We start from the raw sequence: 114,216 nt of genomic DNA, 5'->3' as shown, positions 1-114,216 counted from the left end.
ACCCAACCGGACAGCGGGACAACCCAGCCGGACAGCGGGACAACCCAGCCGGACAGCGGGACGACCCAACCGGACAGCGGGACAACCCAACCGGACAGCGGGACAACCCAACCGGACAGCGGGACAACCACAGGGATGGTCTTCGATGATTTCGTTCTGGATATTGCCTCGCTGATCGGCAACGACGAAATCCAGCTGAAAGGGGATGCGACCGTCGCGAATACTGGATCCGGACCGGTGATACAATTTGACGGCAAGGACGATTACGTAAACATCGGTCGCCTTGAGGAGTTCGAATCTTCGGACCAGATCGCCTTTACGGTCGAGTTTACCCGGGACGAAGCAGACGGCAGCGGGCAGCGTCTTGTCTGGAACCACACGAAATTTGGCCTGTCTGTCGTCGGCGACGGGTTGGTTGTGAATGTCGCCAACAATGATGCCAAGTTCCACAAGGGGTTCAAGGCATATGATATCGGCCTGAACGACACCGAAACGCATACGATCACCGTTCTGGTTGACCAGAATGCGGACCGGCTGCAGGTGATCGTTGATGATCAGGTTGTCATCGACGAAAGCGGGGTGGATTTCGACTTCACCGGTGGCGGCCAATGGGGTTGGTCGCTGGGCTCTCCGTGGGGCCGCGATGTGGATGGCGAGATCAGCGCCTTTGCGATCGACGATGATGTTCAGTTTGTCGATACAACGGTTCTGGACGACACCATGATCGCCTGACGCCAGTGTGTGCAACAACAGGCAAAACGGAAGAAACCGGGACGGGGCGCAAGAAATTGCGCCCCGTCTTTGGTTTCCGCATCTGGCCTTTTGTGGGTTCTTTGCACATAACGCTATGTAAGTTCTGTTTCGTGTTTATGGTTTCGATTTATGATTTTGTCTGACCGGTATCGATTTATTTTCGTCCATGTCCCCAAATGCGCGGGAACATCCGTGCGAAGCGCCGTTTTACCCTTTCATGATGCCGACAGCCGGTTCCTCAAAACCGTAGAGCATCATCCGAAACTGGGTGAGATTGACTTTCGGCATTTGCCGCTGTCATTGCTGCGCGAACTGGACCCCGAAGCGTTCGGAAAGCTTGAAAGCTATGAAAGCTACGCGCTTTTGCGTGACCCGTTTCAAAGATTCCGGTCTGCCATGGCGCAACGAGCCAAGATGTATCTGGGCAAGGAGTTCGCGCAGCTAGATGACAGCGATATCCGTGACGAGATCGGCAAGGTGATCACCTATCTTCAATCCGATCCTGCGGTGATCGCACCGGATTATATCCATTTCGCCCGGCAATCCGGGTTTGTCCAAGTCGACGGAAAACGCATGGTCCGTAACCTATACCCCGTCGAACGGATGGATTGTTTCGTTTCTGACCTAGCCCGCCATATCGGTGCCGATGCGCTGGAAATCGGTCATGCCAACCAGACCACGGTGTTCCGCTATCAGGGCCTGAGCCGTGTCATGTATGCAGGAAGCGCTGTTGCCAGGCGGGTTTTGCCCGGTCCGATACATGAAAAGCTGCGTGTTTCGGCTCGGAAATTATTAATGAAACCAAGCGGTTCTTCCGAGCCTTCTGTGTTTGACCGGCCCGAAATCCGGGGATTTGTGCAAGATTATTATGCCGCGGATATTGATTTGCACCAGAAAGCGCTTGAGGATGTTGTCGTATAATCACACCCCTTTCAGGTCCGCGTGCGGTTGGGCAAAAACCGTTAAAATCATGGTATTCATCAAAAGTGATTTTTTTTCTATGACCTGTATTCAGGATAACAGTCAGACAGGACATGGATCTGCTAACATATGCGCAAAGTGGTGGTGAACTTCATTGGTGGCATCGACTGGTACAAGACGGGATTTGCAGGCGACGGGTGACAGCACCGGGCGCACATCCCGGCCGTTTGTCATACCTTTGCTGTTCATCGGCTTTACGCTGCCACTTTATTTTGAACTCGCGGGTCTGCAACTCAGCGGGTATCGCATTGTTCTGCTGGTTTTCTTTTTCCCGGCCCTGATCCGCTGGCTGGACGGCTCGGGCGGGTATTACGCGCCTGATTTCCTTGTCCTGGGCTATGCGCTGTGGGGGGCGCTGGCGATCTTTTACCACCATGCCCTGTGGAGGTGGGAATATATCGGCATCTCGTTCATCGAGACGACCGGCCCGTATTTCATCGCCCGCTGGATGATACGGGATGAACACGCCTTTCGGGTTTTCGTGCGCTGGATCTTTATCGCGGTGCTGCTGATGCTGCCGTTCAGTGTCTATCAGTTCATTGCGGACAGGTCCCTGATCCTCGAGATTTTCGGGAAGATCGGCAACGTTTACAACGTCGTGCAGGAAGAGCCGCGCCTGGGCTTTTACAGGGCGCAAGGGTCGATGCCGCACCCGATCCTGTACGGTGTCTTCTGCAGCGTTGCCTTTTCGCTGGTCTGGTATGTTCTGGGATATGGCAAAGGGTTCACCTTCAAAATGTCCCGGGCCGGCAACGTCGTGCTTGCCACATTTGTATCCCTGTCGTCGGGGGCCTGGCTGTCGATCGTGGTGCAAATAGCCTTGATGGGCTGGAAGACCGTGTTCTCTTTCCTCCAGAGAAAGTGGAACCTGCTGCTTTATATGTTTGCAGGGATATATTTGTTCCTCGAGATTTTCGCCAACCGGCCTCCGGCCCAGATTTTCGCAGCCTATCTGACGCTCAAGAAATCGACGGCGATGAACCGGATTTTCATTTTCACCTATTCCTCGGACGACATCCTGAACAGTCCGATATTTGGGATCGGATTCAACGAATGGTCGCGCCCGCGCTGGATTGTTGGAAGCGTCGATAATTTCTGGCTGGTTGTCGCTTTGCGCTACGGGTTACCGTCGCTGATTTTCATCGTCGCGGCCATCGTGATGACTTTCGTGATTTTGGGGCGCGCCAAGCTGTCCAGCAAATTGGAAAACTACCGGTTGGGGTATCTCTTCGCCCTGGCCGGGTTCTGTGTTTCAGCCATCACAGTGCATGTCTGGGACGCTACATTGTGCCTTTTGATGTTCCTGCTTGGTGCGGGGATCTGGATGGTCGATGCCAAAGAGGAAAGCGATCAGCCGCAGGTCGAGGCGAACCAGCGCCGCACGCGGCGGATACGCTATACGCGGTTCGGGCCCGAGGGAACATAAGCGGCCAAAAGGGGGCGGCGCGTTTTGTGATAAGTGTATAAGGAAGTCGACAGGTGTCAGTTCAGCAAAGCAAGATTACGACAGATGCCGGGATTGGCCGCAAGCCGAAGCGGTCGGAACTGCAGAAAAAGCTGACTCAGGTCCCCATCACGTTTCGCAAGAATTACGGGCTTTTGAAGAACCCTGAATTTTGGCAAATCCTTCCGCTCTTAATCGCCAGCCGGATGCGGGCGCGGGCCTCTGAGGAAGACCAACCCAAAATATTTGTCGGCACGCATCACAAGGCCATGACCACCTATTTCAAGGCCGTGCTCAAGCTTCTGGCCTTTGGGCTGAATGCCCGGTTCGAGGATATCTCAAAAGAGGCCCCGCAACCGAAGACCCGGGTTTTCCTGTCGACGCACAGCCGGACGCCCTGGTCTGAAATCGGGCGCTACCGGGGGATACATATCATGCGGGATCCGCGCGATATGATCGTATCCTCCTATCATTACCACCTGTGGACGAATGAGCTTTGGGCTCATGTCCCGGACGAAAACGGGCGGACTTATCAGGAAAAGCTTCAGGCGGTGGACAAGACCGAAGGTCTGTTCATGACAATCCGCCATTTCATCTTTTTCAGCCGCGAAACGCTTGAGAACTGGGATCTGGATGACCCGGATATTCTTGAGGTCCCGTATGATGCGCTCATGGGTGATCAGCGTGATGAACTCTATTCCGAGATGTTCACTTTCTTGGGGTTGACCGGACAGGAGCATGAGCTGGGCGTCCGCCTGATGCGCCTGTTCGAGGCTGGCAAGCGCAGCAAAGTCTCGGCCACGAAAACCAACGAACGCGCGCATATCCGCAGCGGCCGCAGCGGGCAGTGGAAAGACGAGCTGGAGCCCGAGCATCTGGCCTATATCGAACAGGAACTGGGGCATGTTCTGGATAAATTCGGATATGCCCGGTCCTCGGCCACAGGATCGAAGGACGCTGTCTGAAAGCCTTAGCGCAGCGGCAGAAGCTGTTTTCGGATCATGCCGACCGCGCGGCGTATGCGGCGGGTCACAGGCATTTGCCCCATAAGTATTGCGTCAATCTCAGCCGGTGTCATATCCCCGCGCAGGGATGTGCGTGGGCGCAGAAAGGCGGTGTCGTTCATAGACCCTGTATCGCTGGAAAACGCGGTTTTATAGCCCGTGCGGCGCAGGGCGCGCAGGACGCGGGCGTTGTACCGGCCGAACGGTATTCCGGCCTCGGTCACAGGGGTGCCGCACAACTCCTGCAGCACATCGCGGGATTGAGTCAGTTCCTGTTCAAGCGCTTCGGTACTAAGCGTGCTCCAGGCGACATGGGCGATCCCGTGGCTGCCAATGCCCATTCCGGCGGCCAGCAGCGCCTTGACGTGGTCGCGGGCCAGAGAGCCGGTTTCGTCCAACCGCCCGGTCAGCACAAAGAACGTCGCGGTCAGCCCGCGCCGGGTCAGGGCGGGCAGGGCGATTTCGTAATCCGACAAGTTGCCGTCATCGAAGGTCAGAACAAAGGCCTTCGGATTGGGGCTTGCCGCCACCCGGTCCAGAACGTCTGTAAACTGAGCCTCAGACAGCCAATACGGCGCTTCGCCGTTTTCAAGGTCACGGGCCGGAGCGTCAATTCCGTGGAAGTTCAATCCGATCAGGCGGGCCATATCAGGACCTCAGCCTTTTGTGCAGGGTTTCGGCCAGGTCGATCAGACCCGCCCCAAGCCCGTTTGGCCGGGCTTCATAAGGCCCCGCCGCCGTGATGTCCGCGCCGCCCGTGCGCAGTTTGAAACGGGTGACACTTGGGTTTGCCTCGGCATCGATCCCGCCCAGATCGAAACATTTCACTCCCCGTTCGCGGCAATACAGCATGGACTGCCACATCAGGTAGTGCCCGGCATTGAGCTTCCGCCCGGCCTCGGACGTGGCGCCGAACAGATAGGTGGCGTTCGGGCCGGACACTCCGATCGTCATCGCGCCGATATCTTCGCCATCCTTGCGGGCAATCAGAACGTCATGGTCGAAATCCGGCCCCGACAGCGCATAATAGAATTCCGGCGGTATATCGGGCTGAAACCCCTTGGCCTCCCGCACCTGTTCATAAAGGTGGCTGAAACAGCCTGACAGGTCCCGGATTGGCCCGGTTTCAAGCTCCAGCCCCGCCTTCAGCGCATTGCGCAACGGGTTGCGCCATTTGCCGTACAGGGCGCGCATCAGATTGTCATCTTCCTGATCCGGGTCGATCAGCACGGTGCGATAGGGTGCGGCCCGTTCGGTCGGTGTGAAGCCTGCGCGCGCAATCGCATCCTTTGGCGGGGAGGCATGAACCGGAAAGCGTAGGCGCAGGATATGCCCTGCGGAATGCACATGGTCGCGCAGCACCGACAAAATTGAATAAAGGGTGTCGGGGCCGGGTTCGGGTAAATCGTTGGGAACGGCCAGCGGCCCTGCGGCGATCCACGCAATGCCCCGGTTCAGAACCGGAATCTTTTTGATCCGCAGGCAGGCCGCGGCAACAGGCGTTTCCTGTGCATCATACAGAGCGACAAATTCCGTGGTTGCGCCGATCCGTGTGGCTGCCGCGCGCGCGTAGGTCAGGCTCTGTTCATAGGTCAGGTCCCGGAACCGCGCGCTGAGCGCGGGCCATTCCTGTTCGGACAGAACTTTTACGGACAGCTGTTCAGTGATCATGCCGGGGTCATATCCGTGTTCTGATCCAGGCGGACCATAAAGGTTTGTACCCCAGCGGGATCACCGATCGCAGGCGCGGGGCGATGCGACCGAACCAGAGCCTGTAATAGGCCAGATGCAGAAAACGCGCCCAGCCGAGGCTGATTTTGATCAGGAAAGACGACCACGCCGACTGCCGCGAGACGATCAGACGGTGGGTGGCCACCGATTCACCGCCATAGATCAGCTTATAGCCATATGCGCCAATCCCGGCCTCGATCCGGGTTACGCCCGCGCTGATCAGTTGCTCGATCATCTGGATCAGGCCGATCTTGCCCAGGCTCAGGCGTTCCAGTTCCGGGTCGGTCGATCTGGCGGGCAGCCGCCAGTGGCAGACCTGCCCCGAGACCAGGCAAAACTGGGTGGCAAGGGGCCCATCCCGACCGTGCTGTTCGACAAACCAGGTTTCATGGCTTTGCAATGTTGCATCTGCCAGATCGCTGTAGAACGCTGCGCTGCCGGGCCAGTCCACGAAATGACCGCCCTTTCTGATCTCTTGCCATTGCCGGTTGTGAAAGCCGACAAAATCCCGGAACTGATCACTGCCGGGATGGGTCAGCGCCGTGGTCAGCTCGTGATCTTTCTGCAGATGTTTCAGATCCCGCCGATACTGGCTGCGCCGCTTCTTGGACAGGTTTGCAAGATAGCCGTCAAACGTGTCGGGCAGTTCGAAAACGGTATGTGTGCCAGAGGGTGCAGCGGACAGGGTCAGGGCCGGGGTGCTGTTGTTCTGGGTCACGACATCCCGGATAGCGGCGAGTATGCCGCCACGCTCGGATGCCGGGCTGAAGCTGACCAGATGGGCGCGGCCCTCATCAAGCAGGCCGGTGAGGGATTCTGCCAGGCTCTGCGCCAGCACGTGGTCTTCGGCCGCCAGCCGGAAAAGCACTGTATTGGGGTCTGTTGCGGCCAGTTTGGCGATGCGTATTCTGACCGGCCCTGCCCAGACCGAATGGATCATGAAGGGTAGCAGGGCGACCAGCTGACCCTGCGCATCGTGCACCACAAGGGTTCTGAGCGTCCTGCCGCGCCCGAAATGGACCCACCAGGTCAGGACCCAGACCGGTGTGGCATAGATATCCGCTCCTGTCCGCTGGGCCAAGGTGGCCCATTCTGCGGCGATGTCCTCAAGGGGTTCTGCCCCATTGACCCATTGAAACATCATCTGGGTGCCCGTGTCCTTCACTCTGCCGGCTCCTGCCGGGTCAGGTGATACCGCAGCGAGGCCCGCGCCAGACGCCGTCTTGCGGCGGCCTCGTCCCGCTGGTTCGCGGCCGACATGACGAAGCGCAATATGGAAGAGCCGACAAAGATCATCCGGCCCAGAAGTGCGCCGCTCAGGCCATAATGCTTGCGCAGGTAGATCATCTTGCTTTTCTGCATCTGAACGAACATACGCGACCGGATCTGAACGGTGCTTTTGCCACCGCCGTCCAAATGCATGATCTGCGCTTCGGGGGCAAAGACGCAACGCCAGCCTGCATCGCGAATGCGGCGGCACCAATCGGCCTCTTCCGAGTAGACAAAGAACGCCTCGTCCAGAAGGCCGACAGCCTCAAAGACACGGCGGGGCACCAGCATGAACATGCCAGAAACCACATCGACCTCACGCTCGGACCGCCGGTTCCAGTCGCCATACTCGGCATGGCCGAAGAACCGGTTATGCGGTGACAGGCGGCGCAACCCAAATTCGCTCAGCGCCAGATTGCCCGGGCCGGGATCGGCAAAGCAGGTGCGTTGGATCGTGTCCTCATCTTCCAGAACCTGACATCCGACACAGCCTACGTCAGGGTGCTGCGCCAGCCAGTCCAGCATGGTGTCGATGGCGCCGTTCAGGATGATCGTATCGGGGTTGAGCAGCAGCAGGTTGTTGCCGCGCGCGATCTCCAGCCCCTGATTGTTCGCGGCGGCAAACCCCCGGTTCGCGTCATTGGCAATCAGCAGGACATCAGGAAACTCATCGCGGACAAGGTCGGCCGATCCGTCGCTTGACGCGTTATCGACAACGATGACCTCATGCGGCTGCTGCGTTTCACGCGCGATCGAGATCAGGCAGTCCCGAAGGATGTCCCGGGTGTTCCAGTTTACGATTACGATGGAAACAGCGCATTCGACATGTGTGCTGTGCGACGATAAAATCATGAAACCCTGTTCTCTTTAACCGCATACATTTTCAAATTGTTTAGCCATTGTTCGAATCTATGAATACACTGAACTCGGTCAAACGATGACTGTTGTTAAAAAGTAGCTGTGAAATTCAAAGTAAATATATCAGCGTATTGAGGTATTAGTTTGGCAGTGCAGCAATTTGCAGGGCAAGACAGCGTTAAAATTGAATGCACTGAGGCCCTGAGCGCAGAGCAACGTGCTGAGTGGGTGGCGTTCCTGAATGCGGCCAAACGCCAGCACCCCCGGCAATCGCCATTGTTTGCAAATTCGGAACAAAAACTGGGAAACAAGGTGATTTATGCCTTGGCGCGTCGTGGTGAGGCGCTTGCAGGTGTCGCCCTGCTTTCACTTGAACCGCACCCGTTCTTGCCCTGCGCCTGGTCCCGTGCCTTTTGCCTGAGCGGCCCGGTTTGCGACAATGCCACAGACATGGAACGCTTTCTAAAGGCCCTGTGCCAACAGCCCGAGCTTGCCCGGGTCGGCAGTCTGAATGTCACGCCGTTCTGGACCGGGGAAGATGCCGAAACGCTTGATGCGATTCTTGCGCGTGCAGGATGGCGCATCGCCGAAGAAGAACAGTTTCGCCAAACCGGATGGGTCGACATAACCGGAACGCCGGACGAGATTATGAAGGCGTTTTCCAAAAGCGCGCGGCGCGAGGTCCGGCGCGCCGAGCGGCAGGGCGTTTCGTTCAGCGCTGCACGCACAGCCGATGAATTCCGCATCTTCATAGAAAGCATGAATCGGTTGCGGCACCAGCGGGGGCTGCAGGAACTGGATGTGCCCGCCTACGAGGCGACGTTCGAGGATGTGCTGTTACCGGGCGATCTGGGCACCGTGCTTCTGGCCTGGCAGCAAGAGGTCTTTCTGGCGGGGCTTTTGGTGTATCGCAGCAAGGATGTCGTGCACGGGCGGCATTTCACCACCGAACCGGACCATCTGCGCGCAGCGGGCAACCTGCGGATCGCGCCCGCCTTGTGGCTTGAGACGATGGTCTGGGCCAGGCAAAAGGGCTGCATTATTCTGGACGTCGAAGGGTATCGGACGCCGGTTCCGGGCGAAAAGAAATTCAACATCAACAAGTACAAATCGGAATTCAATCCGCAGGTGGTCCAGCGCATTTCCGCGCGGGAAAAGATTGTGAACAGGCATGTCTATCTGACAGGGAATGCGCGCAGTCTGATCCGGGGGCAGCTGAAAAAGGTCAAGCGGGCCGTCACGGGGTGACCCCGCACGAATGGTTGGTGACACAAAACATGAAGCTGGCAAAAAAAGGCAAGACACAGCTGATCCTGGGAGCCGCGCAGCGCGGACCGGCGGCTTTGGTCCGGCAGGTCTGGCTGGCCCTGATGGACAGTTTTGTCCGCAAGCGGCATCTGGTTTTCCGGCTGGACGCGGGCAGCCGGAAAGGCGACCCCAAGGCCGGGCAGGTCCGGGAAATCCTGTCGCCGGACGATTTCCCTCAAGACGCGTTGGCCTTGCTGAATGATCCCGAGGCCGCGCATGACTGGGGGGCAATGGGCTGGCTCAAGGCCGGATGGCGGCTTTGGGTGCTGGAAAAAGACGGTCACCTTCAGGCGTTGGCCTGGGTCCGGGATGCCGCCCATAGCCGCGATTTTTTTGTGCCCCTGAATGAGCATGAGGAGCTGTTCTGGCACATCTACGTCCTGCCGCAGTACCGGGGCCGGAATTTGCAGGGCCAGCTTTGGAACGCGATCGTCGCCGACAGGGTGGCCGATGGGGTCCAGGGGTTTTTCACCAATTGCCGGGATTACAATGTGCCCTCCAAGCTCAATATTCAAAAAGTGGGGTTTGTGCCCGTTGGACATTGCGATGAAAGCCGCCTGACACGCCGTCGCGTTTGGCGAAGCTACTAAGGGGCAGGGGGTGAGATGACCACCGACACAGGGAAGAAAGCGCTTTATTGCGGTGATCCGCCAATGCGGCTGGCCAACCTGTTCCGCCGCGATTCCGCAGGCGGATATGCGGCCCTGTTTCAGGACCGTTCGGTTTTCTGGAGCTTCAATACCCGTGTCGCAATCCGGGCGGCCTGCGATCTTCTTGACCTGCAGCCCGGGGACGAGGTTCTGGCCCCAGCCTACAATTGCGGATCGGAGGTTGACCCGCTGATCGACGCCGGTCTTTCGGTCCGGCAGTATCCGGTTGCCGAAGATTTGCTCGCCGATCCGGACCGGATCCAACCTCTGATCACAAGGCGGACGCGGGCCATCTACGTGACGCATTTCTTTGGGGTGATCCAACCCGCCCTGGCAGAGTTGCGCGCATTGTGTGACCGGCACGGTTTGCGCCTGATCGAGGATTGCGCGCTGAGCTTGCTGAGCGGCACCACTCCTGCGGAAGGCCACACCGGTGATGTTTCGGTATTCTGTTTTTACAAATTCCTCCCCGTTCTGGGGGGCGGGGCGCTTGTGATCAACGCTTCGGACCTGACCGCCGGAAATCCGTTTTCGCGGCCAGCGCCGCATAAAAGGGTGGCAAAGACGCTGGCCCGCACCGGTTTGGTCAATGTGCTGGGTCCGCAGCGCATCAGAGGGTTGAAGCAGGCCTTGCGCGGATCGGATCAGGCGGAACCACAGGCTGGTCCTGTCGACGGGCAGCTCGAAGATATCCCGTGGCATTACTATTTCGACCCGGCCCTGCGGAATGCGCGCATGAGCTTCTTTGCGTCACGTCCGCTGCAGGCCTTTTCCGTGTCTCAGGCCATTGCGATCAGGCGGTCGAACTGGGAACGCTATCGGGACTTGTTGGAGGGCATGCCGGGTATACGGATGCTTGTTCCCGAACTTGCGCCCTCGACCTGTCCGCTCAATATGCCGATCATGGTGGACGGCCGGGACCGGATTGTGCAGCGGTTACAGGACCGCGGGATCGGGGCAACGCCCTGGTGGGCAGGGTTCAACCGCAATCTGGACTGGACAGGTCAGGAACAGGCGATGGCGATCAAGGACCGCACTTTGACATTGCCGTTGCACCAATATCTGTCAGCCGCGCATGTCGATCACATCGTATCCGAGCTGAAAGACGCGCTGTCGGCCTGAGCCTGCTGGACGGACCCTCAATGCGCCGCGACGAATCTGGACCTGATCTTGGCCACCAGTTCCAAAACCAGGCTTTCGACACCCTTGGGCTTTCCGGCCAGTTGCCACAGCAGCAGGTGCGTGCCGATATAGGCGAACACCCCGACCAGAACCTTGACCGCAAACCGGAAGCGCAGCAGTGGCAGGTCATCCGCCGTTTCATACGCCCAGCCCACCGCGTCGCCGCTGCCATAGGCGCTGCTGACGAACAGCACAGCCGCGATCATGGCCAGGGTGGATGCAAAAGACCGCCAGGCGACGGTGAGTGGCCCAAAGAAGGTGCGGGTTCCAAACCGTTTCGCGATCATCAGCGTCGTAAAGATCGTAACCAGACTGGCCGCCCCCGCTGCCAGCAGCGCGCCGGTAAAGCCGAACTGAACGCCTTCGCGCATCAGCAGGCAGACAAACACCAGAAGAAACGTGTTCCGGATGAACAGGATCTTGGTCGATCCTTCTATGTAAGAGGCCGACCGGACGTTTTCCTGCAGCGTTTCAAGCGCCTTGAGCGGTGCCAGAATCCAGATCACCTGTGCCACGCCCAGCCATTGCCAGCCGATCACCACGACGACGATGTGATTGGCGACCAGCGCCATCCCAAGCGAAATCGGCAGCACGATTGCCAGTAGCAGCTCGTTGAGCCGGTTGAACGCCTCATCCTGCCGGTCGGTATTGCGGGAAATGTCTGCCAGACCGGGGTAAAGCACGCGCTGCAGGGGGGCAAACAGCTGCGTTGTGACAAGCGTGCTTAGCCTGTTGCCCAGCCGGAAAATACCGGCATCGGCCAGCCCCAGGGTCGCGCCGATGATGAGCTGTGGCATGTTGTTCGAAAAGAACAACGAAACCTGAGCACCCGTGGTCCAGACCGAAAAGGACAAACAGTCGCGCCAGCGGGCCAGAGACAGCCGCACGGTCATGGGGGCCATGCTGAATGTCAGGATACTGCGGGTCACAAGTGCACAGAAGCTGGCGACAATGATGGCCCAGAAATCACCCCACAGCCAGGCCAGGCTGATGGCGATGATCGAATACACGATCCGGCTTATAGTTTCTTCTCCGGCCGCGAAACTGAAGCGCAGCTTGCGTTCGAACAGGACAAAGCGCGAGCTTTTCAGGGCGATGATCAGGGACAGGACACACAGCACCGGGGCAAGCTGGATCAGTTCGGGTATGTCCAGAAGGGTAAGCAGAGGCTGGGTCGCGTAGAAAAACAGCGCCCCGGCAAGACCGAGGATCACCTGAAAGGTGAACACTGTGCTCAGGTGTTCCTGGGTGACGTCGTCAAGCCGTATGAGAACGACGGCGATCTGCCGCTGCATCATCTCAAGAAAGGCCGTTGCAACCAGGAAATAGGCGGCGATGCCGAAATCTTTGGGCGTCAGCAGCCGGGCGGTTACGATCAGGGTGAGCAGCCCCAGCACTTGCCGAAACAGGCTGGAGGCAAACAATGTGGTTGCACCCACCGCAAGAGTGGACGTGCGGGAAGATGTGCTTTTAGCTGGAGCAGGATCGGACGGCTGCTTCACGTTCTTAACTTTCCAAACTCATAACAAACGACGCATTGCTGCGTTAGTGTTTCCAAACCGGCGACCCTTTGGGATGCCCCGAGACGCGCAGGATCGCGATTCTGGTATTCTGACCGGACGACTGATAGGTGCCCACATAGTGCTGTTTTGTATGTGCCTCGCAACGATTTTGTTTCATGTATCAGAGGATACTCGTATCTCGTACCAGTAGATTGAATTCTGCTTCAAAGTGTACTCTCAATTGGTGTCATGAATTGGACAGCAAATATAGAAAGAAACCAAGCGTGACGGTTTGCATGTCTTTGGGTGCTGAGTTTTAGAGCGGTATTACAGTATGAAAATTGCGATTTTTGGTTTGGGGTATGTGGGCTTTACGGCGGCGTGCTGTCTGACCCGTGAAGGGCATGAGGTGGTTGGTGTCGATGTGAACGCCGACAAGGTGTCCGAAATCAATGCGGGGCAGCCCCCGATCAAGGAACCCCAGGTGGCTGAGTTGCTGACCGAAGCGTTGGCCAGGAACCTGATCCACGCCACGGTTGAAATTCCGGACTTGTTCGATGTCGATCTAGCCATTGTCTGCGTCGGCACGCCCAGTTCCACTGATGGTTCACACAACATGAATTTCGTGGCCGAGGTGACGCGCCAGATCGCCAAGGCCGTCTCACCCGACCGGGCGCGGCCGCTGACTGTGGCCTATCGGTCGACCTTCCGGCCCGGCACGGTGCGGCAACTGATCGAGCCGATCTTCCAAAGCTATCTGGGCGACCATACGGCGCAGGCGATTGAGATCGTCTATAACCCTGAATTTCTGCGCGAGGCCTCGGCGGTGGAGGATTTCTTCAACCCGCCCAAGATCGTTGTGGGCACCGCCGATGGCAACCGATCCGCAGTGATGGATGAGATGCATGAAGGGCTGGATGCGCCGGTCTTCTACACCGCCTTTGAAGAGGCCGAGATCACCAAATTCGTCGACAACACCTGGCACGCGACCAAGGTGGCCTTCGCCAATGAGATTGGCCGCATCTGCCACAGCATGGGTGTATCAGCGAAAACCATGCACGAGATTTTCGTCTCGGACACCAAGCTGAACATCTCATCCTATTACACGCGTCCGGGCGGTGCGTTCGGGGGGTCCTGCCTGCCCAAGGATGTGCGTGCGTTGCAGCATATTGCTGGTGAGGTGGGCGCACATACCCATCTGATCGACAGCCTGTTGCAGACCAATCAGGCGCACAAAACCTATCAGGCGCAGGACATCATGGCGCGGCTGCCAGAAGGAGGCCGTGTGTTGATGGCCGGGCTGGCTTTCAAGGCCGGAACCGACGATCTGCGTGAAAGCCCCAATGTCGATATTGCCCGGCGTCTGCTACAGGCGGGGTATCAGCTGTTGGTCTATGATCCGGCCATTAAACCGGCCGATCTGCGTGGCCAGAACCTGGGTTATACTTTTACCCACCTGCCAACAGTGGGCAGCCTGTTGGTGGATCGTGCCACCGCCGAGGCCGGACCATGGGATCTGGTGATCGGTTCAAACCGGATCATCAATGATTTGGACCTTGGCGATGCAGAGGTGGTGAGAACCTATGAATATGACTAGCCCCGTATCCGCCATTCAGCCGGTCTCGTTTGACGAGCTGCGCCAGAGCCAGCCCCTGAAAGGGCTGAAGGTTCTGATCGTGGTCGAGAATCTGCCCGTGCCCTTCGACCGCCGCGTCTGGATGGAGGCGCGCACGCTGGCTGCCGCAGGCGCGCTGGTCTCGGTCATCTGTCCCACCGGCAAAGGCTATGAGGAACGCGTGTGGGAAGACGAGGGGATCAAGGTCTATCGTCATCCATTGCCGTTGGATGCCAGCGGCGCGCTGGGGTATCTGCTGGAATATGGCGCGGCGCTGTTCTGGGAAAGTTGGCTGGCGCTGAAGATCAAGTTCACCCGCGGATTTCATGTCATCCATGGCTGCAACCCGCCCGATCTGATCTTTCTGGTGGCGCTGCCGTTCAAACTTTTTGGCGTGCGTTATCTGTTCGATCACCACGACATCAACCCCGAGCTTTACGAGGCGAAATTCAATAAGCGTGGTTTCTTCTGGAAGCTGATGAAGACGTTTGAGCGGCTGACCTTCGCTTCGGCCCGAGTGTCGATTGCCACCAATGAAAGCTATCGCAAGATCGCCATGGAACGCGGCGGCATGGCGCCTGAGGATGTGTTTATCGTCCGCTCGGGCCCCGATCTGAGCCGCCTGCAGCATCTGCCGCCGAACCCGGATTGGCGCAATGGGCGGAAACATATGGTGGGCTATGTCGGCGTGATGGGCGATCAGGAAGGGATCGACCTGCTGCTGGAATCCGTGGCGCATCTGGTGCAGGGGCAGGGCCGTGATGACATCCAGTTTTGTCTTGTGGGTGGTGGTCCCAGCCTGGACAAGCTGCGGGAACAGTCCGCCGATATGGGTCTGTCAGATTATGTCACCTTTACCGGGCGTGCCCCGGATCACGATCTGTTCGAGATCCTGTCGACCGCGGATGTCTGCGTAAACCCGGACCGGGTGAACGAGATGAATGACAAATCGACCATGAACAAGATCCTCGAATATATGGCATTTGAAAAACCCATCGTTCAGTTCGATGTGACCGAAGGCCGGTTCTCGGCACAGGAGGCCTCGCTTTATGCAAAGGCCAACGATCCGGTGGATATGGCGGACAAGATCACCGAACTGCTGGCGGATGAGGAACGCCGCGCTGTCATGGGCCGTTATGGGCGTGCCCGGGTCGAGGCTGAAATGGCCTGGCCGCATCAGGTGCCTGCACTGATTGCGGCTTATAAGCGGATCTGGAAAGGGTAGGGCCCGCCTATTTGGCGACTTGCTTGGTCTTGATGCGCCCCGGCACTTTGATCCGGTGCCGCAGTTTCATGGCCGGGGCTTCAACCAGATGCCAGGACAGAACGGCGCAGATCAGGGTGAAGGGCATCGCGATGGCCATGTTTATGGCAGGGGTCGTGACCCCCGATTGCGCCACAAGCTGCTGGATGGGAAAGGCGTAAATGTAAACGCCATAGGAATAGTCGCCCAGCCGGTTGTAGCGCAGCAGCAGCGGTACTTTGGCGTATCCGGCAAAGAACACCGCATAAGACAGGCTGACAGCAAACACGGGCATGAACAGCGGTGTGAACCAGGCGACGACGGTCACGGCTGTCACCGCGGCAAGCACGCCCCAAGACAGAGGGATTTTGTCGCGCCAGATGTAAAACACCATTCCGGTGAGGAATGTCAGCCCAAGCTCCGCAAGTTGATCGATGCGCGGGTTAAGCTGCAAAGCCATCGTTGCGGCATAGATGCACAGGAACAGCAGCGTTATTCCGGCAAAGGCCTTTCGGTTTCTAAGCAGGCCAAGAAGGCCGCAAATAAAGACACCAATATAACAGGTGACTTCATAGGACAACGACCAGAGCGAGCCGTTGATCCCGGCCCCGCCGGGGTTGGATTCGAACACGCCGGGCAGGTCGTATTTCAGATCGAACAACAGCATGTTGCGCGCGAAATACTCGCCGGTCGCGGCCCAGAACACAGACGGATCAGCATCGGTCACCACAAAACCGGCCACCAGGATGGTCACGACAAGCACTGTGGCAAGGGCGGGAAACAGCCGTAAGACCCGGGCGGTCAGGAACGAAACCACGGATGATTGCCGATCAAAGCTGCGCGTGATGAAGAATCCTGAAATGGCGAAGAAAATCCATACGCAGACCGTTCCCAGTGTCAGGCCGTGCAGCAGGTTTTCGAGGGGCTGGGGGGCCTTTCCGCCCCAACTGATGGGATAAGCGTGCGACACCAGAACACCGCTGGCCGCAAGAATGCGGATCAGGTTGAAATTGTTATCGCGACCGTCCGCGCGGTCCGCGATGAACCTGGCGGTCCCTGTGGGTGATATGCTCGCAGCGCTTGCTTTCATCTATGGGTCTCTGGGTCAATCATATCCTGAAGGCGGGGCTATGGGGATGTTGCGCGTTGATACAGCGTCCACGGCTCGGCTGCGGCCAGTATCCTGAAACCATCAACCTGTTGCCGGAAGGAATCCACCGCACAGACCACGACAGTTTCCGCCTTTGCCTGTGACAGGACAGCCAGCGCCGAGGGCACCGTGTATTCCGTATCCCCGCTGATCTGCCGGGTTGCCGTCTGGATATCGTTCAGTGGCCCGACCAGCCGAATGGGCTGCTGTGTGGGATTGGCGAATGTCGGCACAGCGGTCCCGTTGAACACCATGAGAAACGACAAGGGGATACAGCTGGGCCTGAACATCTGCGGGTTTCTGGTGTCCTCCAGATAGGCCCCCGCACCCAGGCTGAGCGTGTCGTGCGTGTTGAGCGCGTCGAGGAAGGCCGCGTAGTTCCTACCATCCTGATACCACCCGGTGGTCAGCACCAGATTTCGAACCAGCAACAGCCCGGCAAGCGTTGCGATCGCTGCCTGCCGATACGATAGTTTTGCATCCGGATTCAGAGACAGGCTGGCCGCCAGAAGCGTCAGCAGCAGAAGCGGGGTCCGCTCGCTGAGATGTCCGACCCCAAACAGGTTGGGCGGTATGATCACAACCAGCACGGCGCAAAGCGTAACGGCAAGCTTCATGCGTTTGTCGATGTGCCAGACACCGGCCAGCAGGCCGCAGATTAGCGCGCCCCACAAAATAACGCCGAACCCATAGTCGAACGAGCGCCAGGTTGAATCCGCTACCCGCAGAAAGCCGTCGATGCGCAGGAAAACCTCGGTACTCAGCCGGTCCCACAGGGTTCCTTTTTCCGCATGCGCCAGCAGGTTTGAAACCGGTGAGGCTGCGCCGCCACCCGCGGTTTTCGTCTGCAGGAACAGCAGAACCGGGGCGACGGCAATCAAAGCCAGTCTGCCGGCCCGTCGTGCAAGGGCGGCAAACCCCGAATGCCCGGCCCGAAGCGCAAGCGACAGCTCGACCATGCCCAGGATCAGACCCCAAAGCGCAAATGCAAAGCCGTGGATGAAAAACAGCAAAAGACCCAGAACAGCCGTCACCAGCAACTGGCGCGCCGGATGGTTCTGCGTCGCAATCCAGTATCCGGTCGCTGCTAAAAGAACGCCTAGGCCCAGCAGAAAGTTCGAAAACCCCCAGATCAGGATGTGATTATAGGCCACCAACCCGGCCAGCAGCACGTTCAGCGTCGTGATCCGGCCATGCAGGACATACGATAGGTACAGAACACCGGCAAAGGGCGCCGCGATGATAAGCCCGGCAATCAGCTTGGCCCCAAGCAGCGGATGCAGCACCTTCATGATGCTCACCCCCACAATATCGAGGCCGAGATTGGGCAGCAGTTGCCAGGCGGATTCGTAGTACTGTTGCAGCGCATTCGAATCCGGCAGGTTTGCCAGAACATAGTAGCGCGCAATATGGGCGTAGAAATCGGTCAGAGGCAGGACGGGTGTCACGACCAACGGAACAAGACTGACGCATATGGTCAGTATCAGCACCATGCGCTGGCCGTCACTTCGGATCGACGTATTCATCTCTGCCGTACACTCATACTTTTCATATACTCAATAATCAGAACGTTTTGTCGGCGAATAATCAGAACCACCTCACCATACAGTTATTAGGCTCGGAAGTGGTTTGAAATTTTAGATACACCTGTCATGCGGCAAAGGTTTGGCAGCCGTGTAAATTGATCGTGTTCTGGAAATATCTCCTTCACATGCGCCGTGCTGAATAGGGGAAAGAAATGGGTTGGTCACTCATATCTGGAATGGCTGTCATTGCGGGACAAAGCGGGGCAGCGGCCTCAGGCTGGGTTCCATGAAACGCTGCAGCCTGGCATCCGCGTCAGCCTCGGTTTCGCCGGGCAGGATGGGGGTCACGAAGCGGATCAATGCGCCATCGGTCCGGCCCATGGTGAACCCGTCCTGAATGACGCTTATCTTGGCGCGGAAATCGTTGACCATGCGTTTGCCGCGCTGTTCGAACCAGTAATAGACAAGCTGCTTTGACAGCTCTTTCTGGATCACCGCGCGATTCACGGTAAAGGTGCCATAGGAGGTATTGCCGGGATTGATTTCATAGGGTTCCAGACTGAAGATTTCCCAGCCGCCGACCGGCAGACAGACCTCGGGCGAATGGATGCCATCGCCATCGGTTTGCTTGTTGTAGAAGGCCACGAACATGTTCACGAAATCACCGGACCCGGTGTCGATATAGGTGGCATTGAGATAGTCGTCCGCGCCCAGGGTCTGTTCGACCTTGGGATCAAGGCTGGTGGTCGACCCGGACCAGTCACCAAGCTGGCGGGGATACAGGACAAATGGATCGCGTTCGATGGGCTGCACGTCCGCGTCGGGCCGCAGGGTCCAGGCGGTTGATACCGCAAGGGTCAGCAGCGCCGCCAGCGCCAGCGCGACCGAGGCGCGAATGCTGAAAATACGCAGCGCGATAGCCCCCAGCCCGTCGGTATCCAGATCGATTGTCTCGGCAAAGGGTTTTGGATCGGGGGCAAGGCGCTGCAGCCCGATCGCCATGAAAAACAGAATGGCCACGCAGAGCAGGAAGATGATCCAGCCTTCGAAGAAATGCATGAACCCTTCGGCCTGTTCGATGCCGTGATGGTTGACCAGAACGCCGATCACGCCGATGCGGACCGAATTCATGAGAACGGTCAGCGGAGCGGCCGAGATCAGCAGCACAGCCTTGTGCCAGACCGGGCCGCGATAGAGCAGGGCGAACAGGTACGAAAAGCTGAGGATCGGGAACAAGTAGCGCAGTCCGGAACAGGCCTCGGCCACCTGCAGCTTATAGACCCCCAGATCGATGACATTGCCTTCGATAAAAACCGAGACACCGGCCAGCTGTACGAACCAGACCCCGAGTTCGGACGACACCCATTGCAGAAAGATCGTCAGCTTCCAATAGACGAACTGCGGCAAGGGCAACATGAAGACCAGATGGATCACGGGTAGTTGGTGGTACTTGCCACGCTGCCAGCCGAACACGATCAGCATGACGCCGCCCGTCCAGATGATCATCGCATAGGTGACGATATCCGGAATGCGCGCCAGATTGCCGAGAATGGCAATGGCCAGGGCCACGACAATGATCGCGATGCCCGGCCAGCGGTCATAAACGGCTGGAGTGGCGGGCGGGTAATTGCGCAGCTCGCGCAGGAACAGATACAGCGAGATGATGGGGATCAGCGGTCCGTGGCTGTATTCAGGGGTGCTCCACGCCGCGCCCAGCGAGACAATCCCGATCCAGAAAACGGGGACCGATCCGACCAGCAGCAGGACAAACCAGAACAGTCCGGCGGCGTTGATGGCCGGCAGGGACATTCGGGCCGCCTCAATCACCTTGTTACGGCTGTCTTTCGATTCGAAATGCTGCATCGCTTTTCATCATGCACAATCGGATGTGATCTGGAATTCCGGTGGTTCGGGGTCGCGGGCTTTTGATCCTGCGTGGAAACAATCATCTTATTTGGGTGGGTTTGTTCGAAATTACAGACTGCTGTGAAAACCGGTCAGGGTTTTAGGATGAACCGCCGCCCAAGGGTTAAAAAGACCGAGCTTGAACTTGCGGTAAAGCCGTTCTGGTCATCCCTTTCGTATTGATATCCGACGTTCACCGCCCAGTCCCGTGTGATCGCGCGCGTGTAAGACGCGTTGAATGTGCCGCGTTGGCGTGGGTTCGACGGACCGGATCCTTCGGTTTCCTGGTCGATGAAATCAAGGCTGAAGGACAGACCGGACACTGAGTTGATGGAATAATCATATGTCAGGAAGGCCAGTGTCTGGCGGGTTTCCAGACTGTCGGTGCTGGTGCCGACCCGGCGCTGGATCGTCGCCCCGATCCGGGAACTGGGCAGCCGGTACGAATAGTCGATCTGACCGATCGGGGTGATCTCATCAAACGGTCCTCGGGTGAACCCGACATTGAAACCCAATGATCCATTGGCCCGCCGATAGCTGCGTCCGGCGGTGGCATTAAGTCTGGAGCCGTTCACCCCAAAAATCTGGTCAATCTGCACATCGGCATTGCCGTCGGCCAGCGTCTTGTTCCAGGCAAAATTCCAGACGAAGTCTTCAGTGACATTATTCGTATTGGTGGCGCGTTCCGTGTCATCAACCTGGGTGTATCCGGCATTGGCGGTGACCGTGGTTATGGCAGAGATATTATAGGTCCCGCCCGCTGTGACGGTCGTTGTCTGCCGGTCGGTTTGCACGCTGTCATCCGCCGTAAAATCTTCGTAACTGACCCTCAGATTTCCCTGCAGAACTGGTGAAAACCTGAACAGCGTGGTTGCGGTGTAGATGTCTGAACTGTTCTCGAACAGATTTGGATCGATTGTATTGCTATAGCGGCGTTCGCGGTGGCTGTAGTTGAACTGGAACCCCAGAGGGGCGTTCAGGCCCACGGCCCAGTCCAGATTTGCGCGGGTGTTGACCTGATCTCCGACGGTGCCGATCACGTCGGCAGAGTCGATGATCCCGTCGAAATTGGTGTCTGTCAGCGATCGGTTGAAGGCCAGATCCTGTTCGGTATAGTCCAATATCAGACCAAGCTGGCTGTTCGACCGGGTGCGCTGATATGCCAGCTGCGCGGATGGATCTGAAAACGACGATTCCGTCCCGATGATCGGCTCGTTGGCGATCCGGTACAAACCCGACAGATCAAGGGCCAGAGTGGAATCCGAGGCTTGCCTGAGGACGCTCAGGGCAAGCGTGTTTTCCCACCATGTTGTCGACCCGAGCGAAGGGTCGGTCAGCCTGAGGTTGTTGTCATGCCGGAGCGATGTCAGATAATCCAGCGTGACGCTCAAACCCGATCCCGTGCCGGTCGCCAGACCGGTTGTGGGCAGACCAACCTGCCGGGCCGGGTTCTGCTGGGCCCGTTGCGTGATCAACTGCTGGCTGGGCGTCTGCTGGACAACCGTTGACGGCACGGTTGTCTGTTGCAGGGTCGTTTGCGCCGAAGCTGTTGGCTGTGCCGTCGCCTGCTGTACGGGGGCCTGCGGTATCTGGGTCTGTTGCCCGATTGCCGGTGTCAGCGAAACTGCAAAAACCACCCCGCCCCCCAGTGCGGTGGATAGCCTGTTCCTGGATTTCCCCACCTGTAAGCCCCTATTCGAACAAGCGGCGTGCTGGCACGACAACAACGTCTCCGGGTCTAAGTACTGTATTTCCCTGAATACCCCCGCCCGAGCCATTGTAATTGTAGGTATATCTGTTCATCACGCCTGTTTTAGTGTCAGCCCGGCGCAATTCTATGCGCTTGCGAGCCGCGAAATTGGTCAGGCCACCGGCCTGCGCCAAAACCTGAAGAATGGTCGTTCCCTCGGTCGCCAGATGCTTTCCGGGTACGTTGACCTCGCCCATTATGAAAACCTCGATCGTCGGCCCAGTCGGGGCCAGCCCGCCCAGCAACGGCGGCGGCGCAAGAGATGCGACCGAGATGAATACGGTCGGCGGTGTATTGAAATTTCTGGACAGTGCCGAAGAGAGGGATGAGCTTAGCCCGTTGGTGGACTGACCGGCGGCCCGCAATGAGCCGACCAGAGGAAAATTGATAGAGCCATCGGGCAGAACCAGAATGGTCCGGTTGAGGGTAGGATCTTCCAGAACCTCGACCTGAAGTGCATCGCCCGGCTGGATTTGATATGAGCCTTGCGCCCATGATCCCGTTGCCACGACAATGGCAATGACAAGAGTGATCAATGATCCGATAACTGTACGCATATTCAAATCTTTCACTTTTTCTCTTCGTTTATGCCCGTACGCAACTTTCTAGACAATCCAAAGGATGTTTGAAGCGGGCAAGATGCGGCAGAAATACAGCGCTCTTTTTATTGCCCGGCGACGTTTGCCGCGCTCAATTGTTCGATTTCCTCCTCAAGTGTCGGGGAAATATCCAGCGCAACCCCGGTCTTTTGGGCAGCCTGAAAGGCGCGCATGGCTTCGTCTGTCCGATCAACCGCGGCATAGGCTTTGCCCAGATGATAAAGAACCAAGGGCTGATCTGGGAAGGCTCTGGCCGCAGGTTCGAGGTAAATCAGCGCCTCTTCATAGCGGCCCAGCCGATAGGCGACCCAGCCATAGGTGTCCTGATAGGCGGGTATTCTTGTGCCGCGCAGTCGCCGCGCCAGATGCTGCGCCTGCTCCAAGCTTTCATCATCGCTGCGGTGGGTTGTCAGAAGGCTTGCCAGATTGTTGGCCACAACCAGAGACCGGTTGCTGAGCGGGTACAGCGTTTCATAGACTGCAATCGCCTGATCCAGTTCTCCGGCGCGTTCGTGTTCTGCCGCCTGCAGCATCAGAAGTTCCGGGTTCTCGGGCAGGGCGGCCAGTGCCTCATCCAGCAAGGCGCGGGCCTGCTGGGGCTGTTCGCGCTGAATTTGCAGCGAAAACAGAGAGGTCCAGGCGCGGGCCGCATTCGGGTGATCCTTAAGGATGGCGCGGTAGAGCTGTTCGGCATCGTCAAACTTTCCCTCACCGGTCAGAACGCGGGCTTTCACAAACCGCAGGATCAGCGAGCCCGGGTCTTCTGCAAGCAACTCATCAAGGCGTTCGGTAGCACCGGCCACGTCGCCCTGTGCCAGCATCAGCCGGATGAGGGCAATATCGGCGGACAGCCCGAATTCAGGGTCATTTGCCAGTTCCTGCAGAAAGGCTTCCAGTTCATCCTTGCGTTCCTGGGTCGCCAGCATCTGCGCTTTGATCTCGTTTGATCGCCGCAATGCATCGGGATCGTCCAGAGCGCGGACAGTGTTCAGCACCACCTCGAGCCGTTCCCAGTTCTGCAGGTTCAGATACACGGTGCCGAGTGCCAGCAACAAATCCGGGTTCTCAGGATTTTGCTGCAGGGCGTCGATCAGAATACGTTCGGCGATTTCCAGATCGCCTCCTGAAACCAGGTGCTGGGCATAGTTCAGCGTCTCTTCCGGTGCGTTCTGGGACACCTCTGTCGCAAGCGCCAGCATTTCACCCATCAGTTCCCGGTCGCCGTTGCGCTCATGCGCGCGGGCCATCAGGGTCATCAGCTGCGAATCCCGAGGGGTCTGGTGCAGCGCTTCGCGCAACAGCACGATCGCATCGCCGGTTTGTTCTTCCTCGATCAGCCAGGCGGCCTTCAGTTTTACCGCTTCGGTCTGTGTTGGGTCTTCGGTCAGAACCTTTTCGATCACAGCTCGCCCCTCGTCGGACTCGCCGACAATCAGCAGCATCCGGGCGAGTTCCACTTCGCTGTCGCGGGTCTGTGTGGTGCGTTCGGCACCTTCAAGCAATTCCCGCATCTCGCCAAGCGCGGTTTGCGTGTCACCAAGCTGGAACTTCAGCGCCGCCCGCATGGTCTTGAAGCGCGGTGCATTGGTCCCCCCGGTCGCAATGATGTCATCCAGTTCGGCAATTGCCGCGTCAGAGCCACGGTGCTCTGTCAGAAACGCGATGAGCCTTTGTATCGAAAACGGATCCTGTGCCTGTGGGTCTGCCTGATCGCGCAAAACACCTTCGGCGGCTTCCAGATTGTTCTGGTTGACATAATGCTCGAACAGCATCTGCTGCACGCTGGTATCTTCGGGGAAGATCTGCAGCATCTGCATCAGCTGCTTTTCGATCTCTTCGGGTTTTTGCAACTCCTGCAAGGCACGCAGCCGAATGGCATATAAATTGCTCTGCTCCGGGGCAAAGCCAAGGGCCCTATCGGTTTGCTCTAACACAGCCGCCCAATCCTGGGTCCGGACCAGATCGTCGATGACAATCTGACGCGCAGTCATCAGATCGGGGCGGTCATTCAGGATTTCATGGGCCGTGTCGATGGTGCGGGCTGCTGCGGCATCGTTGTTGGCCTTGACCGCATCGGTATAGGCCAGCGTGTTGTTGAGCGATTTGATTTCGATGTCATCGGGGGCAAGGTCCTTTGCCGCCCCGGCATAGCGGCGCAGGTCTTCCCAGTTCCCTATACCCAGGGCCATTTCCGCCAAAGCGCGATGGCCTTCAAGGTTGTCCGGATATTGCTCGACCAGCAGCAGATATTGCCGGTATGCGGCTGAGATATTGCCGCGGTCGCGTTCGAGCCGGGCAAAGGTCAGGCGCGCCTCTTTGTGCTGGCCGTTCAGCTTGAAGACATTCCTGAATTCGACCAGCGCGCGTTCGACATCGCCGTTTTCCAAATGGGTCAGACCGGCCTGGAAATGCGCTTCTGCCCGCTCCTCGGCTGAATCGCAGGCACTGAGAACCAAAGACAAGGCGAAAAAGACAATCGCCAGACGATTGCTGGCCACAAGGGATATTCTTCTTATGATGGACATGCTCATTACCCGGCGCCGAAGGAAAGGTGGTTGGCCTGGATTACACCCGGCAGCGGGTCAGGCCGTCAACAGCCGGTGCCGCGCAGCACAACGGAAACCGTCCGCATCAGGATGGAAATATCCGAGGTGAAAGACATGTTCTTCCAGTATTCGGTATCGTGATGCGCACGCTCGGCGAACGAGGAATTGTTCCGCTTTGAAACCTGCCATGCCCCGGTAATGCCGGGAAGCATCGAATAGTAGGTTGTGCTGGGATAGATGCTTTGCTGGTTCACCATCATCGGCCGGGGGCCGATCGTGGACATGTCACCCACAAGCACGTTCCAGAATTGCGGCAGTTCATCCATCGAGGACTTCCGCAGGAACGAGCCGAACTTGATAATGCGCGGGTCATTGCGCAGCTTCTGATTCCGATCCCATTCCGCGCGTGCTTCGGGATTGGCTGCCAGATGGTCCTTCAGCACCGTCTCGGCGTCATGCACCATGGTACGTAGTTTCAGCAGCTTGAACACCTGACCGTTCTTGCCGACCCGTTCCTGCCGATAAAACGGCGTAACGCCTTGGAAGGCCAGAAATACAGCAAGAGCCAGAACCACCGGCGCGACAAACGGCGCCGCAAATAACACGAATGCAACGTCAAAGATGCGCTTCCCTGTGCTTCTATAAAACCCCGAAGACTGTGCCGGGGCCCGCATAACAGAGATGTTAGGGTAGCCCGCGCCAGCGTTGGCCACCTCTTTCGAATGACTTGTCACTATTTAAACCCCCAACACACAACTCATACCCGAGAACCACTTACAAAACTTAGGAACTTACTACGCTCAACCTCAAACTTACTTATATAAGAAAAGTATTATATTTTTATGTCTGATTAAGTTCTGCCTCTGCTTACATCACAGGCAGACCTCCTTTGCCAAGTGTTAACAAATTCCTGCCCGCTTGCAAAACATTAATCATAAAAGGGGTTGTCCCAAGTGCGTGACAAACCAGACCTGCAGAAGGCTGCCTCCGCAAAATTTTTAGACCAATCGGGGAGTGTATGCAGGATATTTGTTCGAAAAAGCGGATAATAGGCAAGGTTTGGCGGCTTTGGTTCCAATTTCGGAAATCAGATGTATTTCTGGCAGGCGGCGTCTTCAGAGACTCGGTGCCGCTCATTTAGGCGGCCTGTGTAAAGACATTGGGAAACAATGATTTGGATTTTACCGGATTGAAAGGGGCAAAGCGTCAATTTGGAAGCTGTGAATTTTAGTAATGCTCACTATCTTGATTTTATGGCAGAGTAGTCACCAAGTGTTTTTTAGTTCATGTGATAATCTGCATTGTATAAGGGTTTACTGGTGGTTCAGGGTACGATTTCAGATGATTTCAGGGGGGCCAGGATCAGGTTTGACAATGCGGAAGGCAACCGTGGTGCTATGGCGTCCAGTGACGGGTTTTATCTAGAATTCTTCGGGCTTGACCGGCGGCCCTTCACACTGCTTCCGGATCCCGGGTTCATGTATTGGTCGCCGCTTCACAAGCGTGGCTATTCGGTCCTGCAATTCGGGGTCATGAGTTGCGCACCGATTACCGTGCTGACGGGTGAGATCGGCGCGGGAAAAACGACGCTGGTTCAGCATCTTCTGAGCGAAATGGAGCAATCCATCACCGTTGGGCTGATCTCAAACGCTCAAGGCGGGCGGGGAGAGCTGTTGCAATGGGTGTTGCACGCCCTGGGTTTACCGATCGAGAAAGATGCAACCTATGTGCAGCTGTTTCGGGCGCTGCAGGATTTTCTGGTCTCGGAATATGCCGCAGGGCGCCGGGTGGTTCTGATCTTTGACGAGGCGCAGAACCTGACCGTCGAAGGTCTGGAAGAAATACGTATGCTGACCAACATCAACGCAAACACGGATGAGCTGATCCAGCTTGTTCTGGTGGGACAGCCCGAGTTGCGCGATATGGTTCTGGACCCTAAAATGCGGCAACTGACGCAAAGGGTGGCGGCAAGTTTTCATCTGGAACGGATGGATGAGGCCTCGGTCAAAGCCTATATCAGGCACAGGATGAAGACCGCTGGTGGCTCGGGAGAGGAATTCACCGAAGACGCCTGCAAGCTGATTTTTCAGCAGACCCGTGGTGTTCCGCGTCTGGTGAACCAGTTTTGTGATTTCGCCTTACTCTATGCCTGGACAAGTGAAGCGGACAAGGTGAATGAAGGCGTCGTCAATCAGGTGGTCGAGGATGGTGTGTTCTTTGGCGGCAACTCTCTTGAGAAGGAGCTGACGGTCTGAGATGGGTCCGGTTCGTTACTATTTTTCCATTTTTCTAAGGCGGCTTCCGTATTTCCTTGTTGTGGCGCTGGTTGTTTCGGTGACGTCCGTCATCGTCGCGATGACCTTGCCGCCGACCTATGTGTCGCAGATGCGGCTGATCGTTGAGTCGCCTCAGATTCCGGGCAACCTTGCGGCCAGTACCGTCAATACCTCGGCCGGCGAACAGTTGCAGATCGTTGAACAGCGTCTGCTTACACGGCCGGTCCTTCTGGATATCGCCCGCCAGATTTCCGTATTGCCCGACCAGAGCGAGGCAACCCCGGATCAAATTGTTGACGCGATGCGGTCGAGCACCCGAATCCGCATCAACTCGGGCCTGAACCAGGCCAGCCTGATGAGTATTTCTTTTGAGGCCCGGTCCGGTCAGATTGCCGCCGGGGTGCTCAATGAATACCTGACGGAAATCCAGAAGCTCGACGTGTCTTACCGCAAAGGGCGCGCGTCAGACACGCTGAGCTTTTTCCAGCAGGAAGTTGAGCGCCTTGGCAACGAGTTGGATAAACGCAGCGCCCGTATTCTGGAATTCGAGAGAGAGAACTCCAGCGCCCTGCCAAGCAGCCTGCAGTTCCGGCTGGCGCAGCAAGGGGCGTTGCAGACCAACCTCGAACAAACGGATCAGCAGATTTTCTCAAAAAAAAGCGAGCGAGAAAAACTTCTGGAGATTTACGGTTCGACCGGACAGATCGTTGGCATAACGCAGCAAAACAAAACACCCTCGCAGTTGCAGCTGGAGCAGTTGAGGAACGAGCTTGACTCGAAGCGCGCGATTTATTCGGAAGCCAATCCACAGATACGGCTTCTGCGGGCCAGAATTGCCAAGCTGGAAGAGACGGTGGCTGCCGAGCAGGCGGCCAGTGCTGTGCCGACTAACCCTCAGACGGGCAATTCGACGCTGGATCTGCAACTGGCCCAGCTGGATTCCCAAATTTCGGCGCTTGAGGACCAGAGGGTTTCGATTGCGGATCGCCTTGCCAAGCTGACGCTGACGATCGACCAGACCCCGGCCAACGCGATCACGTTGGCGGAACTGCAGCGGGATCATGACAACATCCAGGCCCAGTACAACAGTGCTGTCGACCGTTTGGCCGCAGCATCGACTGGTGAGCGGATCGAAGTGACCTCGCAGGGTCAGCGCATTTCGGTGATCGAATATCCCGTGGCACCAAGTTCGCCGACAAAACCCAATCGCATGTTCATTGCCGCAGGGGGCATTGCCTTTGGGATCTTGCTGGGCGCGGCTTTAGTTCTGTTGTTGGAGCTTCTGAACCGCTCCGTGCGCCGGCCCGAAGACCTGATTAACAAGCTTGATGTATGGCCGATCGCAACCATTCCCTATGCGCCCTCTCGTGGCGAGATGATCCGGCGCCGGGTCGCCTGGATAATGGTTGTCATGGCTATTCTGATCGGTGTTCCCGCTGCGGTCTGGGCCGTGCACACCTATTATTTGCCGCTGGATCTGATTGCTGAAAAAGTGATCAACAAGTTGGAGGTTTTTTAGTGATTTTCGCTCCTACAGGATTGGATAGGGTGTAATGGACCGTCTTCAGGAGGCAATTCGCAAGGCCCGCGATGAGCGTGCAAGCCGCCAGACAGAGCCGCCCGAGCTGCCCAAGGCGCAGCAGCAGCCTGTTCCATCGGAAAGCCAGGGTGGGGTCTGGGATGCTCTGCCCGAGTTGCAGATTGACCAACATCTGATTACACGCAATCGCCTGATTGCCTATCACGGAGGAGCTGAAGCCGCGCCTTATGACATGTTGCGGACAAAGATGCTGCAGCAGATTCAGTCCAACGGCTGGCGACGTGTGGCCCTGACTTCCCCCTACAGCGGGTGTGGCAAAAGTACAGCAGCCGCCAATCTGGCCTTTAGTCTGGGACGGCAGGAGGACCTGCGTACGGTCGTCATTGATTTTGACATGCGGCGTATGGGGTTGGCCGAGATCCTGCGACAGGCGGGTGACCATAGTATGGCCGATGTTATTCACGGAGACATCTCGTTCCATCAGCATGCGCTGCGCCATGGCCAGAATGTCATCTTCGGGCTGAATTACTCCTCGACACGCAATCCGGCCGAGGTTTTGCAAAGCCGGGCAATGATCGAAACGCTGGAACGGATCGAAGAAGAGTACCAGCCGGATATCATGCTGTTCGATACCCCGCCGCTGATGGCAAGCGACGACAGCCACGGGTTTCTCAAGAACGTTGACTGCGCCCTGCTGTTGGGTGCGGCCGAGGAAACCAGCATCGATCATATCGATGTGGCCGAACAGCAGTTGGCGGAGCTGACAAAGGTCATGGGCATCGTGCTGACCAAATGCCGCTATATCAGCGAGGCTTTCGGTTATGAGTACGGCTCTTACTGATCCGGGTCCGGCAGATGCGGTCATAATTCCCCATTACAACGATCTTCCCAGGCTCGAGCGCTGCCTGCGGGCGCTGATGGAAAATGACATCGCCAACACTGAAATCGTGGTGGTGGACAATGCCTCACCGGTTTCGCTGGACGGGATAAGCCAGGCTTTCCCGGAGGTGCGGTTCATAACCGAAACCCAGAAGGGCGCAGCGCATGCCCGCAACAGGGGCGTGGCTGAAACCACGGCGCAGCGGTTGTTTTTCATCGATGCCGATTGCGTGCCCGCGTTTGACTGGCTGACGGTTGGCCGCGGGATTGCAGATCGGGCCGATCTGATCGGGGGGCGGGTCGATGTCTTTGACGAAACCCCACCGCCACGCAGCGGTGCCGAGGCGTTTGAGGCGGTTTTTGCCTTCAACTTCCGCCGATATATCGAGGTTCAGGGATTTTCCGGCGCGGGCAATCTGCTGACCCGGCGCGATGTGTTCGACGCGATTGGCGGGTTTATCAACGGTGTCTCGGAAGATCGGGAATGGACCATGCGGGCGGTGTCGCGCGGGTATACTCTGATCTATGAAGACCGGTTCAGGGTCAGCCATCCGTCCCGGCAGGACTGGCCCGCGCTCAAGACCAAATGGCGGCGGACAACGCAGGAAGCCTATCAGTTGAACGGCGGTGGATTGGCCGCACGCCTGCGATGGGCGCTGCGCGGTTTGGCTATGCCCGCCAGTGCGGTGGTGCATACCCCCAAAGTTCTGACAAGCCGTAAACTGGCGTCACCGGGCGAGACCCTGAAGGCCGTTGTGACGCTGATCCGGTTGAGATGCACGCGCATGATTTGGATGCTGCGGCAGGCGACCGGTGGCAAAATCTGATCCAGACATGAAAAAGGGCCGTGTCCCGGCCCTTTTAACATAACATCTGTTATGGGTGATTCCCTTATGCCATCATTTTGCGGCGGCGCATCAGGCCCAGCCCGCCAAGCGCAGTCAGCAGCAGTACACCGCCAGCAGGCAGCGGAACCGCAGCCACATCAAAGTCGAAGCCGATCGTTCCGCCATTTGTCGGAGTGGCCGAAGACGCCCATGAGAACACCAGGGTCTGGTTCAGGCTGGTGCTTGCGCTGCTGAAGATCGTATTGAGCGTCGTCTGGAAGCCGTTGCCCAGGATCGTGGCCGTGGCAAATGGCACACCGCCGGGGTTGGCGGTATCGACCCAGCTCATGGTCAGGCCGGTGAACAGGCCAAACACATTGATCGTAACCGACGCGTTCGCCTTCCCGCCCAGCGGATCAACGGGCGAAAAGAAATCCACCGAGTAAGAACCGGGGCCACCCGGGCTTGTTGCGGTCCCGATAAACAGGTTGTCGGATGTAATGTCGTAAGGACCTGCACCAGTTGTCACCGTTGTTACGGCGCTTGCAGTCCCGGTCATCAACACGGCGGCTGCCAAAGCGAACGCCATCGTCTTTAAGGATTTAAGCATCAATTCCACCCTCGTAACTCATTAATTTGGTGCACCGCAAAAAGTTCAGCCCTCGACGGCACCCGTTAAGACTTACTTAACAACTACATATTTTCTCACTTGGATGCGAGCGTTTTTATCAAAAATATGGTTTTTTTGTGTTTGCTTAGATGGCTTTAGGGTCCCAATAACCGATTGAGGCGGGCACTGTTTCCCTATGGTGAACGATCTTCCGCTATATGCACTTGGCCCGCCAGCCGATTCCCGCAGCAATCGAATGCACTCATGCCTGCAAATCCCGGCACTGGCCCTGCCCGCCCTCTTTCAGAGAATCCAGCGGGTTCAACGCAGCGTCTTTTGACGGGTTCGGAACAATATCGGCGCGATTCCCGGATTGTTGCACTCCCCGTCAGCGGCGGGTTCCGAGGGCTGCATCCGGCGGGAAAAAATCATGAAATCCGCAACGCTTTCATATTTATCCTTCGTCACCCCAAAAACTTCGTGTAGCGTCGGACAAGATGTACATACTGAGTACAGGCACTCAATTTTGCAGCCGAATTCTGTATTTTATTCGTTTGTAGTGTCTGGCCGTTTTTAAAACCGATGCGCGCTGATGCCGGTCGGGACTTAACTGCAGAGAACGCTGATGAACGCGTCTGATTTTGACCACAACGACATGCATCCCGATGACGGGCGCGTGGTATCCAATTTCATCGTGCAGGCCCTGAACGGTGAGCCGACCACCATTTACGGCGATGGCAGCCAGGCCCGGTCTTTCTGTTTCGTGTCCGATCTGATCGGCGAGCTGATCAAGCTGATGGAATCCCCCGAGGACGTCACCGGGCCGATCAATCTGGGCAATCCGGTCGAGATGAGCATTCGCAAACTGGCCGAAACCGTGATCCGCCTGACCGGGTCGAAATCCGAACTGGAGATGCGCCCGCTGCCTCAGGACGACCCGATCCAGCGCCAGCCGGATATCACCCGCGCCCGGGAACAACTGGACTGGGCACCACAGGTGGCGCTGGAAGATGGGCTGAAAGCCACCATTACTTATTTTCAGCGCATAGCTGTGGCAGCGGAGAACGCTGTAGAACGGATATGAACGTATCTGTTCCCTCTGATAAATCATCTTGGAGGGTTGGGGCATTTTTGCTGCTTGCCTTGGCCGTGCTTGCCTGTTTGTCAGCGCTGCTGATCAATGGCGGTCCTCTCTATTATTATGACACCGGCAGCTATATCCGGCAGGGCAACGTGGCGCTGAACAGTTTGCTACCGATGGTGAACGAAGGCGGCGGCGCGGCGGGCGGGATACGCGCGGATCAGGACAGTACAGCAACCGGTTCCCGGTCGCTGATCTACGGTCTGGTCATGGCCCTGTTCTTTCGCGCCAACGCCCTGACGGCCATTCCGTTCTTTCATCTGGCGGGGGTTTTGCTGGCAGTATGGCTGTTGGTACGGGCGGCCAGCCGGTCGCTGGACGGAGGCCAGAACACAACCCTGATGATCACGGTTCCGTTGCTGGCCGCCGCTATCACCTCATTGCCTTTTTACATCGCCTATATGATGCCCGACATCTTCGCGCCCATTCTGCTGATCGTCATCGCGGCGCTGACAGCGTTCGGCCGCACAATGCGGGTTTGGGAACTGCTGCTGATGTCGGGCCTGGCTGTGTTTTCCGTCGTTTCGCACCCGTCGCATCTGGCCATCGCCGGTCTTATGGTGCCGTTTGTCATTCTGGCCGCGCTGACTGTCAAAGGCCCGGGGCGCTGGCGGGCCGTGACGCTGGTTGTGATGGTTCTTGCGCTTGCCGTCGCCGAACGCAAAGCCTTTCAGATCACCGTGGAAACCAGAACGGATAAAGAGGTCGTCTATACCCCTCATATCACCGCGCGGCTGATCGTCGACGGGCCGGGCATGGACTATCTGAACGAGGTTTGTCCGGATGAAAACATCCCGACCTGCGCCCTGCACGAAGCGCTTTCGTGGTCCGATGACCCCTACCGGCTGACAGCCTCGCATATCATTTTCGAACGCTCCCCCCGGCTTGGGTCATTCCGGCTCATGTCAGCGGAAGATCAGAAAAATGTGGCACTTTCCCAGCGCGAATTCGCCAAGTCGGTGTTTCTTTCGCGCCCCGTCGCCACGTCTCTGGCACTGGTCGAGAACGGCTATCGCCAAATCCTGCGCGACAGCGTCAGGATGACAATCCCGACCGAGCGGGCACTGGACAATGCCCGCCATCTTGCCCGGCTGGAAGATTCTCAGGTGAATATGATTCAGGGCGGCCTGTTGTCGAAGGATCGCGGGTGGATTGCGGCGGCCGATATTCTGCACGGCACCCTCTATGCTGCATCCTTTGCAGTCATTGTGGTTCTGTTGCTGATACCGCGCAGCGTGCCACGGGACATCAAGCTGTTTGCCCTGTTCATCCTGATCGGAATTGCAGTCAACGCGCTGGTTTGCGGTGGCGTGTCGCAGCCGGCGGACCGCTATGGCGCGCGCGTGATGTGGTTATTGCCGTTTACCGCAGTCTTTCTTCTTGTCGTAAGGGTGCAGGCCGCCAAAAAGGATTTGTGATGTCGGATCAGTCTCTGTCCATAAGTGTCGTCATGCCCGCGTACAAGGCCGAGCATCTGTTGCCGCGCGTCCTGACGCCCCTGATTGAAATGCTGAACGCCGGTCAGGTGCAGCAGGTGCTGGTTGTGGATGATCAATCCCCCGACGGCACCGCCGCGCTTGCGCGTGAAATGGGGGCGACGGTTCTGACAACGCCGGTCAATGGCGGACCCGGCGCGGCGCGCAATCTGGCCGCGGAACACGCCACGGGCGACATCCTGTGGTTCGTCGATTCCGACGTCATCGCCTGGCCTGACGGGCCGGAGCATATCTGCCGGGCCATGTCCGGGGATAATGTCGGGGCGGTGTTCGGTTCTTACGATGACGCGCCGGACGGGCAGTCGTGGTTTTCACGCTACAAGAACCTTCTGCACCGCTATCACCACCAACGCGCACGGCGCGAGGCGCGGACCTTCTGGGCCGGGTGCGGTGCCATCCGGCGCGATGTGTTCCTTGAGGTCGGCGGCTTCGATGTGAAGACCTATGAGGTGCCTTCGATCGAAGATATCGAGCTGGGCTATCGGATCGCCAATGCCGGATACCGCATCCTTGTGGAACCGCTGTTGCAGGGCAAACACCTGAAAGTCTGGACCATACGCAACAGCCTGAGCACCGACATCTATTGCCGCGCCCTGCCCTGGGCCCGGCTGATGATTTCGCGCGAAGGGCTGACGGATGATCTGAACACCTCGATGGCCGAACGGGCGCGGGCGGCAATTGCGGGCTTGTTGCTGCTGTCGATACTGGCCCTGCCGGTCTGGCCGGGGGTCTGGCCCCTACCCCTGCTGCTGCTGGCGGCGGCTCTGGTCGCCAATTTCGATCTGGTGCGCACGATGGCGGGGCATGGCGGGCCGTGGTTTGCGTTCAAATGCCTGCTATATCATCAGGTCTACTACGTCTATTCGGCCACCATCTATGTCTGGTGCCTGTTCGAATATCACGTGTTAGGGCAGAAGCAGAAACTCCATGTCACCCGGAACTGAAGCCACGGATCATGCGGCACGGATGCCGGATTTCCTGATCCTGGGGGCCGCACGGGCCGGGACGACGGCGCTCTATAGTTATCTGCGGCAAAACCCGAGCATCTTCATGCCCACGGCGAAAGAGCCGAATTTCTTCGCTTTTGAAGGGGAGCCGCTGAATTTCGCGGGCCCGGGCGCGGATTACGTCAACAACTCGGTCACGCAGATCGAAGATTATCACGCCCTGTTTGCCGATGCCCCGCCGGGCGCAATCTGTGGCGAGGCGTCCCCGCTTTATCTCTACGCCCCCAAAGCGCCAGAGCGCATTTATCGCCGCATCCCGCAGGTGCGCATGGTGGTTATCCTGCGCAATCCGATTGATCAGGCCCTGTCCCATTACCTCTATGCGGTGAAACAGCGGATCGAGCCGCTGGAGGATTTTTCCGCAGCGCTGGATGCCGAAGACGAGCGCCTTGCCGCAGGCTGGCAGCCCCTGTTCGGATATTCCCGCTTTCCGCTTTATGCGCAGCAATTGTCGCGTTATTTCAACCTGTTCGACCGCAGCCAGTTCCTGATCCGCACCTATGAAGACTTTCAGAACGACCCGGAAGATGTCCTGGACAGCATCACCGCATTCATCGGGGCCGATACCGGTTTCCGGCCTGATCTGTCGTCACGGGTCAATGCAGGCGGTGTGCCGCGCAGCCGTCTGTTTCAGGACTTTCTGATGAAACCCAACCCGATCACCGGCATGATCGCCCGCGTCATGTCGCAGGAGTTGCGCTGGAAAATCCGGGACCGGCTGTCGCAGTTCAACCTCAAACGCGGGGTCGAGATGCCGGACCGTGCCCGCGCGATCCTGCGCGAAAGGCTGCTGCCTGAAATCGAGGATCTGGAACACCTGCTGGACCACGATCTGAGTAGCTGGCGGGTCTGATCGCGCCCATGGCAACAATTTCCCGAAAACCCACAGAATGTGCATGCAGCACTCAATGCGGTGCATTTCTGCCTCGGCGCAGCCGACAATACTTTGATTTTGAGCCGCATGCTTTAGGATAGGCCTTGTGTTTTTAGGCCCGTTACACGGTTGATCGTAATTTACGCCGGACAGGGGCGGTTTAATGGTGACGGTTTTTCATGGACAAAATTGACAGAGCAACAGCCTCGCCCGGAATGACCCCGGACAGCACACCGCGACGCCTGTTCATGAGCCCCGTTCTGGCACGGCGCGTCACCCTTTGTCTTTCGCTGCTCATGTGCGCCATGGCGCTGGCCTATCTGCTGCTGAAGATCACGCAACTGTCCGCCCTGCCCGCAGGGTATGATTTCCGGTTCATCTGGGTGGCCGGTGATATGTGGCATGCAGGCATAAACCCCTATGGGCCAACCTATCTGGCGCATGGGGAAGCCAATATTGATGTCGGGCATATCCCGTTTCTGTGGCCCTATCCGCCGACATGGTGGGTGTTTGCCACACCCCTGGGTGCACTGGACCTGAACACGGCAAATGTCGTCTGGAATATCTTTGGCCTTGGCATTGTCATCGCCATGTGCGGCTTGTTGACCAGCGCCTTCACAACCGCCTTTCCCGAGCGCAGCCAGATGCTTGCCGAGTTCACGGGGGGGCAGATCTATGTCCCTCTCTTCAGCGTGCTGTTCTTTCTTCTGGCCATCCTCGAAGCAACGGCGATCCTGTTTTCTGTCGGCCAGACAACGCTGATCGCAGGGCTTGGCATTACCCTGATGCTCTGGGGTCGCGTCAGCGGGCGCTTCTTCTTCGATGCCCTGGGGCTGACGCTGGTCTTGCTGAAACCGCAGATCGGTGCGCCCTTTGTGGTGTTGTACCTGTTGTTCGATGCGCAGTCCCGGAAAGTGGTTCTGATGGCCATTCTTCTTTCGGTTCTTCTGACGCTGCCGTCGCTTTTCACCGCCCCCAGCACCATTCTGGATTTCTTCCGCAATCTGGCCGCCTATGACGGATTTACAATCGCCAACCTGCCGCAATCCATGACGGGCCTGCGGCTGATCATATGGGAGTTTACGGGCCTTGACATCGGCAGCTCTGCAGCGACGGTCATCACGCTCGTGATCATTCTGGCGCTGTGCTACGGCCCCACCCGGCTGACACGGGCCAGCGACGCCGACGAACATAGCTGGCAGGTTTTCGGGTTGGCGAGCGCTGCCATCGTCGCGCTGGCCCCGCTGCATATTTATGACTTTGTGCTGCTGGCCGCCCCGCTTGCATTGCTGTTCAGGGGGCGGATCGTCAGCACCCTGTTTGCCGGGCTTGGTGCCTTGCTGATCTGGCGGTCAGAGAACCTTGTCGATGTCTGGGCCTTCCATGTGGAGGGGGTCGAAATCTTTCCAAGCTCGCGTCTGGCAACCATCGGTGCGCTGCTGTTTCTGGTGGCGGTCATTGACACAGTTCTGCGCCTGAACAGCCAAAACGCCAGCGCATCAAACCAGCCTTCCCGCGCATGACCGTCTTCATGAACTCATCACCCGCACCGTCACGACGGTTGAGGTTTGTGCTTGCCGCTTTTGCCGGGTTGGCTGCGGTGCTGATCTTCGCCGGTTCTGCGCAGGGTGCCCTGTCCGGTGTTCGCGATCTGGCGCATTGGTGGGTGCTAATGGTGGCGCTGTCGCTGGCCATCTTTTCGCTTTTTGCGCTGAGGGATCTGACACTGCCGGGCCTGATGCTGCTGGTTCTGTTTGTGGGCGGGGCATCGCAACTTTATGTGACGCAGCCGCTTTGGTACCCGGCCCTGCGCCTGCCGCCCAGATCGGCCATCGAAATGGCAATGTATGCCATCATTGCCGGGCAGGCCGCCCTTTCTGCCTTTGTGCTGGTCAGACATTCAGGTGGCACCAAAATCGCGCAGGTTATCGGCGCTTTGGGGCCGAAACGCATCGCTGTGTTCCTTTTGCTCAGCGGCGCGTTCACCGTGCCAATCCTCAACCATCTGCGCCTGAACGAAATCGACGTCTATGTCCTTCAGCTTGTGGCGGGGCTGATCCTTGTGCTCATCAATCTGGTGACGGTAATCGCGCTCGCCGCCACCTTGCCCAAAGGGGTGAAATTGCCCACGGGCTGGCGATGGGCTGGCTGTATGGCAGCCGTCTTTCTGAGCGCGACGCTGGTGCTGGAATGGTTCGCCTTTGAACGGGTTCCTCATGTTCAGGATGAGCTTGCCTATATGTTTCAGGCCCAGACCTATGCGGGCGGTGCCCTGCATGTACCAGCCCTGCCGGAAGGCCCACGGGCAGCTTTTGAGCATTACCTGCTCGACCATCATAACGGGCGTTGGATATCGGTCTTCACGCCCGGCTGGCCTGCGATCCTGGCACTGGGGGTTCTTTTGGGCGCGCCGTGGCTGGTGAACCCGATCCTGGGCGCGGCGTCCATCTTTCTGGCGCAGGGCGTGGTGCAACGATTAACGAATGACCGCACGGCCAGCATCAGCATCCTGATTTTGACGACATCCCCCTGGTTCATTGCGATGTCGGCGTCCCTGATGGCGCATACATTTGCGCTGTTCCTGCTTTTGCTGGCGTGGTTTCTGATCCTGCGCGCCGAAGAAGGTGAGTTGAAACGGGCTGTTTTGCCCGTCTTCGTTGCCGGACTGGCGCTGGGGTGGCTGTTTCTGACACGCAATCTTGATGGCCTGCTGCTTGGCATTCTGACCGGTCTGTTCCTGCTGTGGCGCGGCGGCGTTCTGCGCCACCCATTGACCGTGATCAGCTACAGCGCGGGATGTATCGCAACCGGAAGCCTGATCTTTTTCTACAATTACTACTTCACCGGCGATCCACTGCTGACAACATTGTCGGATTATTATCACCGGGTCTGGATTGATGGCTCCAACGCCTTTGGCTTCGGCCAGAACATTGGCGCCCCCGAAGGCTGGGGCCATATGGAGTTGCGCCCGCACGAGCATTCCCTGTTCGAAGGTGTGATCAACACACTGACGAATATCAGCGCGCTGCATACCGATTTCATGGGCTGGGGGATCGGATCGCTGGTCTTTGTCTGGGTTCTGCTGATCTATGGCCGCATCGACACAACAGACCGGATGATGCTTGCGATCATCATAGTCGTCGCCGGTGCGCACGCCTTGTATTGGTTCGTCGCCAGCTTCTACGTGGGGCCCCGATACTGGTTCATGATGATCGCGCCTCTGGTGCTGCTAAGCGCCAAAGGGGTTCTGGAAACCGGCACCCGGTTGGAAGCGGTCGGCCTTGCGTCAGCATCGGGTAAGCTGAACGCCGTGCTGCTTTTCCTGTGTCTGTTTTCCGTGACGGTCTTTTTGTCTTATCGGGGCGTCACAAGATATCACGATCATCGCACCTATGACGATCATTACCGCTCTGTCGTGCTGCCGGAAACCGAAGGCACGGCCCAGCCGCTTGTGCTTGTCACGCTCCGAAGCCAGCTTGCCTCGGCGCTGTTTTTCAATGATCCGTGGTTCCCGCTGGACAAACCGGTTTACGCCAAGGATCTGAGGGGCGACGCGAATGAGGCCGTGATCCAAGCCTTTCCGGGCCGTCCCGTCCTGTATTACGACGAGCGCGAAGAGACATTTCGTCAGGAATAGGCCGTCCGGCTATCTGACGCCCAACAGCTTTGCGACATCCCAGACCTGGCGCGAACCGCTTTGAGCGCCGCGACCGAAAATCGTTTCCAGCGGCACCTGATACGCAGGCGCAATGCTGACCGGGGCATCCGCATTGCCAATATCCGCCTCATAGGCGGGCAAATGATTTGTCACCAGAACTCTGCCGTCCAAAGCGTCACCCAGCACCGTTTCACCCGCCGCCAGAGGCGCGGATTCCATGCGGACGAAATAGTTGGGCGTGACGCCAGCCGGAACCGGCCCCCGCGCATAGATATAGACCGAGACGCTTCCCGCCACGTATTGATTCTGCAACTCAGCGTCAGACCAGACCGGGGGGAAAGCATTCCGGATCAGGGTAGGCGTGACCCGGATCTCATCAAGGTCAAAAAACGGGTCGGATTCGATTTCAATCGCGATGCGCTGCCCCAGATCCCGGGTCACGGTAAAGGGGCGCAGTGTCTCGGGCCAGCTGAGCCAGGCACCGCAGGCAAGACCCGCCAGCGCCAGGGCAAATGCCTTAGCCGGGGCAGCCCGAACCGGGCGCAATCGCCAGAACACGATCAGCGGCAACACAATCACCGGGGCGAAATGATGCGGCAGAATGCGATAGGCCTGCACGTAGAAGAACAGAACATAGGCCACCGTCATCAGCGTCAGCGTTCTGGACAGCGAGTCCTGCCAGCGCCACGCCAACAGCGCCAGACCGGGTAAAATCCCGCAGGGCAACAGCCAGAACAAGAACCGGTGTGTATCGAATATCGTCACATAGCGCAGACGCCGCAGAATGGCGCCTGTGCTGAATTCGCCGGAAACACCTGTCAGGCCCGTTTTTTCCAACACGGTCATGGTTAAAGAGGTCAACATCAAAACCGCCAGAGCAACCAACCCGCCCAGGATCACCTGCTTGATGGGCTGGAACCGGCCCAAAAGCAGATGCGCCATCAGGAAGAACCCGATCAGCAGGATACCGTTCGGTGCCGTGCAAAGGGCCAGTATCGAAACACCCGCCATCCAGCCGAATTTCCCGTCGCGAAAGAACAGGATGTAGCCCAGAACCCCAAGCAGGATAAGCGGCTCGCGCGTCATCGGCATGGCGATATCGGCAAAATACGGGTTGTAGGATGGGTTAAACGCCATCGCGAAAGAAAACAGCAGCAAGCCCGCACCCAGTCCGCAAACGGACCACACGGTCGTGCGGTTATCCGGTTCCCGGATAAAGGCCAGCGTCACGCCGAACAGAACCGCCACGCCGGGCAGATACGCGAACCGAAGGGCGGCCTCGGACGCGCCAAACACCCGAATGAAGCTGGTTTGCAGGAACACCTCGGTCATCATTTTCGGATTCGGATAGCTGGTCAGCGGACCGGACTCCGGCGGCCAGAACGGCAGGCCGCGGGTGATGAACAGGGCCGCGCTCAGTAAGCTATGCGCCCCGTCATCGTTGAGCGCCTCCCAATAGAATTTGGGCGTCAGCAACAGCAAGACCAGCAGGGGCAGCAGCACCATGCCAGCCACATCCAACCTCCGGCCCCGGAAGATGTCCGACGCAGGCTTTCCCCGAATTAAGGCAATCCCGGGCAGACAAAGCAGAGCGATCAGCAGGATAAAGGCCGTTCCCGTCATCTGGATGCCGCTGAGGGCCTGGACGATGGCCGCAAGCGTGGACACCCCGAACAGCGAGAGCGTAAATCCTTTTAGCAGGACAAGTTCGAAACGGTCATCGGGCCGGGCAATTCCCAGCGCCAGCAGCAGACCGGGGGCGAGAATAAGCGCCGAGGCCGACACCGCCACCAGAGGCACCCAAACATACAAAAACAGCGCATCATCGGCGATGAGATAGGGTGACGGCCCGTCTGCAAACGCGACCTTTGCCGCAATCAGGCCTGCGATATCCTGCCCACTCCAGACAATGCCGGCCAGAAGTGCCAGCAAGACAAGATATCGAAATTGCTTCACAGTTCCGGTCAATCCGTCGTTTCGAAACGCAGCAGGCTGCGTGCCCAAAAATAAAAAGCCTGCTCAGGTGAGCCCTGAAGCTCACCCGCTCATTCGAGTACGGCTTCCTTTCTCAAAAGCTGCATCAGAGGTTTTCTTTTTCGACTTCGCCTCGAATTCCTCGTGGTAGGAGCGTTCGACATTGACATCCCAGACGTCGTTTTCCTCGCCCATGATATTGCGGGCCGCATACATGGCGGACAGCATGGAATGGTCCTGGTTGTTGTATCGGTGCAGGCCGTTGCGGCCGACGGTCTGGAAGTTCTCAAGCGTCTTCAGCCAATCACTGACGGTATCCAGCGCTTCCTTGTATTCGCCATCATAGACCGGATAGGCCTTGGGCTGCCGGATCACGCTAAAGTCTATGACATCCGTTGCCTTGGCCAGGCCCAGCCGTTCCAGTTCGTGGCTGGCAAGTTCCCTGAGCTCCTCATCGGAAGACGACCACAGCCCGTCCCCCTTCTGACAGAAATACTCCATCCCGATGGACGAAGTATTTTCGTCAGGCAGCATTTCCTTGGACCAAGCGCGGAAATTCTGGATGCGCCCGACCTTGACCTTGGGACTGTGGATGTAAATCCAGTTATCCGGGAACGGATCGGCGTGATCGAGCACCAGAGTCACGATCAGAAAATCGCGATATTTCAGACGGCCGGCGGCCTCGACAACCTCGGGCGGCGGGGGCGGATCAAAGGCATGGATCAGATCGCGCACGGCCATCGAGTTGATGAATTCCTCACCCTCAACCCGCTCGGTCGTTTTGTTACCGCTTCCGTCCCAATGGCGCACATCGATCGACGTGACACGGTTGCCAGCACGGTTCACCTGCACCACTTCGGACCGCATCTCGACGCTGCCGCCCCTTTCCCGGATCAGATCGCGGGTTTTTTCCCACATCATGCCGGGTCCCAGACGGGGATACTGGAATTCCTCAATCAGGCTGGCGGTGTCATTGGCACCGGAAATTGCGTTCCAGACCGCCTTGGGCAGGGACAGGTTCTTGATCCGCTGCGCGGCCCAGTCGGCCCGGATTTCCGATGGCGGAATGCCCCAGACCTTTTTGGTGTAGCTGTGGAAGAAATGCATATAGAGCCGCCCGCCAAAGCGGTTGATCACCCATTCTTCAAAAGTGTCTTCCTGCGGTTTGGGACGCAGCTTCCATTTCACGAAACTGCCGATGATCTTATAGGTCTCATATGGGCCTATGTTGCCAAGGGCGTTGAAGATGCGCAGCGGGTAATCGTAGAATTTGTTGCGATAGAAGATGCGGCTCAGGCGTTGCACGGTGATGAAATCGTCACCCATCACCTCATGCCACATGTCCTCGACTTCGCGCACTTTTGTGAAAAACCGGTGGCCACCGATATCGAAGCGATAGCCTTTATGGGTTTCGGTGCGGGAAATGCCGCCGACCATATCTGAGGCCTCGTAGACCTTGGGAACATGCGTCTCACTAAGTTTCTGAAGCTCGTGGGCTGCAGTCAACCCGGCAGGACCGCCACCGATAATTACGACAGGAACGGTATTTTTTTGCAAATGACTAACACCCGTACTCAAAAAAAACTAACATCAAGCTATAAGAGGATAACATCGATTCACAACAAAATCCTCACAGGCCGCTTAAATATTGAACGCGGGATTTTCATGCGGCCAGCGCGTGCAGAAAAAATGACGCACGGGCCGGGCCGATGACCCCGTAAAAAGTCACCGCATAACCTATGCCAGTTTTCCCACCAAAGCGGATATCGGCGGGTTGCCCGATCCATAAGCGGGTTCACTGGCAGGGCATCCATCGACACCGTTCAACGGATTGAGATGCAAGGTTTATTTTTCCTATGCCGGGGATGGCGGGAAAGACATTTCCGACAGCCCGGCAAGCATATCGGGAATGATCCCCAAAGCCGTGCTCCCCCTGCGGTACCCAGAGGGTCGCCCAAGAAGCGGCAGGGGTGAAAATCCGTCCCGCCACCGGTCGGAAATTCACGTCAACAATGCGATCAAATACCTCGCATTGTACGCTTATCAGGATCAGTCCGTGTGCAATTCCCAACCCCCGAACTTCGCTGCCCGGTGAATCTTGACATGGGCATGGTGCTTCCGCCTACTGCGCTTGGATGTTTGCCGGGAACAAGGTCATGGCTGGCCAAGGTTCGTCGTTTACGATTGATGACTGACCCCTTATTGCAAAGGGAGCAATTTTATGAAGTGCGTTATTCTGGCCGGCGGTTTGGGCACCCGGCTCAGCGAAGAAACCGTTAGAATACCAAAACCCATGGTCGAGATCGGCGAGCGGCCCATCCTCTGGCACATCATGAAAATATATGCGGCGCATGGAATTACCGATTTCATCGTCTGCCTGGGTTACAAAGGCTATGTAATCAAAGAATATTTTGCGAATTTCTTTCTACACAATTCGGATGTGACGGTCGATCTGGCCAATGGCAAGCTTGAGATTGCAAACAGCAGATCAGAGCCGTGGCGGGTGACGCTGGTCGATACCGGCGAAGACAGCCAGACCGGCGGGCGGCTGCGCCGGGTCATGCATCTGCTCAAGGATGAAGAGGCCTTTTGCATGACCTACGGGGACGGGGTCGGCAATGTCGACATCCGTGCGTTGGTCGCGTTTCATAAGAACCACGGCAAACGGGCGACGCTGACTGCAGTTGTGCCGCCGGGGCGTTTTGGCGCGCTGGAACTGGCCGGAGACCAGATCGAACGTTTCGCCGAAAAGCCGGGCGGCGACGGCGGCTTTATCAATGGTGGGTTCTTCGTGCTTCACCCCTCTGTCGGTGAATTGCTGCATGGAGATCTGGAAATCTGGGAGCGCGATCCGCTGGAAAAACTGGCCGCCGAGGGCGACCTGATGGCTTTCCGCCATCACGGATTCTGGCAGCCGATGGACACGCTCCGCGATCGTCGTCAGCTCGAGGAACGCTGGCAGGAAGGCAATGCTCCATGGAAGGTCTGGGAATGACGCTGGGTTCCGCTCCGAAAATCATACTGCTTGGCAATCTGGGTTATGTTGGCCCGGCCGTATCTGCGACCTTGCGGAAATCCTATCCCAACGCTAATCTGATCGGCCTTGATCCCGGGTTCTTCTCGGACCGGCTGACCACGCATGACGCCTGGCCCGAACGCTATCTGAACCAACAGATCATCGCTGATATTCGTGACATTGACGCCTCGCTGTTTCAGGGGGCCGACGCGGTTGTTGCGCTGGCCGCCATCTCGAACGATCCGATGGGCGCACGGTTTGAAACCGTCACCACCGAGATCAATCAGGACGCTATCGTGCAGGCGGCACATCTGGCCGCCGAGGCGGGGGTGTCGCACTTTGTGTTCGCCTCCAGCTGTTCGGTCTATGGCTTCGCCGAGGGCGATGCCCGATCCGAGGATGCGCCCCTGAACCCGCTGACCGCTTATGCCCGCAGCAAGATCGGCACCGAGCGCGCACTGGCATCCATGGACACGCCGGGGATGCAGCGCACCGCGCTGCGCTTTGCCACCGCCTGCGGGCCGTCGCCCCGGCTGCGGCTGGATCTGGTGCTGAACGACTTTGCCGCCTGCGCGGTCACCGCCGGCAAGATCACCGTGCTGAGCGATGGCAGCCCGTGGCGGCCATTGATCGATGTACGCGACATGGCGCGGGCCATCGACTGGGCGATCACCCGGACCGAAGAGGCCGGTGGCCAATGGCTGGCGGTCAATGCCGGGTCGGATGTCTGGAATTACCAGATCCGCGATCTGGCGCAGGCCGTGGCCGATGCGGTTCCGGGTGCCAGCTATTCGATCAATCCCGATGCCTCGCCCGACAACCGGTCGTACAAGGTCGATTTTTCGCTCTACAGCCAACTGGCCCCCGCGTATCAGCCGGTTCAGACGCTTGAAGGCACCATCCGGGATCTGCTGCAACTGCTGAACGATATCAGTTTTGGAGATGCCGATTTCAGGTCCTCGCCACTGATGCGGTTGAAGGCGCTCGAAGAGCATATCCGCAATGGCACGCTGAGCGAGGATCTGCGCTGGAGGATGCCGCAATGACACACCCCGCCTGCCGGAGCTGTGGCGCGGCCCTGACCCAGACGCTGGTCGATCTGGGGCTTTCGCCGCTGGCCAACTCCTACGTCCCGCCCGAACGCGCGAATACAGCCTGTCCGCGCTATCCGCTGCACGCCTGGGTCTGCAACGATTGCTATCTGGTTCAGGTCGAAGATGCGGTGCCGGCGGATGAAATATTCAATGCCGACTACGCCTATTTCTCCAGCTATTCGGATAGCTGGCTGGCCCATGCCAAGGCTTATGCCGAGAAAATGGTCGATCGGCTTGATCTCGGGCCGGATGATCTGGTGATCGAAATCGCCTCGAATGACGGGTATCTCCTGCAGTATTTCGTCGAACAGGGCATCCCAGTGCTGGGGATCGAGCCATCCGGCAGCGTGGCGGCGGCGGCCGAAGAAAAAGGCGTGCGCACGCTGGTCGATTACTTTGGCGAGGCGCTGGCACAAAAGGTTGCTGCGGCTGAGAAACCCCCGTCGCTGATCGCCTCGGCCAATGTTCTGGCGCATGTGCCGGATATCAACGATTTCGTCGCCGGTATTGCCACCCTGCTGACGAGTGATGCGGTCTATACGGTCGAATTCCCGCACCTTCTGAACCTGATCAACGAAGTACAATTCGACACGATCTACCATGAACATTATTCCTATCTGTCGCTGCTGGCGGTCGAGAAGATCTTTGCCAAATCGGGCCTGCGCGTCTTCGACGTCGAAGAACTGCCCACTCATGGCGGTTCGCTGCGGGTGTTCGCCTGCCTTGAAGGGGCCAGCCACCCCGAAGGGCCCGGTCTGGCCAAGGTCCGCGCCGACGAAGCGGCTGCGCAGTTTGACCGCCCGGAAGGGTATATGAATTTCACCGGTCAGGTCGAAGCACTGCGCGACGGGCTGCTCGCCTTTCTGCGCGAGGCCAAAGCCCGGGGGGACACCATCGCCGCCTATGGTGCCGCGGCCAAAGGCAACACATTGCTGAACTATGCCGGGATCGGCCCCGATCTGATTTCCTACTGCGTCGACCGCAATCCGGCCAAGCAGAACACCCTGCTGCCCGGCAGCCATATCCCCGTGCACGGGGTCGAAGCGCTGCGCGAGGCACCACCCAATTACGTGCTGATCCTGCCCTGGAACATTCGGGACGAGGTCACGGATCAGCTGGCCGACCTCAAGGCCCACGGCACCCGGTTCGCCACCGCCGTGCCCGAGGTCCGGATCAGCTGATGGCACGGGTCCTGCTGACCGGCGCAACCGGCCTGATCGGGCGCGCGACGGCCTCGGCTCTGACCAAAGCGGGGCATGAGGTGATCACGCTGGGCCGGAATACGGCCAGCAACATCCCCTGCGATCTGCTGGACCCCGATGCGACGACCAATGCGCTTGAGACAGCCCGCGCCAGCCATCTGGTTCATCTGGCCTGGCATGACGGGCCACGCGACCGCTGGACGTCTGCGGCCAATCTGGACTGGATGGCAGCCACGCTGCATCTGGTGCAGGGCTTCGCGCGCGCAGGTGGGCAACGCGCGGTCTGTGCCGGAAGCTGCGCCGAATATGACTGGTCTGTGCCGGAACTGACCGAAACCAGCCCCCTGCAGCCCCGCACCCTGTATGGGGCGGCCAAGGCCGGGACCGGGCTGGCGCTGTGTAAAGCGCAGGATGCGCTTGGCCTGTCGCTGGTCTGGGCCCGTATCTTTTTTGTTTACGGACCGGGGGAATCACCGGGGCGGTTGCTTGGCCATCTGATTTCGAACCTCCGGGCGGGTCAGCCGGTGGACTGTACCGACGGGCTGCAGGAGCGGGATTACCTACATGTGGACGATCTGGCCCGCGCGCTGCTCTGCCTGCTGGAAACCGATGTGACCGGCGCGGTCAATGTGGCCAGCGGCACCGCAATCCCGGTGCGAGACCTGATCGCAGAGGTCGCAAACCAGATGCACCGCCCCGATCTGATCCGGCTGGGCGCAATCACCCGCGCACCGGACGACCCAGACCGGTTGGCTGCTGACGTGACCCGGCTGCGGGACGAGGCCGGATTTACGCCGCAGCATGATATCGTCTCGGGGGTGGCCCGGGTTCTTGGGGCCAAAAAGGAACCGGCATGAAACGTGCACCTGTTCTTCGCAAGCAGTCCTTTATGCTTTTTGCCCTGGTCGGCGTGGTGAATACCGCCTTTGGCTTTGCGCTTTTCAGCGTTCTGAATCTTGCGGGCCTGCCGCCGCAGGTGGCCCTGATCCTGGCCTTCATTGTCGGCATAATGTGGAATTTCATGACCCACGCCCGGCTTGTATTCGACACTAAAGGGTTCGGAAGACTGCCGCTTTACCTGCTGTCTTACGGGGTGGTTTACATATTCAACGCCCTCTCGTTGGAGGGGCTGCTGATCGCAGGCCTGCCACCGATCGTCGCGCAAGGACTTGTGGTCCTGCCGGCTGCCGTTCTGGCCTTTGTGCTTGTTTCAAAGGCACTCACCGAGCGATTTCCGTGGCAGGCAGAGGTCTGATATAGTGATCCTGAAACTGCATATAGAAACACTTTTGATCCGCCGCTGGTCTGTCCGGCGTGGCATCATATCGGAGCATATTTATTAATCAGTACCAGAAGGGTAATCGTCGATGCGTCTTTATCTTGCCGATCTTGGTCATAACCTTGTCACCGCAACATCGGACACCTACCCCCTGGGTGTCGGGAATCTTGCGACTTTCGCCAAAGCCTATGCCAAAAGTCCAACGCCGATCGAGGTCGAGATATTTCGCGATCCGCAGGAGCTCAGAACCGCAATCGACACCGCCGCCCCAGACGTGATCGGCTTTTCCAGTTATTCTTGGAACCACCATCTGGCCTTGTCTTTCGCCGATTATATCAAAGCGGTCAGCCCCGGCACCCTGACCCTGATGGGTGGCCCCAACTTTCCGCTGACCGAAGACGAGCAGGACAGCTGGATCCGGACCATGCCGCAGATCGACATGCATGTGCGCGGTCCCACCTACGAAGGCGAACGCGCCTTTCTCAGTACACTGCAGCGTTTCATCGACGTCGGCACCCGCCGCGAAGGCATGTGGGAGGAAGCCATCGATGGCGCGCTTTACGTCCATCCCCAAAGCGGCGAGATCCTGCGGGGGGGCGAACCGCCCCGTATCCGCGATCTGGACGAAATCCCCTCGCCCTATCTTGCCGGATTGATGGATAAGTTCTTCGACACCGGGCTTTTTGCACTGATGCAGTTGGCGCGCGGCTGCCCCTTCACCTGTGCGTTCTGCAACTCGGCGGTCAAATCGAACTCGAAGGTATTTCGCCATTCGTTCGAACGCACCAAGGCTGACCTGGATTACATCGTGGCCCGCATCAACCACGCCAGCCCGCTCTGTTTTGCCGACGACAATTTCGGCATGTATGTGCAGGATGAAGAGGTGGCCGATTATCTGGGCCATCTGATGGAACGGTACGACTGGCCCAAATACATCCGCACAACGACCGGCAAGAACCGGGGCGACCGGATCATCAAGGTGATGCGCAAGGCCAAGGGCCGGTTACCGATGACCTCGTCGGTTCAGTCTCTGAACCCCGAAGTTCTGAAGAACATCAAACGCGACAATATCAGTCTGGATACCTATGCCGAGGTCCAGCAGGAACTGCATTCAAAGGGCATGCAGTCCTATGGCGAACTGATCCTGTGCATGCCGGGTGAAACCAAGGAATCCTTCATGGATGCGGTGGACAAGCTGATCGAAACCGGTGTCAGCCGGGTGGCTGCACACCAGTTGATGCTGCTGCATGGCGCACCGCTGGCCAATCCCGACAGCCGCGAGAAATTCGGGTTCAAAACCCTGCACCGGGTCGTCGCTCGTTGCCTGGGCAAATATACCGGCCCAACCGTGGTCGAGACCGAAGAAATGGTGGTGCAGTCCGAGAATTTCTCGTTCCAGGACTATCTGGACACCCGTGTTTTCCATCTGCTGCTGACGATCTTCTATTACGAAGACAATTTCGAGGAAGCCTTCCGGCTGGCACGGTCCCGCGGCATCCGGCCCTTCCTGATCGTCAAACACATGCAGGAAATCCTCGATCAGGCCCCCGAGCCTTTCCGGGATGCGGTAGCCGGGTATCTGGAAGAGAACCAGCAGGAACTGTTCGAAACCCGGGACGATTGTGCCGCTTGGGCGCAGGAAAATTATGATGACCTGATCAGCGGAGAACTGGGGGGCAATCTGCTCAGCAAATACTCGATGATTGGCCGGTTCATCGTGCTGGACGAGGCGCTTGATTTCCTGAAACAGGCCATCAGCGACCTTCTGGACAAGGATGACCACCAAGCGCACACGATGCTTGATACGATCATCAATTACTACAGCGCCGTGATGCTGCATGTACCGTTCTCCGAAACCCTGGAGCACGAACCCGTCTGGAGTTCGTCCTTCGATGTCGAGGCCTGGCGGAATTCGGGGTATGAAGGCGCATTGCATGATTACCAGTTCGATGAGCCGCGCAATTTCCAGACCCAGGTCGATCCGAGAGTGAAAACCACCCTGTTGTCCCGGATCGAAACCTTTGGCGAACACGCCTCGGGGCTGGGGCGGTTTACACGCACGATGTTTGCCAATGATTTCCGGCGCAACTTCGTGAATGGTGATACCCGGCACGCCGCCGAATAATCCTTTCGCCTAGTCGGTGCCTCCCAGATAGACAACCTCGCGCCCGGGGAAGGCTGCGATCACGGCTGCGTTCTGCTCGGGCCCCAGATCGCGCAGGAAGATCGGCTTGTCGGACGGCAGGAACGGATCGTTGAGGTAAAGCGCGGACCCGATATTGCGTTGCGAGGATACAAACACCAGCGCGTTCCCAATCTCTTCGGCCTGCGCCATTCGTCTGATATCGCCGGAATAGTTGCCGTAGTCCTGATATTTCGAAACACCGCGCCATGTGGTGAAGCTGACGACCGAGACCGCACATAACAGTAGGACAACGCCACCCAGACGGCCGTGATATTTTTCCGGCAAGCGGCGGCGGACCTCTTCAATCCCGGCCCCGGCCAGAACCAGCACCGGCAGGGCTGCCGTGTACCAGTATCGCGGGCCGATATAGAACCCGCCGATAAACCAGTAAAAGAACAGCGCGCCGATGATGGTCATGAAAACCACAAGCATCGCCCAGTCGAACTTTGTCAGGCTGTTGCGCCAGAGCAAGGCCACCCAGATCGGTATAAGAGAGCCGAAAACCCAGCCCAGAAGCTCCATATTGAGCGCCGCAAACCCGTGCAGCATGTTGATCAGCCCTTCCAGCGGGCTGTGACCGGGCCACATGTCGAGCGCACCAAAGTTTTTCGCGGGCGGCCCGACGGTTGGACCGAACCCAAAGGCATTGCCGGTTTCCCCCCAGATGCGGACAAAGTAATCCGCCTGCGGCGTCAGCAAAATCTGCCCGGTGAAGGCATAATTGAACAGCAGGAAGGCTGACCCGGACAGAACCCCGCCCACGGCATAGGTCGCAACCTGCCCGAACCCGGTGGGCAGGCGGCGCAGCAGCCACAGGCCCGCCAAGCCTCCTACGATCACCCCGTCGAGCGGTCGGATTACAAAAACCCAGCCTAAGGCCAAACCCGCAACAAAGGTCAATGCAACACTGCGCAGCGTTGATCCCGACCCCGCCCGCAGCAGGCACCACAAGCCGACAAGAATCATGAAAACTGTCGCGGAATGCGCCATCAAAGACGCGCCCACGGCCAGAACCCATGGGGACGTTGCCATCAGCAGGGCGACCAGATCGGCACGCTCCTGACTGACGGTGCGCCGCAGGATGTCATGCGTCAGCCAGACCGAGGCCCCGGTCAGCAGCGGGTTGATCAGCCAGGGTGCCCCGATGAGCACGCCGATGGACAGGATCGCAGACCAGCCCGGCGCAAAGACCGAAAGCCACCGGTCATCCCGGATATCGAGCAGGAAATACTCCAGCGCAGGCTGGGCGGCCTCGGGTGGGGCCGGGCTCCACAAAGCACCGCTGGCGAAGATGCGGGCCTGGAAAAGATAGCACAGCTCATCCTCCACATGCGGCACGCGGTCAAAGGCTGTCCAGGCGAGTACGGCACTGGCAAGGGTCGCAAAAAGGGCCAGACCGGACACCGGCAGGCGCGGGGCCTGATCGGGGCCGGAGACGGTGAAAACCGCAATCAGCGTGGCGATCTGGACAAGGGACAAAACGCCCCCGACGCCGATCTGCAGCCCGAAGGCGGTGTAGTAGCCATAGTTGATGTAAGGCGTGGCTGACACGCTAAAAGCCGCGATCAGCACCACCAGCAGGGCCAAGCGCAATCCCCCTGCCTGCGCGAACAGGCCACGTATTGCCGCTCGCCCGGCAGGGCGCATCAGGACGAAAAACGCCAGCCCCGCCTGCGCGGCCAGCACCGCCAGCATGATCAGGTTTTCAGGCGGGTCCGCCGAAATTTCGAGCCTGGGAAACCAAAGCGGCTGTGTCAGCCACAACCTGGCCGCACTGCCCAAAAGCACCACCGCACCCAAAAGACCAAACAGCAATTTCCCGCGAGACCAGAACACAGCCAGCAAAAGCACCGATGCCGCGGCCATCGCGGCAAACCAGATACGCATCTCGGCCAGCGTGGCGTTTGTAACCGCAGCATCCGCGGCCCAGACTGGCCCGCCGCATGCCCAAAGCGCCACCGCAACACCGCAACACCGCAGTGGAACCAGACATGCTCTCATGCCGAATGCTCGTCTTTGATCAGCGCCGGATCCCGGGCGGGGCCTTCGATGTTGATACGTTCCTGTTCGGTGACAATCGGGCCGCCTCGGACCTGATTGTGGATCGAAGTGATGTATTCTCCCAACATGCCGATGAACAACATCTGAATCCCCGAAAGGAAAAACAGCGCCACGATGATGGTCGTGGTTCCGCGCGGGGCCTGGTTTGGATCAAGAAAATACATCAGCACGGCAAACAGGGAAAACAGAATACAGCTTGCGGCAATCGCCAACCCGCTGAATGTACAGAACCGCATCGGTGCGCGCGTGAATGAGAAAATGGCATTCAGCGCCTGATCGGTCAGCGCCATCAGGCTGTGTTTGGACAAGCCTCTTTTCCGAGCCCGCCAGACATAAGGCACGATAATCCTGCGGAACCCGCAGCTTGCGATGATGCCACGGATGTACGGATAGTGGTCGTTATGGGACAGGACAGCCTTCAGAACCTTGCGGTCGATCAGCTGAAACTCTCCCACCGACGGTTCCAGCCATACATCCGACAACCCATTGACAATAAAATAAAAAATATCACGAGCCCTGCGCATCATGAACCCTTCTTCCCGAGTGCTGCGCGCGCCGGCGACGACGTCATATCCGCTTTCCCAAAGCTCGACGAATTCCGGGATCATTTCGGGTGGATCCTGCAGGTCTACCGGCAAAATGACGATAACCGCATCCCCTTCGGCATAACGCAACCCGTTGAAGGCAGACCGGAATACGCCGAAATTCCGAGCGTTCACCACCACCTTCACATCGGGATCGTTTTTCGCAATGTCGCGAAGGATTTCGACTGTCCGGTCGGTCGACGCATTGTCGATGAAAATATGCTCGCGCCTGTAACCGGGCAGATCCTTGTCGAAAATCGCTTTAACGGTTTCGTAGCAATCCGCGACATTGTCTTCTTCATTGAAACATGGCGAGACAATAGAAATCGTTTTCATATCATTTCTTTGCTTAACATCTACGAATGCCGGTTACACACCGCCGGCTCGGTCACGCTTATACCATCCTGCGCCATTGCAGATTCGCGCAACAGTCAATCGGCAGGAAAGTTTTAGAATGCAGTGTGCTTGTCGCCACAGACCCGGTCTAAATCCCCGGAGCATGGCACCGGATGCAGCCTGCGTTCTTGCATCCTTCTTTTCGACCCAATTAATTGCGTTACTATCACCCGAATCCATTGGCCGATTGCGTTCCCATGACTCGTAAAATCCGTAACCAGTTATTCCGACTTCACACCTGGGTTGGGTTATATCTTTCCGTCTTTTTCACTTTCATGTTTCTGACTGGCACATTGCTTGTGGCCGGGTTCGAGCTTGAATCCATAGGCCGGCCCGCGATCTGGACTTCCATCGCTGAAGAAGAGCGCGCGGCAAGTTTCGGCGACATCTACGAGGGTATCAAAACCGCCCACCCCGAAGGCGATGCCTTCGTGATCCTCAAGCGTCCCGCGCCGTGGTTTGTGGACCGTACGTTCGGGCGTTCGGGATGGGGAGAACGCGTCAGTTACTGGACAGACCCCACCACAGGCGCCGTCGTTTATGAGACAGGCGACCCGGGGTTCGCCAGCATTCTTGCGGGCCTTCATGATACGTTTCTGACCGACAATAGAATCGTGTTCATCCTGTTCAGCGCAACGTCGATCCTACTGCTGTTTCAGATGGTCAGCGGGTTGATCACCTACCGACGTTTCTGGAAAGGGTTCTTCAGATGGCCCAGCAGCACGGGCGGGTTCCGGTCATGGGCTGGGGGCGCCCACCGGCTGACGGCCTTGTGGACACTGCCGCTGGTTCTTGTGATTGCCATAACCAGTTTTTATTTCCTGCTGGGCGGTTTGGGGATCGAAGCGGAAAGGCTGAAATTCCCACCCCCTGCGCCGCGTGAAACCGCCCTGCCCGAAGGGTTTGACGGGGCCCTTATCGACCGGGCTGAAGCAAATGCGCGCGACGCCCTGCCAGGCCTTGAGCCGAACATCCTGATCATTCCCGGCGGCAAAGGCGGCGCTTTGAAATTCGGCGGCCCGCATCCGGATTTTTCCGAACTGCGCGGAGGCAGCACCGTCGCCGTAGATCCGCTGACGCTTGAGGTTCTTGGCGTTCACACACCGGCTGACCTAAAGGGACTGGGCACATTGGAACTGTTGATGGAACTGCTTCATTACGGGCTATGGGGCGGTGCGTTTTCAATGGTGCTCTGGATTGTGCTGGGGCTCGTGGCCACAGGTCTGGCCTTTACCGGCTCGCTGATCTACGCGGCCCGTCTGGCCCCTGCGACCTCGGCGGAGGGGTCTTTCAGACGCATCTGGCGCGGGATGGGCGTTCTGCGCTGGATCTATCCGCTGCTCCTGTTGGGCATTCTTTCCGTCGTGTATTGGCGCGTGAATCCGGATGCCTATATTCCGTCGCGCGTGAACCCGGTTGATGCCAAAGGCGCGGTGGCACAGCTGATCCTGCATGAACCGCTAAGGCGCGATACCCTGATCGAAATCGAACTGCAGGTCGGAGCAGCCGATATCGATACAGCGCTGGTCGAGGTCAACGGCGCTACCGCCCAGCCCGTTGATCTGACCCGGAACGGAGACAAAGCTCTGGGCCGCTTCGGATTCGATCCGCTTGAGGCGGGGAATGAAGTTATCGCTTACCTGAAGAAGCAGAACGGTGATGAACAGAAAGTCACGTTCCGAATGGGCAGCCCCATCTGGTGAGATCACACCCGCGCGGCCAGAGCCTTAAGCACAGCGAACCTGTCCCGCATCGTCACAAAGGCGAGGCAGGTGTAAATCACCACGCCTGTCGCGATGCCCACGGCCAGACGCACAATGTTTGCCTGATCGCCCAAAAGCGCCAGACATCCCGCAACACCCGCCGCCATAATCCCCGCCGAGATCAGGGGCAGGACATGCAATGATGCCAGCCTGAGCGCGGGTTGCCCCGAGATCGCCGCCAGATTGGCGAATTTGAACGGCCACATGATCAGAAACACCGCGATAAAGGCCGCCGTCACAACCGGTACCCCGTAGGGGGCGGCAACCGTGATTGCAATGGCAGCCAGCACCACCTCGATCCACGACAGCATCGCCAGCCTGCCGGGCTGACCTGACGCAAGGCAGAATGTCTGCTGCACCCTCTCGGTGCAGAGATACATTCCGAAAACGGACATCAGGCTCAGAACCGGCGCGGCCGGAATCCACTTCTGACCAAACAGCAGGACCAGCACCGGTTCCGACAGAACCGCCAATCCGGCAAAGGCCGGAAAGGTCACGAACCCGGTCAGACGCATGACATCCAAAAGCATCTCGGACGCGCGGCCGCCCCCACGCGTGACCGCCGCAAAAGCGGGCTGCGAGACCATGCGCAAGGGCGTGATGGTCAGGAACGAGGCTGTTTCCACAACCCGCCAGGCAATCGCATAATACCCGGCTGCAACCGGGCCCAGCATCGCGCCGATCAGAACCGCAGGCGATTGCACCGCCACCAGCTCAGCAGCGCGCAGCCCGATGATCCGGTGGCTGAAATGCAGAACCTGCCGGATCTGATGCCCCGAGACGTGGAAACTGGGCCGCCACGATACGGCCCCCCAGGCCATCACGATATTGGTGGCGGTCATCGCCACCCGCTGACCAACCAGGCTCCAGACCCCGTAGCCCGCAAGGGCCATTCCGATCCCGACCACCCCGCCAACGATGGCCCCAAGCACCGCGCGCAGGGCGAGAACGCGAAATCGCATCTCGCGCCGCAACAGCGCCACCGGCACCGCCGTGAGCGAGATCATCAGCACCGTTGGCGACAGCCCGATCAGCAATTGCCCGGCAACCGCTTCGTTATAAAACCCCGAGACCGGCCCCGAACCCAGAATAATCAGCACGGTCAGGCCAGCCCCCAGAAGCGCCAGCAGCCAAAAGACCGAGTTCAGTCGTTCAGGCGTCAGCGTGTCATGGGTCAGCAAAATCTCGGATATGGTTTCGCGCACCAGAAATTCGGAAAACAGGACAAAGGCGGCGGCCATTGCCACCAGGCCAAAAGCTTCGGCCCCAAGCAAACGCGCAAGAATGGCAATGATTATGAAATTGAATGCCTGCTCGACCCAGACGCCAACAGACATCCATGCAACGCCGCTGGTGAAACGCCGCCCCCGTGACATCAAAACCCTTCCCACTGCCCTATTGCCACGCGAAACCGCCGGCATTCTGAAATGCAGCGTATCGGTTTAGAGACAACGCTGTCGAGACGCCTGCCAATGTCCCGGTCGCGTGCCTGCGCCGTAGATCAGAAGAGTCCAGTGAATTCGGGATCAAACCGGCACTTAAGCCCTGATAAGCGCCGATTTGGAAACATTTGATCTGCAGCGTACAAAGCCCTGGACACCCGAACATCCTGAAAAACCTGTTGCTATGCCGCCGCACTGGCGCAGAGACGGTTGAAAGCATTGAAATACAAGGCAGGATGACAGTTTGTGGGCGACGTGTACAACATAACGCCGGAAAGATCGAATTTGGTCAAAATTATTGTCTATATTCAGCCTGTCTGTGTTTGAATACTATGGGCGGCAGAGGGAATTAAGCCCGTCGCGCCCGGAACGATCACACATGCCATACGGGTGAGGCCGGGCAGAATATATATTAAATACGTAAAGGGTTTCCATTTTCATGAACAAGGTTGCCGAGCAGATTACCCCGGACAACTCCACGACCGGTGCGCCGGACACATCAGGCATGAGCCTGAGCGTGGTCATCCCCGCCTATAACGAGGAGAACGCCGTTCGTCACACCGTCGAGGACGTGCGCAACCATCTCGAACCGCTGAACATCCCCTACGAGATCATCGTGGTGGACGATGCCAGCCAGGACAACACCCGCGCCGAGGCCGAGGCCAGCGGTGCCACCGTCACTTTCAACGACGTCAATTCCGGCTATGGCGCCAGCCTCAAACGCGGCGTTCGGATGGCGCAGCATGAATATGTGGCCATTCTGGATGCCGACAGCACATACCCTGCGCGCTATCTGCCGGGGATGCTGGCCATGTGCCGCGATCAGGACATGGTGGTGGGCGACCGGGGCGCGGCGATGAAGAATGTGCCGCTGCTGCGCAGGCCGGCCAAGAAATTCCTCTTCGCTTTTGCGTCGTTCCTGGCCGAGCGCAAGATCAACGATCTGAACTCGGGTCTGCGAGTATTCCGCAAATCCGAGCTGATCCCGTTCCTGCCGCTGCTGCCACAGAATTTCTCGTTCACCACCACGATCACGCTGTGCATGACCTCGAACGGCAAGCGGATGATCTATACGCCGATCGAATACGGCAAGCGGGTGGGCAAATCGAAAATCCGGCCGATTGATTTCCTGAACTTCATCATCCTGATCCTGCGTATCAGCACGCTGTTCAACCCGCTGCGGGTGTTCATTCCGCTGGGTCTGGCGTTTTTCACTTTGGGCACGGTGAAGTTCATTATCGACATGTTCTACTGGAACCTCAGCGAAACGGCGGTGTTCTCGTTTCTGGCCGCGATCATGATCTGGTCGCTGGGGCTGATCGCCGACATGATCTCGCGGCTGCATCTCAGACCGTGAGGTGAGCGGTATGCTTTCCGATCCAAATCAACGGCGCTGGCTGATCCGGTTGGCCGGGTCGGTTCTGGTGTTGGCGATCCTGTTCTGGATTCTGCCCGCTAAGGCCATCGTGGCGGCGCTGAAGGCGATCCCGATCTGGGTGTTTCTCTGCGTACTGGTTCTGTTCCTGCTGGCCCATGTGGGTGCGGCCCTTAAATGGTGGCTGCTGCTGAACCGAGGGTTTCCAGCCCTTCTTGCCATCCGGGCGCATTTTGCCGGGCTGGCCGCCAACCTGTGCCTGCCGGGGGCAATCGGAGGTGACACGGTGCGCGCCGGTCTGGCGCAGGCGGCGATGAAAGACGGCGCGCAGGTTGTTGCGGGCGCAACCGTGGATCGGCTGATCGACATGGTGGCGCTGCTGACCCTGTCCTGTCTGGGGCTGGTCCTTACATGGGAAAGCGCGGCGGGCGGGCATATGATCTGGCCGGTGGCGCTGATCCTGCTGGCGGCACTGGCGGGGATGGTGGCTTTGCCGCGCCTGCTGCCCCTGCCCTGGCGCTATATCCCGTCCCTGCCCGGCAAAGGTTTTGCCCATCGTCTGGCCGATGCACTGGCCGGGATGGGCCGCAAACCCGGCACGCTGGCGGTGGCTTTTATCGCCTCGGTCCTGATCCAGCTGGTGCTGGTGCTGCTGGCCTGGTGGCTGGCCCTGGCGGCCGGTGTCGATGTGGCCGCCGGGCCATGGATCTTCGCCTGGCCGCTGGCCAAGATCATCGCCGTGCTGCCGGTATCCCTGAACGGGCTGGGCCTGCGCGAGGCCACATTGGCCGGTTTCCTGGCCCCCTTCGGCGCCAGCGCGCCCGCAGTCGTGGCTGCCGGGCTGGTCTGGCAGGTTGTATTGTTTACAGCGGGCGGGTTTGGCGCGCTGGTTCTGACCATGTCCGGGATGCGGTTCAGCGCCCCGGCAAATTCCCAAAAGGAAGAGTGCAAGTGACGGATGTTTCCCGACCCAACGGCGACGACAAGCCCGAGATTATCATACTGGGCGCCGGGCCAGCCGGTCTGGCCGCGGCCCATGCCCTGACCGGGCAGGCCAAAGTGACCGTGATCGAACGCGCGCCCATTGCGGGTGGCAATTCGGCCTCATTCCCGGTCGAAGGGGTGATCTGCGACTATGGCTCGCACCGGTTTCACCCGGCGGCAGAGCCCGAGGTTCTGGCCGATGTGAAAAACCTTCTGGGTGACGATCTGCTGCTGCGCCCGCGCCACGGGCGCATCCGGCTGGGCGGCAAATGGATTCACTTCCCGCTGAAACTGGCCGATGCGCTGATGCGCCTGCCTAAACCCTTTGCCGCGTCACTGATCGGCGACATGGTGCTGAAACCCTTCCGCAAGAAAAACACCGGACCCGAGACATTCTCGACCGTGCTCTATGACGGGTTGGGCCCGACGATTTCGAACAATTTCTATTTCCCTTACGTGCGCAAACTGTGGGGGCTGGATCCGGACAAGCTGGCAGTGAAACTGGCCGAGCGCCGGGTCGGCAGCGGCTCGGTCGGCAAGATCCTGATGAAGATGCTGCGCCTGTTGCCGGGGCTGCGTAGCGAGACGGCGGGGCGGTTCTTTTATCCGCGCAAAGGGTTCGGGCAGATTTCCGACGCGATGCGGGATAGCGCGGAAAGCAACGGGGCCACCTTTCTGTTCAACACCGAAATCACCGGGATCGACCGGGACGGCAATCGCATCACCGGCCTGACGATCCGCGAGGGCGATAGCGAACGCCACCTGACCGGCGATCTGATCCTGTCGACCGTTCCGCTGACCGCGCTGACACGCCTGATCGACGCCCCTCCGGCGGAAGTGGTCGAGGCTGCCCGCGCGATCCGGTTCCGGGGCATGATCCTGCTCTATCTGGTGTTGGAGACCGACCAGTTCACCGAGTTCGACGCTCATTACTTCCCCGAGCTCTCGATCCCGATCAGCCGCATGTCGGAACCCAAGAACTACAACGCCAGCGGCGAGCCAAAGGGCGTCACCGTTCTGTGCGCCGAACTGCCCTGCGACCCGGATGAAAAATGGTGGTCCATGTCCGATGAGGAACTGGGGCAGGAATTCACCAAATGGCTGGGCCAGCTGGGCCTGCCCGTCACCGTGCCGGTGCGTCGCTGCGAAACCCGGCGGCTGAGCCACGCCTATCCGGTTTACGACATGGGCTATGAGGCACGGTTCGATACGGTCGATCAGTGGCTTTCGGATCTGGACGGGTTGCTCGTATTTGGACGACAGGGCCTGTTCGCCCACGACAATACGCACCACGCCTTTGCCATGGCCTATGGCGCGGCGGATTGCATCGACGACAAGGGCAATGTCGACCGCGCGAAATGGAACAGCTATCGCGAGGTCTTTGCCACCCATGTGGTGGAAGACTGACCCATGCCCGCCTGGCAGGCCGATATCCTGATGTATCATTCGATCTCGGATGCGCCGGGGCCGACCTCGATTGCACCCGAGGTGTTCAAGGCGCAGATGCAGGCGCTGGCGGACTCAGGTCTGCCAGTGGTGACACCGGATGCGCTGACCAACCCGCCTGCCCCCCGCGTGGTCATCATCAGTTTCGATGACGGGTTTGAAGATTTCGACGACACCGCCTGGCCGATCCTGCGCGATTACGGCTTCTGCCCGATCGTCTATTTGCCCTCGGGCCTGATGGGCGGCAGCGACAGCTGGGCCGGGGGCAATATCCCTGCCCGCCCGCTGATGGGCTGGGACAGGGTCGAGACGCTGGCAGCAGAAGGGGTCAGCTTTGGCGCACATAGTGTCAGCCACCCCGATCTGTCGACGCTGGATGCGCTCATGCTGGAAGAGGAAGTCAGCGGATCCGGTCAGGATATTGCCGCCCGGCTTGGTCAACCCGTCCGGCATTTCGCCCCGCCCTATGGCGCGTCGAACCCGAATGTACGCGCACAGATTGCACAGCATTACGACACCTCGGTCGGCACCCGTCTGGGCGTGGCCGGTCCGCAGGATGACATCTACGATCTGCCCCGGCTCGAGATGTTCTATTTCAACGACCTCGCCCGATGGCAGGCACATCTGGCCGGGCGCGGCGGGCCTTACCTTACAGCGCGCAAAATGCTGCGCGGGGTGCGCGCGATGGTCCGGGGGAAATCATGGTAGGCACATCGGACTCTGCCCTTGGCTGTGGCCGGGGCGTCTGTGAAATTGGTTCTTAGAAAGTGACTGGTACAAACACATGCATATTCTGATTACCGGCGGGGCCGGGTTCATAGGGTCCCATCTGACCGAACGGCTGATCGCCGAGGGGCATCGGGTCACGATCCTCGATGATCTGTCGACCGGGCTGATGTCCAATCTGGCCTCTGTCGCGGACCACCCGAACTTCACCTTTGTCAAAGGCAGTATTCTGGACCGCCAGTTGGCCGCCGATCTGGTCGCCCCGGCGGATGTGGTGTTTCATCTGGCCGCCGCCGTGGGCGTCAAGCTGATCATGGATGAACCCAGCCGCTCGATCCTGACCAATGTGGCAGGCACCGAGAATGTGCTGGACGCGGCGCTGGTCAACAAAACGCATACCTTCATCGCCTCAAGTTCCGAGGTCTATGGCAAAAGCACCAATTTCCCGTTTCAGGAAGAGGGCGATCTGACCATCGGCGCCACCCGCAACCTGCGCTGGTCCTATGCCTGCGCCAAGACGCTGGACGAGTTTCTGGCGTTGGCCCATGCGCGCGAATCCAACCTGCCGGTCACAGTGCTGCGGTTCTTCAACACCACCGGCCCGCGCCAGACCGGGCGTTACGGCATGGTGCTGCCGAATTTCGTGAAATCCGCGCTGGAGGGCGCGCCGCTGGTGGTCCACGGCACCGGTGAGCAATCGCGCTGCTTCGGCCATGTGGCCGATGTGGTCGAAGCCATGTGCCGCCTGATGACCCTGCAGGAAGCACGCAGTGACGTGTTCAATGTCGGCACCGATCAGGAGGTCACGATCCGGCAACTGGCCGAGCAGGTGATCCGCACAACCGGGTCCAGTTCTGAAATCCAATGCGTGCCCTACGACACGGTTTACCCCGAAGGGTTCGAGGATATGCAGCGCCGCTTGCCCGATGTCTCGAAACTGGAACGCGTCACCGGGTTCCGCCCGATGCGGTCGCTGCAGCAGATCATCGACGACATTGTCGCCGAAATGAAACGGCCGGTTTCCGCGTGACCGGTCGGGTCCTGCCTCGTGACTGATCTGGTCATCGGATCGGGGCCGTCGGGCGTATCCGTAGCCACGGCGCTTCTGAATCGGGGCCGTCAGGTTACGATGCTGGACGGGGGCCGCAGGCTCGAGGCCCCGGCGCAGGAACGGCGCGACCGTCTGGCCGCCTCAGACCCCGATACCTGGACCGCTGGTGATGTGCAGGGCTGGCAGGCCCCGCAATTCGAAACGCCGCCCGGTCAGGTGCGCCGGTTCGGTTCGGATTTCGCCATGGTGCCGGGAGATGAAACACTAACGTCACCGGATCGGATCGGATTGCGCGCCTCGCACGCGGCTGGCGGGTTGTCCAACCTCTGGGGCTCGGCTGTTCTGCCCAACCGCGCTGCAGACATTACTGACTGGCCCCTGACGACCGGGGATCTGGCCCCGCATTACCGCGCCGTCGCGCAGTTTCTTCCGATCAGCGGGCGGCAGGACGCCTTGCAGGACCTGTTCCCCGCCCTGTCGATGCAGGACCGGGTGCCGCTGAACCCGTCGGCGCAGGCGCAGCAAATGTTGCAGCGACTGGAGCATCAAAAAACCGGTCTGTCAGACCTGAGCGCCCATGTCGGGCAGGCTCGTCTGGCTGTTGAGCCCGACTGCCAGTATTGCGGTCAGTGCCTGCATGGATGCCCGTGGGGATACATCTACTCCGCCGGAAAAACGCTGGACGCATTGCGTCACCACGCGGGTTTTCAATACCGCACCGGCCTTGCCCGCCGGTTCGAGGAACAGTCGGGCCACGTCACGGTAACGCTGGAGGATGGCGAGACCCTGCAAGCGACACGCATCTTTGTGGCCGCAGGCGTTCTGGAAACGGCGCGTCTGATGCTCACGTCGTCACCTGACCCGACCGCCGGTCTGCAATTGCAGGACAGCCAGCATTTCTTTCTGCCCAGCCTGCACCGCTGGCGCACGCCGCGCCGCCCGGATCGCAGGCCCTATCACACCCTGCCGCAGATTTTCATCGAACTGGACGACCCCAAGGTTTCACCCCATCTGGTGCACGCGCAGGTCTATACCTGGAACGAATTCTACGCCCATGACCTGATCAGCAGTTACGGCGCGAAACTGCCGGGATCGGCCCCTTTATGGAGGTTGATGGCGCGGCGGCTGATCGTGGCGCAGACGTTTCTGCATTCGGCCCATTCCGCCCGGATCGGTCTGAAGCTGGCCGCGGATGGGCGGCTTGTCCCGACCGTGCAGAGTAATGACGAAACTGAAAAGGTCATGGCGCGCGCCACGACACGCATGGCACAGGTCCTGAAACTGGCGGGGCTTACACCGCTAAGCTTCGCCCGCCGTCCGGGCGATGTAGGGTCCAGCTTTCACGTGGGCGGCTCGGTCCCCATGGCCAAAGCGCCCGGTGCGGGGCAATCCGACATCCTTGGGCGACCGCATGGTCTGTCGCGGGTGCATCTTGTCGATGCCTCGAGCCTGCCCAGCATTCCGGCCACAACCATCACCTTTTCGGTCATGGCCAATGCCCATCGGATTGGATCGCTGACCCCTTAAAGCGCTTTGCGTTTGATTTGAATCGAAATACGCTGCCTCTCCCTTCGGTCGAACGCGCATTTCGATAGAACTGCCTCAGATAAAACGCAAAACGCCTTAGTTCATCTCGCGGACAAGACGAAAGGCATGGCCATAGCCACGATTGTAGTGATGCGGTCCGACCCGAAACCCGGATCGACTCTGCCAGTCCTGTGAATACGATCCTCCACCCCGCATGGCCCGGAATTCACATTCGTCCAGCACATAGGCAGAGCCGTCGATCTTCACGGGATCATGATAGGATTCATAACAATCCTCGACCCACTCAAAACCGTTGCCATGCATGTCGTAAAGCCCGAAATCATTGGGCGGATGCAGGCCCACCGGTGCCATCGTGCGCTCGGGCCATATGGAAGAGCAATTGATGCAGACCGCATTGTTCTTCCCCACCTCATTACCCCATGGAAACCGCGTCACGGATCCGGCCCGGGCGGCGTATTCCCATTCTGCGTCCGTTGGCAAACGGTAGGTGTGCCCTGTCTTGGCGCTCAGATAAGCGGCATAGGCTTTTGCATCGCTCCATTCGGTCGGCGTCATGGGCTGGTCGTCGCGATAGCCAGGCTCCACTTCAGGAAAATACGGCTCGCGCCCGGTGATCGCGAACCAGTCCGGATCTTCCTGTGCCTTTTTCCATTGCCCATACGTGATCTCATAGCGGGAAAAGGCCAACGGGCGCGGGATGCGCACCAGATGCCTTGGGCCTTCCCGGTTGGCGTGTTTTAGCTGTTTTCTGAAGGGCTTATAAATAAACAAATGCGCATAACGCCCCCTTTCAAAGATTGGAGAACCAAGCAGAAAGTAGCCTGCAGGAACCTCGACCAGCTCCGGACATTCCGCGCAATCCCGAAAGATATGACCGGGTTTAACCAGATGGTATCCGGGTTGATGCAATGGAAGGAATTGAGCCGTTACAAAAAGCGCACCATGTTGCAGACGTGACAGATCGGGTTCAGGCAATTGTTCCTGCGCGTCGGTCACCCGCATGGTGAACTCAAGATCACGCAGTGCCGTGTTCGCTTTCACGAACAGTAAAAAGCACACGATCAATATCACGAAGACTACCAACACCCCGGACAACATGATCCAAAACAGCCGCAGCATCCATCGGGCAACTCGCCCGAGAAACGAGCCCCTCGATAACTTGGAAGGCGTTCTCTCAGATTTCATTGAAGATTCCTCCCTGAGCACCTTGGATTCTGGCGGAGGCTTGATGTGTGGCTCCAACCTCGAAAGCACCAACCTCTAATGCCTGAGCCAGCGCGTGGTTACCCTTCGTATGCGCCGCACATGCCAGTGCTGCGCCATAGGCTTCAAGCACCGAGGTCTCGTGCCAGATATCCAGAAACGCCTTACGCGCGGCAGTCCCCTGCCCTTCGCGCCGGTCGGGTTGATGTTGCAGGTCGCGCATTGCGGTGATCAGGTCGTCCTCGGTTTCAAACAGCGACCCGCCGCCTGCGCGTTCGACAATCTCAGGGAACGGGCCCAGCCGCCGGGCGATCACCGGCGTGCCCAGCCGGAAGCTTTCGATCAGGATGATGCCGAAGGTTTCATAACACACGGACGGTACGATCAGACCGATGGCCCCGCGGTAATAGGCGTTGAGCTCTTCCAGCGTCTTGCGGCCCAGAAACTTGATCCGGTCATTGCCTGCGGCCTGTTTTTTCAACTCATCCGCATAATCCCCGTCTCCAAGGATCAACAGATCGGCATCGGGATAGCGGTCAAAGGCCGGGAACACGTCTTGCAACCCTTTGATCTTTTCCAGCCGCCCGACAAACAGGAAATAGGGGCGCTCATGCGCTGCCGGTTCCGGCAGGGCACTCTGATCCAGATCGGGCAGAAAATAGGGCAGCACCTGCATGTCCTGGCGCAGGCCGAATTCGCGGTGCTTGGCGCGGCTGAATTCGCTTTTGGCGATGATCAGGTCCATATGATCCAGCGCCCGGTCCAGCGCCCCGGTATAGCGCCACAGCTGCGGCGGGCGTTTGTAGTTCAGCGCACAGCGCAGGCATTGACGGCCATCGCACAGCTCGCGCCCATGCCGCCACAGCACATGGGTGGGGCAGACCAGCCAGTGCTCATGCGCCTCATAGACCTTCAGCCCCTCACCCATCGCCAGCAGACCCGGCCCGCCGATCAGCGAGGTGTTGTTGTGCCAGATGATATCCGGCTGCCGCTCAGCCAGAATCTGGCGGATGCGGGCGGCGTGCACCACGGGTCGGCCAAGCTGCTGGGTCAGCAGGTTCGACATCATGCCGTTGCGGCTGCGCAATCCGATCCGCCGCACGCCGTCGGGCTCACCCTCAGGCTGGGGTTTGCCGCCGAGGATCAGATAGCTGTCCTCGTCATGCACCACCGTCACGTCATGGCCGCGCGCCACCAGCGCGCGGGCCATGCGCTGAATGCCCACGGCATCGCCACCAAAGGAATAGGGCGGGTAAAATGTGGTGAACATCAAAATGCGCAAAGACTGCATGCGGATCCGTACCGGGCTACTAATAACTATACGGTATGAAACACGATCCCCGCGACAATCGAAAGACACAAGCTATGCGGGCCGCCGGTTCACACCCGGTGTTGCGGACATGCTGCAAACAGGTGCGGGTTGCGACATGCCATGATCACGGCATGGGCAAACAGGGCACGCATGGTATGATCGGTAAATAGTTCAGAAATTTGGCCCGAACCCGCTTCCGATGCAGATCAATCCCCCCTCAGACCCTCTTCATGTTGTCGAAATGGGCACCCAGTTCGGGATGGGCGGCATCACCCGGCATATCCTGGGCCTGAGCGATTGGCTGCAGGCGCGCAACCACCGCATCACGCTGGCGGGAACCGCCGATATCTGGGGCGGGCCTGACCAGCAGCCGGATTTCCTTGACCTGCCCACCCGCTATGTCGCGGGCGATGGGGGCAGCATCATCAACCGGCTGCGCCATACGGCAAGTGCCGCCTGGCGGTTGCGGCGCTGGCTGGCGGACAATCCCGCCGATCTGATCCATTGCCATGAATCCGCCCCCGCACTGGTCGCTAATCTGGCCCGCACCGGGCGGCAAATCCCGGTGGCCGTCACCTATCACGGGTCGGAACCCGAACGGATTGCCGCCTTTGGCCGGATTGCCGCGAAATGCGATCTGGTGATCACGCCCAGCCATCGGTCCGCCGAGGATCTGGCCACCATCGGCAATGTGCCGCGCGACAAGCTGAAGGTGATCGGTCTGGGCGTCTCCCCGCCCCCGGACGACAACGCGGAGGACGTCGCCGAATTGCGGGCCGAGCTGCTTGGGAATGGCGACCGGCTGATTGTCACGCTGGCCCGCCTGTTACCGCAAAAGGGGATCGACATCCTGATCGACTGCGTCGCACGGATGAAAGAGACGCATCCCGGTTATCGCTTCGTCGTCGCCGGAGACGGGCCGGACGAGGCACAGCTACACGCGCTGGCGCGGGACAAGGGGCTTGGCGAACATCTGCAGTTCATTGGCCGCACCGATAAGCCGATCCGGCTGTTGCGGGCGGCGGACCTATTCCTGCTGACCTCACGGTGGGAGGCCCTGCCCTTCACTATCGCCGAGACGTTTCAGGCCGGAACCCCCGCCGTGGCCACCGCCTGTTCCGGCGTGGTCGAACTGATCGACGACAGCGTGGGCGCGGTGGTGTCCATCGGCGATATCGATGCGATCTGCGCGGCAGTTGAGGATGTCCTGTCTGATGAAGGGCGCCGCCAAACATTGGCGGAAAACGCCCTGCAACGCAGCCGCGAGGACCGGTTCGATCCGGATTGGGTGCACCGCCAGTTCGAAAAAACCTATTACGATCTGGCGGGTCGCCAAAAGTGACGGCAGATCAGGGGCGTTTGGTGATGTAGCCCCAGACCTCACCCAGCGTCCACGCCGTCGACAGCAGCATGACGTAAGGCAATGCCTTGAGATAGCGCAGGCCCCGACCCTTGCTGGCCTGCAGCTTATAGTGACGCACCCAGAGCAGCGGCGGGATCAGCGGACCGGCCAGGATCAGCATCAGCCGCTTTGCGTTGCTTTGATTGCGCACCCGGATTTCACCGAACAGACGGCCCCAGTCGAACCGTTCGGGCAGCAATTCGCGGAAGGTTGCCTTAGGCCGGTGATGATGCACAACCACCTCGTTCGACAGCCACAGCTGTTCCCCCTGTTCGATCAGATACCAGTGTACGATCGGCTCGTGATAGCGGTCCTTCCACAGGTGCTGCGTTTCATCCAGCGCCTTGCGGCTGTAGGTCAGGTTCACATCCGAGACCCAGTCGGCGGGGCCGGTGTCGAACGGTCGTCCGTAGCGGCCAAAATCGGTGACGTAAAAGGCCCAGTTCAGCGGGCTGACCGGCTCCAGGCATTCGATTGCGCCGCCGATCACGTTCTTTCCGGTCTCCGCATACAGACGCACGATGGTGCGCGCCCAGTCGGATTGCGGCAGGCCGCGGTCTTCGAGAATACCGATGATGTCACCCGTGGCCGCAGCCAGACCTGCCGAGCGGCGGCGATCATAGAGTTCGTGCTTGCCCGCCTCGGACGTGATCGGACGGATCGGCTCGATCACGCCAAGGTCCAGAAACCGCACTTCGGGATAGTCCTCGGCATATTGGGCAACATCGGCAACGCTGGCGTCATAGGGAATGATCACATCCAGCGGCGGCGGGTCGTCGAAACTGCGCACCGCTTCCAAAAAATCCCGCACATAGCTACCGCCTTGCACGATGGTCAGAACGATGGAAAGAGTCGGATCGCTGCTCATCAGATTTTCATGTCCCCAAGATTTTCCAGTTCAACCGGCTGGCCGCTGCGCGTGCTTTCCGGCACAGCGGCGGCGATCTCGACCGCGCGCAGGCCGGCATGGCCATCGGCGCAGTTCAGTCCTGTCTCGCCCCGGGTCAGCCGGATGAAATCAGCCAGCTCTTCGCCAAAGGACTGAATCGCCGTCGATTTCCAGGATTTCAGCTTCTCGCGCACCATGATTTCCGGGTAGAATTTACGCACCTTTTTGGGCGCACCACCGGGCTTGTCCATGGTGATGACAAGGTTCTGCATCGGCGCATAGGCCCCGCGCACCATGCCGCGCGAGCCATAGACCTCGATCACGCTCTGATAGCCTTTCCAGTCATTCCAGCAGGCTTGATAGATCGCCGGAATGCCGTCCGGATTCTTGAAGATCGCCATCGCGTTATCCTCGGACCCCGGCACGTTCCAGACTTTGTTCGTGGCCACGCCGTAAACGCTGGTGATCTCACCCAGAATGAAACGCGCCATGTCGGTCATGTGAATGCCGACATCCCACAGGGCACCGCCGCCTGAGAATTCAGCCTGATATTCCCAGTCATGGGTGAAATGGCCCAGCCCGTCATGACCGCCATAGACGCGGACATGGTCGATCTCGCCGATCTTGCCCGATGCCGCGACCTCTTTCACATGCGCGAAGGACGGGTAGTAGCGCATGTTGAACCCGGCCCCCAGGGCCTTACCTGCCTTTTTCGCCGCATCGACAATCCGTCTTGCGCCTTCGACCGTCGGGGCCAGCGGCTTTTCAGTCAGCACATGCAGCCCTTCCTCGAAGGCCCGCACGCACAGCGGTTCGCGCACATGGGCGGGGGTCGAGATCACCACCGCATCCATCGGTGTGGTAAAGAACCGGTCGAGATCGGTAAAGGCCGGGGCCCCGTCGGCCACGGCCACAGCCCGGTGAAATTCCAGATCCAGAGCCGCCGCCAATTCGGCGTCAGGCGACTCGTGAATGTTCTGAACCCGCATCTGGCCGATCTTTCCGGCCGCCCCGATCACACCGATCTTCATAAAATTCCTCTTTAACAATCACGGGTGCGCAACTGGGTTACACCCGGCATCTCTAACAACAATTCATCTGCAAGCGGAGTAGCATAGGCTCTGCCTCCACGCTAGGTTTCTGAAAGACAGCGCTTGCCAAAACAGCGGAATCGAAGAGGGGCCTAAAACCGTGAACGTCGCCGGATCGGAACACCTGAAGGACAAGCCCGTCTTCGTGACCGGGGCGACTGGCTTTATCGGCAAACGGCTTGTCCCGGCCCTATTGGACTCTGGCGCCAAGGTCACCGCCCTGCTGCGCAGCCGCCACGGCGCGAGGGCGCTTGAGGCGATGGGCGCGCATGTGGTGACGGGTTCGCTTGGCGACAGGAGCGCGTTGGAAGCCGCCCTGCGCGGTCAGGACGTGCTGTTTCATCTGGCCTATGACATGCGCGCGCCTGCGGCTGACAATCTCGAAGCCTTCGATGCGCTCAGACAGGCAGCTGAGACCGCAAGCGTAGGGCGGATCGTCCATATCAGCTCCATCGTTGTCTATGACGGCTGGCCACAGGAGAACCTGACCGAGGACAGCCCGCTGTCCCAGACCGGGGGCACGCCGTATAGCCGGGCCAAATTGGCGATGGAACAGTCTCTGATACAGGGGAATTGCCTGGTCGCGATCCTGCAACCGACGCTGGTTTATGGTCCCGGCAGCATGCTGTGGACCGACCGGCTGGCCGATTGGATGGCAGCAGGCAGCGTGGTGTTGCCGGACCCCGAAGGGCGGTGCAATGCGGTCTTCGTCGACGATCTGGTTCAGGCCATGCTGCGTGCCGCCGTGCTGGACGGGTTGGGGCAAGAGCGGTTCATCATTTCAGGCGCGACCCCTTTTTCATGGTCGGATTTGCTGACCGGCTATGCGGGCATCATCGATCGGGGCACAGTTCGCCATGCGCCAATCGCCGATCTTGCGGCCCGGCTACCACAACAGGAACCGGGCGAGATCCCCGATACACCGCCGCTGGCCGCCCGGATCAGCGCCGCCGCGCGGGGCTGGGTTGGCCGGGAACGGTTCGAGGCACTGGTGCAAACGGTCAAACGACGGCTGCCACAGCAGGATGAGGTTTACCCGGATCGCTATATGCTCGATCTGTTCTCGACCACCGGTCAGTGTCAGATCGACCATGCCCGCGCCAGACTGGGCTACGCCCCGGAATATGACCTTGAGGCCGGGCTGGCCGCTACCCGCGACTATCTGCGCGCCAGATACGGAAAATAGTTTGTTTGTAATCAGTTACCACATGTTATCAGGGATAAAGACATTTGACCCATATCGCCATTGACGCCACCCCCTGGGACAACGAACGCGGCTTTGGCCGGTTCACCCGCAATCTGGTCGCCGCTCTGGCCGCGCGCGATACCGGCTTTCGCTATACGCTTCTGTTCGATCAGGAGCCGACGCGACCGGTGCCCGATGGGGTCGAAATCCGCGTTGCAGGGTCTGAATTGTCGATGTCCGAAGCCTCATCCGGGGCCAAGGCCCGGGGCGGGGCCGATCTGCTGACAATGGCCAAGGCGGCACGGCGCATCGATTGCGATGTCTTCTTTTACCCGGCCGTCTATTCCTACTTCCCCCTGCCCGCCCGGCGCCCGACGGTGGTGTGTTATCACGACACGATCCCCGAACGCTTTCCCGACCTGATCTTTCCCAAAAAACTGAATTTCCGGCTATGGCAGGCCAAATGCTGGCTGGCCAAGATGCAGGCAACGCGGGTGATGACGATCTCGGAGGCATCGGCCAACGACCTGACGCGTATCCTGCGCATTTCCCGCGACCGGATCGACACGATCACCGAAGGGGCCGAGGCCATTTTCCAGCCGATTGACGATAATTCGACTCTAATACAGGCTAGGCAGGCCTATGACATCCCGCCTGACGCGCCGCTACTGGTCTATCTGGGCGGGTTCAACCGGCACAAGAACGTGCTGCGGCTGATCGAGGCGATGCCTGAAATCCTGAAAAAGGTGCCGGACACGCGTCTGGCCATTGTTGGGCGCACCACTGGCGCACGGTTCTGGGACAATATCGAAGACCTCAAAGCCAGCGCCGCCGCTGATGTGACCCGATCTGAGAGCATCGTCTTCACTGGCGAGATCGATGACCCGGAACTGGCCGCCCTGCTCAACGCTGCCGATGCACTGGTCTTCCCCTCGCTGTGGGAAGGGTTCGGCCTGCCCGCGCTCGAGGCGATGTCCTGCGGCACGCCGGTTCTGTCCTCGGATCGCGGCAGCCTGCCGGAAGTGGTGGGCGATGGCGGGCTGTATTTCGACCCTCTGTCCAGCCAGGCTCTGGCCGATCAGGCCATCCGCCTGCTGAGCGAGCCGGGCCTGCAAACCGAGCTGTCGCAAAAGGCGCTGGCTCAGGCCACGGGCTTTAGCTGGGACAAGGGCGCGGAACTGGCCGAGGCGTCGTTTCGGCAGGCGTTGCGCCCGAAATGATAAAAATTTACCCGGTTTGGCTTTGTCAGAAACCCCTCAACAATGCTGCCGTGACTCAAAAATTGAGCCCTTTTGGGAAACACGGTACTGCAGTCTCGAACCGGGCAGACAAATATGTTGGATTCGCACCCGTTCCGCCCTATCCGTGGATGACGTTCGGAAATTTCGGCGGCCATACCGCGAATTGATTTCAGTCTGACTTTGTACGATCAGGATAGATTATGAACTACGAAACCTCGCACCATCAGTCCCTCAGACAGCTTATCGCGGCGCGCGATGCGCGGGTTGCTGTGGTCGGGCTGGGCTATGTCGGCCTGCCACTGGCGTTGACCGCCTATGACGAGGGGTTCGATACCACCGGTGTTGATCTGAACCCCGACCGGGTGGCGCGGATCAATCAGGGTGCTCAGGTCATCTCGTATCTGGCATCCGACCGGATCGCGCAGGCAGTGGGCAGCGGCAGGTTCCGTGCGACGCAGGATGCCGCAGCGCTGGCCGGGGCCGATGTCATCCTGATCTGCGTGCCAACCCCGCTGACCGATGCACAAGACCCGGACATGCGCTTTGTCACTGCTGCCGCCCAAACCATCGCGCAGCATCTGCGCCCCGGTCAGATGGTGGTATTGGAAAGCAGCGTCTGGCCCGGTGCCACGACAACGCTGGTTCAGCCGATCCTTGAGGCGGGCGGTCTGCGGGCAGGCAGTGACTTCTTCCTGGCCTTCTCGCCGGAACGCGAAGACCCCGGCAATGACAAGTTCGACACGCATAGCATCCCGAAAGTGGTGGGCGCGGACGACTCGCTGTCCCTGCAACTGGTCGAGGACTTTTATCGCGCCATTGTCACCAGTGCGGTTCCGGTCAGCTCGGCTGCCACAGCCGAGGCGGTGAAACTGGTCGAAAACAGTTTCAGGACCGTCAACATCGCCCTGGTCAACGAGTTGAAGACCGCGCTTGAGGCGATGGATGTGGATGTCTGGGAAGTGATTGAGGCCGCGGCCACCAAGCCCTTTGGCTTCATGCCCTTCTATCCCGGCCCCGGTATCGGCGGGGCCTGTATACCGGTGTCACCCGCCTATCTGGCCTGGCGCGCGGCGGATGCGGGATCAGACACCCCGATCATCAACCTGGCGCGGTCAAGCAACGATGCCGTGCCGTCGATGCTGGCCGCACGGATAGCGGCGGAACTGGCGGCTCGCAACGGCTCGGCTTTGGCGGAGACCGGACAACCCCTGACCGGGCAGCGTATCCTGCTGATGGGCATCGCCTATAAGCGCGATGTCGAAGACACCCGCCGCAGCCCCGCGCTGGTGCTGCTGGACGAGTTGGAGAAACTGGGGGCCCAGGTCGACTATCACGATCCCTATTTCCCCAGCCTGCCCGAAGGCGGCGAATTCCCCCAGCTTGCGGGCCGGTCCTCTCAACCGCTGACGGCAGAGACCCTGAAACGCTATGCGGCGGTGGCCGTGATTACCGACCACAGCGCCCCGGATTACGCTCTGGTCGCGCGCGAAGCGACGCTGGTCTTTGACACCCGCAATGTCTTTGAAAAAGCAGGGATTACCGTGACCGGGGGCAGGCTCGTCAAGCTCTGAACAGATCTGGCCTGCGCAACACGACCGACATTTTCAGAACAGATATAAGGTTAATAAAATAACGTACTTTCAATGATGTAACCATCAGAAGTAGAATTCCAGTAATGAGTGACAAGCCCGAGAAAATTTTTGTTGATCTGGACGGGACGCTGATCAGAACTGATCTTTTTGTCGAGGCGATCCTCCAGTTCCTGAAGAGCAATCCGCTGAATATCTTCTCCGTCATCCTGTGGCTGTTCAAAGGTATTCCCTACGCCAAAGAGCGGATCGCGCAATCGGTCAATCTTGAGGCCGAAGCGCTGCCGTTCGAACCCTCGCTTCTTGAATATCTGAAACAGCAGAAAGCGGATGGCAGGCAGTTGGTGCTCGCCACAGCTTCGCACCGCATTTATGCCGATAAGGTTGCCGCGCATCTGGGGATATTCGACTCGGTTCTGGCAACGGATGCCGATCACAATCTGAAAGGGTCCAACAAACTGGTCGCCATACGCGATGCCGCCGGGGATGAGGCCTTTGCATATGCCGGAGACAGCACAGCCGACAGTCCTATCTGGGCCGCCTCTGCGTCGGGCATATTCGTCAATGCGCCAAAATCCGATGTGGCAGCGGCGCAGACGGCGGGCACGGCCGAGAAAATCATCACATCGCGCCCGCCGCTGTGGCAGGCCTTTGTCAAATCCATGCGGCCCCATCAATACGCGAAGAACGCCCTGATTTTTGCGCCGATCTTCACCTCGCAGCAGTATTTGCCCTTCTCATCGGTTCTTGCGTCTTTGCTGGCCTTTATCTGCTTCAGCCTCTGCGCATCGGGAGTGTATTTCCTGAACGATCTGGTCGATCTGGCCGCTGATCGCCGGCACAGCAGCAAACGCTACCGCCCGCTGCCATCCGGCGATTTGTCCCTGCATGCAGGCGTTGTCGGAGCCATCGCCCTGCCCCTTACCGCCTTTGCCCTGACACTGGCCTTCCTGCCGCCTGTCTTTGCGGTTGTGCTAATCGCCTATCTGATCATCACCATGGCTTATTCCTTCTGGCTCAAGCAGATCGCAACAGCGGATGTCATGGTACTGGCCTCGCTTTACACACTGCGCGTCATTGCCGGGTCTGCGGCTACCGGCATCGTCCTGTCGTCCTGGTTTCTGGCGTTCTCGATGTTCGTCTTTGTCAGCCTCGGCTATCTGAAGCGCTATATCGAGGTGGCGGCAGCGCCGGAAGAAGACGGCAATGTCCATGGCCGGGATTATTCCTATGCCGACAGTGAAACCATGTTCAGCCTGGGCGTGGCCAATATCACCGCAGCCGTCGTCATTCTGGCGCTTTATATCAACAGCCCCGAGGTGAAAGAGATTTACCGGACCCCGGAAATCCTGTGGCTGCTGTGTTTGCTGCTGCTCTATTGGGGCAACCGCATCTGGGTTGGGGCCCGGCGCGGGCGGGTTGCCGACGACCCGGTTCTGTACGCCCTGCGCGACAGGATCAGCCTTATGGTCGGTGCGGCCTTTGTGCTGGTCACTCTGGCCGCCAAATATCTGGTCCTTTGATCAAGGCTCCGGTCTGCAGATCTGAACACGAAGGAGAACACCTATGTCGCTATACTGGTCTGCCCTGCTGGTTGCGGTCTGCGCGAACATTTGCACCAACGTCTCGTTCAAGCTGGCCGTACAGCAGCTTTCAGGACCGTTCGACATTCGCGCCCTTATCGCCTCGCCCTGGGCATGGGCCGGTCTGATCAGCGGGTTGCTGCTGCTGAGCAGCTTCATCGTCGCCATCCGCGGCCTTGAACTGAGCATCGCCTACCCCGCCGTCACGGGCCTGGCGATGGTGGGCATTCTGGTCGTTGGTTACTTTCTGTTCTCAGAGACCCTGAACCTGCAGAAAATCGCGGGTATCGGGCTTGTCATCGCTGGTGTCTTCGTCCTGTCTCAGGTCAAACAGGTCTGACCGGCAAAGTTTACCCCACGTCACCGTGCGCAGGCGGAGATTTGCACGTTTCGGCGGCCTTTTCGATCACGCATTGCTCGTGTAACAATTTTACGAAACAATTCGTGCAGGCATTCTGATGCCTCAATAATACGTAGTTTCGAGCGAGTACTGGGGCAGTGCCCCGTCGGGTATCCAATAACCAAATTTTAACCCCTGGTGGTTCAAAGTTTTGCCATGATTCCGTGCCGGAATTGTAAGTGGGTATCTGCCCATGGCATGGCTGCCGCCCACCTGGGATCGCGCTAAGGCCAAGGCCATAACCTGGAGGGCTTGGAAGAATGCTGGGAATTATTGGATTAGCTGTCCTTGTCGGCCTCGGCGCTGGTGGGATGGCTTTGGTCTCCGGTTATTCCATCCTGATGGCATTGGGGTTCTACGCCCTGGCCGGCTGGCTGATCATCGCAGCGGCCATCCTTGTGGCCTGCACCGCCCGGTCGATGAAAACACGCACGCAGAAACAGGGCCACGTCTACACAGGCTGACCCGTCAGTCCCGCCCCGCCACCCGCTTGGCCACATATCCCAAAAACGCCCGATGCGGGTTTCTGATCTGCGGACGCCCTGATGCGGCCCAATAGGCCAGCCAGTCCGCCTCCAACGCATAGACATCGCGGCCCGGTGCCATTGCTCTGGCCTCTTCCAGCGCCTCTGACGGCAGGATCGGCTTGTCCGGTCCCTCGACCACTTGCCCGCGGCGGGAAAACCGGATCAGATCGCCCGGCTCTTCGGTCATCTCGTAATCCGGCAGATGATCGGCGGCAATCATGTCCCGGATCATCTTGCGAAAAACCCGCCGGGGTGAGGCCGAGCCGGATTTCTTCAGCAGCACCTCGACCGAAATCCGCCATTCGGGCTGACGTCCGCAATGTTTGCGCGCCAGTTCATAGATGCGCCGTTCCAGCGGTTTGCGCAGGCGAAAGTAGTCGCGGCTGAGGGTCAGCACCGATTTCGCCAGAACCGCGCGGAACAGCCAGTCGGACAGTTTGACGCTGACGCTGACCATCCGGCCCGCCCGGGTGCGGCGGACAATTTCCCAGCTTTCGATCAGGCCGAAACCGGTGGTGGTTTCCTTCTCGCCCGTGACGATGTTGGTGGTGATCCGGGTTCCGGCCAGCCGCTCGAATGCCTCGCGCAGGCGCTTGTAGCCGTCACCGCTGGTCTCGCGGTTGGTGGCCACCATCAGATCGTGCGCGGTAAGATGCAGCACCTGGCTGACTGTCCGGCCCGCATTGATCGCCGCCATCAGCTGGCTGATGCAAAAGATCAGGATATCCTTATCATGGATCGTCGCCAGCCCCCGCACCGAGGGCGTCACCGTGATCTCGACCCCGTTATGTTCGTAATTGAGGATCCGACGATCCGGCCGGGTCGACAGCGAAAACATGGGATGCTCCATCGAACCCATATCTGTCTTGGGCAGCGCATCGAAGATATCGCATACAAAAAAATCGCCCGTTGGGTGCCGGTCAGGCAACAACGCCCCTGACCCGCTCATACTGCCCTGCCCATATGTCCTGCCCGAATCTTTGTTCGTGGTTTTATTGACGCTCACCGTAGAGTTATCCACAGGAAGCGTAAAGTCGCCGGAACGTGGGTTCAGAGTCACCGCAACGTGGGTTCAGAGTCACCTTATCGTGGGATCAGATTCAGTATAGGTTTCAGGAAATGCGAAAACCTATTATTTTTCATACCCTTAAATAGGATTAAGTTCTGCCGTAACTAAAAAAATAACAGAATTTTAACTGAACATTTTTTTGCCACACGCTCCAAAGCAGCGTTTCGAAGGATTTCTACCCCTTAATTTTGCTTAGAAAATTCGGTTTTATGCTCATAATGCTTTCACATGCCTTCTTTTGTGGTATGTTGGCCAAAACATAGCACATGGGCAGTATTTCAATGCGAGCAGCACCGTCCGAGGGGCTTCCCCCATATTTCAATATCGATCCGGATCTGGCCTATGCTGAGCTGGGGGATCCAACCGGAACACATGATTTCTCGCAAATCGCGGATGCTTGTGCACGAGGCCGTAGCGACCTGGCGAACCGGGGATTGGAAGAAAATGGTCAGAAAAAGCTGCGCCTGTTTTCAACCTGGGAAATCACCAAATATCTGATCCCTGTCGCGCCAGCCCATTTTCGCCGGGTCCTGAAAGGCAATCCGGATTTGCCCCAGGGACAGTCCGAAACCGAAGGTGGCGCCAAGTGGTTTACACTGGATGAGGTTCTGCGGCTGCGGGCGCATTTTGCCTCTGAAGGATCCAAGGCAAAAGAATATCGCCCCTACCGGCCCGAAGGGTTGCCCGCCAAGATCGTCTCGGTGGCGAATTTCAAGGGCGGCGTCGGCAAGACATCGACCTGTGCCCATCTGGCCATGTCCGCAGCGCTGGACGGTTACAAGGTGCTGGTCATTGATCTGGACAGCCAGGGCTCGATGACGTCGATCTTCGGCGGCAAGGTAAACGATGAATGGAAGACAGTGTTTCCGCTGCTTGCCCGTCATTACGCCACCCATCTGCGCCGCGACAATCAGGGGCGTCTTGACCGGGGCGAGGCACCGCATCCGATCGACGATACCTTGTCCGAGGCGCTGAAGGTCCGTAGCAGCGATCTGATCCAGTCCACACACTGGCCGAATATCGATCTGATCGGCGCTCAGCTGAACCTCTACTGGGCCGAGTTCCAGATCCCCGTCTGGCGGATGCAGGGCCGCAGCTGGAAGCTGTGGGATGCGCTGACCGATACGCTGGACGAGGACGGGGTGCTGGACGAGTATGACATCATCTTTATCGATACCCCCCCTGCCCTTGGCTATCTGACGATCAATGGGCTTGCCGCCTCGGATATCCTTCTGGTGCCTATGGGCGCATCGTTTCTGGAATTTGATTCCACTGGTCGATTCTTTGACATGCTGCATTCCACCTTCCAGTCCATCGAAGACGGAGAGAACATGGCTGCCCGTGCGCTGGGACGGCCCGAGATGGCGTTTCAGTGGGATGCGGTGCGCACTGTTATCACCCGCTATGACGGCAGCCAGCAGGCGGAGCTGGCCGGGCTGATGCAGGCCTATCTGGGCCGGACCCTGTCGCCGCACTGGCAAGGTTACACCGCGCTGGTCGGTCAGGCCGGGGAACAGGTCAATGGCATCTACGAGGCGGATTACCGCGATTTCAACCGCGAGACCTATGTGCGCGGGCGGGAAACTTTTGATGCCACTTATGCCTCGTTCAAGAAGCTGCTGATCGGCGTCTGGCGGGGTGAAGAGCGGGCCCGGCGGGCTGAAGAGGCGGGAGCACCAGAATTGTCGCTCTGAGTGCGATGTTTCGCGCGCGAAACACGCCTGCTGTGTCCCCAAACAGAGTCTGACCCGCGCCGGAAAAGGAGAATGTGATGGCAAAACGCAAACGACTGACCCCTGCCCGGTCGGATTACCTGGATGACAGCCGTCCTGCCCAAGGGATGAATTCCATATTCCCGACTGATGCACCACGGTCCGCGCCCCCGGTTGCGCAAGTTGCCGGTGCGACGGCCGCGCAGGCCGCGTTGGAGGAACTGTCCGGAGAGTTGCGCGCCGCCCGTGCCGAAGGTCGGCTGGTGCAGGACCTGCCGCTGGAAGCCATCGAAGAAACCTATCTGGTGCGCGACCGCATGGCCGCCGATGACGCAGAGATGGAGGCCCTAAAGGAAAGCCTGAAGGCGCGCGGGCAGCAAACTCCGATTGAGGTCGTGGAACTGGAAGGTGGCCAATATGGTCTGATTTCCGGTTGGCGCCGCCTGACGGCTTTGCGGACGCTGGTGCAGGAAACGGGCGAAGACCGCTTTGCAACCGTGCGCGCGTTCCTCAGACAACCGCAGAGCGCCTCGGATGCCTATGTGGCCATGGTCGAGGAAAACGAGATCCGTGTCGGGCTGAGCTATTACGAACGCGCCCGGATCGTGGCGCGCGCAGCAGAGCAGGGGGTGTATCCGGATGAGGCCGCCGCCCTTCGGGGACTGTTCGCATCGGCCAGCAGGGCAAAACGGTCAAAGATAGGGTCTTTTGTTGCGATCTATCATGCGCTGGACGATCATCTGCGGTTCGCCTCAGCAATCCCCGAGCGGTTGGGGCTGTCGATTGCAAAGGTCCTGAAGGAGGAGCCAAAGCGGGCTGGGCATCTGATCTCAGCGCTGGACGCTGCTGCATCCCCCACCCCGGATGTTGAAATTTCGGCTCTAACCAAGGCGATCAGTGCGGCGCAGCTCAAGCCTGAAAACACATCCAACGCCGAATCCAACGTGCCACTGTCCGAAGAGATCGGCGATATCCGTTTGCAACTCAGCAGAGATGCTGTGCGGCTTACCTTGTCGGGCCGCGGCGTGTCAGATGAATTCTATCTGGACCTGTGTGAGTGGTTAAAGTCCCGGACGGCATGAGGCCCTGATCGCTAAACCATGAAACCAGATGGCCGGTTAATTGCCAGAGGCCTGCAACAGCGCGTCCGCATGGGCCTGCAAATCTGATGTGACGCGCAGAAACTCGGAGATGTTGTTATAGGCCAGAAATGGGATGGCAATGACCGCCGAGGCCAGAAAGAACAGGCGGCCTTTTCCAAGCACTGAAAACCCGGCCAACAGGAACATCGCCGGGACGTAACTCATGGAATAGAGGAACGTCTCATCGCCGTAGAAGAAATGCAGCACGCCTTCGAACAGCAGGTATAAAAGCAAAGCCTGTGCGACCGGTGCATTCGGCCCAGGAGACAGGACGGCCCGGGTTACACCGGTGATGAACACGATGGCCCATAGCATGAGCCCTGCAAGTCCAACCCACGCCAGCGTCTGAACAGGGGAAAACTGCACCGACAGGCGCATCCATTCGGGGAAGACCGGATTGTCCAGAAACGGCACTTCGGGAATGGCGATGGTATAGGCAAAGAAGGCCCGGATCTTGTCCAGCGGTCCCCCGGCCAGATCGTGCAGGACATAGGCGAATTCCGACTTGAGGCGCGGAATGAAAAAGTCCGAGCGTGGAAAGGCGATCCGTTGCAGGGTGAAGATGACTGTTGCGATGGCAAACCCGTCGACCAGAATGCGGAAGGCGCGTTTGTAGGAGTTGCAGGCAAGCACGGTCAGAATGCCGGCTATCCAGTTGGTGATAGTCATCGAGAATGCAATCATGCTGGAAATCGACTGAAATATCGGCGGTATCGTTCCGCGCTGCATCAATGTTCCGAACGCCAGAGCAATCGTAACGGTCAAGCCGGCAAAGGCGTGCACCTCGGGCACAGGCATCCAGAAGATAGCCGCGCTGGACACCGCGCCCAGTGCCGTGAAGACAATGGCGTCAAAACGGGGCAGGCCAAGGCCACGGAGCCCGCCGAACAGGGTCGCGCTCCAAAAGCCTGCCGTGGCCGAGAGCACGCCGAGGACGGCCAGCCGTTCAGAAAGGCCAGCCACGATCAGCGCCTTGGTTGGCGTGTACATGATGATGGCCTGCAGCGGATGGACATTGGTTCGGTAGTTGTTGGCATAGCGATCCAGCATCACCGGATGAACCCGGATCAGATCGGCCTCGAACCAGACCCATGCATCGCGGGTCGGATCGATCAAAGCCAGCGGGATCTGGCTGGCAAGAAACCAGTACCCCGCTCCGACCAGAAGACTGATCACAAAGGCAAGGCCCAGATCGGCCCTGCTGGCGACAATCCAAGCTTTGAAACGTCCAAGGTTGTGGGACAGCGTCAAGCGCGTATCGGGAATGTCATTGACAATTTCGCCCAGAATTCGTCGCAGCATCCGTAACCTCAAACCCGAAAATAACGCAAAACAGTGTTAGTTAGACATCAATTGACCTGAATTCCCACCTTTTAAGCTGCCGTCGGCAAAAGACGCACGCTTATGTTTCGCGCGCGAAACACTGTCTGATGTCATGGGCAACTCCAGGCGGCGACGTCTTCAGCGGTTATCGGATATCTGCTTGCTTCCATCACCTCGGGCACCTGATTGGCGTCATACCGGTCCATGGCCCATTCCCAGACTGGTTCACCTGTGTTGGTCACCTCCAGCGCGCGGCCGGCGCGGGATTCAGTCAGCAGCAGATTGCCATTGGGCAGCTTTTGCCATTTACCCGACCACTTGGTGTAGAACGGCTGGTCTGGCTGTTTGGGGAAGAGGATGGCGCGTTCCTCCGTATGGGGCTGGATGGCCACCACGCGCGATCCGCCCTGCAGATTGCCCGCTTCGGTTCTGTCGTAATTGTTGTCGAAGATGCCGATCCATCCGTCACCGATGAAATCGGGATCGTGCTGAAACAGAGTGTCTGAGTAGGTGTGCCACTTCACCTCCAGCGTATCGGGGTCGAGCACCATGACCATATGAAGATCACGCAGGGACACGACGATGTCTCCCGCATCGAACAGCGGGTATTCATCGGCCATCTCCGGTGACAGTTCTTCTATGTCGTTCAGGTGAAAGATATCGCCGCGATAGCGCCGGCCCGTCCGCAGATACACGTCGCTCAGGTCGTTTTTTTCGAACACTTCGATTGAGCTGATGGACTTCAGAACTTTTCCATCGGCGCTGACTTTCATGAAGTAATCTTCGTAGACGGGGAAGGAAAGGATATTCATAAGTTTTTCATCGCGTTCATCGCGTGAGCGAAGCTCCTGATTGCCGGAGACCCAGAACGAGCCGTCAGCATTTGCCGAGATTGAATGATGCGCTCGAGGCTCTGACAGGGCCCACAACACGTCGCCACAGGCCGATATGCGGGCGATCCCGATGAATTCGAAGTTGAACAGGATGTCGCCGTTGGGAAAAAGATGCGAGCCGTGAATGTACGGGTAGTTATGCCGCCCGCCGAAAATCTCACCGGGGTCGGGCGCCCAGGAATGCAGGACATCGCCGGATGCGTCGATCAGCCGGACACCCGCATGCCAGTCGAATTCCGGAAAATACGAGGTGATAAGCGTAGAACCGGGTGCCATGGCATCGGCGTCGTGAATGCGGACACCCTCAAAATCATATCGCACCGGCATCAGCCGGTCAGGTTCTTTCATGAAGGCTTTGACTTCTTCCCAGGTCTGAACCGCGATCCTGTACGGGGCCAGATACAGATAGGCCGACGCAAGCCCCGCGATGAACGTGATTGCCAACAGACAAGCCAGCGACAGCAATGCAAGCAGGCGATCAGACATAACCACAGAACCCCAATCTACAGATCTATGGGGCAACGTTGGATTTTTGACTGGCGGCGATCAAGCCTAAATCCACTAAATCCGCTGGTTTGGGGCAAGCCTGCCCAGTTGCAGGGCTTTTTGCAGCGTATTTGAGACGGGTTTGCCGCTTTGGGGTCGTGACTTCAAAATGTCTGATCTGGCAACAATGCAGTTGATTTTACCGCATAGTCATTAGAACCTTGCAATATGGGGGCTTGATGTTCCTAAATTTTTGCCAAGAGATTTAATCTTAGACCGCAAGATAGAAGTGTTACCGGGTATTAAGTTTGGTGTTAGGGGGTTTGAAACGCACAGAGTGAAGCACTTCGTTGAAAAATTGCCTGAACGGTTGTTCTGGACATGCCTGTTTCTGACCGTTGTGTTCGCGTCGGTTCTGTATGGAGTTGTCGCGCAAATGAAGCAATGGCCACCGGCGCCTCAGCTTCGGCTCGTGTACAGGACGGTGTTTGTCGAACAATCCCTGACAGGAGCGGCTTTACAGAAACACCTTCAACCCTCACGCGGACAGGGCGATGGCGTTATGATTAACGAGACTCCGGATCGTAAGGACGCCGTCCTGCTGATGGGGTTCTTCGACGGCGAGAACCAGGCACGGCTTGTGAATCGCGACGGCAGTGTGATCCGCAAATGGTCACTAAATTACTTTGAACACTATCCGGATGTCCAAACCCGCCCCTGTGATAGTCTTGGCACCCCCTTAGAGACAGATGTGCATGGGGCATTGCTGACATCGAAGGGGGAGCTTGTGTTCAGCTATGAATACTGTGGGGTGGTCAAGCTGGATCAGTGTTCCAACCTGCTCTGGGCGCTCAACGAGAAGTCGCACCATTCTCTGGTGACGTCTGAACAGGGTGGGTATCTGACGCTCGGTCGTGATGACTGGATCGCCGCCGAGGTTGTTGATCGGTTTCCGCCTTTTTTCACAGCAGCCACGGATGCGCCGATCTGGGAAGATGTGGTGTTGAGGCTTGACGAACAGGGTCAGGTTCTGGAGCGGATATCGATCCCCGACATGTTCATCGGAAGTGGTCTGACTGCGTTGCTGACGACCAACAATCAGGACTTCAAAACGAAGGGTGTGACCCGGAGCGAGGTACTTCACGCCAACAAGATTGATGAGCTGCCATCGGATTTGGCCGACAAGTTCCCGCTGTTCAATGCCGGGGACTGGGTTATTTCGATGCGGGGGCTGAACCTTGTAATAGTGGTGGACCCGGCCACGCGAACAGTGAAATGGCATCAGACCGGCCCCTGGATCCGACAACACGACCCCGAATTCCGCCCGGATGGCAAAATCTCGATCTTTAACAACAATGCATACCTGACGTCCTATACGCGGAGTGACAAAACACGGTTGGATGCGCCTCGGGATACCAACATCATGACCATCGACCCAGCCACCGGGAAAACCGAGGTTGTTTTTGGCAGTAAGCCCGGTCAGGAGATGTTGTCTGTCATCCGGGGTCAGCATGAGATTTTGGACGATGGTGGAGTTCTGATCACAGAATTCGACGCTGGCCGCGTGTTGGAAGTGGATGATTCTGGCGCAGTGGTCTGGGAATATGTCAACAAATACGACGATGAATTTGTGGGTGAGATCACCAATGCAAAGCTCTACCCATTGAGTTATTTTGAAACTGATTGGAGGGAATGCACGCAATGAATTGGATCAAGAAAATCTGGACGGGGGGGTGGCTGATCGCAGGGGTGCCGTTTCTGATGCTGGCAAGTCCGGCGCATGCCTATATCGGCCCCGGTGCCGGTTTGGGGGCGGTCGCGGTCACGGTCGCTGTGGTGCTGGGCGGTCTTTTTCTTCTTGTCGGGTTGGTCTGGTTTCCGCTCAAGCGGCTGCTCCGCGGCAAAAAGGGTCCGACTGACGCAGGTAATGAAACCGACCCGGCGCAATGATACTGGCTATAGCCGTTTCGCTGCTGGCTGTCGCGGGGTTCATTTTCGCCCTGTGGCGGACGAATATCGCAGGAATTGCCCACAATATCGTCGGCGCAAGCATGGCGGGCGTGGCTGCGCTGTTTGACAACCAGCTATCTGACGACGCCAAGGAAGCCGCAGCGCGGCGGGCAGGGGTGCAACTGATCCTGGGCGGTCTGAACCTGACATGGCGCATTGCCCTGGCGCTGGCTGCGGCGGGCCTGCCGATCCTGCTGGCCGATCTTGCGGGGCTTGTGCCCGCAAATGCGGTGCTGGATGTGATGCTTCGGCTGGATTACATCGTCATCGTGTCCGTTCTGGCCTTTGCTGCGGTCAAGATCGTCAGCCGCCTGCGTCGCAGCGAAACACCGCAGGAGACCGGCGGGTCCCAATACTCGCCCGTAGACCAGTTCGTTCACAATCTGGCTTTCTCGGGTCCGACGGTTCAGAAAGCAGCCGCGCGGGTCGAGGCGCGCCTGATACCGCGCCCTCCGATGCCAGAGGTATCGCAACCCATTTTCGTGACCTCCCTTGCGAGGGGCGGCACCACAGCGGTTCTCAACGCGCTGCATGATGCGCCCGAAGTGGCAACGCATACTTACCGGGATATGCCTTTTGTGACAGCCCCTGTGCTGTGGAACAAGCTGGCTGGCGGCCAGAGGCGCGGCGTGCGGCGGCGGCAGCGGGCCCACGGGGACGGAATGGAGATCGACCTTGAAAGCGCGGAAGCGTTTGAGGAGGTCATCTGGAAGATGTTCTGGCCGGACAGGTACAAAGGGGCCTCGATCCCTCTGTGGGGGGTAGCGGACACCGACGAACAGGCCGACCACTTCCTGCGTCAGCATATGAGCAGCATCATCCGGGCGCGCAACGTGCAGGCCGGGTCGCAGAGTGCTCAGAAAACGCGCTATTGCTCGAAGAACAATGCCAACATTGCGCGGATTCCCTATCTGCTCAAATCCTTCCCGGATTGCAGGATCATCGTTCCGGTGCGACGTCCTGAAAGCCATGCAGAATCCCTGCTGCGGCAGCACAACAACTTCAGCAAGCTGCAGTCCCGGGACAGCTTTGTAACCCGTTACATGGCGGATATCGGCCATTTCGAGTTTGGCGACCTGCATAAACCTTTTCTGTTTTCCGGGTTTGGGCCGACGCAGAAAGATACCCACACGCCCGATTACTGGCTGAAATACTGGACCTGCGCCTTTCGGGACCTGCTGGCGTATAAGGACAAGTGCATCTTTCTTCTGCAGGATGATCTGCGCGCGTCTCCTCGGGCCACGATGGAGGGGCTTTATGATACCCTTGGCCTGTCACCCGGCGGGCAGAATTTTGAGCAATATTTTCATTCAAAGCCTGATCTGGCCGAGGCTGAGAGGTTCGATCCCGGTCACTTGCAGGATGCGCTTGATGTCTATGAGGCACTAGAGGAATGCGCCCATCGTGAACAACTGCGGAAAGTGATTTGAGGTACGCAGGGTGCGCACAGCAGACATTATAATCAATGCAATATCTACGATGCTGCGCATTTTATCTTTATTTTGGAAATTACCTTCCAGATGCTGAAATATATTCCATCATACCCGATAAGTATCCCTTATCATGTCTGATTGATTTTATGGGGGCAGCCAGAACCTCGCAAAGGCAATTCTCAGCAAAAAGGACGGGAGGCATGTCCTGGCCAAGGCCGCGTCATGGACTACTCTGGTTCGTGGGGGTCGGGATAATCTCTTTCAGTGCGCGGGCATCCTCGGCTTTGTGTTCGACACTCCAGTGCTTTTCAGGGGCGGGGCCTGCATGCTCGATGCGCAATGCCGAAAATGGCTCACCGGTGGTTTCGACAAACCGATGGCAGAGACCGTTCATCTCGGTGGCCAGCGCCTGCGGGTAATAGCGATGCTGCCTAAGCCGCGCACCTGCATCGCCCAGTTGGGTGACAACGATCTGACCGTTACCGGGATCTATGTCGGCGCAGGTTTGACCAATCAGAACCGCGATAGTGTCTGAATAGCACAGCGCAGCGTCCCTGCCTGCGCCCAGCGAAAAGCAGTTGGATGGTGCCGAAAGGGGCACGGATGCCTCAAGGCAGACGAAAAGCGTGCCTTCGGCCATGAAAACAGAGCCCTCTTCCGGGAAGGCCCTGCAGGGTATCGGTGGTGCCAGCACCGATCCGGCGTAGTCGGTGGCGCGATAAAGGATCTGGAAAATAGAATTCATGTCGATGTCGCGGCCAAACGTGCTTGGGGTCTGAAAGCTGCCGAACCTCTGGTTCTGCTCGGCTGGGCCACCCACGGAACGGATCGGGGTCGATTTGATGTCAAACCCGTCGATAGAGCGGGCCTGTTTCACAATCGCATTGGCCAGATCAACATCCTGCTCCGCCACACGCTGAAACAAAGGCCAGATATGCGATGAGGCCACCGCATGACCAAGGCCAAAGACCAGCACCAGGGCTAGCCCCCCCGCCGGGATCAGCCGAGATGCGGATCGCCCCGCCATCCCATGTGCAAAGACCGTGGTGCAGGCCAGAACAATACCGGCAAAGACAAAGCCCATGAAGCCGATGGTTCGCCCGATCAGATAGGGTTCCGGGTAGAGGAACCAGATCAGAACCGGCAGGATGCAAAGCGCGCCGAACCCGCCAAGTAGCACCCGGAATGCCCCGAACCATCCCCCGCCTGAAAAGGCGCGTGGCGCAACAAGCGCTCTGGCCGCCGCCAACAGAACCATTGCGCCTGCCGCTGCAGCCGTGAGCAGGAAAATACCGCGATAGGGATGCGGCATACCCACAAGCCCGCCGCTATGGATTCGTCTTTCCATTCGGGGCAGAGCAGACAGTTTATCAAGGACCACAGTTTGATCCACGTCGCCCGAGAAGCGAAAATTGGGGACGAGATCCAGAACAGAAATGGTGGCTCGTAACTGGAGTTGATACAGTACCAGAGCAACCACCGAGGCGACAAGAACGCAGCAAAGGCAGAGCAGGCTTTCCCGGTGGCCGTACCGGTCGACGCGGATCAAAACTATGGCGGGGATCAGAAAACCCAAAAGCGCATAGCTCTGATAGAAACCGATCGCGATGGCCAGAAGCTCGGCTGCTACAATGACCCGCAACACTAGACCCCAGGGTGAAGCCCCATGTGCTGGCGCAATCAGTGTCATGGCACCCACAGAGGCCAAAAGACCAAGGCAAAACCATGGAGCCTGCGTTTGAAAATGCAAAACGGCGGTCAAATAGACATGCGAAAACCCGGCCAGGAAGACCAGCAAAACGGACGCTACGGCCATCCCCGACCCGGTCGGGGCAACAGCCATGTGCGCGATCAGAACAGCGATGGCGAACAAGGCTGTAAAAAGAATGAAGATCAGAACCGCAATTGGCGTGTCCCAGGTAAAGATGACCTCATGCGCCCAGTGCGTTGCCCAGCGGCCATGCACTTCGGCAAACCCGGTTTCGAGCCCGGCGGCAAATCTCCATTCATCGGGATTGAAGCCTGATTGCGCGATACCGATCCCGGCCGTTGGCAGGAACATGAGGGCTGCAAGAACCGCCGCCGCAAGATACAAAGCCCAGAAGGGGGCTGTGGCACTATTCATCTTTCAACCGTATAAATCGACACCGTCAAACAATATCTTCCTGCAAAGCCGGACCTGATTTTACCGAAATTCAGGGGCATTTCAAACCTGTCAAAGCCTGATTGAAGGGACGCGATGTGATGTGTCGGGAGATCAGTTCGGGGCAAGTACGTCGATAATCGCATCGGCCAGTTTCTGATGACCCGCTTCCGACAAATGCCCATCCGGGAAAAGATAATCGCCGGTGCCGAGTATGTCCGGCGTGTGCAGGATCTGAAAGTCAGATACTTTTGAGCGCAAAAGGTCGAGATTTGGGACGGTCGAGAGAACTTCTGTGAAAAGCCCACCCCGGCCGCCTGTGTTGACGTCGAAAACAATCAGTTGCGGCGGGGTGGCACCCCAATCCCAGTTGGTCAGAACTTCGATCAGAACATCAGGGTCTTTCAGCTCTGCCATGGGCAGTTCGCTGTCTTCATCCTCGTCCGCGCCGCCGCCGAAACGTCCGCGAACCTCCTGAAAGAGGGCGGGCAGATAATGCCCGAAGCCTCCGCCTGCTTCTTCGTTTCCGGCAACGAGTTGCGCATAGGTCTCTTCCGGCATGGCCAACAATGTGCCTTCGGAAAGATAGCGGCGGTTTTCGTAGCCGTCATTGTCGCTGTACTGGATAATCACCGTCTTAAGGTTGCTTCGGTCGAGCCGGTCCAGCGTCATAAGCTCTCGGGCGGTGCCATAGGACGACACGCCGGTATTCAGCGTCTTGCGCCCGGTTTCAGCCTCGATAATGTCGGTAAAGGTCTTCCCTTGCCCGACGCCCCAGCCCATCGCCTGGCTATCGCCCAGAACCACGATCTCGGGCGCATCAAGAGAGGCGTCGTCATCGCGATAGCCGGCTGAATTCACGTCGATCTCGGTTGAGAAGCCGGTGTTTTCGAAAACGCAGCTTCCGGGTCGCAACGTATAGCCCAGTTCAGAGTCGTAACGCGCACAATCAGGCAGGTATTGCACATACGAGACATTCGCCCAGTAAATTTTCCGGGCCAGCCGGTCAACGGAACGGATACCGGTCGGAGAGTCCCGTGCAACAAGCCAGGCAAGTGCGGCTTCCAGACCCACCAGAAGCACCGCAAGGATCAGGATGTTGATACCAATGACGCGCCACATCCGGTTTCAGTCCAATCTGTCGCCGGTTTTTTCGTTCATAGCTTTCGACTGGCCCTGAGCCTCAATCCGCAACACCGCAAACCCCTTAACAAAGTAACGTTACGCCCATAGCACGGAACGCCGATTCAAGGGAATGGCGTTGTCTGCCCTGCGGCAGATCAGCGGTTTCTGCGTGGCGTTTTTGCGGTCCGGCGCGCCTGTCACCTTTGTGCCGGCGAAAGGGACAAGGGCACCTGTTTGGAGACACCACCGGGATTCCATTTGACTTGCTCGGAAATGCGAAGAAACTGGCAGGCAATGTGCATGTTCGCGGCCCGGTTTTAAGGTTTCATTTGTTCAGGCCCCGACACGTGGGAAAGGGTTACGAGTTTCTTTTTTGAGTTTTATTCCAGAGCGCTATGTTCATTGATCTGCTATCTTGGGAATTCCTGCTGTTTTCGGCGTTTACCATCATCCTGGTTGCGTCTTCGACCGGGCTTGTGCGGACCGTTGGCTTTCTGAGCGCCAATATCGCATTCGTTTTCGCGCTTCTCGGTCCAATCGGTCTGGCCTCGACCCTGCTCTTTGCCGGTTTGGGATGGGGTCTGACCCGCGTGCATCTGACGGCGTCCAGATGGGGGGCAATCCTGTCGGCGACCCTGCTGATCCTCGTTTTCATCTACATGCTGGATTACGAGTTTCTGGGGCTGTTCCTGCCTGACCCGGCGCGCCTGTCCTTTCTGCAGACAGTCGGCCTGAGCTTTCTGTTGTTCCGGATTCTGCATGTGATGATCGATGCCCGGTCGGGTGTCATCGACCGCATCGATCCCGCCATTTACCCCAACTACCTACTGGCATTCACCACGTTCATGATGGGTCCGATCCAGCGGTATCAGGATTTCCGCGATCAATGGGAAGACCGTAGCCGCGCCATCGAGATGACGTATGAAGCCCATCTTGACGCCGGGCTGAGGATACTCTGGGGGCTGGTCAAAGTTTACGTCATCGGAACGCTTTTTTTCCGCTTCGCGCTGCAACCCAACACCGATGTTCTGGCGCTGAGCCCGGGTGAATTCTGGGTTCAGTTGGCGGCGTTCTACTTTTTTCTCTACATGAATTTCTCGGGCTACTGCGATGTCGTGATCGGCATCGGCAGTCTGATGGGCATTCGCCCGCCAGAGAATTTCAACAACCCGTATTTCGCCCAAAACATCGCAGATTTCTGGCTGCGCCAGCACCGGTCTCTGACATTGTGGCTGACCGATTATGTCTTCAACCCGGTGTATAAAAAGGCGCTCAGCTCCAGTTCTTTCGCCGGTCTGCCGCTGGCAGCCGGTATCATCGCGGCGATGTTGACGATGCTTGTCTCGGGCCTGTGGCACGGTACCACGATCGGGTTTTTGATCTTTGGTCTGGTGCACGGGACGTGGCTCGCCATCTACCGGATATGGGATCATGTCCTGACGGCGCGTTTTGGCAAGAAGCGGCTGCGCAAGATCCGGGCAAGCTGGCCCGGACGGATCGTCGGAATGGCGATTACGTTTCACGCCGCCGCTTTTGCGTTTCTGTTCTTCCAACTGGACACGCCAAGCGTGGTTGCGTTTTTGAAAGGTCTTATGTGATGTGGTCGACCCTTTTTCCCAACCGATCCTTTCGGATGACCCTGAAGGTTCTCGTCGCCGTTGGGCTTGTCGGTGTTCTTTTTGTTTTCTCCGCGACGGAGGTTGATTTTGTCTACACGGGTTTCTAGGAAACTGCGCCTTTCGCTTGCGGCCCTTGGCACGATTGGGGCTGTTGTTGCGCTGGTCTTTTCGGCGCTGACATGGCTGGCCATCAGCGCCGAGCGCAGTTTTTACATGTTCCCGTATAAACATGAAAGCTGGTACCGCTTTCTGCTGCCATCGCAATTTGCGGACCGGGACAAGCCCGTCCTGATGCTGACCGGCCCCTCAACGGTGCGCGAGAATCTGCGGTGGGAGCAGATGCAGGAAGCATTTCCCGACTATCACGTCTACCAGGGCGGCCTCAGCCTGGGGACAATCGAAGACGTGATGATTGCGCTGAAACTGATCGAGGCAGCCTATGGCGAAGATGCGCTGCCGGATTATGTCGTCCTTGGCCTCGGCCCCCGGTTCGTTGCCAACCTGCCGCCCGAGCGGCCCTTTGAGACAATCGTCGAAACCTACAGTCCCTGGTCGGTGACAACTGGCCCGGATGGGGTTGAGATACACAAAAAGCCCCTGTTTAGGGCCGCTTTGGCCAAAATCGACTTCCTCGGCAAGCAGCCCGAGCGGTTCAGATCCGCCTTGCGCGCCTGGGCGGCATATCTGGGACACTCGGTCGGGGACTGGCCCCCCGGCGAAGCCCTTTTGCGCGAAGCCGGGGTGCTGAACATGTGGAGATCGCAGATCGAAAGGCAGCGCAGGCTGGTGTCGCCGTATAAATTCTCCAGAAGCACTGGCCTGAGAGAAGAGGAACTTGCCGGCTATATGTCCGGCAGCTGGTGGGAGACTGTTTTTGACTGGGATGCGCAAAAGAACGGCGACGCTGCGACCATGCGCCTGCGCCAGCTTCTGGATTTCCTCGATGCGCATGGCATCGGCGTGGCGGTCGTCAATATGCCGGAACGGTCATATTCCCGTGACCGGTTTACCTTCGATTACGAGGATTACCTCGGCGCGATCCGTGACGGCATCGGGACGGCCCCGTTTCTCGACCTGAGCACCTTCGCGCGGGATGATGAGTTCCACGACGCCGAACATACCATACCGGAAGGATCGCAACGTCTGACGGATCGCGTCATAGTTTGGGTGCAATCGCTGCTGACATAACGTATAAAAGTAAGAGAATAAGATACCGATACTATTGCGATTACTTATATTGGGTGAACAGGTACCCTGATTTTGGGGGTGGGTAAGTGGTTTTAGATGTTAAGGCCGGGCATACATATCCCGGCGCAGATGTTGCCAACGATACGGCGCGGACACAGGTTCTGGGCGCGCTGCGTGCAACTGAATCCATCCAGGATTACCTTTCTTTGTGCCGCAAATGGCGCAAGATCGACCGGGCCACCGGCGATGACGGGCGCAATGAATTGCGCATCGCGCTTCTGAGCGGCGCGACGACCGATTTTCTTGAGCTGCCTCTGCGCGCCGAGCTTGACAGCTTTGGCCTGCGCACCCGCATTCACCGCCCAGATTTCAACACCCATGTTGCCGAGCTTCTGGACCCTGCAAGCGCGACGGTCGGCTTCGCACCGCAGATCGCGGTTCTGCTGCTTGGGCCGTCCGACATCACGGACTGGCCTGCTGTGGGCGATACCGAGGCGGATGTGGCGATGCTGGCCAACCGGTTTGTCGATCTGTGGCTGAACAGTCTCTGTGCAACGTTCAATCGCGAAACCAGCGCTGACATCATACTCGGCAACCTGCATCTGCCGCCGACATCCGCGACCGGTCATCTCAGCCGCCGTCTTCCCTGGGACCGAACCAGCTTCGTGCGGCGGATCAATCAGCTTTTGGCGGAACGGGCCCCGAAATTTGTCCACATACTGGACGTGGAACTTCTGTCTGCCCGCCACGGGGTTCAGCGCTGGTTCGACCCCCGCTTCTGGTATCACGCCAAGCAACCGGTGTCGTTCGACTGCATGATCCCGCTGGTGCGCGACACGGCGGGGATCATCGCGGCCATCTACGGCAAGACCTCGAAATGTATCGTGCTTGATCTCGACAATACGCTGTGGGGCGGCGTTGTCGGGGATGACGGGGTGAACGGCATCAAGGTTGGTCAGGGAAGTGCCGAAGGCGAGGCGTTCCTGGCGTTTCAGAATTACCTGCTGGAGCTCAAGGCGCGGGGCATCCTGCTTGCCGTGGCCTCAAAAAACGAAGAGGCCAACGCGCGCGCACCGTTCGACACGCTGGATGATATGGCGTTGAAATCCGCCGACTTCGTTTCGTTCAAGGCGAACTGGGGGCCCAAGCCCGACAGCATCGCCGCCATCGCAAAAGAGCTGAACATCGGACTCGACGCGATCGTCTTTGTCGATGACAACCCGGCAGAACGTGCCCTGGTGCGGCAGAGCCTGCCGGAGGTGCGCGTGCTGGAACTGGGCGATGATCCTTCAGAATACCCCTATCTTCTCAGCCGGTCGGGCTGGCTTGAGACGATCGAGATCACCAGCGAGGACCGCAAGAAATCCGAACAATACACCGCCAACAGCGCGCGTACGGAACTTGCGGAGAGCGCGGTGGATTATGACAGCTATCTGCGTTCGCTGAACCAGAAAGCCGTGATTCGCCCGTTCGAGCCCGAGCATCTGGACCGGATTACGCAACTCATCAACAAAACCAACCAGTTCAACCTAACCACTCGGCGGATGACACGATCCGAGGTCGAGGCGCTCGCCGCCAGCGACACCGCCCTTACCGCCTATATGAGGTTAAAGGACACTTTTGGTGACAATGGCCTTATCAGTGTGGCCGCCGGAACAGTGGACGGCGATACACTTACTCTCGATCTTTGGCTGATGAGCTGCCGCGTGTTCAAACGGGGCGCTGAATTTGCGATGGCGAATTACCTGATGCAGGAAGCCGCGCGCCGCGGGATTTCGTGTGTCAGGGGCATCTATCGGCCAACGGCAAAGAACGGCCTGGTCGAAACCCTCTATGCCGATCTCAATTTTGAAAAGGGCGGCGTTGCGGAAGATGGCACGACAACATGGGGCCGCACCCTTGCCGGGTTCGAACCGGTTCCCGTCAGCATAGATATAGTGGAGGATTTTGCGTGACCGAAGATGAGGTATGGCAGCGCTTAACGTCGGTCTTTCAGGACGTTTTCGAGGATGACGAGATCACGTTGAGTCCCGAGACCACCGCCGAAGACATTGAGGATTGGGATTCGCTGACGAACATCCAGTTGCTGATCGCCATCGAGAAAGCGTTCCCGGGGCTTGAGTTCAGCACCGGAGAGGTTGCGAACCTGCAGAATGTGGGTGATCTGGTCTCGGCGATCACAAAGCGCGTTACAGCCTGACGCATCCGAAAAGGGCGCGCGATACATTCGGGAACGGATGCCATTCCGCCTGTCCTGCGTGATCAAAGTGTGGGTTGATCTTTGGGTGCAACAGGGGCTCTTCTATTCGTATCCCCTTCATGACAGCCCCCTATTCAGTTGCTATGAACATGTTGTGTTAACACGGGTTTTGAGTACATGCAGATTGAAGATACCGCCTTACCGGGCGTCCTGATCCTGACGCCAAAGCGGTTCGGTGACGAGCGCGGTTTTTTTTCCGAAAGTTGGAACCGAAATACTCTAGCCGCGCACGGGATTACCCTGGATTTCGTGCAGGATAACCATTCGGTTTCGGCCAGTGTTGGCACTTTGCGCGGGATGCATTTCCAGTCGCCGCCCCATGCGCAGGACAAGCTGGTGCGCTGCGGGCAGGGGGCGTTGTTCGATGTGGTGGTCGATATTCGCAAGGGCTCACCCACATACGGACAATGGCTGGGCGTCAATCTGACCGCAGAGAACGGCAAACAGGTTCTGGTGCCCAAGGGGCTTCTGCACGGTTTTGTCACGCGCGCGCCCGACACCGAGATTTGCTACAAATGCACCGATTATTACGCGCCTGATTGCGACGGTGCCGTGCATTGGGGCAGTTGCGGCATCGACTGGGGGCTGACCGGCGACCCGGTACTGTCCGACAAGGATAAGATCGCCCCCGCATTGGCGGATTTCGACAGCCCGTTTGTCTGGGAGGATGCATCGTGAAGCTTCTGGTGACAGGGGGGGCCGGTTTCATCGGCTCGGCCGTGGTGCGGCGGGCAATTGCGGATGGGCATCAGGTGGTCAATCTGGATGCGCTGACCTATGCGGCTTGCCTCGACAATGTGGCCGGGGTGGCAGAACACCCCAGTTATACCTTTTTAGAGGCTGATATTCGGGATCGCGTCGCCATGGATCAAGCCCTGGCCGATCATCGCCCGGACGCGATCATGCACCTGGCGGCGGAAAGCCATGTGGACCGGTCGATCGACGGACCCGGTGCCTTTATCGAGACCAATGTCACCGGAACCTATACGCTGCTCGAGGCGGCGCGCGCCTATTGGGAAGGGCAGGGGCGGCCTGATAGTTTTCGGTTCCACCATATCTCAACCGATGAGGTCTATGGCTCACTGGGACCAACCGGGCAGTTCACCGAAGAAACACCCTATGATCCCCGCTCGCCCTATTCGGCCAGCAAGGCGGCCAGCGACCATCTGGTGCGCGCCTGGGGTGAAACCTATGGCCTGCCGGTGGTGCTGACGAATTGCTCGAACAATTACGGGCCCTATCATTTTCCGGAAAAGCTGATCCCGGTCATGATCCTGAACGCCCTGGCGGGCAAACCGCTGCCGATTTATGGCGACGGCTCTAATGTTAGAGACTGGTTATACGTCGAAGACCATGCCGAGGCGCTGCTGCTGGTGGTGCAGAAAGGCCAGGTCGGGCGCAGCTATAACATCGGTGGTGAAAACGAATGCTCGAACCTGCAACTGGTGCAGACGCTGTGCGGTATTCTGGATCGCCTGCGCCCCGCGGCCACGCCCTATGCCGACCTGATCACCTTCGTTGCCGACCGTCCGGGCCATGATGCGCGCTATGCCATCGATCCGGCCCGCATCCGGGACGAACTGGGCTGGCGGCCCTCGGTCAGCGTCGAAGAGGGGCTGGAGAAAACAGTGCAGTGGTATCTGGACAATGAAAGCTGGTGGCGGGCGCTGCAAAACCGCGAAGGCGTCGGTAAACGGTTGGGCGTGACGGCATGACCTTCCTTGTCTTTGGAAAAACCGGGCAGGTGGCGCGGGAACTGGCCGCTTTGGACGATGTGACCTGTCTGGACCGATCCCAGGCGGATCTGGAACAGCCTGAGACCTGCGTGGCGGCCATCCGCGCCGCAACGCCAACCGCCGTGATCAACACCGCCGCCTATACCGCCGTGGACCGCGCCGAAGAGGAAGAGGTGCTGGCAACCGTCATCAACGGGGATGCACCCGCTGCAATGGCCCGGGAATGCGCCGTCTTGGGTGTCCCTTTCGTCTCTATTTCGACGGATTACGTGTTTGACGGGTCGGGGGACGCCCCCTGGAAGCCTGATGCCCCGACCGGACCGCTGGGGGCCTATGGCCGCTCGAAACTGGTCGGAGAGCAGGGGATCGCGCAGGCGGGCGGCACCTATGGCATCCTGCGGACCTCGTGGGTGGCGTCGGCCCATGGCAGCAACTTCGTCAAGACGATGCGGCGGCTGGGGGGCGAACGGGATCATTTGTCCATCGTGGCGGACCAGATCGGCGGCCCGACCCCGGCGCGGGATATCGCGGCGGCCTGCCTGTCGATGGCGCGCCAACTGGCCGAGGATGCGGATAAGACCGGCATCTACCACTTTGCGGGCGCGCCGGATGTCAGCTGGGCCGGGTTCGCGCGTGCAATTTTCACTGAATTAGACACTGATTGTAAGGTGACGGACATCCCGTCCAGCGATTATCCCACACCTGCGCAGCGACCGTTGAATTCCCGCCTTGATTGCTCCTCACTGGAAACAACTTTTGGCATTAGCCGTCCGGATTGGCGGCAGGGGTTACGTGATATTCTGAGAGATTTGGAAGGCGCATCATGACGACACGCAAAGGCATCATACTTGCGGGCGGATCGGGCACCCGCCTCTATCCGATCACGATGGCCGTGTCGAAGCAGCTACTGCCGCTCTATGACAAGCCGATGATCTATTACCCGCTGTCGGTGCTGATGCTGGCTGGCATTCGAGAGATCTGCGTGATCACAACGCCGCAGGATCAGGACCAGTTCAAGCGCACGTTGGGGGATGGCAGCCAGTGGGGGGTCAGTCTGACCTATGTGGTGCAGCCCAGCCCCGACGGTCTGGCGCAGGCCTTCATTCTGGCCGAAGAGTTCCTGGCGGGCGCACCCGCAGCGCTGGTTCTGGGGGACAACATCTTTTTCGGTCACGGCCTGCCAAAACTGCTGGCCGCAGCGGACAAACAGGCCGAGGGCGGAACGGTGTTCGGCTATCACGTGGCCGATCCCCAACGCTATGGCGTGGTCGCCTTCGATGCGGATGGGCGCGCGAAAGAGATCATCGAAAAACCGTCTGAGCCCCCTTCGAATTACGCGGTGACGGGCCTGTATTTCCTGGACGGCACCGCGCCAGAGCGCGCCAGGCAGGTGAAACCCTCCCCTCGGGGCGAGTTGGAAATCACCGACCTGCTGCAGATGTATCTGGAAAAAGACCAACTTAGGGTCGAAACTATGGGGCGCGGCTATGCCTGGCTGGATACCGGCACCCATGCAAGCCTTTTAGATGCGGGCAATTTCGTGCGGACGCTGGAAGAGCGGCAGGGATTGCAAACCGGCTGCCCGGAAGAGATCGCGTGGCAGTTGGGATGGATCAACGAGGAACAGTTGCGCCAGCGGGCCGAGATGTTCGCCAAGAACGAATACGGTGCCTATCTGGACGGTTTGCTGAAATAAGCGAGCAGGCCCTTGGGCAGGCGCGCGCGAGACTTGCAGTCAGACCCAAAAAATGCACCCTGAAAGCTGATTGACGTAAATTGAAGTGGTGAAAATTTATCGGGTTAATTGTTTTATGTGAACGGTGTGTCGAAAATTTCCTACAGACCGGACATTGACGGGCTTCGCGCTGTCGCCGTCGTTCCCGTTGTCCTGCACCATGCTGGCTTTGCCGCGGTTCCGGGCGGGTTCGTCGGTGTGGACATATTTTTTGTCATCTCCGGTTTTCTGATCACCAGAATTCTGACGCGGGAAATTCGCGACGATCAGTTCTCGTTGCTGTCCTTTTACGAACGCAGGGCCAGACGCATCCTACCGGCGCTTTTTACCGTGCTTGTCGCCTGTCTGGCCGTTGGGTGGTTTCTGCTATTGCCCAGCCAGTACGACGCGCTTGCAAGATCCACAGCGGCAACACTGCTTTTTGTGTCTAACGTTTGGTTTTGGGGCGCGGCGGGGGACTACTTTGGCCGAGGGGTCGAGCTGGCACCGCTGCTTCACACTTGGTCTCTGGCGGTTGAAGAGCAGTTCTATCTTGGATTTCCAATATTGCTGTGGCTGATGACGAAGCAATCGCGCCGCTTTTGGGTCGGCGTGATTACATTGACTTCACTCATATCTCTGGGGTTTTCGATATGGGCGACGACTGCCGCGCCAATTGCCAACTTCTACCTCACGCCGATGCGGGTGTGGGAACTGGGGTTGGGGGCGCTGTTGGCAATAGGGGCTGTTCCGGCGCTCCGTCGCCCGTGGACCGCCGAGGCGATCGGGCTGATCGGCCTGATCATGATTGCTGGCAGCATTGTGCTGATCTCGGAGGATACGCCCTTCCCGGGATTGATGGCCGTGCCGCCCTGCGCCGGTGCCGCGTTTTTGATCTGGGCGGGGATGCACGGCACCTCGGTTGCGGGCAGGCTGCTGGCTTTGCGCCCAGTCGTCTGGATCGGGTTGATCTCTTATTCGCTGTATCTGTGGCATTGGCCGATCCTTGTCGCGGCACGGGTGCAAAACGGCAGTGCGGATCTGCCGGTGATGACAGCACTGGCCTGTGTTTTGCTGTCAGTCCTGCTTGCGGCGGCAAGCCTGTACCTGATCGAGCGGCCCTTCCGCATTCCCGCAGGCAAGGGCGGGTTTTCAAGGAGCCGTATCTTTGCGGGCGCAGGCACCGGGGCGGCGCTTATATTGGGGCTGGCCGTTATACTGGTGGCGAAAGAAGGCGTCCCAAGCCGGGTTCCCGCCGAACTGGCGGCCAAAATGAACAAGTTCAAGGAATCCCACTACCTGATGGATGCCTGCAGACGGTGGGTTGAAGGGGGGGAGCCCTGCAAGATAGGGGCGCCTGTTCAGGCCAATGCAGGCCCCCGTGTTGTCGTGTGGGGGGATTCCCACGCAGGGTCCTTGCTGCCCGGCATCGATTCTTGGCTGAAAGACAACGACATACCGGGGGAAGCCTTTGTTAAATTTGGCTGTCCTGCGCTGCTGGGGGTTCGCCGCGCCGACATGGCCCCCGTTCATGGCTGTGACACCTATAACGAAATGGTGGTGCGCTATATCGAACAACTGCCCGATCTCGAAGCCGTTGTCGTAGCATCGCGTTGGGCTTTGGCGACGGAGGGCGTTCGGGTGTCGGGGGAAGAGGGTAAATCAGCCGTTCTGGCAGCAACTGATGAGCGCCCCACTGGGATTGCGGATAATCCAAGACACGTGGAACAGGGTCTGAAACGGCTTCTTGAGCGGCTAAAAAGTCGTGGCATTGAGGTTCTTATCGTCGGGTCGATCCCAGAGATCGGGTTCAACGTTCCCGACGCCATCGCAGGCAGCGCCGCGTTCGGAACCCGGTTGCGCGTGCCCCCGTCACGGGAAGAGTTTGATCACCGCAACACCCGCTCTTACGCAATTCTGGCGGCAGCCGGTCGGGAGTTCGATGCAGCGCTGGCCCGTCCGGCTGACATTTTATGCGATGAGTTCTGCCGTATCCAACTGGATGGCCGCCCCCTTTACCGCGATGACGATCATCTGAGCGAGTTTGGCGCAAACTGGATTATGCCGGTCCTGCTGGATCAGCATCTATTGCAGAACTGATGCGTGGTGCTTGTACATTGAGGTCGAACTCCCCAACCCTTCAACAACCCGGGTTCTGTGTTGAAAATGTCTGTAATCCAGAGACAGTTCACATCAAAATGCGCTGGCGCCGGTACATTCGTTTCGACGCAGGGCCTGGGAACGGGGATAATCGGGCAGGTTTCAGCGGGCGGCTGTGCCCGGCCCGCGCAAGGTCAGGATTGGTTTGGTGCCCGGAGATGCGAGTGTGATCGGAGAATCTGACATGACCCTGCCATCCCCCGCGATTGGCCGCAATGATCTGGCAATTCTTCTGTTCATTCTGCTGCTCGCTGCGGTGCTGCGGACTGCGGGGCTGAACACACCGCTTTGGTATGATGAGATCTGGACCGTCGACACGCATGTTCGCCTGCCCTGGGGCGACATGATGCGCGAATACTCGATGAACCATCATTACTTCTTCAGCATGAAGGCCAAGCTGTTCTCGCAGATTTTCGGGGAGGAAGCCTGGGCCTATCGTTTCCCGGCGGTATTATTCGGCGTCGGCACGGTCGCCGCGATTTGGTGGCTGGCGAAAGAGGTCGCCAATACCAGGATTGCGCATATCTCCGCTCTGCTTGTGGCCCTGTCCTACCATCAGGTCTGGTTTTCACAGAACGCGCGTGGATATACCGAACTTGCTTTCTGGAGTGTGCTTGGCCTCATCTTCTTTTTGCGGGGTATGCGCTGCCCAACGATGGGAACTTGGATCGCCTTCGGACTGACCGCTGCTGCCGCTGTTTTCACGCATCTGACCGGCGCGTTTTTCTTTGTTGCGCTGGGGCTTGTCTGGCTGATCTCGCTGGTGACCGGGTTTGGGCGGGACGGCTTAAGCCGCGAATGGGTGCTGCAGCCGCTGATCGGCGTTGCCATCGCGCTGGTTCTGACCTTTTTGGTCTATCTGCCGATTTTGCCCAGTCTTCTGGACACCATGGGTGAGATTTCAGCGACATCCGCCGTCGACAAGATGCAGGTGTATCAAAACCCGGTCTGGACCATGGTCGAGGGGTTGCGAACCACAATCGGAAACACCGGCTTCCTGACGCAGATCGCGGCTGTCGCCGGGCTGGTAACCCTTGTCTTTGGCGCAATAGGGATGCATTCGGCGCAGCCGCTGTTTTTCGTGTCTATTGCGATGCATATCGCGGTGACGCTGGTCATCCTCATGTCGCTTGATATGCGGATCTGGCCGCGGTTCTTCTTTGTCGATATCGGTCCGGTCATCGTTCTGATCGTTGTCGGCTGCGGATATGGGGCTGGTCTGGTGGCGCGGCTGTTCAGACGGCCGCAGCTCGGTCAGGTGCTGTTTGCCATAGGTGTTCTGGCAATGGTTGTCGCGTCCCTGTTTCTGGTGCAGCGCAATTATGATGCCCCGAAACAGGACCTGGCCGGGGCTTTCGCTTTTGTGGAAGAAACGCGCGGGCCGTCCGAACGTATCTATGCCATCAATCCCGGCGGTCCGGTTTTCGAAAGCCATTTCGGCGCGGATTGGACAACTATCGGTGATGCGGATGCTTACGCTCGGGCGGTGGCCCAGCCCGGCCCCGTGGCGCTGGTGGTCTTGTTTCCGAACCGGATGTTCCGTGTCATTCCAAGGCTGGAGACGGATGTCGAGGGACAACTGGAATTTGTACGCGCCTTTGCTGGCACGCTTGGAGACGGGCGGGTTCTTGTCTTTCGGCGCAAGTGAATCGGATTGGGTGGGCAGTGTTCAAATTATGAACAATCCGCTCAAAAACAACCGATTGAAGTAAATTCACATCTTCTGCCGGGGCATCTTTCAAAAGGTCTATTTGTCCTGCGTCAGGCCCAGGCTGCTTTCCACGATATAAAGCGGGCGTTTTCGTGACTCCTCATAAAGGCGTCCCAGATATTCCCCGATCACGCCCAGTACGATGAGTTGCAGGCCGCCGATCAGCAAAACCGCGACCATCAGCGAGGCATAGCCCGGAACATCAATACCGTAGATCAACGTCCGCACGATCAGAAAGATGCCGTAAAATATTGCTCCGATGGCGGTGAGCATTCCGATATAGCCGGCGATCCGCAGCGGGACCGTGCTGAACCCTGTGATCCCGTCCAGTGCGAAATTCCACAGCCGCCAGTAGTTGAACTTGGTTTCTCCGGCAATGCGCTCGGGCCGGTCATAATAGACTTCGGCGTGGCTGAACCCGACCCAGGCAAAAAGCCCCTTCATAAAGCGGTTGCGTTCCCGCAACCGACCGACTGCGCCAACGACGCGCCTGTCCATAAGGCGGAAATCCCCGGTGTTGGCAGGGATGCTCACGCCGGATAACCGATTGATTGTCCGGTAGAATTTCGCTGCCGACCAGCGCTTCAGGACGGTGTCTGTGTCACGATTGCGCCGGACGCCATAAACCACGTCATACCCTTCGCGCCACTTTTTCAGAAACTCTGCGATCAGTTCGGGCGGATCCTGCAGATCCGCGTCAATCGGAACAACGGCCGCGCCCGAGGTGGCATCCAGCCCGGCCGTCAGCGCCACTTCTTTTCCGAAATTGCGCGAGAAATTCAGTACCTTGATCCGACCGTCGCGGTCATGCGCCTTGGCCAGCACTTTGGCGGTGCCGTCTGTGCTGCCGTCATTGACGCAGATGATTTCATAGCTTTCGCCCATTTTTTCCATTGCCTCCCCAAGGCGCTGGAACAGGGCGGGCAGGGCGTCTTCCTCGTTGAACATGGGCACGACGAGGCTCAGCGTCGGCGTCGCCGGGTCGGCGGCTGTGGCTGCCCGCGACTGGGGGGTGGGTATGTTCATGTTCAGCGGCACCGTGGCAAATGTCTTGTTTCATATCTTTGGCAATAAATGATCATGGTTTGGCGACAGGTTCAAAGAATTCGGCGAAGAGCCGGGTATTTTTTGTTTTTCAGTGATACTCTTAGCCCAACCGGTTCCGGCGCGGTCCGGCCCGGAACCCGAGAAGAATTGAGGCTCAGTTCCAGCAGAGCAGGGAGAAACAAGTCAGTGCACAGCAATGTCTGGATCGGGCTCACTGCGCTGGCGGCCTTGGCTGTCAGCCTGTTGATCTTTGCGGTGATTGGCACGCCGGTGGGGCATTCCTACGGCTTCAACATGAGCTGGACGGTGGCCTTTGCAGACGCGCTGAGCGGCGGCACGATTTACCCGCGGTTCCTGCCTGCCCTTTGGGATGGGGGCGGGGGGCTCGACTTTTTCTTTTACGCACCGCTTCCGTTCTACATCGCCGCTGGCCCGGCCCAGTGGCTTTGCCCGGGGTGTAGCCCGCAGGTGCTGTTTGGGCTGTCCGGCGGGTTCCTATGTTGGCTGTCAGGTGTGACGTTCTGGATCTTTGGCCGACAGTTTCTACCCCCAAAGCCCGCATTGGCGGCGGCCTTCGTGTGGGCGTTGGCCCCCTATCATGTGAGCATCGACTGGGTGGTCCGTCAGGCGGCGGGTGAGTTTGCAGCCTATGTTTTTGTGCCCCTTGTTGCGCATGGGGTGCTTGTGGCCCTGCGTGACCACCGCCCGGTCTGGTCCTTGCCGGTTGGGCTTGCGGGGCTTGGCCTCAGCCATCTGCCGACCCTGCTTCTGGTCGTGCACGTGATGGTCGTTATCGTCGTCGCGTGGGTTTTGATCCATCGCACCCGCTTTGTGCGATCCCTTGTCCTGCTGGCGGTCATGGGGATTGTGGGGATCGCCCTGTCCGCATTCTATTGGTTGCCAGCTATTATATTGCTTGGGGATGTGTCGCCCGAAGGCCTTTATACAAAGGAGCTCATTCCCGAAAGCTGGTACCTGATCGGGGCGGATGTCCTGCCCGACAGCATGTATAAGCTTGCCCTTCTGATATGCCAGTTGACCGCCGCCGCCGTGGCCGGGCTGGCCGTCGTGATGACGCAGGGAGAGACCAGAAGAAACCTGATCATCTGGGCGCTGGTGCCCGCAATTCTTGTCCTCCTGCTCAACAGTTCACTCTCGCGGGTTCTGTGGGAGAACTGGATTATCGCCAAGGTTCAGTTCCCCTACCGGTTGACGGTGATCTCCGATCTGGCGCTTGCTCTTTCGATTGGCGCGCTCAGCATGGCCTTCGCTCGAGATCAGCGTTCGCGCCGGATTTCGTGGGTCGGTATTGGGGGGCTGGTGATTTCTTTCCTTGCTGTCGGGGTGCTGCTGCCGGACCGCATTACCAAAGGCATTGCCGCGCGCGGGCAACCGATTGCGATGATTGGCGCGCCGGAATATCTGCCGCCACCGGTGTTTGACCCGCTTGCCGAAGACGTCAAAGCCGAAGGGCAGCCGATCTGGCGATTGTCGCGGCATATGCTGGAGCTTGTGACAGAAATCGAAGCTGCGGGGTCCGGTTTCATCCAGCCTGTTCAGGAGGCCCCGCGCCAATGGGTCGTTCGCATTGAAGACCCGGGGCAACCGGAAACGCCGCTGCGCGTTGCGTTGATGTATTGGTCACATCTGGAGGCCGAGACCACAGATGGAACCCCGCTGACACTCTCCCCGGACCCGGAAACCGGCTTTGTCACATTTGCCCCGACAGACGCGGATGTCAGGATCACCCTCCCGCGACACTGGAGCGAATGGGTTGGCGCGCTTCTGGCCGGGTTCGGCCTGATTGCGGCGGTCTTTGTTCTATACCGGGCGCGCAGGAACGAGCCGGACCTAACCCGATTTGCGGAATACCCAGAGGGTTGAAATCACATAGTTGGCGACAAAGGATACGCCAATCGCCACCAGCAGGATGAACCAGAAGGGCAGGGCGGTGACATAACCAAGTCCCGCGACTACAGCGAGCCGCACGACCAGCGAGGAGACCACTGCTAGAAAGTACTTCACGTATCCCCGGACCGAGATCGTACTCTGGCTGGTATGTTCGTAGCTGACGATATTGTGCCCGCAATAATTGATGATCGAGCCGAGGACAAAGCCACAGGTCGATGCGAGGACAGGCGGTGTAAGCAGAGCCACAGTCAGCAGCAGCGCCAGCAGGTAATCTGCGCTTGTGCCCAGGACGCTGATGCTGAGGAACCTGAAAAACAGGCCTTTGTCTTTAAGGTCCGAGATCATGACAGGACCGCAGGACGATGTTCGGTGGCAAGGCGGGGAAAGCTGTTATATAGTTGGTTTTTAAAGGTAATCATTTCACTCAGCACAACTTAGATTCAGGCGTCTCAACGCCGTGTCGGGTAATTTTTTACAAGTGTGGAACCGGCATTCAGGCGATCGACCTCGCTGCCGGGGCGCACCCCGTATTCATGAAAGCCATTGGCGGCTCCGGTCGCATAATAGATGAATTCCCGGTCATAGTAGCCGGGCCTTGATGGGGACTGGTCCTGAACGAAGGCATTATTGAGCACCGCCCAGTCTTTTTGGTTCTGATATCCGTTGATCGCGCTGACAACATTTTGTTCGATCACGACATAGGTTGAGGATGAGACATTGATCCGTGGGATCGTGACCTTGCCGTCATTCGGCTGACGCACCCGGATGATCGAATTTTTGCGGATGGAAAGGTTGTCTGCTCCGTGAACCGAAATGCCATGCAGATGCGCGTTGTAGATCACATTGTTTTCGATCAGGACATTCTTGTGCCGCAAAAGCGGGTCATTTGTATTCTTCCCGCTTTTGCCCATGAAAATCGTTTGGGTATAATCTCCGGCCCCGATGTCGAAGATATTGTCCCGGATCACGATGTTTGAACTGCCCCGGTTCGAGGTCCGCATAAGCTGGATCATGTCCCGGTGGTCGCGGCTGTTGCCACCCCGGAACGTGTGGAACCGGTTGTACTCGATAACCAGATCATCCATTCCGCTAAAGGCCATTCCATCGGCCCGGATGTCGTAAAACTGATTTCGGCTGAGCGTCAGATATGTCGAGTGAATTCCGGTCAGCGCCTTCCACCATTTTCGAAAGGTGCTGTTTGCAATGGTGACTTTGGAACTGTCCATGATCAGCAAACCACGGCCATGTCCGATGCCCGCGTTGTAATCCCCGTCAAACGTGGAGTTGGTGATGGTGATGTTGTGGCTGTTGCCAATGCTGAAGAAATTGGTGCGGTGTTTTTCGCCAGCCGAGTAGGAATAGTCGAACACCAGCCCATCCAGCGCAAGATTGCCGACGCCCTTCAGGCGCAGCTCTGTAAAGCAGGCGGGTGAGTTGGGGTCTGCGGACCGGATCACGACAGGGGTTTTAAAGGCCTGCCTGACGATCAAAGCGCCATAATTTCCGCCAGCCAGCACGATAGTTTCGCCGCCGCTGGCCGTGCCGAGCGCCCGCGAGAGGCCCTGTGCGTCATGGATGATCTGACTGTTCTGGGGTGCCGATGCGGCTTTCACCCCATTGCAGGCCGGGGCCGCAAGCAACGGTGTTGCCGGTGCCATCAACAGAAGAATGGAGCAAAACAAGAGGCCAACAGAGATGTATGTGCGTCGCATGGGCGGTTGCTCTTCATAACATTGGCGGCAGGAAAACATTACGGGCATGCAAAAGCCTTGTCTATGACGGCACCTTCACCAGCCCGCGAGCGCCTTTTAGAACCGGTAAAACGATCTGCCGGCGACGAAACCGTCAAGCCCGACAGTGCGCGCGAATTTATACAGATCACTCGTTTTGTTGATGAAGCCCGAGCGTTTGAAGTTCAGCGACGTGTTGCACAGGACGCCGACGCCGCTGGTCGCTTTGAATTCAGTCAGCAGGTCATACAGCATCGCATTCTGGTCTTTTGTCACGGTCTGCACCCGGGCTGATCCATCCACGTGACTGACGGCCTTAAGCCTTGGGTCGGTCACCTGCTGAAAATGCAGCATGTGTGGCGAGGGGCTTGACCAGTCGAAATGTTTCGACACGTCGTCCTCAAGACAAACGGGGGACACCGGCGCGGGGCCCGCGCGGCCTTTGATCCGGTTCACCCGGTCGCGTGTTTCGGTCGAAAAAGGTGCCGCAAGGATTGATCGGTTTCCCAGCGCCCGCGGGCCGATTTCGCAATTCCCCATGACCCAGCCGAGGACCATTCCGTCCTGCAATGCGGCGGCGACTTCGCTTAAGTTCAACTCGCGGCTGGTGACACCTTCCATCTCGACCCGGTCGTCGTTGAAAGGCTGGCCTGCATATACTGTCCAGTCCAGCTTGGCCCGCCCCGTGAAATGGCGCATGGCATCGACCGCCGTGCCGATTGCACAGCCTGAATCATTGGTGCAGGGGGGGATAAAGACATCGCGGAACAGGCCGCTGTCGCGCCAGCGCGTGTTCCAGCGATAGTTCAGCCCGCATTCCCCGGAAATCAGCAGCGGGTAGCGCTTGGTCAGATTGGCCTTGGCGAAGTCATGGAAGCGGGAAAAGACCGCGTCGGAATATTTGGCTGCAAGGTTGTGGAACCTTGGGGAGGCGACGCCGATGTTGTGGTAGGGCGAGTCTCTGAATGTCTCCTTGTTCAGGAAACCGGACTCTGCGCTGTTGTTTAAAAGCGCGTCAATCAAACCCTTGGCATCGTCATCAGTGGCGGTTGCGTCCCCATGGGCGCTGGCGGATTGCAGTTTGCTGGAAAAGTCCTTTGCCAGTGTCTTGCCCGGTCCCGAAAAAGCGGGGTCCGCAAGCGCGTAGAGAAAGGAAAACCGGCGTCCGGGCGCGGCCAGCACCCGCCCCTTGTGATGTATCTTCAGATCGCGGTCGATTTCATAGAAATCGCCCAGCTCATCTTCCCAGACCAGCACATAACACGGCTCACCCTGTTCGAAGGGCGACATCGCATAGGTCGCCCAGATAAGCGAGCGTTCATGTGAGGAGGAATAATAATCCAGCCGTTTGCCAAAGAAGTTTTTTGTCCCGACAATGGCCGCGCTTTCGTCGATACCGAAACTTCCGGCCCCCGATATGACCGTATGGCTTTCGCCTGGCGTCGACCAGCCGCTCAGCGCTAGAACGTCCGGCAGTTCGTTGAACCATAGCCCGGCGTCCAGCAGCGTATTCGGGTCGATGGGCGAGTTTCGGGGCAGGCTGTCTTTCTCGGCTTCATAGGAAAACATCAGCTGCTGATTGGGTGCGTCAACGCCTGCAACTGCCCCATCATGCCCGGATTTGAAGGAAAGAATTTTCATACCAGCACCCTAATCCAACCAGCCTTTCGTCGTCAGGTGATCAAGGACCGTCCGCGCGACGATCTGATGCCCCTCGGGGGTCCAATGCTCATCATCCAGAAAGTAGACCAATGTCCCGTCAGCGGCGGCTTGCTGCAAGGCAGGCGTTAAATCCATGTAGTTTACGCCGTTCTCACCCGCCCATGCCTGAAGCTCGGTTGCCAGTTCCAAAGGCACCCAATCCTGCACGATGCTGTCATCGGGAAAGGCCAGCAGATCGCGGTAGACATCTATTTTCATCGGAATATGCGCGACCAGAAGTGTCCCGCCGTTTTCCCGAACCAGCGCATCCCCCTGTGCCAAGAGGTCCTTCAGATAGGGCAGGCGCGCCTCGGCCCGTTCAGGCGGGCCATAGTCGAAATACATGGCCGTTTCATCGGACCACGCCGCGTCAGGGAAATTGCCGGACCGGGTCCGCGCATAGTTGTCCTGCTGCAGGTTGCGGGCTGCCAGCGAACTCCACGAGGCCAGGCTGGACGACAGGCTGCCAAAGAACGACCGCTCGCTGAACCGGGCCGGTCCGGCGGAGGCCGCGCTGCGGGCTACAAACTTGTCATGGCTGATCGGGAAGTAGGGCAGATCGTTGCCTTCAAACAGAAACCAGACCACCACCTTGGGCGAATACCCTTCCAGATAATGCAGCATCGCGCTTAGCCCGTGGTAAAGCGAGTAGTCGCTTTGGGCGAGGCTTATGGCCGTATAATCCGAGCTGGCCATGATCTGCTCGGTGACGGTCGCATCCTGGCCGACTTTGTACCCTTCGATAAAGCTGTCGCCGACAAGCAGCAGATCGGGGTTTGCGATTGGGGTGCTGTTGCGGAAACCGTTCTGATCATAGGTATAGTCCGCCTCGTACAGGCGGTTCGTCTGTGCCCCCAGCGTTAACACGGAATCCCCCGGCCGAACCTCGCTGTACTGGTCGTTTGGGGGGCGATGAAAAAAGCCACCCGGTTCGTAGATCCGGTTGTGGGGACCGGTCAGACCAACCCCTTTGGGGATAAAGACCTGCCGGTAGTCGATGATGCCGGTCAGGGCGGGCAGTTCGATCAGCAGGGCAACAAATCCAAATGCCGCAACGCTTAGGGCAACGTTCTGGGCGATGTCCCGGCGCTGGTCAGTCCGGGTTGTGAAAACATAGGCCAGCAGCGCCGCCATGCTGAGCAGGAGGTTGAGGTAAAAGCTCTGCGGCAGATAGACCAGAAAGAAATGCTCAAAGCTTTCGGTGGGCTGGCGCGTCGCTGCCCAGACATAAAGAACAAAGCCAAGCAGGATCAGACCCAGCCACAGGCGCTGACGCCCGAGGTTCAGAAAAGACAGCCCTGCAGTTCCCAGCAGAATCTGAATCCCGATGATCGCGTAGATGATCAACTCGGAATCTATCTGCCCGTCCGAGGCGACCAATGCCTGCACCGACCATTTGTTGAAAACCACACCCGCAGCCACCAGGAGAACCCCAAGCAGCTTCCGGTAGTCGAATTTGGATCGGGCGAGCATCATTTCTGTCTCATGCATCGAAATCAGGCGGACACTTGTTGAACGCGCCGGGACCAACGCGATGAGAGATGCCAGCGCTAGTCAAGCTCGAACGCTTCTTTGTAATCCTGTTTCAGCGCTTCGTCCTGATCGGGTTTCCGCAAAACGCAGCGACCGGCAACCAGCATGTCCAGATCCGTGCCCATGAAACAGCGGAATGCATCTTCGGGCGTGCATACGATCGGCTCTCCCCGGACGTTAAAGGAGGTATTTACCAGAACCGGGCACCCGGTGCGCTGTTTGAATTCGGAAATCAGCGCGTGGTACAGCGGGTTGGTCTCGGCATGCACGGTCTGCACGCGGGCGGAATAGTCGACATGCGTCACCGCCGGAATGTCCGAGCGTACAACGTTCAGCTTGTCGATCCCGAAAAGCTGCGTTTCCTCGGCCGTCATCGCGCGGCGCAGCTTTTCCTGCACATCCGCAACCAGCAGCATATACGGGCTGTCATAATCCAGCTCGAACCAGTCATTTACATCTTCGCGCAGGACCGATGGGGCGAAGGGGCGGAAGCTTTCGCGGTATTTCACCTTGAGGTTCAGCGTCTTTTGCATCGACGGGGACCGCGGATCGCCGATGATCGACCGGCCCCCAAGCGCACGGGGTCCAAATTCCATCCGGCCCTGGAACCAGCCAAGCGCCTTGCCGTCGACCAGCGCCGCTGCCGCCTCGGCGATCATGGCGTCGGTCTCGAATGTCTCGTATTTTGCACCGATGGCGGTCAGGCGCTGTTCAATGTCATCCTGCGCAAACTCCGGACCCAGATAAGATCCTTTCATCTTGTCCGAGGCGCTGTCGCTTTGACGCTCGTTCTGCAGTTCCGTGTGCCAGGCGGCCAAAGCGGTCCCGACCGCACCGCCGGCATCCCCGGCGGCAGGCTGCACCCAGATATCCTTGAACGCGCCGTCGCGCAGGATATGACCGTTGGCGACGCAATTCAGCGCCACCCCTCCGGCCATGCACAGATTGTCGATGCCATATTCCTGCGCGGCCGAGCGGGTCAGCCGCAGAACGATCTCTTCGGTGACGGCCTGAACCGAGGCCGCGATGTCCATGTGAAACTGGGTCAGCGGGTCTTTTTCCGGCTGCCGCACAGGTTCGCCAAACAGGTCCGCGAACTTTTGGTTGGTCATGGTCAGGCCAACGGCATAGTTGAAATACTGCATGTCCAGCCTGAAGGACCCGTCTTCCTTCAGGTCGACCAGGTGCTCGAGGATGACATCCTTGAAGCGGGGCGTGCCGTAGGGGGCCAGCCCCATGACCTTGTATTCACCGCTATTGACCTTGAAGCCCGTGTAATAGGTGAACGCGGAATAGAGCAGGCCGATCGAATGCGGGAAATGGATTTCCTTTTCGATCTTCAACTCTCGCCCGCGCCCGATGGCCAGGGTCGTCGTCGCCCATTCGCCGACACCATCCAGCGTCAGCACCACCGCCTCTTCAAAAGGCGAGGGGAAGAACGCGCTGGCGGCGTGGCTGAAATGATGCTCGCTGAACATCAACCGGTCGCCGGGGCGGAACTCGGGGTCGTGGCGGCGCAGCTCGCGGGCCAGCAGGTCTTTCTGAAACAGCTTCTCACGCAGCCAGACCGGCATCGCCATCCGAAAGGATTTCAACCCGCGCGGAGCGTAAGAGACATATGTTTCCAGCAGACGCTCGAACTTCAGGAACGGCTTGTCGTAAAAGGCGATGTGATCGACATCGCCAATTTTAAGTCCGGCCTCGGCCAAAACGTATTCGATTGCATGAAACGGATAGCCCGCATCATGCTTCTTGCGCGTAAAACGTTCTTCCTGCGCGGCGGCAACCAAAGTGCCGTCGACAACAATGGCCGCGGCGCTGTCGTGATAGAATGCGGAGATTCCGAGAATTGCGGTCACGGTTCGAACCTAAAACAGAGTATAGATGAACGGGGCGATGGCCGACCCCTGGCTGAGCACGATCAGCCCACCGAAAATCACCATCATGATGAGGATCGGAAGCAGCCAGAATTTCTTTCGAATTCTGAGAAATTGCCACATTTCTGCGAGAAACGACATCCGACACTCCTAGAATTGATTTTTCATTGGGCCCACATTTTCCGTGCGCTCAATCCAATATGTATTCGTATCTTTGTTTAGTTTTTGCCTTAAAAGATCTTTGCCCAAAGCGCGCATGATCAGCCCGGTTGGCGTCACGGTCAGGAAGTAGACCAAAGCCATAACGATGGGGGCAACAATCGCGCCTAGAAGCAGGCCGAACTTTGTCCACAGGCGGTTTGCCCCCGACAGCAGCGATGGGCGCAGCAGGGTGATCAGCACAAACGCGGCCGCGATCGCAAGCGCCCAGTACCGCAGATTCCCGCTATGGATCAGCGGCCAAAGACCAATGATGGTGAAGACAGCGGCAAAAACAAATCCAAAGTTGCGGTTGCTGCCACCCTGGACTTCGTGGCGTGCCTCAATATCGATCATAATAAGATCATCTCATTCGGATAACTCTAAGAACTCATACGCTGCCCTGTACAACCAGTCAGGGAAACCAACATTAGTAATTTATACACCCAGGCTGTGGCATTGTCGCAAATTTTTTTGGCAAATGAACGCAATTCACAGGTTTCAAGGTACAGCCGCCATTTTTTCGATCCGTTTGTGCAGGAAAATCGGGCTTATTGTCGTGAGAAGGGAAACAAATGGGGCGGGGCTCTAGGATTGGTCTGATCTTGCGGTTTTAGAGTTTTCTGACAGAGCGAAGTGCACATACGCGCCCGCTTCCCCGGGGCGCGATTGTTTTCGATGATCAGCCTGTGCCGTCCCGATGCCTGTCGACGCAATGAGTGGCGGCGTAGAGAATCCTAGTTGTGTTCCACTGCCCGGTTTCACCCCGTCAAAACTCCTTATTAGTATCGATGTGAGGCTACATGGCGCGCGCAGCAAGAGTTTCCGGGGGGGTGACGTAGCGGAACCCAGCAACTCATTGCCGATGCCCGGCGTAAATACGCGAGGACACGCCTGAATTATGGCGATTTGGTGTCCATTGTTGCGATGGGGGAATCAATTAGGCAAATCCTCTGGCAACCGCTAAGGGAAATGGAACAATTCCCGGTATCGAGTATCGAGTTCACTCGGAAATGAAGGCAATGGGGCAGAATTGTCCCAATACAGGCAACAGTTTCCAAACATAGCCATATTCCGGCCAATCTGTCGCCCTTGTGCGACTGTTCCATCCGTCCTGGGTGAGCGGGATCTTCTGCGCTTTGGGTAAGCGCGTTTGGAAACACAGGTGAAAGATGTCGAAGACCATCACAGTAACTTCCGCAGCAGAGCTGAACCAGGCTCTGTCGCAGGTATCGGGGGGTGAAACCATCCTCCTTGCAGCAGGCGATTATGGCGCGCTGAATCTCGGGGCCAGCTACGCGTCAACCGTCACGATCAAATCGGCGGACGCGAACGCGCCGGCCACAATCTCGTCGATGTATCTGAACGGTGCGTCGAATATCACGTTCGAGGATATGAACTTCGACTATACTTTTGGCGGTGAGGCCAAAAGCTATAAGCCCTTCCAGATTCACAACAGCTCGAACATCACCATCGACAACTCCACGTTCTCGGGCGACTGGGCCTCGGGCGTTTCGGCGACGGATGATGGCTATGGATGGGGCATGGGCCTGCTGGTCCGCACCAGTTCTGATGTGACCATCTCGAACAACGAGTTTTTTGACTGGCTCAAGGGGATGAATATCGGGTCCAGCAGCAATGTGGCGGTCACGGGCAATGACATACATTCGATCCGCTCGGACGGTATGTATGTTGACGGCGTTCAGGGCGTTGTCATTGAAGGCAACTACATCCATGATTTTGAGCGTTCGCTGAATTCCGGGGACCACGGCGACTTCATTCAGTTTTCCAAACTGTTGGGCCCCAGCAGTGACATCACGATCCGCAACAACGTCATCGACATGGGATCCGGGGATTGGGCCCAGTCGATCTTTATGGGAAGCGGTCACTCGGATCCCGGTGACCCGGCCATGTTCTACACGAATGTGCTGATCGAAGATAACATGATCTACAATGCACATACGCATGGCATCTCGGTGGCGGGTGCAAAGGACTTGACAATCGCGAACAACACCGTGCTGGCGGTGCCCGGCGCTTTGACCGGCGGCGTATCGGTTCCAAAGGTTTTCGTGTCCGGCGGTTCGCAGGATGTCACGATCCAGCAGAACGTCGTGTCCGCCATATCCGGATATAGCGGGCAGTCGGACTGGAACGTTACAGACAACGCTTTGGTCAAGCCCCAAGACTATGACAGCGTGTTCACCTATCACGCGACGGGTGCGAAGGACGGATACAACCAGTTTGTCGTCAAACCGGGCAGCATCATCGATAACCTGAATGCGGGTTCGGATCTGGCACAGCAGTTCCCGTTCTCTTACGACAACTGGGTTGGGTCTGCTTCTACCGGAGGGAACAACCAGAACACCCAGCCGGACAGCGGGACGACCCAACCGGACAGCGGGACAACCCAGCCGGACAGCGGGACAACCCAGCCGGACAGCGGGACGACCCAACCGGACAGCGGGACAACCCAGCCGGACAGCGGGACAACCCAACCGGACAGCGGGACAACCCAACCGGACAGCGGGACAACCCAACCGGACAGCGGGACAACCCAGCCGGACAGCGGGACAACCCAGCCGGACAGCGGGACGACCCAACCGGACAGCGGGACAACCCAAC

Annotated in this window: 93 protein-coding genes; 56 read left to right on the top strand and 37 right to left on the bottom strand. The window is 58.4% G+C overall.

The window, feature by feature from the left end:
- The 4 genes from ACR0K5_RS20870 to ACR0K5_RS20855 form a co-directional block, all read left to right on the top strand.
- Positions 1–732 (top strand): hypothetical protein (locus tag ACR0K5_RS20870; protein ID WP_480631469.1); only part of this gene is annotated, 732 nt, incomplete at its 5' end.
- A gap of 150 nt (positions 733–882) precedes the next feature.
- Positions 883–1,674, top strand: a complete 792-nt coding sequence (locus tag ACR0K5_RS20865; RefSeq protein WP_480631468.1) for a sulfotransferase family 2 domain-containing protein — start codon at positions 883–885, stop codon at positions 1,672–1,674.
- A gap of 154 nt (positions 1,675–1,828) precedes the next feature.
- A complete protein-coding gene (locus ACR0K5_RS20860; protein ID WP_480631467.1) occupies positions 1,829–3,160 on the top strand; it encodes an O-antigen ligase family protein in 1,332 nt (443 codons plus the stop codon).
- A gap of 53 nt (positions 3,161–3,213) precedes the next feature.
- Complete coding sequence (locus tag ACR0K5_RS20855) at positions 3,214–4,143, top strand: sulfotransferase domain-containing protein (protein ID WP_480631466.1); 930 nt, start codon at positions 3,214–3,216, stop codon at positions 4,141–4,143.
- Between the two features lie 5 nt (positions 4,144–4,148).
- Here the strand turns inward: ACR0K5_RS20855 and ACR0K5_RS20850 are convergent, their stop codons facing one another.
- From ACR0K5_RS20850 to ACR0K5_RS20835, 4 genes are read right to left on the bottom strand one after another with little or no spacing between them, the layout of a single operon-like run.
- On the bottom strand, positions 4,149–4,829 hold the full coding sequence (locus tag ACR0K5_RS20850) for a polysaccharide deacetylase family protein (protein ID WP_480631465.1): 681 nt from the start codon (positions 4,827–4,829) through the stop codon (positions 4,149–4,151).
- A 1-nt stretch (position 4,830) separates the two neighbouring features.
- Positions 4,831–5,853 carry a lipid II:glycine glycyltransferase FemX gene (locus ACR0K5_RS20845; protein WP_480631464.1) on the bottom strand — a complete coding sequence of 341 codons (1,023 nt, stop codon included), beginning with the start codon at positions 5,851–5,853 and terminating at the stop codon, positions 4,831–4,833.
- Between the two features lie 7 nt (positions 5,854–5,860).
- A complete protein-coding gene (locus ACR0K5_RS20840) occupies positions 5,861–7,078 on the bottom strand; it encodes a GNAT family N-acetyltransferase (RefSeq protein ID WP_480631463.1) in 1,218 nt (405 codons plus the stop codon).
- Complete coding sequence (locus ACR0K5_RS20835; RefSeq protein WP_480631462.1) at positions 7,075–8,034, bottom strand: glycosyltransferase family 2 protein; 960 nt, start codon at positions 8,032–8,034, stop codon at positions 7,075–7,077. Before ACR0K5_RS20835 ends, ACR0K5_RS20840 begins: the two co-directional genes overlap by 4 nt.
- A 156-nt stretch (positions 8,035–8,190) precedes the next feature.
- Between ACR0K5_RS20835 and ACR0K5_RS20830 the strand changes: the two genes are divergently transcribed.
- Genes ACR0K5_RS20830 through ACR0K5_RS20820 form a run of 3 tightly spaced genes read left to right on the top strand, consistent with a single transcriptional unit; the run spans position 8,191 to position 11,120 of the window.
- Positions 8,191–9,288, top strand: a complete 1,098-nt coding sequence (locus tag ACR0K5_RS20830; RefSeq protein ID WP_480631470.1) for a GNAT family N-acetyltransferase — start codon at positions 8,191–8,193, stop codon at positions 9,286–9,288.
- A 29-nt stretch (positions 9,289–9,317) separates the two neighbouring features.
- A complete protein-coding gene (locus ACR0K5_RS20825) occupies positions 9,318–9,938 on the top strand; it encodes a GNAT family N-acetyltransferase (RefSeq protein WP_480631461.1) in 621 nt (206 codons plus the stop codon).
- Between the two features lie 15 nt (positions 9,939–9,953).
- Positions 9,954–11,120 (top strand): DegT/DnrJ/EryC1/StrS family aminotransferase, encoded by a 1,167-nt coding sequence (locus ACR0K5_RS20820; protein WP_480631460.1) that lies wholly within the window; start codon positions 9,954–9,956, stop codon positions 11,118–11,120.
- A 17-nt stretch (positions 11,121–11,137) separates the two neighbouring features.
- Here the strand turns inward: ACR0K5_RS20820 and ACR0K5_RS20815 are convergent, their stop codons facing one another.
- Both ACR0K5_RS20815 and ACR0K5_RS20810 read right to left on the bottom strand, forming a co-directional pair.
- The gene (locus ACR0K5_RS20815) at positions 11,138–12,619 is read right to left on the bottom strand and encodes an oligosaccharide flippase family protein (RefSeq protein WP_480631459.1); all 1,482 of its coding nucleotides are present in this window, start codon (positions 12,617–12,619) and stop codon (positions 11,138–11,140) included.
- Between the two features lie 106 nt (positions 12,620–12,725).
- A complete protein-coding gene (locus ACR0K5_RS20810; protein WP_480631458.1) occupies positions 12,726–12,860 on the bottom strand; it encodes a hypothetical protein in 135 nt (44 codons plus the stop codon).
- A gap of 156 nt (positions 12,861–13,016) precedes the next feature.
- Here ACR0K5_RS20810 and ACR0K5_RS20805 point away from each other — a divergent pair, with 156 nt between their 5' ends.
- Both ACR0K5_RS20805 and ACR0K5_RS20800 read left to right on the top strand, forming a co-directional pair.
- Entirely contained in the window at positions 13,017–14,279 is a 1,263-nt protein-coding gene (locus ACR0K5_RS20805; protein WP_480631457.1) for a nucleotide sugar dehydrogenase, read from the top strand.
- Positions 14,272–15,522 carry a glycosyltransferase family 4 protein gene (locus ACR0K5_RS20800; protein ID WP_480631456.1) on the top strand — a complete coding sequence of 417 codons (1,251 nt, stop codon included), beginning with the start codon at positions 14,272–14,274 and terminating at the stop codon, positions 15,520–15,522. Before ACR0K5_RS20805 ends, ACR0K5_RS20800 begins: the two co-directional genes overlap by 8 nt.
- 7 nt (positions 15,523–15,529) lie before the next feature.
- Here ACR0K5_RS20800 and ACR0K5_RS20795 read toward each other — a convergent pair whose 3' ends face one another.
- From ACR0K5_RS20795 to ACR0K5_RS20760, 8 genes are all read right to left on the bottom strand, one after another.
- Positions 15,530–16,630 (bottom strand): acyltransferase family protein, encoded by a 1,101-nt coding sequence (locus ACR0K5_RS20795; RefSeq protein ID WP_480631455.1) that lies wholly within the window; start codon positions 16,628–16,630, stop codon positions 15,530–15,532.
- A 38-nt stretch (positions 16,631–16,668) separates the two neighbouring features.
- Positions 16,669–18,216, bottom strand: a complete 1,548-nt coding sequence (locus ACR0K5_RS20790) for a hypothetical protein (RefSeq protein ID WP_480631454.1) — start codon at positions 18,214–18,216, stop codon at positions 16,669–16,671.
- 243 nt (positions 18,217–18,459) lie between these two features.
- Positions 18,460–20,079, bottom strand: coding sequence for a VPLPA-CTERM-specific exosortase XrtD (gene xrtD, locus ACR0K5_RS20785; protein ID WP_480631453.1), 1,620 nt, complete (start codon positions 20,077–20,079; stop codon positions 18,460–18,462).
- A 134-nt stretch (positions 20,080–20,213) separates the two neighbouring features.
- Positions 20,214–21,758, bottom strand: a complete 1,545-nt coding sequence (locus ACR0K5_RS20780; protein ID WP_480631452.1) for a hypothetical protein — start codon at positions 21,756–21,758, stop codon at positions 20,214–20,216.
- Positions 21,759–21,813: 55 nt separating this feature from the next.
- Positions 21,814–22,428, bottom strand: a complete 615-nt coding sequence (locus tag ACR0K5_RS20775) for a polysaccharide biosynthesis/export family protein (RefSeq protein WP_480631451.1) — start codon at positions 22,426–22,428, stop codon at positions 21,814–21,816.
- A gap of 107 nt (positions 22,429–22,535) precedes the next feature.
- Positions 22,536–24,995 (bottom strand): tetratricopeptide repeat protein, encoded by a 2,460-nt coding sequence (locus tag ACR0K5_RS20770; protein ID WP_480631450.1) that lies wholly within the window; start codon positions 24,993–24,995, stop codon positions 22,536–22,538.
- A 65-nt stretch (positions 24,996–25,060) separates the two neighbouring features.
- Positions 25,061–25,750 carry a sugar transferase gene (locus tag ACR0K5_RS20765; protein WP_480631449.1) on the bottom strand — a complete coding sequence of 230 codons (690 nt, stop codon included), beginning with the start codon at positions 25,748–25,750 and terminating at the stop codon, positions 25,061–25,063.
- Between the two features lie 133 nt (positions 25,751–25,883).
- Complete coding sequence (locus ACR0K5_RS20760; RefSeq protein WP_480631448.1) at positions 25,884–26,153, bottom strand: hypothetical protein; 270 nt, start codon at positions 26,151–26,153, stop codon at positions 25,884–25,886.
- A gap of 164 nt (positions 26,154–26,317) precedes the next feature.
- Between ACR0K5_RS20760 and ACR0K5_RS20755 the strand changes: the two genes are divergently transcribed.
- The 4 genes from ACR0K5_RS20755 to ACR0K5_RS20740 are packed head-to-tail and all read left to right on the top strand — an operon-like array spanning position 26,318 to position 30,538.
- Positions 26,318–27,271: an ExeA family protein gene (locus ACR0K5_RS20755; protein ID WP_480631447.1), complete on the top strand. Its 954-nt coding sequence runs from the start codon at positions 26,318–26,320 to the stop codon at positions 27,269–27,271.
- 1 nt (position 27,272) lies between these two features.
- Positions 27,273–28,811: a GumC family protein gene (locus ACR0K5_RS20750; RefSeq protein WP_480631446.1), complete on the top strand. Its 1,539-nt coding sequence runs from the start codon at positions 27,273–27,275 to the stop codon at positions 28,809–28,811.
- 34 nt (positions 28,812–28,845) lie between these two features.
- Entirely contained in the window at positions 28,846–29,673 is an 828-nt protein-coding gene (locus ACR0K5_RS20745) for a CpsD/CapB family tyrosine-protein kinase (RefSeq protein WP_480631445.1), read from the top strand.
- Complete coding sequence (locus ACR0K5_RS20740) at positions 29,654–30,538, top strand: glycosyltransferase family 2 protein (protein WP_480631444.1); 885 nt, start codon at positions 29,654–29,656, stop codon at positions 30,536–30,538. Before ACR0K5_RS20745 ends, ACR0K5_RS20740 begins: the two co-directional genes overlap by 20 nt.
- Before the next feature lie 64 nt (positions 30,539–30,602).
- On the opposite strand, the gene ACR0K5_RS20735 is transcribed toward ACR0K5_RS20740, so the two are convergent.
- Positions 30,603–31,148, bottom strand: a complete 546-nt coding sequence (locus tag ACR0K5_RS20735) for a VPLPA-CTERM sorting domain-containing protein (protein ID WP_480631443.1) — start codon at positions 31,146–31,148, stop codon at positions 30,603–30,605.
- A gap of 625 nt (positions 31,149–31,773) precedes the next feature.
- Between ACR0K5_RS20735 and ACR0K5_RS20730 the strand changes: the two genes are divergently transcribed.
- The 6 genes from ACR0K5_RS20730 to ACR0K5_RS20705 all read left to right on the top strand — a co-directional run bounded on the left by ACR0K5_RS20730 (position 31,774) and on the right by ACR0K5_RS20705 (position 39,303).
- The gene (locus tag ACR0K5_RS20730) at positions 31,774–32,232 is read left to right on the top strand and encodes a GDP-mannose 4,6-dehydratase (RefSeq protein ID WP_480631442.1); all 459 of its coding nucleotides are present in this window, start codon (positions 31,774–31,776) and stop codon (positions 32,230–32,232) included.
- A 47-nt stretch (positions 32,233–32,279) separates the two neighbouring features.
- Positions 32,280–33,707 (top strand): hypothetical protein, encoded by a 1,428-nt coding sequence (locus tag ACR0K5_RS20725; protein ID WP_480631441.1) that lies wholly within the window; start codon positions 32,280–32,282, stop codon positions 33,705–33,707.
- Positions 33,707–34,729, top strand: coding sequence for a glycosyltransferase family 2 protein (locus ACR0K5_RS20720; protein WP_480631440.1), 1,023 nt, complete (start codon positions 33,707–33,709; stop codon positions 34,727–34,729). The genes ACR0K5_RS20725 and ACR0K5_RS20720 overlap by 1 nt, the downstream gene beginning before the upstream one ends.
- Positions 34,713–35,645 carry a sulfotransferase family protein gene (locus tag ACR0K5_RS20715; protein WP_480631439.1) on the top strand — a complete coding sequence of 311 codons (933 nt, stop codon included), beginning with the start codon at positions 34,713–34,715 and terminating at the stop codon, positions 35,643–35,645. The genes ACR0K5_RS20720 and ACR0K5_RS20715 overlap by 17 nt, the downstream gene beginning before the upstream one ends.
- A gap of 200 nt (positions 35,646–35,845) precedes the next feature.
- The gene (locus ACR0K5_RS20710) at positions 35,846–37,189 is read left to right on the top strand and encodes a glycosyltransferase 87 family protein (RefSeq protein ID WP_480631438.1); all 1,344 of its coding nucleotides are present in this window, start codon (positions 35,846–35,848) and stop codon (positions 37,187–37,189) included.
- 8 nt (positions 37,190–37,197) lie between these two features.
- Positions 37,198–39,303 carry a glycosyltransferase family 39 protein gene (locus tag ACR0K5_RS20705; protein WP_480631437.1) on the top strand — a complete coding sequence of 702 codons (2,106 nt, stop codon included), beginning with the start codon at positions 37,198–37,200 and terminating at the stop codon, positions 39,301–39,303.
- Between the two features lie 9 nt (positions 39,304–39,312).
- On the opposite strand, the gene ACR0K5_RS20700 is transcribed toward ACR0K5_RS20705, so the two are convergent.
- Together ACR0K5_RS20700 and ACR0K5_RS20695 are read right to left on the bottom strand one after the other, a co-directional pair.
- A complete protein-coding gene (locus ACR0K5_RS20700; protein WP_480631436.1) occupies positions 39,313–41,280 on the bottom strand; it encodes a hypothetical protein in 1,968 nt (655 codons plus the stop codon).
- Positions 41,281–41,361: 81 nt separating this feature from the next.
- Positions 41,362–42,855 carry an NAD(P)/FAD-dependent oxidoreductase gene (locus ACR0K5_RS20695; RefSeq protein WP_480631435.1) on the bottom strand — a complete coding sequence of 498 codons (1,494 nt, stop codon included), beginning with the start codon at positions 42,853–42,855 and terminating at the stop codon, positions 41,362–41,364.
- A gap of 664 nt (positions 42,856–43,519) precedes the next feature.
- Here ACR0K5_RS20695 and rfbF point away from each other — a divergent pair.
- The 6 genes from rfbF (at position 43,520) to ACR0K5_RS20665 (ending at position 50,014) form a co-directional block, all read left to right on the top strand.
- The gene (gene rfbF, locus ACR0K5_RS20690; RefSeq protein WP_480631434.1) at positions 43,520–44,293 is read left to right on the top strand and encodes a glucose-1-phosphate cytidylyltransferase; all 774 of its coding nucleotides are present in this window, start codon (positions 43,520–43,522) and stop codon (positions 44,291–44,293) included.
- Entirely contained in the window at positions 44,275–45,360 is a 1,086-nt protein-coding gene (locus ACR0K5_RS20685; RefSeq protein ID WP_480631433.1) for an NAD-dependent epimerase/dehydratase family protein, read from the top strand. The genes rfbF and ACR0K5_RS20685 overlap by 19 nt, the downstream gene beginning before the upstream one ends.
- Positions 45,357–46,589 carry a methyltransferase domain-containing protein gene (locus ACR0K5_RS20680; RefSeq protein ID WP_480631432.1) on the top strand — a complete coding sequence of 411 codons (1,233 nt, stop codon included), beginning with the start codon at positions 45,357–45,359 and terminating at the stop codon, positions 46,587–46,589. Before ACR0K5_RS20685 ends, ACR0K5_RS20680 begins: the two co-directional genes overlap by 4 nt.
- On the top strand, positions 46,589–47,467 hold the full coding sequence (locus tag ACR0K5_RS20675) for an NAD-dependent epimerase/dehydratase family protein (protein WP_480631431.1): 879 nt from the start codon (positions 46,589–46,591) through the stop codon (positions 47,465–47,467). Before ACR0K5_RS20680 ends, ACR0K5_RS20675 begins: the two co-directional genes overlap by 1 nt.
- Positions 47,464–47,865: a GtrA family protein gene (locus tag ACR0K5_RS20670; protein ID WP_480631430.1), complete on the top strand. Its 402-nt coding sequence runs from the start codon at positions 47,464–47,466 to the stop codon at positions 47,863–47,865. Before ACR0K5_RS20675 ends, ACR0K5_RS20670 begins: the two co-directional genes overlap by 4 nt.
- Positions 47,866–47,977: 112 nt before the next feature.
- Positions 47,978–50,014 (top strand): B12-binding domain-containing radical SAM protein, encoded by a 2,037-nt coding sequence (locus ACR0K5_RS20665; RefSeq protein WP_480631429.1) that lies wholly within the window; start codon positions 47,978–47,980, stop codon positions 50,012–50,014.
- Positions 50,015–50,023: 9 nt separating this feature from the next.
- Here the strand turns inward: ACR0K5_RS20665 and ACR0K5_RS20660 are convergent, their stop codons facing one another.
- Positions 50,024–52,075 carry a hypothetical protein gene (locus ACR0K5_RS20660; RefSeq protein WP_480631428.1) on the bottom strand — a complete coding sequence of 684 codons (2,052 nt, stop codon included), beginning with the start codon at positions 52,073–52,075 and terminating at the stop codon, positions 50,024–50,026.
- Positions 52,072–53,055 carry a glycosyltransferase gene (locus tag ACR0K5_RS20655; protein ID WP_480631427.1) on the bottom strand — a complete coding sequence of 328 codons (984 nt, stop codon included), beginning with the start codon at positions 53,053–53,055 and terminating at the stop codon, positions 52,072–52,074. Before ACR0K5_RS20655 ends, ACR0K5_RS20660 begins: the two co-directional genes overlap by 4 nt.
- 257 nt (positions 53,056–53,312) lie before the next feature.
- On the opposite strand from ACR0K5_RS20655, the gene ACR0K5_RS20650 reads away from it, so the two are divergent.
- Positions 53,313–54,818, top strand: a complete 1,506-nt coding sequence (locus ACR0K5_RS20650) for a PepSY-associated TM helix domain-containing protein (protein WP_480631426.1) — start codon at positions 53,313–53,315, stop codon at positions 54,816–54,818.
- Positions 54,819–54,820: 2 nt separating this feature from the next.
- On the opposite strand, the gene ACR0K5_RS20645 is transcribed toward ACR0K5_RS20650, so the two are convergent.
- Positions 54,821–56,254, bottom strand: coding sequence for a lipopolysaccharide biosynthesis protein (locus tag ACR0K5_RS20645; RefSeq protein ID WP_480631425.1), 1,434 nt, complete (start codon positions 56,252–56,254; stop codon positions 54,821–54,823).
- A 505-nt stretch (positions 56,255–56,759) separates the two neighbouring features.
- Here ACR0K5_RS20645 and ACR0K5_RS20640 point away from each other — a divergent pair.
- The 6 genes from ACR0K5_RS20640 (at position 56,760) to ACR0K5_RS20615 (ending at position 63,429) form a co-directional block, all read left to right on the top strand.
- The gene (locus ACR0K5_RS20640; protein ID WP_480631424.1) at positions 56,760–57,677 is read left to right on the top strand and encodes a glycosyltransferase family 2 protein; all 918 of its coding nucleotides are present in this window, start codon (positions 56,760–56,762) and stop codon (positions 57,675–57,677) included.
- Between the two features lie 10 nt (positions 57,678–57,687).
- Positions 57,688–58,650, top strand: coding sequence for a lysylphosphatidylglycerol synthase transmembrane domain-containing protein (locus tag ACR0K5_RS20635; protein WP_480631423.1), 963 nt, complete (start codon positions 57,688–57,690; stop codon positions 58,648–58,650).
- On the top strand, positions 58,647–60,086 hold the full coding sequence (locus tag ACR0K5_RS20630) for a protoporphyrinogen/coproporphyrinogen oxidase (RefSeq protein ID WP_480631422.1): 1,440 nt from the start codon (positions 58,647–58,649) through the stop codon (positions 60,084–60,086). The genes ACR0K5_RS20635 and ACR0K5_RS20630 overlap by 4 nt, the downstream gene beginning before the upstream one ends.
- 3 nt (positions 60,087–60,089) lie before the next feature.
- On the top strand, positions 60,090–60,833 hold the full coding sequence (locus ACR0K5_RS20625; RefSeq protein WP_480631421.1) for a polysaccharide deacetylase family protein: 744 nt from the start codon (positions 60,090–60,092) through the stop codon (positions 60,831–60,833).
- A 76-nt stretch (positions 60,834–60,909) separates the two neighbouring features.
- Entirely contained in the window at positions 60,910–61,881 is a 972-nt protein-coding gene (locus ACR0K5_RS20620) for an NAD-dependent epimerase/dehydratase family protein (RefSeq protein WP_480631420.1), read from the top strand.
- Between the two features lie 18 nt (positions 61,882–61,899).
- Positions 61,900–63,429, top strand: coding sequence for a GMC oxidoreductase (locus ACR0K5_RS20615; protein WP_480631419.1), 1,530 nt, complete (start codon positions 61,900–61,902; stop codon positions 63,427–63,429).
- Between the two features lie 96 nt (positions 63,430–63,525).
- On the opposite strand, the gene ACR0K5_RS20610 is transcribed toward ACR0K5_RS20615, so the two are convergent.
- Both ACR0K5_RS20610 and ACR0K5_RS20605 read right to left on the bottom strand, forming a co-directional pair.
- Positions 63,526–64,569 carry a formylglycine-generating enzyme family protein gene (locus ACR0K5_RS20610; RefSeq protein ID WP_480631418.1) on the bottom strand — a complete coding sequence of 348 codons (1,044 nt, stop codon included), beginning with the start codon at positions 64,567–64,569 and terminating at the stop codon, positions 63,526–63,528.
- A 55-nt stretch (positions 64,570–64,624) separates the two neighbouring features.
- A complete protein-coding gene (locus ACR0K5_RS20605; RefSeq protein WP_480631417.1) occupies positions 64,625–65,944 on the bottom strand; it encodes a glycosyltransferase family 4 protein in 1,320 nt (439 codons plus the stop codon).
- 220 nt (positions 65,945–66,164) lie between these two features.
- Between ACR0K5_RS20605 and ACR0K5_RS20600 the strand changes: the two genes are divergently transcribed.
- Positions 66,165–67,307, top strand: coding sequence for a glycosyltransferase family 4 protein (locus tag ACR0K5_RS20600; protein WP_480631416.1), 1,143 nt, complete (start codon positions 66,165–66,167; stop codon positions 67,305–67,307).
- 7 nt (positions 67,308–67,314) lie between these two features.
- Here ACR0K5_RS20600 and ACR0K5_RS20595 read toward each other — a convergent pair whose 3' ends face one another.
- Together ACR0K5_RS20595 and ACR0K5_RS20590 are read right to left on the bottom strand one after the other, a co-directional pair.
- Entirely contained in the window at positions 67,315–68,235 is a 921-nt protein-coding gene (locus tag ACR0K5_RS20595) for a glycosyltransferase family 2 protein (protein WP_480631415.1), read from the bottom strand.
- Positions 68,235–69,287 carry a Gfo/Idh/MocA family protein gene (locus tag ACR0K5_RS20590; RefSeq protein ID WP_480631414.1) on the bottom strand — a complete coding sequence of 351 codons (1,053 nt, stop codon included), beginning with the start codon at positions 69,285–69,287 and terminating at the stop codon, positions 68,235–68,237. The genes ACR0K5_RS20595 and ACR0K5_RS20590 overlap by 1 nt, the downstream gene beginning before the upstream one ends.
- A 160-nt stretch (positions 69,288–69,447) precedes the next feature.
- Here ACR0K5_RS20590 and ACR0K5_RS20585 point away from each other — a divergent pair, with 160 nt between their 5' ends.
- From ACR0K5_RS20585 to ACR0K5_RS20560, 6 genes are all read left to right on the top strand, one after another.
- Positions 69,448–70,533, top strand: coding sequence for an NAD-dependent epimerase/dehydratase family protein (locus tag ACR0K5_RS20585; RefSeq protein WP_480631413.1), 1,086 nt, complete (start codon positions 69,448–69,450; stop codon positions 70,531–70,533).
- Positions 70,534–70,577: 44 nt separating this feature from the next.
- Positions 70,578–71,753 (top strand): glycosyltransferase family 4 protein, encoded by a 1,176-nt coding sequence (locus tag ACR0K5_RS20580; RefSeq protein WP_480631412.1) that lies wholly within the window; start codon positions 70,578–70,580, stop codon positions 71,751–71,753.
- Between the two features lie 221 nt (positions 71,754–71,974).
- Positions 71,975–73,345, top strand: coding sequence for a nucleotide sugar dehydrogenase (locus ACR0K5_RS20575; RefSeq protein ID WP_480631411.1), 1,371 nt, complete (start codon positions 71,975–71,977; stop codon positions 73,343–73,345).
- A gap of 104 nt (positions 73,346–73,449) precedes the next feature.
- On the top strand, positions 73,450–74,886 hold the full coding sequence (locus tag ACR0K5_RS20570; protein ID WP_480631410.1) for a UbiA family prenyltransferase: 1,437 nt from the start codon (positions 73,450–73,452) through the stop codon (positions 74,884–74,886).
- Positions 74,887–74,929: 43 nt separating this feature from the next.
- Complete coding sequence (locus tag ACR0K5_RS20565; RefSeq protein WP_480631409.1) at positions 74,930–75,286, top strand: DMT family transporter; 357 nt, start codon at positions 74,930–74,932, stop codon at positions 75,284–75,286.
- Between the two features lie 320 nt (positions 75,287–75,606).
- The gene (locus tag ACR0K5_RS20560) at positions 75,607–75,810 is read left to right on the top strand and encodes a hypothetical protein (RefSeq protein ID WP_480631408.1); all 204 of its coding nucleotides are present in this window, start codon (positions 75,607–75,609) and stop codon (positions 75,808–75,810) included.
- A 4-nt stretch (positions 75,811–75,814) separates the two neighbouring features.
- On the opposite strand, the gene ACR0K5_RS20555 is transcribed toward ACR0K5_RS20560, so the two are convergent.
- Positions 75,815–76,822, bottom strand: coding sequence for a replication initiator protein A (locus ACR0K5_RS20555; RefSeq protein ID WP_480631407.1), 1,008 nt, complete (start codon positions 76,820–76,822; stop codon positions 75,815–75,817).
- A gap of 386 nt (positions 76,823–77,208) precedes the next feature.
- On the opposite strand from ACR0K5_RS20555, the gene ACR0K5_RS20550 reads away from it, so the two are divergent.
- Both ACR0K5_RS20550 and ACR0K5_RS20545 read left to right on the top strand, forming a co-directional pair.
- Positions 77,209–78,636 (top strand): AAA family ATPase, encoded by a 1,428-nt coding sequence (locus ACR0K5_RS20550; protein ID WP_480631406.1) that lies wholly within the window; start codon positions 77,209–77,211, stop codon positions 78,634–78,636.
- 77 nt (positions 78,637–78,713) lie between these two features.
- Complete coding sequence (locus ACR0K5_RS20545; RefSeq protein WP_480631405.1) at positions 78,714–79,736, top strand: ParB/RepB/Spo0J family partition protein; 1,023 nt, start codon at positions 78,714–78,716, stop codon at positions 79,734–79,736.
- Positions 79,737–79,772: 36 nt separating this feature from the next.
- Here the strand turns inward: ACR0K5_RS20545 and ACR0K5_RS20540 are convergent, their stop codons facing one another.
- Both ACR0K5_RS20540 and ACR0K5_RS20535 read right to left on the bottom strand, forming a co-directional pair.
- A complete protein-coding gene (locus ACR0K5_RS20540; RefSeq protein WP_480631404.1) occupies positions 79,773–81,098 on the bottom strand; it encodes a hypothetical protein in 1,326 nt (441 codons plus the stop codon).
- Positions 81,099–81,229: 131 nt separating this feature from the next.
- Positions 81,230–82,498, bottom strand: a complete 1,269-nt coding sequence (locus tag ACR0K5_RS20535; protein ID WP_480631403.1) for an arylsulfotransferase family protein — start codon at positions 82,496–82,498, stop codon at positions 81,230–81,232.
- Positions 82,499–82,835: 337 nt separating this feature from the next.
- On the opposite strand from ACR0K5_RS20535, the gene ACR0K5_RS20530 reads away from it, so the two are divergent.
- The 3 genes from ACR0K5_RS20530 to ACR0K5_RS20520 are packed head-to-tail and all read left to right on the top strand — an operon-like array spanning position 82,836 to position 85,938.
- Positions 82,836–84,203, top strand: a complete 1,368-nt coding sequence (locus tag ACR0K5_RS20530; RefSeq protein WP_480631402.1) for an arylsulfotransferase family protein — start codon at positions 82,836–82,838, stop codon at positions 84,201–84,203.
- The gene (locus ACR0K5_RS20525) at positions 84,200–84,448 is read left to right on the top strand and encodes a hypothetical protein (protein WP_480631401.1); all 249 of its coding nucleotides are present in this window, start codon (positions 84,200–84,202) and stop codon (positions 84,446–84,448) included. Before ACR0K5_RS20530 ends, ACR0K5_RS20525 begins: the two co-directional genes overlap by 4 nt.
- The gene (locus ACR0K5_RS20520) at positions 84,445–85,938 is read left to right on the top strand and encodes a sulfotransferase (RefSeq protein WP_480631400.1); all 1,494 of its coding nucleotides are present in this window, start codon (positions 84,445–84,447) and stop codon (positions 85,936–85,938) included. Before ACR0K5_RS20525 ends, ACR0K5_RS20520 begins: the two co-directional genes overlap by 4 nt.
- A 223-nt stretch (positions 85,939–86,161) precedes the next feature.
- Here the strand turns inward: ACR0K5_RS20520 and ACR0K5_RS20515 are convergent, their stop codons facing one another.
- Both ACR0K5_RS20515 and ACR0K5_RS20510 read right to left on the bottom strand, forming a co-directional pair.
- On the bottom strand, positions 86,162–88,066 hold the full coding sequence (locus ACR0K5_RS20515; protein ID WP_480631399.1) for a hypothetical protein: 1,905 nt from the start codon (positions 88,064–88,066) through the stop codon (positions 86,162–86,164).
- Between the two features lie 132 nt (positions 88,067–88,198).
- Positions 88,199–89,206, bottom strand: coding sequence for a hypothetical protein (locus ACR0K5_RS20510; protein ID WP_480631398.1), 1,008 nt, complete (start codon positions 89,204–89,206; stop codon positions 88,199–88,201).
- Positions 89,207–89,604: 398 nt separating this feature from the next.
- Between ACR0K5_RS20510 and ACR0K5_RS20505 the strand changes: the two genes are divergently transcribed.
- The 10 genes from ACR0K5_RS20505 to ACR0K5_RS20460 all read left to right on the top strand — a co-directional run bounded on the left by ACR0K5_RS20505 (position 89,605) and on the right by ACR0K5_RS20460 (position 101,534).
- Positions 89,605–90,807 carry an MBOAT family O-acyltransferase gene (locus ACR0K5_RS20505; protein WP_480631397.1) on the top strand — a complete coding sequence of 401 codons (1,203 nt, stop codon included), beginning with the start codon at positions 89,605–89,607 and terminating at the stop codon, positions 90,805–90,807.
- Between the two features lie 108 nt (positions 90,808–90,915).
- The gene (locus tag ACR0K5_RS20500; protein ID WP_480631396.1) at positions 90,916–92,016 is read left to right on the top strand and encodes a hypothetical protein; all 1,101 of its coding nucleotides are present in this window, start codon (positions 90,916–90,918) and stop codon (positions 92,014–92,016) included.
- 86 nt (positions 92,017–92,102) lie between these two features.
- Positions 92,103–93,971, top strand: a complete 1,869-nt coding sequence (locus ACR0K5_RS20495; protein ID WP_480631395.1) for an HAD-IIIC family phosphatase — start codon at positions 92,103–92,105, stop codon at positions 93,969–93,971.
- Positions 93,968–94,216, top strand: a complete 249-nt coding sequence (locus ACR0K5_RS20490) for an acyl carrier protein (protein ID WP_480631394.1) — start codon at positions 93,968–93,970, stop codon at positions 94,214–94,216. Before ACR0K5_RS20495 ends, ACR0K5_RS20490 begins: the two co-directional genes overlap by 4 nt.
- Before the next feature lie 177 nt (positions 94,217–94,393).
- Complete coding sequence (rfbC, locus tag ACR0K5_RS20485; RefSeq protein WP_480631393.1) at positions 94,394–94,954, top strand: dTDP-4-dehydrorhamnose 3,5-epimerase; 561 nt, start codon at positions 94,394–94,396, stop codon at positions 94,952–94,954.
- The gene (rfbB, locus tag ACR0K5_RS20480) at positions 94,951–95,991 is read left to right on the top strand and encodes a dTDP-glucose 4,6-dehydratase (RefSeq protein ID WP_480631392.1); all 1,041 of its coding nucleotides are present in this window, start codon (positions 94,951–94,953) and stop codon (positions 95,989–95,991) included. Before rfbC ends, rfbB begins: the two co-directional genes overlap by 4 nt.
- Positions 95,988–96,839: a dTDP-4-dehydrorhamnose reductase gene (rfbD, locus tag ACR0K5_RS20475; RefSeq protein WP_480631391.1), complete on the top strand. Its 852-nt coding sequence runs from the start codon at positions 95,988–95,990 to the stop codon at positions 96,837–96,839. Before rfbB ends, rfbD begins: the two co-directional genes overlap by 4 nt.
- Positions 96,836–97,708 carry a glucose-1-phosphate thymidylyltransferase RfbA gene (rfbA, locus tag ACR0K5_RS20470; RefSeq protein ID WP_480631390.1) on the top strand — a complete coding sequence of 291 codons (873 nt, stop codon included), beginning with the start codon at positions 96,836–96,838 and terminating at the stop codon, positions 97,706–97,708. The genes rfbD and rfbA overlap by 4 nt, the downstream gene beginning before the upstream one ends.
- 126 nt (positions 97,709–97,834) lie before the next feature.
- A complete protein-coding gene (locus ACR0K5_RS20465; RefSeq protein ID WP_480631389.1) occupies positions 97,835–99,826 on the top strand; it encodes an acyltransferase family protein in 1,992 nt (663 codons plus the stop codon).
- A 244-nt stretch (positions 99,827–100,070) separates the two neighbouring features.
- Complete coding sequence (locus ACR0K5_RS20460) at positions 100,071–101,534, top strand: glycosyltransferase family 39 protein (protein WP_480631388.1); 1,464 nt, start codon at positions 100,071–100,073, stop codon at positions 101,532–101,534.
- Between the two features lie 99 nt (positions 101,535–101,633).
- On the opposite strand, the gene ACR0K5_RS20455 is transcribed toward ACR0K5_RS20460, so the two are convergent.
- Positions 101,634–102,623, bottom strand: a complete 990-nt coding sequence (locus ACR0K5_RS20455; RefSeq protein ID WP_480631387.1) for a glycosyltransferase family 2 protein — start codon at positions 102,621–102,623, stop codon at positions 101,634–101,636.
- Between the two features lie 207 nt (positions 102,624–102,830).
- Between ACR0K5_RS20455 and ACR0K5_RS20450 the strand changes: the two genes are divergently transcribed.
- Positions 102,831–104,528, top strand: a complete 1,698-nt coding sequence (locus tag ACR0K5_RS20450; protein WP_480631386.1) for a hypothetical protein — start codon at positions 102,831–102,833, stop codon at positions 104,526–104,528.
- Here ACR0K5_RS20450 and ACR0K5_RS20445 read toward each other — a convergent pair.
- From ACR0K5_RS20445 to ACR0K5_RS20415, 7 genes are all read right to left on the bottom strand, one after another.
- Complete coding sequence (locus ACR0K5_RS20445) at positions 104,496–104,900, bottom strand: GtrA family protein (protein WP_480631385.1); 405 nt, start codon at positions 104,898–104,900, stop codon at positions 104,496–104,498. The two genes, ACR0K5_RS20450 and ACR0K5_RS20445, sit on opposite strands and share 33 nt — an antisense overlap.
- A gap of 104 nt (positions 104,901–105,004) precedes the next feature.
- Positions 105,005–106,267 (bottom strand): right-handed parallel beta-helix repeat-containing protein, encoded by a 1,263-nt coding sequence (locus tag ACR0K5_RS20440; protein WP_480631384.1) that lies wholly within the window; start codon positions 106,265–106,267, stop codon positions 105,005–105,007.
- A gap of 96 nt (positions 106,268–106,363) precedes the next feature.
- The gene (locus ACR0K5_RS20435; RefSeq protein WP_480631383.1) at positions 106,364–107,926 is read right to left on the bottom strand and encodes a carbamoyltransferase C-terminal domain-containing protein; all 1,563 of its coding nucleotides are present in this window, start codon (positions 107,924–107,926) and stop codon (positions 106,364–106,366) included.
- A gap of 9 nt (positions 107,927–107,935) precedes the next feature.
- On the bottom strand, positions 107,936–109,477 hold the full coding sequence (locus tag ACR0K5_RS20430) for an alginate O-acetyltransferase AlgX-related protein (RefSeq protein WP_480631382.1): 1,542 nt from the start codon (positions 109,475–109,477) through the stop codon (positions 107,936–107,938).
- 59 nt (positions 109,478–109,536) lie between these two features.
- Positions 109,537–111,378, bottom strand: a complete 1,842-nt coding sequence (locus tag ACR0K5_RS20425; protein WP_480631381.1) for a carbamoyltransferase family protein — start codon at positions 111,376–111,378, stop codon at positions 109,537–109,539.
- Between the two features lie 9 nt (positions 111,379–111,387).
- Positions 111,388–111,537, bottom strand: a complete 150-nt coding sequence (locus ACR0K5_RS20420) for a DUF5989 family protein (RefSeq protein WP_480631380.1) — start codon at positions 111,535–111,537, stop codon at positions 111,388–111,390.
- A gap of 9 nt (positions 111,538–111,546) precedes the next feature.
- The gene (locus ACR0K5_RS20415) at positions 111,547–111,951 is read right to left on the bottom strand and encodes an SxtJ family membrane protein (RefSeq protein ID WP_480631379.1); all 405 of its coding nucleotides are present in this window, start codon (positions 111,949–111,951) and stop codon (positions 111,547–111,549) included.
- A gap of 815 nt (positions 111,952–112,766) precedes the next feature.
- Between ACR0K5_RS20415 and ACR0K5_RS20410 the strand changes: the two genes are divergently transcribed.
- The coding region (locus ACR0K5_RS20410; protein WP_480631378.1) for a right-handed parallel beta-helix repeat-containing protein at positions 112,767–114,216 on the top strand (1,450 nt) is incomplete at its 3' end.

The organism is Ruegeria sp. AB9 (assembly GCF_056542585.1).
This window is presented reverse-complemented; position numbering and strand designations above follow the sequence as displayed.

Coding starts and splice junctions, on each gene's coding strand:
- ACR0K5_RS20670 (WP_480631430.1), top strand. CDS start 47,464: ATGAAACGTGCACCTGTTCTTCGCAAGCAGTCCTTTATGCTTTTTGCC.
- ACR0K5_RS20715 (WP_480631439.1), top strand. CDS start 34,713: ATGTCACCCGGAACTGAAGCCACGGATCATGCGGCACGGATGCCGGAT.
- ACR0K5_RS20795 (WP_480631455.1), bottom strand. CDS start 16,630: ATGAAAGCAAGCGCTGCGAGCATATCACCCACAGGGACCGCCAGGTTC.
- ACR0K5_RS20520 (WP_480631400.1), top strand. CDS start 84,445: ATGATACTGGCTATAGCCGTTTCGCTGCTGGCTGTCGCGGGGTTCATT.
- ACR0K5_RS20665 (WP_480631429.1), top strand. CDS start 47,978: ATGCGTCTTTATCTTGCCGATCTTGGTCATAACCTTGTCACCGCAACA.
- xrtD (WP_480631453.1), bottom strand. CDS start 20,079: ATGCAGCATTTCGAATCGAAAGACAGCCGTAACAAGGTGATTGAGGCG.
- ACR0K5_RS20735 (WP_480631443.1), bottom strand. CDS start 31,148: ATGCTTAAATCCTTAAAGACGATGGCGTTCGCTTTGGCAGCCGCCGTG.
- ACR0K5_RS20850 (WP_480631465.1), bottom strand. CDS start 4,829: ATGGCCCGCCTGATCGGATTGAACTTCCACGGAATTGACGCTCCGGCC.
- ACR0K5_RS20790 (WP_480631454.1), bottom strand. CDS start 18,216: ATGAATACGTCGATCCGAAGTGACGGCCAGCGCATGGTGCTGATACTG.
- ACR0K5_RS20825 (WP_480631461.1), top strand. CDS start 9,318: ATGAAGCTGGCAAAAAAAGGCAAGACACAGCTGATCCTGGGAGCCGCG.
- ACR0K5_RS20555 (WP_480631407.1), bottom strand. CDS start 76,822: ATGAGCGGGTCAGGGGCGTTGTTGCCTGACCGGCACCCAACGGGCGAT.
- ACR0K5_RS20650 (WP_480631426.1), top strand. CDS start 53,313: ATGACTCGTAAAATCCGTAACCAGTTATTCCGACTTCACACCTGGGTT.
- ACR0K5_RS20805 (WP_480631457.1), top strand. CDS start 13,017: ATGAAAATTGCGATTTTTGGTTTGGGGTATGTGGGCTTTACGGCGGCG.
- rfbF (WP_480631434.1), top strand. CDS start 43,520: ATGAAGTGCGTTATTCTGGCCGGCGGTTTGGGCACCCGGCTCAGCGAA.
- ACR0K5_RS20705 (WP_480631437.1), top strand. CDS start 37,198: ATGAACTCATCACCCGCACCGTCACGACGGTTGAGGTTTGTGCTTGCC.
- ACR0K5_RS20775 (WP_480631451.1), bottom strand. CDS start 22,428: ATGCGTACAGTTATCGGATCATTGATCACTCTTGTCATTGCCATTGTC.
- ACR0K5_RS20590 (WP_480631414.1), bottom strand. CDS start 69,287: ATGAAGATCGGTGTGATCGGGGCGGCCGGAAAGATCGGCCAGATGCGG.
- ACR0K5_RS20525 (WP_480631401.1), top strand. CDS start 84,200: ATGAATTGGATCAAGAAAATCTGGACGGGGGGGTGGCTGATCGCAGGG.
- ACR0K5_RS20620 (WP_480631420.1), top strand. CDS start 60,910: ATGCATATTCTGATTACCGGCGGGGCCGGGTTCATAGGGTCCCATCTG.
- ACR0K5_RS20810 (WP_480631458.1), bottom strand. CDS start 12,860: ATGAAACAAAATCGTTGCGAGGCACATACAAAACAGCACTATGTGGGC.
- ACR0K5_RS20835 (WP_480631462.1), bottom strand. CDS start 8,034: ATGATTTTATCGTCGCACAGCACACATGTCGAATGCGCTGTTTCCATC.
- ACR0K5_RS20625 (WP_480631421.1), top strand. CDS start 60,090: ATGCCCGCCTGGCAGGCCGATATCCTGATGTATCATTCGATCTCGGAT.
- ACR0K5_RS20655 (WP_480631427.1), bottom strand. CDS start 53,055: ATGAAAACGATTTCTATTGTCTCGCCATGTTTCAATGAAGAAGACAAT.
- ACR0K5_RS20565 (WP_480631409.1), top strand. CDS start 74,930: ATGTCGCTATACTGGTCTGCCCTGCTGGTTGCGGTCTGCGCGAACATT.
- ACR0K5_RS20770 (WP_480631450.1), bottom strand. CDS start 24,995: ATGTCCATCATAAGAAGAATATCCCTTGTGGCCAGCAATCGTCTGGCG.
- ACR0K5_RS20675 (WP_480631431.1), top strand. CDS start 46,589: ATGGCACGGGTCCTGCTGACCGGCGCAACCGGCCTGATCGGGCGCGCG.
- ACR0K5_RS20720 (WP_480631440.1), top strand. CDS start 33,707: ATGTCGGATCAGTCTCTGTCCATAAGTGTCGTCATGCCCGCGTACAAG.
- rfbD (WP_480631391.1), top strand. CDS start 95,988: ATGACCTTCCTTGTCTTTGGAAAAACCGGGCAGGTGGCGCGGGAACTG.
- ACR0K5_RS20605 (WP_480631417.1), bottom strand. CDS start 65,944: ATGCAGTCTTTGCGCATTTTGATGTTCACCACATTTTACCCGCCCTAT.
- ACR0K5_RS20750 (WP_480631446.1), top strand. CDS start 27,273: ATGGGTCCGGTTCGTTACTATTTTTCCATTTTTCTAAGGCGGCTTCCG.
- ACR0K5_RS20575 (WP_480631411.1), top strand. CDS start 71,975: ATGAACTACGAAACCTCGCACCATCAGTCCCTCAGACAGCTTATCGCG.
- ACR0K5_RS20645 (WP_480631425.1), bottom strand. CDS start 56,254: ATGTCACGGGGGCGGCGTTTCACCAGCGGCGTTGCATGGATGTCTGTT.
- ACR0K5_RS20865 (WP_480631468.1), top strand. CDS start 883: ATGATTTTGTCTGACCGGTATCGATTTATTTTCGTCCATGTCCCCAAA.
- ACR0K5_RS20710 (WP_480631438.1), top strand. CDS start 35,846: ATGGACAAAATTGACAGAGCAACAGCCTCGCCCGGAATGACCCCGGAC.
- ACR0K5_RS20820 (WP_480631460.1), top strand. CDS start 9,954: ATGACCACCGACACAGGGAAGAAAGCGCTTTATTGCGGTGATCCGCCA.
- ACR0K5_RS20685 (WP_480631433.1), top strand. CDS start 44,275: ATGGAAGGTCTGGGAATGACGCTGGGTTCCGCTCCGAAAATCATACTG.
- ACR0K5_RS20570 (WP_480631410.1), top strand. CDS start 73,450: ATGAGTGACAAGCCCGAGAAAATTTTTGTTGATCTGGACGGGACGCTG.
- ACR0K5_RS20610 (WP_480631418.1), bottom strand. CDS start 64,569: ATGCTGCGGCTGTTTTGGATCATGTTGTCCGGGGTGTTGGTAGTCTTC.
- ACR0K5_RS20430 (WP_480631382.1), bottom strand. CDS start 109,477: ATGCATGAGACAGAAATGATGCTCGCCCGATCCAAATTCGACTACCGG.
- ACR0K5_RS20535 (WP_480631403.1), bottom strand. CDS start 82,498: ATGTCTGATCGCCTGCTTGCATTGCTGTCGCTGGCTTGTCTGTTGGCA.
- ACR0K5_RS20760 (WP_480631448.1), bottom strand. CDS start 26,153: ATGAGCGGCACCGAGTCTCTGAAGACGCCGCCTGCCAGAAATACATCT.
- ACR0K5_RS20550 (WP_480631406.1), top strand. CDS start 77,209: ATGGGCAGTATTTCAATGCGAGCAGCACCGTCCGAGGGGCTTCCCCCA.
- ACR0K5_RS20460 (WP_480631388.1), top strand. CDS start 100,071: ATGACCCTGCCATCCCCCGCGATTGGCCGCAATGATCTGGCAATTCTT.
- ACR0K5_RS20640 (WP_480631424.1), top strand. CDS start 56,760: ATGAACAAGGTTGCCGAGCAGATTACCCCGGACAACTCCACGACCGGT.
- ACR0K5_RS20680 (WP_480631432.1), top strand. CDS start 45,357: ATGACACACCCCGCCTGCCGGAGCTGTGGCGCGGCCCTGACCCAGACG.
- ACR0K5_RS20845 (WP_480631464.1), bottom strand. CDS start 5,853: ATGATCACTGAACAGCTGTCCGTAAAAGTTCTGTCCGAACAGGAATGG.
- ACR0K5_RS20800 (WP_480631456.1), top strand. CDS start 14,272: ATGACTAGCCCCGTATCCGCCATTCAGCCGGTCTCGTTTGACGAGCTG.
- ACR0K5_RS20745 (WP_480631445.1), top strand. CDS start 28,846: ATGGACCGTCTTCAGGAGGCAATTCGCAAGGCCCGCGATGAGCGTGCA.
- ACR0K5_RS20600 (WP_480631416.1), top strand. CDS start 66,165: ATGCAGATCAATCCCCCCTCAGACCCTCTTCATGTTGTCGAAATGGGC.
- ACR0K5_RS20545 (WP_480631405.1), top strand. CDS start 78,714: ATGGCAAAACGCAAACGACTGACCCCTGCCCGGTCGGATTACCTGGAT.
- ACR0K5_RS20415 (WP_480631379.1), bottom strand. CDS start 111,951: ATGATCGATATTGAGGCACGCCACGAAGTCCAGGGTGGCAGCAACCGC.
- ACR0K5_RS20445 (WP_480631385.1), bottom strand. CDS start 104,900: ATGATCTCGGACCTTAAAGACAAAGGCCTGTTTTTCAGGTTCCTCAGC.
- rfbA (WP_480631390.1), top strand. CDS start 96,836: ATGACGACACGCAAAGGCATCATACTTGCGGGCGGATCGGGCACCCGC.
- ACR0K5_RS20560 (WP_480631408.1), top strand. CDS start 75,607: ATGCTGGGAATTATTGGATTAGCTGTCCTTGTCGGCCTCGGCGCTGGT.
- ACR0K5_RS20440 (WP_480631384.1), bottom strand. CDS start 106,267: ATGCGACGCACATACATCTCTGTTGGCCTCTTGTTTTGCTCCATTCTT.
- ACR0K5_RS20595 (WP_480631415.1), bottom strand. CDS start 68,235: ATGAGCAGCGATCCGACTCTTTCCATCGTTCTGACCATCGTGCAAGGC.
- ACR0K5_RS20455 (WP_480631387.1), bottom strand. CDS start 102,623: ATGAACATACCCACCCCCCAGTCGCGGGCAGCCACAGCCGCCGACCCG.
- ACR0K5_RS20510 (WP_480631398.1), bottom strand. CDS start 89,206: ATGTGGCGCGTCATTGGTATCAACATCCTGATCCTTGCGGTGCTTCTG.
- ACR0K5_RS20505 (WP_480631397.1), top strand. CDS start 89,605: ATGTTCATTGATCTGCTATCTTGGGAATTCCTGCTGTTTTCGGCGTTT.
- ACR0K5_RS20635 (WP_480631423.1), top strand. CDS start 57,688: ATGCTTTCCGATCCAAATCAACGGCGCTGGCTGATCCGGTTGGCCGGG.
- ACR0K5_RS20660 (WP_480631428.1), bottom strand. CDS start 52,075: ATGAGAGCATGTCTGGTTCCACTGCGGTGTTGCGGTGTTGCGGTGGCG.
- ACR0K5_RS20740 (WP_480631444.1), top strand. CDS start 29,654: ATGAGTACGGCTCTTACTGATCCGGGTCCGGCAGATGCGGTCATAATT.
- ACR0K5_RS20420 (WP_480631380.1), bottom strand. CDS start 111,537: ATGTCGTTTCTCGCAGAAATGTGGCAATTTCTCAGAATTCGAAAGAAA.
- ACR0K5_RS20435 (WP_480631383.1), bottom strand. CDS start 107,926: ATGAAAATTCTTTCCTTCAAATCCGGGCATGATGGGGCAGTTGCAGGC.
- ACR0K5_RS20540 (WP_480631404.1), bottom strand. CDS start 81,098: ATGCTGCGACGAATTCTGGGCGAAATTGTCAATGACATTCCCGATACG.
- rfbC (WP_480631393.1), top strand. CDS start 94,394: ATGCAGATTGAAGATACCGCCTTACCGGGCGTCCTGATCCTGACGCCA.
- ACR0K5_RS20730 (WP_480631442.1), top strand. CDS start 31,774: ATGAACGCGTCTGATTTTGACCACAACGACATGCATCCCGATGACGGG.
- ACR0K5_RS20515 (WP_480631399.1), bottom strand. CDS start 88,066: ATGAATAGTGCCACAGCCCCCTTCTGGGCTTTGTATCTTGCGGCGGCG.